Genomic DNA, 115,343 nt, shown 5'->3' on the forward strand with positions numbered 1-115,343 from the left:
TTCGGGAATGTAATCAGCAGGTTTTTTTCTTAGAAAATGTTTTGCTGTACGCATAATGGGATTGTAGCCGAACAATAGGCCCATTATACCTGCAAGCAGGGGGATGGCGAGAATCCATGCTTCTCCGGTAAGCCACGAAGCTAAAACACTTAATACGATCGACCATTGATTGGTTCTTACGAGCGGACGGGGAATAGAACCCGGTGTATTTGCCATTTATTTTCCGACCTTTCTCATTGGTTTTATGGGTATTATTAGTTTACTTAAATTGCAGGTTTTTGTGAAGAGAAAAAGCCTGGAAAAATAAAAAGCACGCCCACTAGGACGTGCTTCCAATATTATTTCAACGGCCCATTGTTTTCATCCATCCGGTTATTGCGCGGATTTAACGGGTCGTTTGCCGGATTCATAGATGGATCTGAACTTGTTGGATTAATCGGTTTATCAGCACTGCTAGGGGCATTGCCTGGTTTCATCTCCGGCATAGCCTTTTTCATCACTGCTTTCGTATCGGCATCTTTATTAATGGTTGTTTCTTCAAATTTACGATCAAGCTTTTGAAGATACTTGGCAGCAAAGGCTTTCCCTCCCAGACCAAATGATAAGCCGAATGCCAGTGAAAGTGCACCAAGCGTTAGAATGAACGCAGCATTGACAATAGAAGCGGCAAGACCAAGCTGATCAAGAGCCATAAAGATTGAAATTGCGATAATGGCTGCCTGAGCGACATTGGCAAGGAATTTATAATGCGGTCCTTGAAGAATCGTGCTCAGCAATTTCTTAACCAGACTGCCCAGCCACAAACCTACGCCAAGAATGACAAGAGCTGCAATTACATGAGGCAGGTAGGCAATTACACCTGTCGCCAATGTTACCAGGAAGTCAAGGCCAAGGATATTAAGAGCCTGCACCACAAACAACAGGACAATAATCACTTCTGCAATATAGCCAATTACCTGGGAGAAGCTTAAACCATTGCCTGCTGCAGCAGACTTGTTTAATCCCATACCGGAGAAGTAAGAATTCAATCCGATGCGTTCAAGTAAACTGGAGACGAATTTGCGGACCCATTTTCCGAGCCAAACACCAATCAGCACGAAGAATATAGCTACAGCAATATTCGGCAGCATCGTCAGGACATCATTCAGCATGGCAATGGCAGGTCCGGAAATGCCTTCAATATCCAATCTCTCGAGAGCGGCAATGACTGTTGGGATTAGAATAAGAACAAACACAAATGTGCCAATTACAGATGCCAGGCTTGTCCCTTCAAACAATCGGTTTAAGCCAAGTCTTGCGGTCAGTTTTTCACTTCCAATTGTCTGCAGGAAATTCGTTACAATATCGCGCACGATTTTCGCAACAAACCAGCCGACAAATAAAATCAGGGCTGCTGCGAGAAGCTTAGGCAAAAAGGCCAGAATGCTTTCAAGCATGCCGGTGAACGGTCCGGCGATTCCATTCAGGTTTAGAGCTCCCAATACAGCCGGCAGGAATACCAGCAATGTCAGGTAGAAAACAATTTTAGCTACGTTATCAATAACATTGACAGGCTGCTCTTTATTGTCTGTTAAATTCCATTTGCTCAGCTTTTCATGTACTTTGAGCGTTCTGCCGCTCTTTCTGATCAGCAGGCTGAGTCCAGTGGCGATAAGCCATGCGAATAATAGAATTAGAGCTGCTTTCAAAATGCTCGGCACTGCTGCCATTATGGAGGAGAACATGCCCACAAGCGGTGCAGCGATAATATCGAGGTCCAATATATTGAAGAACAAGATAAACACGAACACTAACAGGAGATAGTAAATAATCTTGCTGATTATCTTCTCAGATGAATATTTTCTATTTGCTTTATCAGGGAACACTCTGTCATCAAGGCTGGTTTTACGCAGACCTTTTAAAAGGGCTTTTTCGATTGCTTTTGCAATAATCCAGCCAACTAATAATACTAATAGTGCTAATAATAAATCAGGCAGTTTGGCCAAAAGGTAATCAAATCCGCCCCAGTACCGATTATTGTCCAATATTGTCACTCCTTAAAAAAATTTGTAGAATTGCATACTTTCATATACCCACTGCTTTTAGGAGTAAACAGTCCTCTTTAAATAGTCCGTTATGAAGGAGAATATCGTAAAGAACCCTGCGCTAATTCGGACAGTAGGAGATGAATTCTGGTCAAGTGAGTCCGAACATGGTAAAACTTCGGACAGTAGGAGGTGAATTCTAGTCAAGAGAGTCCGAACCCGGTGCAACTTCGGACAGGAGAAGAAGAAATCCGCAGGAGAGAGTCCGAACATGGTAAAACTTCGGACAGTAGGAGGTGAATTCTGGTCAAGAGAGTCCGAACCCGGTGCAACTTCGGACAGGAGAAGAAGAAATCCGCAGGAGAGAGTCCGAACATGGTAAAACTTCGGACAGTAGGAGATGAATTCTGGTCAAGAGAGTCCGAACCCGGTGCAACTTCGGACAGGAGAAGAAGAAATCCGCAGGAGAGAGTCCGAACATGGTAAAACTTCGGACAGTAGGAGGTAAATTCTGGTCAAATGAGTCCGAACCCGGTGCAACTTCGGACAGGAGAAGAAGAAATCCGCAGGAGAGAGTCCGAACATGGTAAAACTTCGGACAGTAGGAGGTGAATTCTGGTCAAATGAGTCCGAACCCATGCAACAGCCTTTAAAGAAAAAAGACTTTGGAGTGGATCTCCAAAGTCTCCTGAAGATAATTTTTGCCGTAAAAACTCATTACGTGCTAAAACGATTCTTTGCTGCTTTTTTAAATGAGAATTGCGGAATGCTGATTCCAATCAGGATCAGCACAATTCCGAAAGTCTGTGCTACTGAAATTCTTTCGCCAAGAATCAGCATGGCAGCAGCGACAGCAGCCGGGAGTTCGGCAGAACCTACAATTGTGGCAAGCCCTGAATCTAAATGGGGTGAACCGATTGCAAAGAATACAATTGGGAAAATGGCGCCGAACAATGCCATCAGCAGCCCGAATTTCCATAGTCCTTCAAGCTGAATGCCGCCGCTTATTAAGACGGGGCCTGAAACAGCTGCAACCAAAAGAAGTCCGCCAAATGTGATGAAGATGCTCCTCTGGATGGTTGGAATTCCTTTACCTGCCTTGCCGCTCGCAAAAATGAATACGGCAAATGTAACCGCTGATAATAAGCCATAGATCAGTCCATCAGCTTGAATAGGGTGTGACCCGGAATTCATCAGGTTGCTAGCAAATACAGTTCCTATAATAAGCAAGATCGAAGAAATGATTTTTGTTTTGCTGGGCATCTTTCTTTCATATAGGGCTTCTAAAAGAATCCCTATCCAGGTGAACTGAAATAAGAGAACAACAGCGATGGAGGCCGGATTCCGGCCGAGGCTCATTCCATAAAGAATGCCTGTTAAACTTAGGGAGGCACCGGTCAATAACAAAGCTGCTGTTTGTTTAAGGGTGATTTTCGTTCTTTTGATAAATGGGAAAGAAAGCAACAACAAAAGGAGCCCAAATAAATATTGGCTTCCGGTCAATTCAGGAACAGAGTGGCCGGCCAGGAGTCCGAGCTTTACAATGGATGCCAGAATGCCATAACTGCATGCACCAAGAAAAATAAATAAAGAATATTTTAAGTTTGCCATTATGGATACTCCTTTCTGAAGGTGAAATGAGGCAATCAGGTCAATCATAACATCTCAGTGAGCCTATAGGGGAAAGATTTTTTTCTGCACAAAAATAAGAGCCAGTGATTTTTCTCACTGACTCTTTCATTATTATCGATTATTCTCCTAAGTAGGCATTTAACATCCAAATATGAGTATCCAATTTTTCCATAAGACCGATGGCGAAGTCGCCTGTCACTTGATCTTCCTGCTCCTCAGCAAGCTGGGCTAAAGAAATTAATTGTTCTTTAATATGTCTATAATCGGAAGCAAGAGCGGCAACCATGTCTTCTGCTTTCTTTTCCCCATTAGACTCTTCAAGAGTAGTAATACTTAGGAATTCCTTAAATGTTGCTGCCGGTGAACCGCCGATTGCAAGCAGGCGTTCCGCTCCCTCATCTACAACTTCCGCTGCTTCATTATATAATTCTTCGAACTTTTCATGAAGGGTAAAGAAGAGCGGGCCTTTTACAAACCAGTGGTAGCGGTGCAATTTAGTATAAAGAACACTCCAGTTTGCAATTTGTACATTTAATGCTGCATGTAATTTTTCCATTTTTATATTCCCCCTAAGTTATTTATATATTTATTATAACAAATATTAAATTATAATCAATACTTATTTATAATAATTATAAATATATAAATTCGAAATCCGCAGTATAACCCTGGCTGATTATGGTAAAGTGATATAGTACCGCTTAATGGCAAGACATAAAGGTTAGTGAGGATTTTTAATGGATTATCTTTTATTTATTATGCTCGGAGCGCTTATTAGTGTGCTTTCTGGTTTTTTTGGGGTAGGCGGGGGATTCATTCTTACTCCGACGCTCATGCTATTTGGCTTTTCTCCGGTGGAAGCAATCACCACGAGTTTGCTTTTTTCAATTGGAACCTCTCTTTCAGGCATCTTCGCTCATGTCAGGATGAAGAATATACGGCTTAAGCAAGGGCTGATTCTTGGACTGAGCGGCATGGCAGCTACCCAGGCCGCCCATCCCTTTGTGCTGTTTCTTGAGGAAAAGGGCTGGGATACATGGGCAGTTCCTTTGTTTTATATCATTCTGCTGTCTTATTTTGCTTTGGGCATGTTAAAAAGAGGGAAAAAATCAGCCAGTGCCGCTCCGTCATCTGAACATTCTCCATCCATTGTGAAAATGGTGCTGATTGGATTTTTTGCAGGATTTGTCTCTACGACATTAGGTGTGGGCGGCGGCTTTATTATGGTGCCTCTATCGGTTGCCTATTTAGGGATGATGCCGAAGAAAGCAGTAGGTACAAGCTTGTTTGCTGTCATGTTAATCGTATCCGCAGGCTACCTATCCTACGCTTCCACTGTCAGCATTGATTATTGGATTGGCCTTTCACTCGTAGGAGGAGGCCTGATAGGGTCTCAATTTGGAGCGAAGCTTACCTCCTATTTTGAAAACGAAGAGATCACCTATATGCTCGGAGCCTTATATATGGCTACTGTGGCAAGTGTGATTTTGAAGTTAATACACTTGAATTATACCGGCTTACTGGTGATGGCCATCTTTGTCGGCGGGTTTTTAGTAAGAAGCCTTGTGAAAATGCAGAAAGCAAATACCCGCACAAAGGCAAAAAAGGAGAGACCATAATGGCCTCTCCTTTTACATTTGCCGGGGCACCTTCATGCCGAGTGTTTGCATGCCGTCGGAAAGAACAATTGTGACTGCTTTTACAAGGGCAAGTCTTGATTTAATGCCGTTATCTTTCTCCAATATTCTTACCTGTCCGTAATATTTATTGAAGGCTTGAGCCACATCAATCAAATATTTAGCCAGGACAGAAGGGGAAAGCTGCATATAAGATTGTTTGATTTTTTCAGGATACTGATAGAGCAGCTTGATAATTTCCCAGCTGTAAGAATCAGAAAGCCCGTTTTCTGCAGAAGGGAGCTCGTCAGCCTTGCGGAGCAGGGAATAGGCCCGGGCATTGGTGTATTGCAGATAGGGACCTGTTTCTCCTTCAAATGTCAGCATATCTTCAAGTGAAAATTCAATATTATTCATGCGGTCATTTTTCAGATCATGGAACAGAATAGCCCCGATCCCGACTGCTTCAGCGACTTCACCTTTGTTTTCCAAGCCGGGATTTTTAGCTTTGATATTGTTCTTTGCGAGAAGGATTGCTTCATTCAGGACCTCCTCAAGAAGGATGACTCTGCCTTTTCGGGTAGACATCTTTTTCCCACCTTTTAAATAGAGGCCAAACGGGACATGTGTCATATTATCCGCCCACTCATAGCCCATCTTTTTGATAACACTTTTAACCTGCCTGAAATGGATGCTCTGTTCCTGACCGACAATGTATAGGGAGTGATCAAACTGATAGGTTTCTTTTCTGTAAAAAGCTGCAGCCAGATCCCGTGTTGCATACAGAGTCGCTCCATCGGATTTTTTTATCAGGCATGGAGGAAGGTCTTCATCAGGCAGCTGGACGACCTCTGCACCATCAGACTCAGCCAGCAGGTCTTTTGCCATCAGCTCCTCTATGATGGGTTCCATTTTATCATTATAAAAAGCTTCGCCATTGTATGAGTCGAAATGAATGCCAAGCATATCATAAACCCGCTGGAATTCTTTCAATGATTCATCTCTAAACCAGCTCCAGAGTGCCTGTGCTTGCTCATTTCCGTTTTCAAGCTCTTTGAACCAGGAACGTGCTTCATCTTCAAGGGCTGGGTTATCTTCTGCTTCTTCATGGAAGCGTATATAAAGGCTTAGGAGTTCCTTTATCGGATTTTCCTTCACTTTATCCGGGCTGCCCCACATTTTATAAGCGGTGATCAGCTTGCCGAATTGTGTGCCCCAGTCGCCTAAGTGGTTGATTCTGACAGCTGTATAACCGCATTTTTCGGCCAGGCTGCCGAGGGCATTTCCAATGACCGTAGACCGTAAATGGCCCATGGAGAAAGGCTTTGCGATGTTTGGCGAAGAGAAATCAAGCACGGCTGTTTTGCCTGCGCCATCATTCAGCTGCCCATATTCTTTTCCTTCGTTCAATATTTTTTCCATTATGACTGCACCGGCTGACTCTTTGGAAAAGAAGATGTTAATGTAAGGACCAGCAGCCTCTGCTTTTTCGATATGCGGTCCCTGAATCAGGCACGCTGTCTCTTCAGCAATTGAGGCAGGTGATTTCCTGAATGCTTTTGCAAGTGTAAAACAGGGAAAAGCGAGATCGCCATGTGCTGGATTCTTTGGTGTTTCGATTAAGTCTGCAATTGCTTCGTCAGAAAGCTGCCCATTCAGCACTGAAGCCAGCTGATAAGTGAAAATAGCTTTGAAATTGATCATATTAACACCTCCTGGAAAATAAAAAAGCCCGCCTCTATATAAAATAGAGACGAGCTGAAATCTACCCGCGGTACCACTCTGATTGTCCAAAGGACCTCTTCTGAAAGGACGCTTCAAAATGTGCTTGAACGCATTTCCTAAAGGGGTTTGGTAACGGGACTCCTTACCCGGCATAGCCTACTTTTCTTTCAGCTATGCATCTCCGAAGTGCGCTTCGCAAAAAGGATTTTCCGACAGGCTTGCACCGTCCCTGTCTCGCTTTTAGGAAAGAGCCCTTTGCTACTCTCTTCATCATAGACACTAAATATATTAATGTTATTATACGCTGTCGGAATTATTTTGCAACATAATTTGAATCAGTTGAAAACATATAGGTTCTGTGATGGTAGCGAATGCTGAAAATCAGGCCCATCGCCATCATGTTTCCCATAAGCGAGCTTCCGCCGTAGCTGATAAAAGGCAGCGGAATGCCAGTGATTGGCAGTACCTGAATAGTCATTCCGATATTTTGAAATACATGGAAGGTGATCATACTGATGACCCCGACGCAAATATAGGTATTAAATGGGTCGGACGTCTCCAAGCCGGTTTTAGTTAAGTGATAGATGAGCAGAAAGAAAAGGCTGATTACTACACTGGCACCAAAAAAGCCGTACTCCTCGCCAATGACGCTAAAAATAAAATCAGTATGGGCATCAGGCACATACACCTGTCTGTCAGTAAACCCTTTTCCGGATATTAATCCTGAGCCGATTGCGAGCATGGAGTTATACAGCTGCATTCCGGCTCCCTGCTTGTGATTAACCGGGTCAAGCCAGGAATAAATTCTACTGAACTGATAGGGGTCTATCCCAAGGTACTTCTCCAAAATCTCCGGTGCTATGATCACCAGATAAAGAACGGTTCCTGCGAAGGCGCCCAGGATACCATAAATCGGAACAAGGATTTTCCAGGTGATTCCGGAAACCAGGATGATTCCTGTTAATATGGCGATGAGGACAAGGGCGGTACCCAGGTCTTCAATAATAATCAATCCTAATGGAGGCAATGTGGCTGCCCCTAATTTGATTAGAAGGAAAAAGTCCGTGCCTGCGGTCTTAGCCTGATATTTCAGATGGTGGTCAGCGATTATTTTGCTGAGGGCAATGATAAGGAATACCTTAACAAACTCTGAAGGCTGCACAGAACCAAGTCCAGGAATGATATACCACAATGTAGCCCCTTTGCGCTCTGGTGCAATGCTTTCCGGTGCAATGAATAACCCGACAAGCAATAGGATGCCTAAACCATAAAGCAGCCAAGTGAGCCTCCGGATTTGCTCGCTGTCAAAATACATGACTATCGCTACAATCACGGCTCCAACAATATAATTTTTAATTTGTGAAATGACAAAATTCCCTTCATATTGATTGGAGGATTGTCCGCTGTAAATAGCGATGCAGCTGATGAGGAAAAATAGCAGCAGAAGAAAGCATAACGTCCAATCGAATCGGTCTGAGAATCTATTATTCTGGTTCATCTGTATACACCTGGTTTCTTTACCTTTTTACATTTTTATCCTAACAAAGAAAAATAACCCTTACAATGGAGAAACAGATTTCATTTTTTCTCTGCATGTAGTTAGACGAATGAATCAGCATGATAGTTTCCTGTATTTTCAAAAAAACCGGGCATTCTGCTATTTAAAATTTTTTCTCATCAGCAAAGATATTTTCATTCATTTTTGCTACAATAGGAGAATAAAATACTGGATGTTTTGACAGGCAGTTTCAAAAAGAAGCTGTCTTTTTAATAATTTGTGGAGGCGCTTGCGCTATTCTTAACTGTCTAGCCCAGCGCTTTTCTTTGAAAACACCAATTTGGGTAACGGTTCGGAGGTTTCGTCATTGAAAAGAAGGAATCATGCTATTCGTGATCTCATCTACATCCATCTTAATGAACAGGATCAGTATGTGATGACTTATGGAATTGAGTTTGCAGAGTTTGCCCAAACTCTTTCAGATTCTATTAATAATCTGCTGTTGTTAAAGCATCGTTTTGAACATGGGGACTTTAATACTCACACGATGTTCGATTATGTCTCAAGGGACAAGCTGGGCAGGCTGGTTGAGGATGATGTATACGGCTATGGCGATTTTTGCTGGATCGACTTCGAGGAAGAGGAAGCGGTAAATGAGCTTCCCGGCCAGACAATTGCTGAACTTCTTTATCTCGGCCATGTCAAAGAACATCTTAAACCGCCTTTTTACAATTATCTGAGCAATCGATATGTGTACCTTGCCCATGATGATGGCTGGTTTAACCGCACATATTATCGCGATCTGAACGATTTTTACCGTATGCTTGGGGAAGTAATCCCCGGTAAAATGGGACAGATGAAAGTCGAAAAAACGCTCCTTGGCATTAAAAAGAAAAAGACGTATCCTCCAATTACCAGAGATGTCCTGCTTTCCTTAAAGTCTCTTATGAAAGAAGGAGCGGTCCTTTCCATCAAGGATATCGAACAGAATCGGGTCCGGATAGAAATTCCTATTTGGATTATTGGTGATTTTGCGAATATGGATGATATGTATGATGAGTATGAAGCCATTGTGAAAGAGCCATGTGAGGCGAAGGTTGTGTTCGATAAGAAAACAAGAGAATGGAAAATATACTCGCGTTAGAATTCTGAACTTTTTTACAACATTCAGCAAATTTCTCTTACTTTTTCTGCGGGATGGTGTATAATCGGAGGTAGAAAATTTTATATCCGCATAGAACAGGTGTCTTCCCAAAAGGGTTTTAAAAGCAGGCTCTTTTGAAGACTTAATAGGGAAGCTGGTGAAATTCCAGCGCGGTCCCGCCACTGTAAATGGAAGCTGTCTGCAAATCCACTGTACATGAATGTATGGGAAGGAGCAGAACGCATTGACCATGAGCCAGGAGACCTGCCTGATTCTTAAGCACCCATAAACCTACGAGGATAGGGAGGTGTTTGGTCCGGCCATCCTTTCTGCACTAATTGATAAATGACCATACCAACATCTCCTTGCCGTTCGAGGAGATGTTTTTTTATTTTAAAGGTGGTGACAGGCACCACCCGAATTTTGTCGAAAGTTCTAGGAGGATTGCTGAGTATGAGAAAGTTTTATGCATTTTTATTAACGATGCTTCTGGCTGCAGGAGTGCTTGCAGGCTGCGGAGAGAGTGCTGAACAGCCTAAAGAAGAGAAAAAAGTTGAGGAAGGGCAGAATGCCGGCGGAGAAGCGACTGCATTTCCTGTAACGATAAAGGATGCTCTTGATAATGAAATCGTCATTGAGTCCAAGCCTGAAAGAATCGTGTCTATGATTCCAAGCAATACCGAAATTGCCTTTGAATTGGGGCTTGGAGAAGAAGTTGTCGGAGTCTCCGATTTTGATAACTACCCGCCCGAAGCTACAGAAAAAGAAAAGATTGGCGGCATGGAATTTAATGTCGAGAAAATCATCTCTTTAAACCCGGATCTTGTCCTTGCGCACGCTTCAAGCGCACATAATTCAGAAGCAGGCCTTCAGCAATTAAGGGATGCAGGTGTGACCGTCCTTGTTGTCAATGATGCGAAGAGCTTTGATCAGGTTTTTGAATCCATTGAAATGGTTGGAACCGCAGCGGGGGAGAAAGATAAAGCAGAGCAGCTCGTTTCAGACATGAAGAGCAAGCTCGAGGAAATTAAAACAAAAGCTCAGGGCATAAAAGAAGAAGACCGCAAATCGGTATTCGTGGAAGTTTCACCTGCTCCTGAAATCTATACGGCTGGTACAAAAACATTTATGGACGAAATGTTAAGTGCCATTAATGCAGAAAATATCATTACAGAAGAAGGATGGCCTAAGATGGATCCGGAAGCGATTATCGAACGGAATCCGGATGTAATCATCACAACTCATGGCTATTACACTGAAGATGCTGTTGGCAATGTAATGAGCAGGGATGGCTGGCAGGATATAACCGCAGTGAAAAATAAGCAGGTTGCCGATGTTGATTCCGATATGGTAACCCGCTCTGGCCCTCGTATTATTGAAGGAGTCGAGGAACTTGCAAAAGCAGTATATCCGGACGTATTTAAATAATAAATTTTTAGCTTATATAACAGCAGCAGCTTTCCTGCTTTGTGCCATGCTGATGGGGATTTCAATTGGAACAGTGTCTGTTCACCCCATGACGATTTTCAGAGTATTAAGCGCTGAGATTTTTCCTTTTATTTCATTGGGAAACACGGATGCTATGCATTCAAATATCATTATGAATATTCGCCTGCCGCGCGTATTGCTGGCTGGCTTAGTAGGGGCGTCTCTTGCAATTGCGGGAGCCGCCTTTCAAGGTTTATTAAGAAACCCGCTGGCAGATCCATATACAATTGGAGTTTCTTCCGGGGCTTCACTCGGTGCTGTTTTAACATTGTTCTTAGGATTATCCATTCCGTTTGCAGGAATGTTTACACTGCCTTTATTCAGCATCTTATTTTCCTTTTTAACCATTTTTGCCGTTTTACTATTTGCCAGAAATATTGAAAGATCCATGAAAGTGGAAACGATTATTTTAACAGGCATCATCTTCAGTTCTTTTCTTGGCGCCCTAATTTCTCTGATGATTGCCCTGACTGGAGAGGAGCTTAGACAGATTATTGGCTGGCTTCTTGGCAGTGTATCTATGAGAGGCTGGGCGTATATTAATATTATCCTTCCGTTTTTTGTGATAGGTGCCCTCCTTCTTTTAGTGAACAGCAAGGAGCTTAATGCCATGAGTTTCGGAGAAGAAAAGGCCCAGCATATAGGGGTGGACGTTCAGAAGAGAAAAATGATGGTCCTGATAGCGGGTTCCATCTTAACGGGTGCAGCTGTTGCTGTGTCTGGAACGATAGGATTTGTCGGGCTTGTGATCCCTCATCTGACCAGGCTGTTATGGGGACCGGATCATAGGCACCTATTGCCGCTATCCATTCTGATGGGTGCAGGTTTTCTTATTATTGCCGATCTGGTTTCACGGACGATCATTGCACCTACCGAGCTTCCAATCGGTGTGATTACAGCGATAATCGGCGCGCCTACGTTTGCCATTATTTTAATTAAAAGAAAGAATAAACTTTGAACTTCGATAACTGTCCAGCGCAAGCGTACACCCATTCAAGGGGGAGCACCAAGGGGAAAGCTTCCTTGGATTATCTTCGCAGGAACAAGCGGTTTTTACTTGTTCCGAAGGCATATCTCAGTTCAGAAAGAAGTGGTTAATCATGCTAAGCGTTCAGCAAGTTACTGGCGGATATGCCGGTGCACCGGTTGTGAATAATATCAGTTTTGAAGTGGAAAAAGGGGAGCTTTTCGGAATATTGGGGCCGAATGGAAGCGGCAAGACCACGATTCTGAAAATGCTGAGCGGCATTCTGCCTCATAAGTCAGGAGATATACTGATCAAAGGAAAGAACCTTTCACAGTATACACCGAAAGAGCTTGCAAAAATTATTGCTGTTCTGCCGCAGCACTCCTCTCAGGCCTTTTCTTATACCGTAAAGGAAACGGTTTCCCTCGGCCGGTATGCCCATCAAAAGGGGTGGTTCCAGAGCTGGTCCAGCAAAGATGAAGAAGCGGTCAATCGGGTCATGGAGCAGACAGGCATTTCCCGTTTTCAGGATTATGATATTCAGCAATTATCCGGCGGTGAAAGACAGAGGGTGTTTTTAGCTCAGGCCCTTGCCCAGGAGCCGGAAATATTATTGCTGGATGAGCCGACTAACCATCTTGATTTATCTTATCAAAAAGAATTGCTTGATCTCCTTTCTGTATGGTCAAAGGACTGCGGGCTGACGGTCATTTCCATTTTTCATGATTTGAATTTGGCCGGCCTGTATTGTGACCGCCTATTGCTGCTGGAGAATGGCGAAGTCAATATTAACCACGTTCCCAATGAGGTTTTAAAAGAAGGCAGGATACGTGAGGTCTATAGGACGAAGATTGAGAAGCTTCCGCATCCAAGAGTCCCGGCCCCTCAGATGGTGTTGGTGCCCGAACGCTCTCAGGCGGAAAGCCAATCAGTGAATCGAATTGATCGATCCAGTCTTGAGGTAAAGGAAAACTTACTTGTCCTTCGCTCCCCATTTCCGCTGAAAACCATGTCATCAGGTGTAACCGGATCGGGCACCGGCTGGAATCGCATATTTCTTAACCGGCATGTGAGCAAGAATTATGATTGCAGTGATCATAGAGCAGAGATGGCGGATTTTGTCCGGGAGATCGGCTTTGAACCCGGGGAAACCGTGGGGATGATGACCGCTGTATATGTTGAGGATCATAGCAGCAAATTTTACGAAGAAGGAACCTTCTCTGTATATGTGGTCGTGACAGCAGGTGTCGGCAATGCTGTTGATGCCTCGAAAAGTGAAGCACATTCTTATCATCTGACTCCGGGTACAATCAATACATGGGTTTTCGTTAATGGCAATCTGACAGAGGAAGCCTTTATTCAATGCATTATGACTGCAACCGAGGCAAAGACAAGAGCCTTATATGATCAGAAAGTAAAGGATGCAGTCACAGGGACGATAGCGACCGGAACATCGACAGACAGCATTATGATTGCGGCCACACAGCAGGGAGAAAACCTGGAGTATGCGGGTACCATTACACCGCTTGGCAAAGTGATCGGAAAAGGTGTCTACGAATGTACTGTTGAGGCGATAAAAAAATCGCAAAGAAGGATAAAGAGATGATTTTATATCACCTGATCGCTTTAACCTTTGCCTGCATCATAGATAAGCTGATAGGAGACCCGCCAAACTGGCCGCATCCGGTCAGATGGATGGGAGCCCTGATACATAAACTTGAACAAGTTCTTAATAAAGGCCGCTTTAGAAAATTAAAAGGGATCATCATGCTATTTATAGTCCTGCTGGCAGCAGGAGGTATAACTTATTTAATCATATGGCTCTTCTATGAAATTCACCCGGTTGCCGGTATTCTGGCAGATGGGATTCTTATCTTCACAGCCATTGCACAAAAGAGTTTAAAAGACGCAGCACTGGAGGTCTATGAGCCTCTGGCAAAAGGAGATGTGGAAGAAGCAAGATTAAAGCTTTCATACATTGTCGGCAGGGATACAGATCGATTGGATGAGCCAGGCATTGTCAGGGCTGCCGTGGAGACAGTGGCTGAAAACACCAGTGATGGCATTACAGCTCCATTATTTTGGGCCATGATTGGCGGTGCTCCGCTGGCCCTTATCTACCGGGCCATTAATACATGCGATTCGATGGTTGGCCATAGAAATGATAGATATATGGATTTTGGATGGGCATCCGCCAAAGTGGATGATATCGCGAACTGGATCCCGAGCCGGCTGACATCGGTTTGCATCATGCTCACACAAAAGCCGGAACATTCTCCATATGAGGAAGCATGGGGAATCCTTTTAAGAGATGCACCAAAGCACCCGAGCCCAAATAGCGGCTGGGGCGAAGCAGCTGTTGCAGCCCTTCTGGGGGTTCAGCTGGGAGGAATCAATTTTTATAAGGGTGTAATCTCAAACCGTGCAACGATGGGAAAGCCAATGGTGCTGCTTGAAAAAGAACATATTATAAAAAGCATTTCGATCATGAACAAGACGGTTTTCTTATTCTTGCTTTTATTATGGACAGGAGGGGTGTTCCTTGATTTGGCCTTCACATGGATCTAATCCGCAATATTTATATGAAGCGATTGATAAGCAAATGCCTGAGGAGCGGATTGATTTCAGTGCCAATATCAATCCCCTTGGCCCTCCCCGCGAATTAAAAGAAAGGTGGGGAAGTCTATTCCAATATATTAGCGATTATCCGGATCCCCATTCTTCTCTATTAAAAAGCAAATTGGCGGATGCAGAGGGAATAAAAGAAACACAGATTCTGATAGGAAATGGAGGCGCAGAGCTAATCACCCTGATTGGCCGGATGATAGCCGGAAAAAGGGTGCTGATTATTCAGCCGGCTTTTTCGGAATATGAAGAGGCCTGCCGCGTTAATCATAGTACGGTGTCCTATCATCAGCTGGAGCCTGGAGACTGGGATCTGAATATGGAAGCGCTATCTGAAAAGCTAAAAGTCGCGGAGGTTGTTTTCTTCTGCAACCCGAATAACCCGACAGGTATTTTTTACCCATCTTCAATTGTGGGGAAATTGATTAAGAAGTGTCATATCCACAGCTGCCTGCTTATTATGGATGAAGCTTTTTATGACTTTGCCTGCGACTATCAATCTATTGTTCCTTTCATAGGAAAGGATTCGAATGTTGTGGTGCTGCGCTCCATGACAAAGATGTTTTCGATACCGGGCCTGCGCCTTGGATACATGATGGCAAGTGAGAGGTTAATTGAAAGAGCGGCTGCTCTGAAACCGCACTGGAGCGTGAATGCTCTTGCTTTAAAAGCAGGAGAATGGTGTCTGGACAGCAAAGAGCATGTCAGGCTGACAAAGAATTTGATCCGGCAGGAGAGAGAGAGGCTGGTTCAATTTTATCAGCAATTGGATTTTGAGGTTTCTCCTTCTTCCGTTAATTTCTATTTGTTAAGAGATCCGAAACTTGATGTGCAGCTGCCTCTCTTTCAATTTTTGCTTGAGAAAGGAATTATCCCAAGGCACACAATGAATTTCCCTGGCCTGGAAGGAAGATGGCTGCGCTTTGCGATTAAAGGGCCGAAAGACAATGATGTGCTGATGGAGGCGATGCAGGAATGGCGGAAGGATCGCTGATTTTTATCTCCGGTGGAGTACGGAGCGGAAAGAGCTCCTTTGCAGAAAGGACTGCTGCCGGGCTGGCAATAAAGACGGAAGGAAAGCTTCATTATATTGCTGCCGGAAAAGCATATGATTCCGAGATGGAGGCACGAATTCAGAGGCACCAAGATGACCGGGAAAAGAGCGGCTTGCACTGGACAACATGGGAACAGCCTTCCGCACTTGAAGAGATCTCAGGGAACTTTAACAATCAGGATATTATTCTTTTCGATTGCTTGACCACTCTCTTAAATAATGAGCTTTTTAGAGCGGAAGACGTTTGGCGGAACAGAGAATTCCAGGACAAGCTGTCATCTGATCTTCTCAGGGCCATTTCTGAAATTCGCCAAAGATGCAGGTTCTTGATCGTTGTCAGCAACGAAGTCTTAAATGTGCCAATTGGCGAAAATGAACTGGTGATTACCTATTCAAAAATACTTGGGACGCTTCACAGGAATATAGTAGAGATGGCAGACGAAGCCGTTCTTGTCGAAGCTGGCATTCCCATTCTAATGAAAGGAGAACCGGCATGAAAGGAATTATGATTCAGGGCACGTCATCTGACGCCGGGAAAAGCCTGATTGCTACGGCTCTTTGCCGGGCATTCTCCAATGAAGGTTTCCGCACGGCTCCTTTTAAATCCCAGAATATGTCCAATAATTCATACGTGACAAAGGATGGAAATGAAATCGGCAGGGCACAGGGCATTCAGGCTGAAGCGGCAAGAACTGAAGCTGCTGTCTGGATGAATCCCATTCTCCTTAAGCCTCAATCCGCTCAGAATGCGGAGGTCATTCTCCTTGGAAAAGCAGTCAATTCCCTATCTGGAAGAAGCTATCGGGAATCCTTTTATGAGAAAGGATTGGAAACAATCAGGGAGGCGCTGCAGCTGCTTGATGCTCAATACGAGCTGCTTGTGATAGAGGGAGCTGGCAGCCCTGTTGAAATTAATTTAAAAGATAAAGAGCTTGTTAATATGAAAGTCGCCGAAATGGCGGATGTGCCAGTCATCCTGGTTGCCGATATTGACAGGGGCGGTGTTTTTGCCAGCATTGTTGGAACCCTGGAGCTTTTCACCAAACTGGAAAGACAGCGGGTTGCGGGCATTATCATTAATAAATTCCGCGGAGATATCACGCTGTTTGAGGATGGCATCCGCTGGATCGAGGAAAGGACTGGCATCCCTGTCCTTGGGGTTCTTCCATACTTGGATGACCATATGATCGATGCAGAGGATTCCCTATCCATTCAGGCTGCTGTTCCAAGGGCTGGAGGAGGTATTCTGGATATTGCAGTGCTTCGGCCGCCATTTATTTCAAACTTCAGTGACATCGATCCGTTTTACTATGAAGATGACGTAAGCATTAGATGGGTAAGGCATCTATCGGAGGCTGGCTCGCCTGATGCGGTGATCATTCCCGGCACAAAGAGCACTATTCGCGATTTGCGCTATTTCAAGGAAAAAGGTCTGGCGGAATGGATTGTGCGCTATGCTGCCGATGGAGGTTCTATTGCCGGCATTTGCGGAGGATACCAGATGCTGGGCAGGAGATTAATCGATATGGCAGGTTCTGATACCGGGAATCCATATGAAAAGGAAAAAGGCTTGAATTTGATACCGGCAGATACCATTTTTCATGAACGCAAGAAGACCGTGCAGGTGAAGGGCAGTCTGCATTCAAGCACGAACCTTCCCGTAAAAGAAATTTTGGATGGATATGAAATCCATTTAGGTGAAACAGTTCTTGAAAATGATTTTGGTGGCAATCGCCTTCTGCTGCTTCAAAATGGCGAAGAAGATGGATTTTATGGGAATGAAGGCCGTCTGGTAGGGACGTATATGCACCACATCTTCCATAATGATGAATGGAGGGGTGCGTGGCTTAATTCCCTGCGCAAACAAAAAGGCATTCCAAGTAAGGAGCCTGTCCGAATAAAAGCCCTGAAGGATAGGAAATACAACGAACTGGCGGAAAATATGATACAGCATCTTGATTGGGAAAAATTAAAGGAAATTGTCTTTAGCTGGAGAAAACAGAATGAAATGGCTTAAAGGATTATTGATCAACCTTCAATTTTTTACAAGCATTCCCATTCCAATATCCCTGCCCATGGATAAGCCTCATTTGGAGAAGGCAATCAGAACCTTCCCTATAGCCGGCCTCATTCAGGGGAGCATATACGCATTTATTCTCTATGCTTTTCTTGAATGGACTCCTTTTTCACTCTTGGCTGCGGCCTTTGCCGTCTGGCTGGCCGGCATTTTGCTAACCGGCGGGATCCATCTTGATGGGTGGATGGATGCGAGCGATGCGTTCTTCTCCTATCGCGATCAGGAAAGGCGGCTGGAAATCATGAGTGATCCCCGGGTGGGGGCGTTCGGGGTGCTGTCCATCATTGTATTGCTGGGTACCCGTTTTCTATTTATCTATGAAATTGTCCTTTTATCAAATGCATATTCCTATTTTTTAATCGCATTGATTCCTTTTTTAAGCAAGATGATAATGGGGGTATTGCTGATAAAAGTTAAGGCAGCCAAAAAAGAGGGGCTGGGCTCATTATTTCAGCAGGCTGCTTCGAAAAGCACCTTATTTATTTACCCAATCTTCCTTCTGGCCGCCGCTGCAGCTGCCGGGCTGGCTGGTTACCCGGCTATTGTTGGATTTCTTTTCATGGTTCTTTTTTCAATATTGTTATTCGCATTCTTATCAAGGAAAGTCATTGCCTGGTTTGGCGGAATGACTGGGGATGTACTTGGGGCCAGTGTGGAAGGGACGGAGGTGCTATTATGGATGATACTGTGGCTGTTGCATTATTTCGTCATGGGCTGACAGAAGCCAATAAGTCCCATGCTTATCTGGGATGGACAGATTCCCCTTTGTGTCCCGAACATAGGGATAAGCTTGCCGCGGAGCCTCAAGACTATAGAAGAATTTTTGCAAGTGATTTAGGCAGATGCATGAAGACGGCAGCTATTCTTTTCCCTAATCATTCTATTGAATCATGTCCCGAATGGAGAGAAATGCATTTTGGTGAGTGGGAAGGCAGGACTTATCAAGAACTGAAAGATAAACCAGCTTATCAAAAATGGCTGGAAGATCCTTTCTCAGGAGTGCTGCCTGGAGGGGAATCCTTTTCAGCATTTACAGCAAGAGTGGATAAAGGGTGGCAGAATTTAACCGATCAATTGCTTCGGAAGGATATTCGTGATGCTGCCGTTATTACACACGGCGGGGTCATAAGGTATCTTCTGGGAAAGTATGCTCCGGAGAAAAAAGAATTCTGGGAATGGCAAGTTCCGTTTGGAAGAGGCTATGAGCTTAGATGGACACGGGAAGAGTTTAGGAGGGGCGAGAGATGCACTTCATTACAGGAGGCGCCTTTAACGGGAAATCCCGATGGGTGAAGGAATTTTATCAATTGGATGATACTCCTCATAAATGGATTTCAGCTTATCAAGGTGAGTTGGCCGGCGATTTGGATCAAAATCTAATCGTCTATGAGGGAATCGAGCTGATGATTCGGGAATGGTCACAAGCGCTGGAGTTTGAAGAGATTCGGGACAAGTGGCAGGAGATGCTGGCAAAATGGCAAAAGTGGGAAAAAACAGCTGTCAATCGAAAGCTCGTTTTAATCGGATCTGATATTTCAAAAGGCATTGTTCCAATGGAAGCAGCTGACCGAAAGTGGCGGGATGCGTCAGGCTGGGCCTTTCAGGATGCCGCTGCTGCTGCAGATAGAGTTGATTTGATTTGGTATGGCATTAGTCAAAAAATAAAATGAAATGGGGAATTGCTGATGAAACTTTATACACGAACTGGTGATGAGGGAAAAACAAGCATTATCGGAGGCAGGGTGGAAAAGGATGATGTAAGGGTTGAAGCATACGGAACAGTGGATGAAGTCAACTGTTTTGTCGGGCAGGCTATGACACAGCTGGATCCGTCCATTTTTCAGGATGTCCTGGAGGATCTGGAGAAGATCCAGCATGAGCTTTTTGACTGTGGCGGCGACCTTGCAAATGTTTCGAAAAAGCGGGAGCTGAAATTGTCGAAGGAATCTGTAGACTATTTGGAGACTACGATTGATAAATTGATTGAAGAAGCGCCAAAGCTTGAAAGGTTTATTCTGCCTGGGGGAGCACCTGCATCTGCATCCATTCATATTGCCAGGACAGTAACCCGGAGAGCGGAGCGGCTCGTGGTCTCACTAAAAAAAGCGGATCCGGAAACCTCTGCAGTGGCACTGAAATTCCTGAATCGTTTATCTGATTATTTCTTTGCCCTGGCAAGAGTGGTTAATTTCCGTCTTAACCAGAAAGATGTGGAGTATGTGCGCAGTGCCAATGTATTCCGTGAAGGAAAGCGCAAGGAGGATAAAGAATGAAAAGCAAGCGATTGGGCATGGCAGCCATGCTTGTTGCACTGACAGCAATCGGTGCAGCGATTAAAGTTCCGGCCATAATCGGAAGCGTGGCACTGGATGCATTTCCTGCTTTGCTTGCAGCCGTACTGCTTGGAGGCTATGGCGGTGCGGCCGTTGCGGCCATCGGGCATCTGCTGTCGGCGTTATTGGGCGGCATGCCTTTAGGGCCTCTTCATCTCCTGATTGCTGTTGAAATGGCACTGTTAGCCTTTATTTTCAGTTCATTGTATCAGAGAGGCCGGCACTGGCTGGCGGGAATTCTTTTTGTGTTAGGCAATGCCTTTGCAGCCCCGCTTCCATTTATCTTTTTAATGGGCCAGGCCTTTTACCTGGCAATTGTGCCTTCTCTTTTTATAGGCTCTGTGATAAATGCTGCTATTGCTTATATAGCTATTCCGAGACTCGCCAAGCTTGTGGGCCCGGCTATGACCAAAGCGGGTGCTGAGCAGTGAGGGATGTCTTAAGCTTTCCTTTTAATTCTGAAGAAATGATTGTGGTAGCCAGTGATAACAGCGGAGCAATCGGCGAGAAAGAACAGGATGCTGTCCAGGTTCCTTACGAGACCGTTTCGTATTATTCCTTCCGTGTCGCTGTCATGGAATGTTTGTCAGCAGGTGCTCAGCCATTTGCAGCTGCCCTTCAGAATTTCTGCGGTGATGATGCCTGGGATCAGCTTATACGGGGCATTAAGAAGGGGGCCGATGAATTAGGCCTTGCGGAACTGCAAATCACCGGCAGTACCGAAAGTAATTTTAACCTGCTTCAATCTGCTGTAGGGTTATCTGTACTTGGCAAAAGGCAGGGAAAGCTTCCTGCTGAGACCCTAACGTATACAGATGATACAAGGATAGGGGTTATCGGTTCCCCTTTGGTTGGCCAGGAGCTGATTGAGAGGGAGGCGGAGGCAGCACCCCTGAAGCTTTTTAAAATAATTAACTCCATTAAAGATATCGAGACGCTTCCTGTAGGTTCAAAAGGCATTCTGAACGAGCTGAACGGGCTGTTCTCCAATAGGAAGTTTGAGGTTAAGGACCTTGAATCAGAAGTGGACTTGGGGAAATCAGCAGGCCCATCCACTTGTTTTATAGCCATTTTTTCCGAAGCGAAATCGGAAGAAATCAGAAAATTGGCAGGAAGTTATTTTCATATACTGAAAAGAAAGGCATGAAAAAAGGGATGCTGACTTTATATATCATCCGGCACGGTGAAACGGAATGGAACAAAGAGAAAAGAATGCAGGGGCGCCTGGACTCTGATTTAACGGAGAAAGGCAGACGTGATGCGAAGCTGCTGGGGGAGAGAGTAAAGGATATAGAATTTAAGCGTATTATCTCTTCACCGAGCAAACGGACTTTACATACAGCACAGCTTGTAAGTGGAGCAAGGGAGATTCCGGTCGAGACAGATGAAAGGCTTATGGAAATAGATCTTGGTGATTGGCAGGGAAGAGTGGAAAGTGAAATAAGGGAGCTTTATCCGGCTGTGTTCGATGCTTATTGGAACCGGCCGGAGTCCTATGAAAGTGCAGGAGGAGAAAGCTTTTACGATGTGGCAAACCGCGTTGATTCCTTTCTGGAAGACCTGCAAAGTACCTCATCAGAAGGCAGTGTGCTGATTGTTACCCATGGAGTTGCTGTCAAAGCTCTTTATATGCTTTGCCGCAATGCTGCTGTCGAACGCATTTGGGACCCACCCTTCATTCATGGAACCAGCCTGACCATCCTGCAGATTGATCAGGATAATAAGGAATTCCTCTTAGAAGGATGCATGGCTCACTGCGAATAAGGCTCGCTAAAAACGAGCCTTATTATTTTTTATAAGGTTCCTTCATTATATCTTAGCAAAAACCCTCGTCTTGCTCGCTCCTTCTGTATTTTGCTCTTCATCCCAAACTGAATGGATCTCAAAAGTCCCTTCTTCGAAAAAAAGCGGCAGCTTTCTCTTGAACCAATCCTGCATGGGGAGGTCCATTGCATCTTGTCTTGAAACCCATTGCAATTCTCCTTCAGGAGGATCTGCAAGAAGGCTTCCTTCAAAGGAGTCTGCCAGATAATTAAATACCATGTAGCGGACATTCATCTGGGGGTTTACGTACTCATCCCAACCTTTAAAAATAATATTCCTGACATGCAACCCTGTCTCCTCAAGCACTTCGCGTTTTGCTGCGTCCGTAATGCTCTCGGGAAACTCTACTTTTCCGCCTGGTGCGAGATAGCCAGGGAAGCCTTTATAATCTGGCCGTTTTATGAGAAGGATCTGATCTCCGTCTGCAACCATGCACATCGTGTACATCTGATGTTCGATTTCTTTCCAGTTCATTGCTGCACCTCTATTAATAATGATTCCAAAGTTTATACATTCTTTTAAAAGGAGAAAATACCTCCTTTATTGAAATCATATCATGAATAGAAAACTCGAAGAGGTGAAAAAGAGTGGAATTGAAGATGGGGTATGTCATTTTATATGCGGAAAGCCTGGAAAGAACGAAGCATTTTTATGGTGAATTGCTGGGACTGAAGCTTATGAATGAATTTGGAACTTACATCGAGTATGATACAGGCAGCACCATTCTTTCCTTTAATACGAGAGAAGGCGGGCGGGAAGTCACCGGGCTTCCGATACCGGATGGATTGAGAAAGGAGCAGACATTTGAGCTTGGCTTTGTCACAGAAGAGGTAGAAGCTGCTGTTGATAAGCTAAAGTCTGCAGGAGTGCCTGTCCTGCTCGAGCCTGTTGAAAAGCCTTGGGGCCAGAAAGTGGCATATGTGGAAGATCCGGATGGACATTATATTGAGATTTGTTCGCCTATCGGTTAAAAAATGACTCTGCTCCAGGGTCATTTTTTTGTTGGGAATTATTTTTTTATATGCATAGTAATCTGTTGATTTCAAAAGAAAAACATAGATTTTAAGTGTTTTTAGCGCTTACATAAGAGTTTGTAAATATAAGTAAATGTGTTATGATTCTATATGTTTTTGTCGGCCCGACTTTGATGAGAGTTCAAAGTCATTACTATAAATCTACTAATAAAGAGGTGTTTATTTGAAAGTTTTATCAAAAAAAGAACAATGGTTTGGCAATGTTAAGGGTGACATCCTTGCTGGAATCGTAGTGGCATTGGCACTAATTCCAGAGGCGATTGCATTCTCGATTATTGCTGGTGTTGATCCAATGGTTGGATTGTATGCTTCTTTCTGTATTGCTGTAACCATTGCAATAGTTGGCGGAAGGCCTGGAATGATTTCTGCTGCAACCGGTGCGATGGCGTTACTAATGGTTACATTAGTAGCTGATCACGGACTGCAGTATTTATTTGCTGCGACCATTTTGACGGGAGTTCTGCAGATCTTATTTGGTGTGCTTAAGTTGGCCCGCTTTATGAAATTCATTCCGCGTGCGGTTATGATTGGGTTTGTTAACGCGCTGGCGATCTTGATTTTCATGGCGCAGCTTGAACAGTTTGTAGATGCTACATGGGTAATGTATGCAATGGTTGCCGGTGCATTGGCGATTATTTATATTTTCCCGAGATTCACTAAAGCAGTGCCATCTCCTCTGGTGGCTATTATTGTTATTACTATCATTGCCATCATGACAAAGAGTGATGTGCGTACAGTTGGCGATATGGGGGCCATCACATCAGCCCTCCCGGCATTCTTTATACCGGATGTTCCATTTAACCTTGAGACTCTGAAGATTATTTTCCCGTACTCTATTGCCCTTGCGATCGTGGGCTTGCTTGAATCTTTGCTGACTGCATCCATTGTTGATGACATGACCGATACGGCCAGTGATAAGAATATGGAAAGCCGCGGACAGGGAATTGCGAATATCATAGCAGGTTTATTCGGCGGAATGGCAGGCTGTGCCATGATTGGACAGTCCGTCATTAATGTGAAATCTGGCGGAAGAGGCAGACTGTCTGCTTTGACAGCCGGCACATTCCTTATGTTTCTGATTTTAGTATTAGGAAATATTGTCGTTCAAATACCGATGGCTGCATTAGTCGGTGTAATGATCATGGTATCGATCGGTACATTTGACTGGTCATCCATTAAGGGCCTTGCTAAGACTCCTGTCACAGATTCGATTGTTATGGTTGTAACGACTGTTACAACTGTTTTCACCCATGACCTATCCAAAGGAGTTTTCGCGGGGATCATTCTAAGTGCCATCTTCTTTGTGGCTAAAATTTCGAAAGTGCATGTTGCAGCACGAGTTGAAGGAGATAAGAAAATATACGCTGTAAGAGGCCAGGTTTTCTTTGCTTCTGTAGATGAACTTATAGCAGCATTCGACTTTAACGAAGAATTGAAAGAAGTTGAAATTGACTTTACACAGGCGCATGTCTGGGATGACTCAGGAGTCGCTGCCATCGATAAAATTGTATTAAAGCTTCGTGACAACGGTGTGCTGGTCCGCCTATCAGGATTAAACGCGCCAAGCTCGAACTTGATTGAGCGTTTGGCCGTCCACCGCAAACCTGGTGCGAAATTATCCGGCCATTAAAAAATACTGTAATTAATACCACAGTCAGCTTTGACTGTGGTATTTTTTTTATAAGAATAAGTTAGGGGTGAGGCTGTGTTTAAAAAGATACTGATTGCTGCAGATGGATCCGACCATTCCATTCGTGCAGCCGCTAAAGCCATTCAACTGGCTGAACAGAATCCTGATTCTGAAATAACCGTAGTGTATGCCGTTGATGGCCAGACCTCAAAAGAAGATATCCTTCACCATTTTGATAAGAGTATAGTGGACCAGGTGAGGAAAAAACGTTTAGAGCCAATAGAAAACTTATTAAAAGAAAAGGGCGTTTCATATGAAATAAAAATCCTGCAGGGAGAGCCTGGACCAGCCATTGTTGAGTTCGCCAACAAGATGGATTTTGATGTTGCTGTAGTAGGAAGCCGGGGTCTGAATACACTTCAGGAAATGGTGCTCGGAAGTGTTAGCCATAAAATAGCCAAACGTGTTAAAGCGCCTGTTTTGATTGTTAAGTAAAGTCCAGATATATACTTTTTCCTTTCCTGGTAATGTAAAGCTGATGCCGCGCCAAGTGACCGATAAATAAAAAAAGTGACCGATATCTAGTCCGTTCTGACCGATATATTTAGAATGTGACCGATAAAATATAAAACTGGCCGATAAACTAAAGTAAGTGACCGATATGACGGCTTAGTACAGCAAAATTCATAAAAACAGCACTTAAACCAAAAAAAGATGCCCCAACAGGGACATCTTTTTTTCAATTAGCCAGCTTTCACTGCAGATTGAGGCTGAAGCTTCTTATCTTTGCCGCTTGCCTTATCAGACAGCAACGTCAGAGCACCGTCACCTGTTACATTGCAAGCAGTTCCAAAGCTGTCCTGGGCAAGGTATAGGGCAATCATAAGCGCAAGCATAGTTTCGTTGAATCCGAGCATGCTTTCAAGCAGACCCAATGCGGCCATGACAGCTCCTCCAGGAACACCGGGAGCTGCAATCATCGTGATGCCAAGCATTAAAATGAAAGGCAGGATTTCTGCAAATGATGCCGTTTGACCCTGCAGCATCATCACGGCAATAGCACAGCTCACAATGGTGATCGTGCTACCGGAAAGATGAATCGTTGCCAGTAATGGAACAGAGAAATCCGCGACTTTTTCACGTGCACCAAGCTTTTTAACCTGCTTAAGCGTAACAGGAATGGTGGATGCGGATGATTGGGTTCCAAGTGCCGTAAAGTAGGCAGGCATCATATTTTTCATGAGTCTAAGCGGATTGGCTTTCATAAGGCTGCCGGCCGCTGAATATTGAAGCAGTAAAAATAAAAGATGAAGAGCAATAATCATGACAAATACTTTGGCAAATACAGAAATAATAGCGCCAACCTGTCCGCCTTGCGTCATATTGGCGAAAATCCCAAAGATATGGACAGGAAGCAATGGAATGATGACTTTTTCAATCAGTTTTTCAATAATATCACGGAAATCATTCATAGCATTTTGCAGAGTGTTTCCTTTGATCGCAGCCAAGCCAAGGCCTAGAGTGAATGAAATCAGCAGTGCCGTCATGACCCCCATTACAGGAGGCATGTCCACCTGGAAAAAGGGTGCAAGCAAAGCATCCTCAGGATTCTCAAACTCTTTGAAGCTTTGGTTTTTTAATAGAATAGGATATAACACCGTCGCAGAAAAATAGGCGACTAAACCAGCAGTGATCGTAGAAGCATAGGCAAAACCGGTTGTAATCCCAAGCAGTTTCCCTGCGCCTTTTCCCATACTCCCGATACCTGGAGCGATGAATCCAATAATAATTAATGGAATCGCAAAACCAAGAAAGTTTCCGAACAATCCATTAAAAGTAGCAAATAGCTGAATAAGCCATTCAGGAGAAAAAGAACCTAATAAAATACCTAATGCTATGGCTGCAATAATTCTGGGAAGCAAACCGAACTTCATTTTTATGTCCCCCTAAAAAATACAGTTGTTTTTGTTAGGAGGATTATATCCTGTTTTACGTTAAAAGTTAATAGATAAAGCTTTTGTTATAATAATAAAATAAGTCTGATTATTTATCGGGGATTAAGGGTTTTTCTCGTTTATTGCTCTATCGTAGGCGGTTAAACGTTTTCTCAAGATAATAATAAAAGAAAAAGAGTTTAAATTAATGCCAGAAAAGGAAATTATTTTACTGGTTTCAGATAAGAAAAGTTTCCTTTTTCAGGGCCCTTTCATACATATAGGAATATGGGCGTATGCGGAGAAAAAAATTCCTGTGGAATTGAACATGTAATCACTCCCTTTCTTAAATATGAAAGTGTTACAATAAAGAGTAGCTTGAAAGAGCATAAAAATCAGTTAAGGTTAAATAACGGAATAAAGCGGCATGAGAAGCCGGTTAGTCCATGATTGAATATTGGAGGTTCTTTTATGAAAACGAAGGTTGGCCTTTTGTACGGCGGAAAATCTGCAGAGCATAAAGTATCCATGCAGACTGCAATGGCTGTGATTAAAGCATTGGATTTAGAGAAATTTGAAATTCATCCTATTTATATATCTGAAGAAGGGCAATGGGTAAAGGGCCCTCAATTGCATGGTCCTGTTTCCAGTGTAAAGGAGCTGGAATTTTCCCAGGGGGAAGCACTTCCTCCAACAGCATTGGCACCAACCCTATTCCAGGGTGCTCAGGATAAAGGTCCATTTGATGTAATCTTCCCGCTGCTTCATGGTCCAAACGGGGAAGACGGCACAGTTCAAGGTTTACTTGAGCTCCTAAACCTGCCATATGTGGGGAATGGAGTATTGGCTTCATCAGCGGGAATGGATAAGGTCATCATGAAGAATATCTTTGCACAGGCAGGCCTGCCGCAGGTGAAGTATGTCTGGTTTATCCGCAGCGAATGGGAGAATGAGACGAAGGCAGCCTATGATCAAGTGGAAAAGGAGCTCGGATACCCGTGTTTTGTAAAACCGGCCAACCTGGGTTCAAGTGTAGGAATCAGCAAGTGCATGAACCGTTCAGAGCTTGAGGGAGCATTCAAAGAAGCTTTCCAATTTGACCGTAAAATTATCATTGAAGAAGGCGTTACAGCCAGAGAAATTGAAGCTGGCGTATTGGGCAATGATTATCCTGAATGCTCTGTTGCAGGTGAAATCGTGCCGAAAGTTGAATTCTATGACTATAAAGCGAAGTATGAAGATGGGGACACAGCCTTAATCATTCCTGCTGAAATCTCAGAAATTGAGTACAATGAACTGAGGGACATGGCCATTAAGGCATTTAAAGCGCTTGACTGCTCAGGTCTTGTCAGAGCTGATTTCTTTTTAACGAGAGAGGGTAAGTTATACATTAATGAAGTCAATACAATGCCAGGATTTACACCTTTCAGCATGTTCCCGCTTCTATGGAAGCATACGGGAGTGGAATATCCTCAGCTGATTGAAAAGCTTGTCAATCTCGCCATCGAACGCCATGCTGAGAAACAAAGCATCAAACACACAATGTAATAAGACATAATTGTTGAAGGAAACACGGCATCTTTGTCGTGTTCCTTTTGTTCATACATAACTGGCATTATGAGCTCATAATGCCGAAATAGGAGGCGCCATATGATAAAGAAAACACTTCAGGAAATTGAACAAATGATACAGATTGAGAATGATGTTTCATCTTTTCACAATACATCCATACAGGGCGTTAGCATTGACTCCAGAAAAATCAATCACGGCAATTTGTTCGTTCCATTCAAAGGTGAAAATTCGGACGGCCATCGATTTGTAGAAGATGCCATCGAAAAAGGGGCAGCCGCGGCTTTTTGGCAGAAAGATGTTCCCAATCCCCCTCTTCATCTTCCAATCCTGATCGTCGAAGATACACTGACGGCTCTTCAGGAATTGGCGAGAAGCTATCGTGATGAATTAAAGGTAAAAGTCGCAGGCATTACAGGAAGCAACGGCAAAACAACAACCAAGGATATGACCGCAAACCTTCTTTCCCTGCAATATAAAGTTCAAAAAACGGAAGGTAACTATAACAACCATATCGGTTTGCCCTTAACCATTCTGGCTCTTGAGGAAGATACGGAAATCGCGGTGCTGGAAATGGGGATGAGCGGCAGGGGAGAAATCGATTTTCTTACGAAGCTTGCCCGTCCGGACGCTGTGATTATTACGAATATAGGTGAATCCCACCTGCAGGATTTAGGTTCCAGAGAAGGGATTGCAGAAGCTAAGCTTGAGATCGTAAATGGGCTTAAGGAAAAGGGCCTGGTTATTTATTACGGCGACGAGCCACTCCTGGATAAAAAGCTGAAATCCTACATTGGTTCGGCAGCTTTAAGAACCTTTGGAAGAACCGGGAAAAATGATGTGTACCCGATGGATATCAAGCAGAATGACAGCGGCAGCACGTTTGGAATCAATGTGTCCAGCGAGAAGTTTTATCTGCCTGTGTTAGGTACCCATAATGTTCTCAATGCCCTGGCAGCCATGATTGCAGCATCCCATTTCGGTGTTCCGTACGAAAAGATGAACGAAGGCTTCGCAAGCTTAAAGCTGACGAACATGAGGATGGAACTTCTCGAGGGTCAAAGTGGAGAAAAAATCATCAATGATGCTTATAATGCGAGTCCAACATCTATGAATGCGGCGATTGAACTGATCGCAAACCTGCCAGGATATAAAAAGAAAATTCTTGTTCTCGGCGATATGCTGGAGCTTGGTCCGCAGGAGGAAGATTTCCATTACTCCATAGGAAAATCTGTGGATCCTGAAAAGGTTGATTATGTCTTTACATTCGGCAAGCTTGGCGAGTTTATCGCCAAGGGAGCGAAGGAGGTCCTGCCTCATGAACGGGTAGCCGCCTTTACTGACAAACAGCCGCTGATCGAAGAGCTGAAGAAACATGTGAATCAGGAAACGATTGTACTGGTTAAGGCATCCCGGGGAATGAAGCTGGAAGAGGTTGTCTCAGCTCTTCAATAATTGCTAGGAAAAGAATAACAATGTGTTTTAACAGAAATACTATTGCGGCTGAAACAGCATGAAGATACCCTGAGCTCTTCTTCACTCATTAACTCATATAGAGAATGAATTTCACCCAGGAATTAAGTGTATATATCTGTTATTATAGGAAATAAACCCCTGTTCCACGTGAAACAGGGGTTTAAATTATTTTTATATAGTTCCTTCGTTATGATTTTTATCTTCCAACAGGTTTGATTAGTATGGCAAAAAGGAAAAAGTGTAAAATAGAATTGACTAAATTATAAAAAATGGCGGTGACTCGAGTATGATTGGCTGCATGTGCATACATGGTTTTACAGGAGCTCCATTTGAAGTAGAACCTTTGGCAGAGTATTTGAAAGAACATACAGACTGGGAGATTTCCGTGCCGACATTGCCGGGTCATGGCGATGAACTGAAGCTGAAAGGAATTGCCTATAACAAATGGATTGAGCATGCAGAGGAAGAGCTGAAAAGGCTGATAAGCCGCTGTGAGAAAGTGTATGTAGTCGGCTTTTCGATGGGCGGCCTGATCGCCAGCTACTTAACAGTGCATTACCCGGTGGATAAGCTGGTTCTGCTTAGTGCTGCTGCTTATTATGTAAATCCAAAACAGCTTTTCTTCGATATTAAAGAGATGGCAAGGGATGCCTTCAAGGGAAACCTGGCCGACAATGAGATGTTCGTCAGATATAAGCGGAAAATAAGTGCGACACCGATTACGGCAACTCTTCAATTCCGCAGGCTTGTGGCCTCTATTAAACCTATCTTAAATCAGATCACTGTTCCGACATTGATTGCGCAAGGTGAAAGTGATGGAGTTGTGCCTCCGAGAAGTGCCAGATATTTATACAATAATATAAGTTCATCGGCCAAAAAATTAATTTTTATAAAGGACTCTAAACATCTTATCTGTCATTGCGGGGAAGGGGAACGCCTCTTTCAGGAGATCCTTGGTTTTCTTCAAAAAAAGCCGGAATGATAAGGTTTTCAGCCAGCCTTCAAGTTTGCAATGCTTACTTGAAAATGGTAATATAAACACCAAAGTGCCAACAGGAACTTCTTTTGAGAACCCGGACATACTCCAGCAGGAGAATGTCTTTTTTCATTAAATACAGAGGTATTGCCGAGAACGTCATACTTCAGTATGGCCGTAAATAAATGAGTGCTTCTCTACGGAAGAACTCATTTTTAGAGACCTGATTGTCCGTGAACAATTTGGATAGAATTTACCTCATCCTTTCCTCAAGCGGGTTTCATAGTGAGTGGGACTCTTCTTAACGAAACATAACCGCACTTTTTATAAAAATAAGAAGTTACAGCATCTAGAGACCGGGTACTGCCGGTTAAAAGGCTCCTTACGGGGTGCCCTAACTTTTCTTATAATCGTCCGGAAGAGTGACTCATAGGCCAATTTTCAGGAGAATTCCTGCCTGCAGGTTTGCAGGGACAAAATTTTTCTATGATTAGAAGGAGAATGAATACATTGACAAAGTTTCAAGACTTGGGCATCAGCCCGGCGACAATGAAATCACTAAAGCGAATGGGATTTGAAGAAGCGACGCCTATTCAGACCCAGACCATTCCGTTGAGTTTAGAGAATAAAGACCTGATCGGGCAGGCGCAGACAGGAACAGGAAAAACTGCTGCATTCGGAATCCCGATGATTGATAAAATCGACAACACAAAGGATTTCATTCAGGGAATTGTGATTGCTCCAACTCGCGAGCTGGCAATTCAAGTATCGGAAGAACTGTATAAAATCGGCTACGGCAAAAGAACGAAAGTCCTATCCATTTATGGCGGCCAGGATATTAATCGCCAAATCCGCGCTTTGAAGAACAAGCCGCATATCATCGTTGGAACGCCAGGACGTATTTTGGACCACATAAACCGCAAAACATTGCGTCTTGACCATGTCCATACTGCTATCCTTGACGAAGCGGATGAAATGCTTAACATGGGATTCATTGACGATATTGAAGCGATCCTTGCACAAATTCCTGAAGAACGCCAGACGCTGCTTTTCTCTGCTACAATGCCTGCGCCAATCCGCAGAATGGCAGAACGCTTCATGAAGGACCCTCAAATTGTCCGTGTAAAAGCAAAGGAAATGACTGTTTCATCTATTGAACAATACTATATTGAAGTGCATGAAAAGAATAAATTTGATGTGCTGACAAGACTTCTGGATATTCAATCACCTGAATTGGCGATTGTATTCGGACGTACAAAGCGCCGTGTCGATGAACTGGCTGAAGCCTTGAATCTTCGTGGATACATGGCTGAAGGAATCCACGGTGACTTAAGCCAGGCTAAGAGGATTTCTGTTCTTCGAAAGTTCAAAGAGGGAAGCATTGATGTCCTCGTTGCAACAGATGTTGCTGCGCGCGGATTGGATATTTCAGGCGTCACACATGTATACAATTTTGATATTCCGCAGGATCCTGAAAGCTATGTTCACCGCATCGGCCGTACCGGACGTGCTGGAAAAACGGGCGTTGCGATGACATTCATCAATCCGCGCGAAAAATCGTATCTGCATGTCGTAGAACGTACAACCAAGAGAAAAATGGAACGCATGGATGCTCCAACACTGGATGAGGCGCTTGAAGGCCAGCAAAAAGCAGTCATGGAAAAAATCATGCAAACCATTGAGGAAAACAATCTTGAGAGCTATAAAGAAGCGGCAGATGAGCTTCTGGCACAAAAGGATGCTTCAACAGTGGTTCAGGCCGTGCTGAAGATGCTGACAAAAGAACCGGATACAACTCCTGTTAAATTAACAGAGGAAAAGCCGCTTCCATCTAAGCGTGACAGAAAGCCGAATGACCGCAGCCGCGGAGGCTATAACGGAAAAGGCAGACAAGGAGGCCAGAAAGGATCATATAAATCCCGTCAAGGCCACACAGGAAAACGTCAAAGCCACAATAACCGTTCGAATAGCAGCAGCTATCGTTAATAAATTTGGAGAGCAGAGATTCTGCTCTCTTTTTATTTTGGCCTCAATATTAAGAGCCATCCATGTGCAATTTCTCACCGGCAGCCGTACATACTAAGGGAAATGCTGTACGGGAGGAATCGACATGACGATTGTACGCCTTGGGTATGTCGCGATGAGTATGAATCTGAAAAACGCGTCACCATCGCAAACGATGACGTTCAAGCAATTCTCGGCCATTAAAGACCGCGAGGCGGCTATAGCAAGACTGGAGCGGATTGCCGTATCAAATCTTGAAAACTGCCTGAGGCTGCTAAAGCACAATGCAGCCCATGATATCCATTTTTTCCGCTTTAGTTCCCGGCTGATTCCTCTTGCCAATCATGAGGAACTCTCTGATTGGAAGTATATGCGCCATCTTAAAGAAGCTCTATCCAAAATCGGGGACTTTCTGGATGAACATCCCATGCGGGTGGATTTTCATCCGGACCATTTTGTGCTCCTTAATACGCCGAAAGTTGATACATTGAATATGTCCATTAAAACACTGGCAATGCATGAAGCCCTGCTGAAAGGCATGAGGCTGAATCCGGCTCACCGCTGTGTTCTGCATGTGGGCGGAGGATATGATGATAAAGAAAAGGCTCTCGAACAATTTATCCATAATTGGGGCTTTACACCTTCAGGAATCCAGCAAATGATTATCCTCGAGAATGACGATACCACCTTTACCCTTGATGATACGCTCTATCTTTGTGAAAAGCTTGGGATTCCGCTTGTATTTGATTACCACCATCACCTTGCCAATTTTGAGAATGATAACTGGACGGGGCAATGGGAAAGGGTCGCAGCGACATGGGACCATTCAGAACTGCCTGTGAAAATGCATATCTCCAGTCCGAAATCAGACAAAGATTTTAGAGCTCATGCCGATTATATTAATTCTGAAATGTTCATGGAATTTCTGCAGAACATTAAGGGATCAGTGCCTGAGATTCATTGCATGATCGAAGCGAAAATGAAGGACAGCGCATTATTTAAGCTGGCTGAAGATTTAAGAATGAACCCTGATCTGACCTTTATTGATTCATCCAGCTTTGAAATATAAGTAGTACCCCACTTTTTTCATAAAAGGGAGACACTTCTTTTTTCTGTCATGTATACTTATAGAAGTGAAAGAGCTGATTCAAAACGACATGTACGGATGAGGTTTTGAGCGATGAACTGACTCTGGGTGTTTTTGAATGACTATTAATTTTATGGAATTGCGGGGGGTACTGCATGATTACAGAGCCGCATAAAAGGATACCGGCAAGGGGGCTGCTTGCATGGAGAATTTCCGGCACAATCCACTCTGTTTTTCCTTTTGTGTTATCAGGGGGCGCAATTGCTGCTGCTTTCCTGTTTAATTGGCCTATTTGGGTTATTGGAGCTTCCTTAATGTTTTATTCCGCTTATGCTTACCTAGTCATTATGACTTTCCCCTCTTTAAGGTGGAAAAGATGGAGGTATGAGGTCCGGGAAAATGAAATAGAGCTTAAACATGGGATAATTGTGATTAAAAGGACCCTTGTTCCCATGATTCGGGTGCAGCATGTGGATACCAAGCAAGGGCCGATATTGCGTAAATATCGTCTTGCTACTGTCACCATCTCGACAGCTGCAACTGTTCATGAGATACCGGCATTGGATGTGGACGAAGCGGAGGAATTGCGCTTTTTCATTTCCTTGCTGGCAAGGGCTGCAGATGATGATGTCTAATCCGAAACGGCTGCACCCAATCTCAGCGGTAGCCAATTTCCTGAAACACCTAAAGGAGATGCTGGTGCCCTTTCTTGTTTTTGTCGTCTTTGGAAGCAGAGGAGGAAATGGGGAGATTGTTCAGCTTGTCCTGTCTTTAGGGGTCATAATCGCGGTTTTTATGATAGGGATCCTTACCTGGTGGAGATATACCTATAGACTGGAGGAAGGCGAGCTTCGAATCGAGTATGGTGTTCTGATAAGGAAGAAGAGATATATTCCACTTGAAAGAATTCAAAGTCTCGACTTATCGGAAGGTTTGCTGCAAAGGCCATTTGGCCTTGTGAAGATGAAAGTGGAGACAGCCGGTTCAAGCGGTGCTGGTGAGGCAGAAGCGGTATTGACGGCTATTTCTAAAAAAGATGCAGCGTTCATTCAGCAGGCATTTTCAGCAGCTAAAAAGAATCCTTCCGAAATGGAAACAGTATTGCAGAACCGGGAAGTGATTTATAAAATTTCTCCTGGCGAGCTGCTCCTTCTGGCATCAACTTCAGGCGGGGCAGGTGTCGTTATTTCGGCTGTCTTTGCTTTTGTTTTTCAATTTGAAGAAATCATTCCGTATGAAAAGGTGTTTACCGGGCTCGAAGGATTTATTGCCAACGGAATTATATTTGTGAGTATCCTGGTCTTCATCGTCTTTTTTATTGCATGGCTGATTGCTCTTATTGGCAGTATGCTGAAATATGCCGATTTTACTTTAATAAAGACTGATAAGGAATTGATTGTCACAAGAGGTCTGCTGGAAAAGAGGCAGATGACGATTCCGCTGAATCGCATTCAGGCAATTCAGTTCAGGGAAAATCTGCTTAGGCAGCCACTTGGCCTGGCAACTGTCTATATTGAAAGTGCAGGAGGTTCCATTGAGGACAATGAAAGCGCCCGCCTTATGATCCTGCCGATTGTGAAAAAAACACGGATTGCCGGTCTGTTAAAGCCCCACTTGTTCCACTATGAACTGCAGCCCGGATTTTTTAAAGCTCCAAAAAGGGCGCTTAACCGCTATTTATGGAGAGGGCTTCTATGGGTACTGCCTTTTGTGGCTGTGCCGCTCCTCTTTTTCAGGCCATGGGGATACTTTTCTTTAGTGCTGCTGATCCTTTCGTTGGGATGGTCGTATCTCAAATACAGGGATGCAGGCTGGGATATCAGCTCTCAGCAGCTTGCTCTCAGATATCGCGGGATTGTAAGGATTACTGTCTTTATGAAAAGAAATCGAATACAGTCCCTCACCATGAGCGAAAGTTATTTTCAGAAAAGGCGCAGTCTGGCTACCATAGAAGCTGTGGCCATGTCAGGGATTGGGGGGACAGGCGGAACGGTTCCTGATCTTGACCGGAAAGAAGTGTATGCTATTTATAAGTGGTACTCTTATACTGGATTAAACAGAAGTTATTTGAAAAAGGAAAAGCGCCCATGAGCGCTTTTTTTTTGAATTATCTAGCTAAAAACCCCAGGACAGCCAAAATGATAATAAATCCCCAGAGAACAAGCCTTGATGCGGGCACCCCTTTTAATGAAGGCCTGATGCCGGAAAGACCTCCGGGCCGTATTATGCCAGATGAAGAGGATGTACGGCCTTTGGCCAGTGATGCCGCACCGATCAGGAAACCTGCAAGCAGGCCGAATAAATGGGCTGTAACATTAATGTTTGGCTGCAGAAAGGTCATGATTACGCCGATTATCGTAATGGTCAGTATGATTTGTGAGTTTTCCCTGGATAAAAGTTCTTTTCGGAATACGATGATTGCCGCAAAGTATCCGAAAAGGCCAAAGATCGCACCACTGGCGCCCACATGAATATATGTCAATGGTTCAAGAAGCAGTGTTGCAATATTTGCTGCTGCACCAGCTGTGATGTAAAGCAGGATGAATCTGGTTTTTCCGAGCATTCGTTCCAGGACAGGGCCGAAGAGAACGAGAGAAAAGCTGTTGAATAAAACATGGGGGAAACCGCTGTGCAGTATGATGGGGCTCAGCAGCCGCCAGTATTCACCTTGAACAATATATAAATTGACGCCTGCAAGCTTTTCGAAAATAAGTGTATTTGGGAATAGGGGAATGACTGTTAATAGATAGATGATAATATGGATACAAATGATAGCAGAAACAACAGGGTAGTAGCGGATAAATTCCTTAAAGCTTTCCGTTCTTGTAAACATGGCTCTCCTCCGTGCTTGAATTGTTGGACCGTGTATCTACATCATAGCCTGAAAAGCGGTTTTTCAGCATGCCATAACACTTATTCATTGGATAATGTGTACATAATACTGCTTCTACTGTATTCTTTATGCAGCGAATAATATAAATAGAAGGAAGATGAGAGATGATTTCCGGTATTGGGATTGATATTGCAGATCTGGAGCGCATACGAAAAATTATTGCCAGGCAGGAGCGTTTTCCTGAACGGATTTTGACACCAAAAGAGCAGGCTGGCTATCGCCGCTTGCCAGAAAAGAGACGGGCTGAATATCTTGCCGGGAGGTTCGCGGCAAAAGAAGCTTTTTCAAAGGCATGGGGCACTGGGATTGGGGAAGAACTTTCCTTTCAGGATATTGAAATTGAAAAGGATGAAAAGGGAAAGCCTTATATTTCGAAGCCATTTAAAGATGGGATACACTTGTCGATTTCCCATAGCAGAGAATATGCGGTGGCTCAGGTGGTTATAGAAAAAACTTGATATTTGGCATGCTGAAGAATTTCAAAAGCTTGTCATTCCTCCTAGCATATTCCCTAAGGTTGTCTCATATATTCATAATGCGATAGGAGAGACAGGCCGGAAGTTGGGCCGATCTCACTGAAATGAGACAAAGGGGCTGAAGGAATGAAGAAAAAGTGGTTCATGCTGCTTGCCGGGCTTTTGGTAGTTCTTGCACTGTCTGCCTGTGGGACTAAATCACAGGAAGACGTCGTAAAGGATCTTAACAATAAGCTTGAAGACATTAAAGGATACAAGGCAGAGGCCAAGATGACTCTGCAGATGGGGACTGACCCGCAAACTTACGAAATTGAAGTATGGCATAAGGAGCCTGACTTTTACCGGGTGAACCTGAAAAACGCCCAAAAGGAACAAAGCCAAATGATTCTGCGCAACGATGACGGTGTATTTGTCCTCACTCCTGCGCTGAACAAGAGCTTCCGTTTCCAGAGCGATTGGCCGCAGAACAGCAGCCAGGCTTATTTATATGAATCATTAGTCAAGGACATTATGGAGGATAAAGAAGCTAAGTTCTCCGCTACAAAAGATCATTATGTGTTTGAAACAAAAACACGCTATCAAAATAATCAGATGCTTCCTGTCCAGGAAATCAAGCTCAAGAAGTCCGATTTATCCCCAGTCAGTGTGAAGGTTATGGATCCTGATAAAAATGCACTTGTAACAGTAGAATTTTCAAATGTAAAGTTTAATGCCAGCTTCGATAAGAAAGATTTTGACATGCAGAAGAACATGACAGGAGCCCAGCTCGAAGTGCCGGTGATGGCTGAGGTGGAGGATCAGGAATTCGCGGTTAAATATCCGCAGATGGACATGGCTGATGTAAAGCTGGTTGATGAGCAGGAAGTGCAAACAGAAGATGGCAAGCGTGTTGTATTGACGTACGATGGAGAAAAATCCTTCACTCTTGTGCAGGAAAAGGCCGCTGTCATGCCGACATCATCCGTCGTTACTTCAGTGAAAGGCGAGCCTGTTGACCTTGGCTTTACCATTGGTGCACTTTCTGACAACACCATTTCCTGGACCTACCAGGGTGTGGATTATATGATTGCATCCAATGATTTATCACCTGAAGAAATGTCCGAAATTGCCCGCACTGTACAGGGGGAAATGGTGAAATAAATCACCGGCAAAAAGCAGGTCTCATATGGGCCTGTTTTTTTTATGCTGGAGATGATTGGCCTGCATCGGAAATCAGCTTTCAAAGCTTTTTGATAAAAAATAACCATTTGACAAACCCTCTGCCCGAGTTTGATAATCGACATGTAGAGAAGCAATGGCTAAAGGACGTGAACACATCGATGTATGAAAAAACAAAAATGTACCGGGACACTTGGGCAGAGATAAATCTGGATCATATTTCATATAATGTAGAGTCAATGAAAAAACATGCAGAAGAAGGGACAAACGTCATTGCGGTTGTGAAGGCAAATGGGTACGGACATGGAGATGCTGCAGTGGCGGAAGCGGCCCTGGAAGCGGGCGCATCCTCTCTGGCTGTTGCCACACTGGATGAGGCGATGGCATTGAGAAATAAAAAGATTGCGGCTCCGATTTTAGTAATGGGAGCGAGCCGCCCGGAGCATGCAGGCGAAGCAGCGGCAAAGAATATTGCCCTGACCGTTTTTCAAAAGGAGTGGCTCTCACAAGCAAAAGAATATGTGGAAGATGGAGAAGTCCTGAATATTCATATAAAGTTTGATACAGGCATGGGCCGCCTGGGTATTCGAAGCCGTGATGAGCTTGAGGGAATTGAGAGCGTTATTAAAAAGGACAAGCGTTTTCAGCTTGAAGGGGTGTTTACGCATTTCGCCACAGCGGATTCATTGGACAATGCTTATTTTGAAAAGCAGCTGAGCAGATTTAAGGAAATGACCGGCTGGCTGGAGATTTTGCCGAAGTACGTCCATACCAGCAACAGCGCGGCTGCCCTTAGATTTCCCAAAGCGCACTTAAATGCTGTCAGAATGGGGATCAGTATGTACGGATTGGCTCCTTCCATGGAAATAAAGTCTGAACTTCCTTTCCAGCTGAAAGAAGCTTTTTCTCTCCATACCTCTATTATTCATGTGAAAAAGCTTCATAAAGGCGAGAAAGTCAGCTATGGTGCGACTTATGGGGCTCAGGAAGATGAATGGATTGCAACATTGCCGATTGGCTATGCGGATGGCTGGATCCGAAAGCTTCAGGGGCAGGAGGTTCTTGCTGAAGGATTGAGAGTTCCAATTGTTGGAAGGGTTTGTATGGATCAATGCATGATAAAGCTTCCGCATGAAATGCCTGTCGGTACAAAAGTAACCCTGATCGGTGAGCAGGGGAAAGAAAAGATTCCGGTTGACGAAATCGCCGGAAAACTTGAAACCATCAACTATGAAGTAACCTGCATGGTATCTTCCCGGGTTCCGCGCATATATAAAAGAGATGGTAAAATTATCGGGGGAATTAATTATCTGCTGTAATCGGAAAAACTTTATTTGCTGTCCAGCTGCGCTTTCGCCCGGAGAAAGGAATGGAATAAGCTGTGCAGCTTTCTGAAATCATGCATAAAATACTATTTTTTTGGACGATAATACAGAAGAATTAAAGAATCCCCTTTGCATTGGGCCTTATTAATGGTAATATTGAAAATGGTAGATATAAAAATGGTGTGTAGTGATGGTGGAGGTGTATGTTTGTGTCTGAGTCCAGCACAACAACAGAGATAATGGTGAAATTACCGCAGCATCTTTTAACCGAGTTAGACGGATTTGCAAAACAGGAAAACGTTAACCGGAGCGAATTCATTTATCAGGCAACCAAAATGTATTTGCGCGAACGCAAAAAGAGACAAATTCGCGAGTCCATGAGACGAGGCTACATGGAGATGGCGAAAATAAATTTGACGATTGCATCTGAAGCATTTCAAGCGGAATATGAGGCAGAACACACAGTTGAACGTCTAGTAAGCGGAGGATAATCCTTTGATTGTCAAACGTGGTGACGTTTATTTTGCAGACCTATCCCCAGTTGTTGGTTCAGAACAAGGCGGCGTCCGTCCAGTGCTTGTCATCCAAAACGACATCGGGAATCGGTTTAGTCCCACAGTAATTGTTGCAGCAATCACAGCTCAGATTCAAAAAGCGAAGCTGCCTACTCACGTTGAAATTGATGCGAAGCGTTATGGTTTTGAAAGGGATTCGGTCATCTTATTAGAACAGATTCGTACAATTGATAAACAACGCTTAACCGATAAAATAACCCATCTCGATGACGAAATGATGGAAAAAGTGGATGAAGCCGTGCAAATCAGCTTAGGCCTCATCGAATTTTAACAAACGCTCTTTTGAAGGGCGTTTTTTTATTTTATACAGGAAAAAGGTTTAGTTCCTTGTAAAGAGGGTAAAAAAGAGAGTCATTTATTATATAAAATTGTCTGGTTTTGTAAATATACCCGTTTCATATGAGAATACACTTCAATATTCGATGGAAATCTGCTGAGATGTGAAGTGAAAAAAGGGATTTAATTAAAAATTGTCGAATTAACCAATGATGGGAGTTTATTTATTACGCATCATATAGGTATCATTTGACTGGCATTCACTGTTATCATTTAATTGATATATATGGGACAGGAAGATTTTTTTATCTTCTTTACAATAAAGGAGAATTGGAAGGCTAATAATAGATATATGCTAAGATAGGGAGGAACAAATGAATTCCACAATATTGAATTATATACAAAACAACAAAGATTCCATATTCAATGAGTGGCTTGAGGCCACGAAGGAAAATGCGGATGAAAGGGTTACGAAGGTAGTATCTGATCAGGTATTTATCGGGACAAGCCGGGAATTCATTGACCTGATTATTTCTAATATAAAAAGTTCAAATGAGGAATTCACTTCAAAATTGAGTGATTTCTCTGAGAAAATTGTACGTTTGGGCTGGCCTCTCAGTTTTGTGACAAAAGGGCTCCAAACATTTGGAAAGATTGTGTTTGAGGACATGCAGGAAGCTGGGATTGTCACCCAGGAAAACCAAATGAAAGTCATTTACGAGTTTGACAGCTGGATGACTCCCATGGTCAATGAAGTGGTAAATATGTATTCAACCACTTGGGAAAGAACTGTGTCTCTCCAAAAAATTGCCCTTCAGGAACTATCTGCGCCGCTAATCCCTGTATTCGAAGGAATTACCGTCATGCCTCTTGTCGGAACAATTGATACGGAGCGGGCGAAGCAGATTATGGAGAACCTCTTAAATGGAGTGGTTAAACACCGTTCAGAAGTGGTGCTTATTGATATAACAGGCGTGCCGGTTGTTGATACGATGGTAGCCCATCATATCATACAGGCAGCTGATGCTGTAAGGCTTGTCGGAGCGAAATGCATGCTTGTAGGCATCCGTCCGGAAATTGCCCAGACCATTGTAAACTTGGGAATTGATTTAAATCAGTTCACTACAAAGAATACCTTGAAAAAGGGTGTAGAAGCGGCGCTTGAGTTAACCAGCCGCAAAATTGTGAATGTGGAGGGAGCGGAATGAGAGTGAGAATCCCGATTTTAAAGCTGAACGATTGCCTATTAGTCTCCATTCAGTGGGAATTGGATGACCAGACAGCTCTGCAGTTTCAGGAGGATCTGCTCCATAAAATCCATGAGACCAGCGCAAATGGAGTCGTGATTGATTTAACATCCATTGACTTTATTGATTCATTCATCGCTAAAGTTCTCGGCGACGTAATAAATATGTCCAAACTGATGGGTGCAAAAGTAGTCATAACCGGGATACAGCCTGCCGTAGCAATTACGCTTATTGAGTTAGGTATTGGGTTAGATGATGTCCTTACTGCATTAGATCTAGAAAAAGGTTTGGAGAAATTACAACAGGAATTGGGGGAGTAACTGTATGGAAAACCAATCCTGCGTTAAAATCATAAACGAATGGGACATCGTTGCAGCCCGCCAGCTTGGGCGGAATGTTGCTAAAGAGCTTGGTTTTGGTACAGTTGACCAGGCTAGAATCACTACAGCCATTAGTGAACTTGCCCGGAATATATATTTATACGCCGGACAAGGGCAAATCTGTATTGAAAAAATATACGACGGCGGAAAAGCGGGATTGCGTATAGTTGCGGTAGACAGCGGCCCTGGAATCAATGATTTACGCCAAGTAATGGAAGACGGATTCTCGACATCAGGGGGATTAGGAGCCGGCCTGCCGGGTGTGAAGCGGTTAATGGATGAGTTCTTAATTGACTCCAATCCTGGAACCGGAACAGATATAAAAGCAACTAAGTGGCTTCGTTAGGGGGAAGCGGTATGGATTTCCGAGAAATGATGGAATCAAAGTATCGGGATATTCTTGAGAATTATATTAAAGAACAATCTGAACAGGCTTTGTATCAGGGCCAGAAGTTCAGCAGGAAGTCGATCGAGCACAAAATCTCTCCTGAAGAGATTATCAGCGTTCATAAAAGTCTGATGGGTGAACTTTATCCGGACTTGCCTGAGTATGTTCACCATTCTTTTGATATCCTTCTGGAAGTCATGATAGGCTATGGTTTTGCCTATCGGGAACACCAGAACTTAAAGCATATTCAGCAGGAACTCAGGACAGAAATGGAAATAGCTGCGAACGTCCAGCAAACCCTGCTGGGGACGCAGGTTCCTTCTGTTGAAGGTTTGGATATTGGCGCCATAAGTGTTCCTGCCAAACATATGAACGGTGATTATTTCCATTTTGTTCAGGATGAAAACAGCACAATCAGCATAGCAATTGCTGATGTAATCGGTAAAGGGCTGCCGGCGGCCTTGTGTATGTCCATGATTAAATATGCCATGGACAGTTTGCCTGAAAACCGCAATGACCCTAAAACGGTTCTGGAAAATCTTAATCGGGTCGTAGAACAGAACGTAGATTTAACAATGTTCATTACTATGTTTTATGGAATATATGATACGAACAGCCATATGTTCTCTTATGGTTCTGCCGGACACGAACCAGGACTTTTCTTTGCTGCTGAGACGGGTGAATTTACCGAACTGGCAGCGAAAGGCCTGCTTCTCGGCATTGATAAAAAAACTAAATACCGCCAGTACGAAAAAGGAGTAAATCCCGGAGATATGATTATATTAATGTCAGATGGGGTTACTGAATGCCGTACAGAAGAAGGGTTTATAGAAAAGGAATCATTGCTGGAATTAATCAAGAAATACATTCATTTAAGTGCACAGGAAATTGTTAATAGCGTATATAAAGAACTTGAAAAACTTCAGCATTTTCAATTGCGGGACGATTTTACCTTAATTATTTTAAAAAGAAATGTTTAACGGGTTTTAAAAGCGGGTAACTAGTAAAAAGCAGTTGACATGTAAAGAGGTGGGTCAGTTATGAATATTACAATAGATGTAAAAGAAAATGATATGCTGATTGAAGCAATGGTAAGCGGAGAAATTGATGCGTATACAGCTCCTAAACTCCGTGAAGAGCTGTTTCCTTTAACAGAAAAAGAGGGCGTAGAAATGGTGGTCAACCTATCTGAAGTCTCTTATATGGATAGTACCGGCTTAGGTGTATTTGTTGGTGTATTTAAAAATGTCCGCGCTAATAACGGTAAATTCCAGATTGTTGGCTTGTCGGACCGTTTAAAGAGACTTTTCGAAATTACAGGCCTAGCCGATATTATCGATATTAACAGCGGGATTGAAGGTGGAGTACAATGAACGAGCCATTTGATTATATAGAGGTGAAAATTCCGGCCAAGCCGGAATTTGTTGGGGTAATCCGCCTGACGCTATCAGGGATTGCCAGCAGAATGGGATTTGCATATGAAGAAATTGAAGATCTTAAAATCGCTACAAGTGAAGCTTGCACCAATGCAGTCCAACACGCATACAAACAGAATGAGCAAGGAGAAGTAGTCATCGGGTTCGGTTTATACACTGACCGTCTTGAGGTAATGGTCGCAGACAGCGGAAAAAGTTTTGACTTCCAATCTGCAAGACAAGGCATTGGGCCATACGACCAGACTGATTCTGTGGAATTCCTGCGTGAAGGAGGCTTGGGTCTATACCTGATTGAAACATTGATGGATGAAGTAAGAATTCATCACAAAGAGGGTGTTACGGTCTTCATGACCAAATACCTAGAGGGAGAGCAGGTGGAGAGGGATGCAAAAACAATCTCAACCTAACCAAAAATCCAAAGAAGAAACAAATGCTTTAATCAAAGCCTACCAGCTTCACCAGGATGAAGAAGCTCAAAATGCCCTGGTCCTTCAATATCAGAATTTAGTTGAAGCCATTGCCCGCAAGTACTCAAAAGGAAGATCTTATCATGAGGATATTGTCCAGGTAGGCATTATAGGCTTATTAGGGGCTATCCGCCGCTATGATGAGTCTTTCGGCAAAACGTTTGAGGCCTTTGCTGTTCCTACGATTATCGGCGAAATTAAGCGCTTCTTAAGGGATAAAACTTGGAGCGTTCATGTTCCGCGCCGCATAAAGGAATTGGGCCCAAAAATTAAAGCGACCGTTGAAGAGCTCACAACAGAACTTCATAGGTCTCCAAGAGTGGACGAAATAGCCGATGTGCTGGGTGTATCAGAAGAAGAAGTTCTCGAAGCAATGGAAATGGGAAAAAGCTATCAGGCGCTTTCTGTTGACCATTCAATCGAGGCTGATTCTGATGGAGGAACAGTCACTTTGCTGGATATCGTCGGAAATGAAGACGAGGGCTTTGAAAAAGTAAATCAAATGCTTGTTCTTGAAAAAGTCCTGCATGTCCTGTCTGAGAGAGAGAAATTAATTATACAATACACATATCTTGAGAATATGAGCCAAAAAGAAGCTGGAGATAAACTTGGGATTTCCCAGATGCATGTCTCCAGACTTCAGCGCCGTGCAATCAAAAAGCTTCAGGAGGCGATCCACTCTGAAACAAATAACTCGGAGTGCCTTTCATGACCAAATTGGTTAGAGATAACATCGAAGTGATTGCTTACCAGACAGCTAAAGATGGCAAAGCTTTTTGCGGTGATGGATATTACTTCACCGCAACTGATGAATACTTTGTATGTGTGCTGGCAGATGGCCTTGGAAGCGGAGAATTCGCGTATGAAGCTTCTTCTGCTGTTGTTTCTGTCGTAGAGCAGCATCATGAGAAAGATGTAGATACGCTCATGAAGCTTTGCAACGATGTTCTTTTACAAAAAAGAGGAGCAGCAGTAGCGCTGTTTAAAGTTCATTTTGCCTCCAGGGAATTTGTATACAGCTGTGTAGGGAATATTCGGTTTTTCCTTTATTCATCTACTGGAAAACTCACTTATCCCCTGCCTGTAACTGGATATCTGTCAGGAAGGCCGCAGGTGTTTCATACCCAGCGGTTTACGTATGAAGCGGAATCAAAGTTTTTGATATACTCAGATGGCTTAAATATTCAAGGGGTTAAATCTTTGCTGAAAGCATTTCTCCCTATTGATCTTATCTCGGAAGATATAAAAAAGCAGTATCCATCTACCTCAGATGATGCTACTTTCATACTTGGAAGCTTACTCTAGAACAGGGTAAGCTTTTTGTTTTTCTTTTTGATAAAATGAAAAGTGAGACTCTATGATGGAGGAATGATCTTGGAAAAAACTTTGGATAGACAAAATCAAGTACTAAACCTAATCGCTGGAGAATTATCAATAGCCATTAAACAAGTAAAAAACACAATCAGCTTATTGGAAGAAGGGAACACAGTCCCGTTTATTGCCCGATACAGAAAGGAACAAACAGGCGCACTGGATGAAGTTCAAATCCGGGATATCATGGAGCGCTGGCAATACATACAAAATCTCAATCAGCGTAAAGAAGAGGTAGTCCGCTTAATTGAAGAACAGGGCAAGTTGACAGAAGAGCTAAAATCCAAAATTGAAAAAGCGGTAAAGCTGCAGGAGGTAGAAGACTTATACCGGCCATATAAGCAAAAGCGCCGCACAAAAGCAACTGCAGCAAAGGAAAAAGGGCTTGAACCGTTTGCTGAATGGCTTCTCACCTTTCCCCTTAATGAAACCCCTGCTGCAAAGGCCAAAGAATTCTTATCTGATGAAAAGGAAGTAACCACAACGGAAGAGGCAATCGCTGGAGCAAAAGATATTATCGCTGAATGGGTATCAGATGAAGCAGAAAGCAGAAAATGGATCCGTATGGAAACAGCCAAAAAGGGAACCATTGAGTCTTCTGTGAAGAATAAAGAGAATGACGAAAAAGGCGTTTATGAAATGTACTACGAGTATGAGGAACCAGTGAGTAAGATTGTTCCACACCGCACACTTGCATTAAACCGTGGTGAAAAAGAAGAAGTTTTAAGGATTAACATTAAGCCAAATACCGAATTTATCTTAAAGTACTTGTATAAAAAGTGGGTGAAGGATGAACGCTCCCCTGCAGGGGCAATTGTAAAGGAAGCTATTGAGGATGGATACAAGCGTCTGATTATGCCTTCGATTGAACGTGAAATCCGCAATGAACTAACTGAAAAAGCAGAAGAACAGGCGATCATGATTTTTTCTGAAAATCTCAGAAAACTGCTGCTTCAGCCCCCATTAAAAGGCAAGGTAGTACTTGGTGTAGACCCTGCCTACAGAACTGGCTGCAAGCTGGCTGTTGTAGATGAAACTGGAAAAGTACTTGATATCGGTGTCATATATCCGCATCCTCCTGTTTCCAAAACGAAACAAGCACGAGAGAAAGTAGTTCATATTCTAAACACCTGCAAAGTAGAAATGGTTGCCATCGGCAATGGAACCGCCTCAAGGGAAACCGAGCAGTTCATCGCTGACATTTTAAAGGACATGAAAGAGGAGATATTCTACCTAATTGTCAATGAAGCAGGGGCGAGCGTATATTCTGCCTCAGACCTTGCCAGAGAAGAGTTTCCTGATTTTCAGGTAGAAGAAAGAAGTGCTGTATCCATTGCCCGCCGCCTCCAGGATCCTCTTGCAGAATTGGTTAAGATTGATCCCAAGTCCGTGGGGGTTGGTCAATATCAGCATGACGTATCCCAGAAAAAGCTGTCAGAATCACTCTCTTTTGTTGTAGAGACAGCGGTAAACCAAGTGGGTGTCAATGTAAATACAGCCTCATCTTCGTTGCTGCAGCATGTAGCTGGCCTTTCAAAAACAGTTGCTGTGAATATAATCAAGAAACGGGAAGAAGAAGGGAAATTTACAGACCGCAAGCAGTTGAAAAAGATTCCGCGCCTTGGGGCCAAAACCTATGAACAGGCAATAGGCTTCTTGCGGATTATCGATGGGAAAGAATCTCTGGACCGGACTGGTATACACCCTGAAACGTATGCAGTAGTAAATAAATTGCTTGCTAATCTCGGATTTAAATCCAGTGACCTTGGAACACAATCATTAAGGGAAGCGCTAAAAGGCATAAATATCAGCCAGACTGCCCGGGAGCTTGAAATTGGTGAACTTACATTGAGAGATATTATTGATGCCTTAATGAGACCTGAAAGGGATCCGCGTGATGAGCTGCCAAAGCCGCTCCTAAAGAAAGAAGTCCTGAAACTTGAAGATCTGCAGGAAGGGATGGAGCTTCAAGGGACAGTGAGAAATGTTGTCGACTTTGGTGCATTCGTTGATATCGGAGTCAAACAGGATGGCCTTGTTCATATATCTAAACTTAGCCGCCAATTTGTCAAACATCCGCTGGATGTCGTGTCCGTTGGGGATGTAGTAACAGTCTGGGTTGACTCTGTTGATAAGCACAAGGGAAGAGTCGCCTTAACTATGCTTGACCAAACTAATTAACATTCCTTTGTTTTGCTGGCTTAAATAGCTTGTTCTTCGAGTCATAAGCCAAATCACGCCGGAAATCAATATTTCTAGCGTGATTTGGCCTATGCTTGTGAGGTTTTCAAAGGGCTGTAGCTGATTTTAGCTGGTTTATCTCAGGCTCGCCATATTTTATGAGCAGTGTTTCTTTCTATAGAAAAACCAGCACTGATTCAGCAGTTTGATCTGATAGCGGTCCTTTTCATAAAAAGCACGCTGGATTTGATTTTGAAACCATACAGGCATATGATTTACCTCCCGTGTATTGGAATCTGATGATCGCTCCCTCGGGCAGCAAAGCGAGTTCAGAGCTATAATAGGTATATATAATGTATGCTATAATAGGTTGTCATGTTTACGATAAGAGAGGAAAAACATTGTTATGAATGACCAGGAGCTTCAGACACTTGTTGAAAAGATATCCTTAGAAAGCTTCGGCAAGCCCTTTCGCCATCAGGTTTATTTTAATTCACGCCTCAGGTCGACTGGCGGAAGATATATGCTGAATTCACATCATGTTGAAATAAACAAAAAGTATTATGAGCAGCTTGGGGCCGGAGAATTAGAGGGAATTATTAAGCACGAGCTATGTCATTACCATTTGCATTTAGAAGGAAAAGGATATAAGCATCGTGATCAGGATTTCAGAATGCTAATGAAAAAAGTGGGAGCACCTCGATTTTGTTCGGCATTGCCTGATCGTCCAAAAACAAATAGATCTGCTAAGATTCTTGTTTATATGTGTAAGGAATGCGGTCAAACTTATCAAAGAAAAAGAATGGTTGATACGAAGAAATATGTTTGCGGTAAATGCAAGGGGAAATTAGTATTAAAAAAGAATTGACATTAGATTAAGTACACTTTATATTTAATAATTGTCGCAGGACAAAACAGGATAAACGGCTAATAAATTCTTCTAAAAACAAGCTTGACTTTTATAGCCTTCGTCCTTATAATATGAAGAGTCGATAAGATGTTAACTGTTTTATCGATAAAGTTCATTATTATTCCGCAGTAGCTCAGTGGTAGAGCATTCGGCTGTTAACCGAACGGTCGCAGGTTCGAATCCTGCCTGCGGAGCCATATTTGGGGAAGTACTCAAGTGGCTGAAGAGGCGCCCCTGCTAAGGGTGTAGGTCGCGTAAGCGGCGCGAGGGTTCAAATCCCTCCTTCTCCGCCAGAAAATTCTCACAATGGCCCGTTGGTCAAGCGGTTAAGACACCGCCCTTTCACGGCGGTAACACGGGTTCGAATCCCGTACGGGTCACTTTTTTGTTTCCGACGGTTTTTATGTGGATGGTCCCGTGGTGTAGCGGTTAACATGCCTGCCTGTCACGCAGGAGATCGCGGGTTCGATTCCCGTCGGGACCGCCATTTGTTATTGGGCTATAGCCAAGCGGTAAGGCACCGGACTTTGACTCCGTCACTCGCAGGTTCGAATCCTGCTAGCCCAGCCATTTTTGATGAGCCAATAGCTCAGTCGGTAGAGCAGATTGCAGTATCAGTGAATTTCTTCATCTGAATAGCAATCTGTGACAAAGCGTTTAGCTTTGGAACATCTGACTGCACATAGCAGGCTTTAGGAAGTCTCATAAAATTATGAGCCATTAGCTCAGTCGGTAGAGCATCTGACTTTTAATCAGAGGGTCGAAGGTTCGAGTCCTTCATGGCTCACCATTTTAATTTCATATTGCGGGTGTGGCGGAATTGGCAGACGCACCAGACTTAGGATCTGGCGCCGCAAGGCGTGGGGGTTCGACTCCCTTCACCCGCACCATTAATTACCATTGAGATAAGTGCTACGTTTTGGTATGATGTTACTTGTCGCTTCATTAAGCGGTCGTGGCGGAATGGCAGACGCGCTAGGTTGAGGGCCTAGTGGGGGCAACCCCGTGGAGGTTCAAGTCCTCTCGGCCGCACCAAAAAAGTTGTTGACATTTGAATTTTAGGTTGATATAATATAAGAGTTGCTTTAAAAGATGCGCCCGTAGCTCAATTGGATAGAGCGTTTGACTACGGATCAAAAGGTTAGGGGTTCGACTCCTCTCGGGCGCGCCATATTACGGGGAGTAGCTCAGCTTGGTAGAGCACTTGGTTTGGGACCAAGGGGTCGCAGGTTCGAATCCTGTCTTCCCGACCATTCGGGAAACAATAATTTTATATGCGGGTGTAGTTTAGTGGTAAAACCTCAGCCTTCCAAGCTGATGATGAGGGTTCGATTCCCTTCACCCGCTCCAAACTTACTGATTGATCTTTGAAAACTGAACGAACAGAAACGTCAACGTTAATTCTTTAGTCTTTCTTGAAAAGACAATTTATGAGCTTAATCAACTCTTATATGGAGAGTTTGATCCTGGCTCAGGACGAACGCTGGCGGCGTGCCTAATACATGCAAGTCGAGCGGACAGATGGGAGCTTGCTCCCTGAAGTCAGCATGGACGGGTGAGTAACACGTGGGCAACCTGCCTGTAAGACTGGGATAACTCCGGGAAACCGGGGCTAATACCGGATAATTCTTTCCTCACATGAGGGAAAGCTGAAAGATGGTTTCGGCTATCACTTACAGATGGGCCCGCGCATTAGCTAGTTGGTGAGGTAACGGCTCACCAAGGCGACGATGCGTAGCCGACCTGAGAGGGTGATCGGCCACACTGGGACTGAGACACGGCCCAGACTCCTACGGGAGGCAGGAGTAGGGAATCTTCCGCAATGGACGAAAGTCTGACGGAGCAACGCCGCGTGAGTGATGAAGGTTTTCGGATCGTAAAACTCTGTTGTTAGGGAAGAACAAGTACCGGAGTAACTGCCGGTACCTTGACGGTACCTAACCAGAAAGCCACGGCTAACTACGTGCCAGCAGCCGCGGTAATACGTAGGTGGCAAGCGTTGTCCGGAATTATTGGGCGTAAAGCGCGCGCAGGCGGTTCCTTAAGTCTGATGTGAAAGCCCCCGGCTCAACCGGGGAGGGTCATTGGAAACTGGGGAACTTGAGTGCAGAAGAGAAGAGTGGAATTCCACGTGTAGCGGTGAAATGCGTAGAGATGTGGAGGAACACCAGTGGCGAAGGCGACTCTTTGGTCTGTAACTGACGCTGAGGCGCGAAAGCGTGGGGAGCAAACAGGATTAGATACCCTGGTAGTCCACGCCGTAAACGATGAGTGCTAAGTGTTAGAGGGTTTCCGCCCTTTAGTGCGCAAACGCATTAAGCACTCCGCCTGGGAGTACGGCAAGGCTGAAACTCAAAGGAATTGACGGGGCCCGCACAAGCGGTGGAGCATGTGGTTTAATTCGAAGCAACGCGAAGAACCTTACCAGGTCTTGACATCTCCTGACAACCCTAGAGATAGGGCGTTCCTTCGGGGACAGGATGACAGGTGGTGCATGGTTGTCGTCAGCTCGTGTCGTGAGATGTTGGGTTAAGTCCCGCAACGAGCGCAACCCTTGATCTTAGTTGCCAGCATTCAGTTGGGCACTCTAAGGTGACTGCCGGTGACAAACCGGAGGAAGGTGGGGATGACGTCAAATCATCATGCCCCTTATGACCTGGGCTACACACGTGCTACAATGGATGGTACAAAGCGAGACCGCGAGGTTAAGCGAATCCCATAAAACCATTCTCAGTTCGGATTGCAGGCTGCAACTCGCCTGCATGAAGCCGGAATCGCTAGTAATCGCGGATCAGCATGCCGCGGTGAATACGTTCCCGGGCCTTGTACACACCGCCCGTCACACCACGAGAGTTTGTAACACCCGAAGTCGGTGGGGTAACCATTTGGAGCCAGCCGCCTAAGGTGGGACAGATGATTGGGGTGAAGTCGTAACAAGGTAGCCGTATCGGAAGGTGCGGCTGGATCACCTCCTTTCTAAGGATATTTACATGAAACGTGACGCGTTTTGTTCGTTCAGTTTTGAGAGTTCAATCTCTCAATGAAAGATTCGTTCTTTGAAAACTAGATAATGTTAATGAAGAAGCAATAACCGAGTAATCGCCATTTTAGTGAATTCTCTCTATGTTAAATAGAGTTAAAAAACCTTGATGCTGTTCATCTTCGATGAACCCGTCAAATACGGTTAAGTTAGAAAGGGCGCACGGTGAATGCCTTGGCACTAGGAGCCGATGAAGGACGGTACTAACACCGATATGCTTCGGGGAGCTGTAAGTAAGCTTTGATCCGGAGATTTCCGAATGGGGAAACCCCCTATCCGTAATGGGATAGGATCTTTACCTGAATACATAGGGTATTGAAGGCAGACCCGGGGAACTGAAACATCTAAGTACCCGGAGGAAGAGAAAGCAAACGCGATTCCCTGAGTAGCGGCGAGCGAAACGGGATTAGCCCAAACCAGGAGGCTTGCCTCCTGGGGTTGTAGACACTCTACACGGAGTTACAAAGGAACGAGGTAAATGAACAGGTCTGGAAAGGCCGGCCAGAGAAGGTAAAAGCCCTGTAGTTGAAACTTCGTTCCTCCAGAGTGGATCCTGAGTACGGCGGGACACGAGAAATCCCGTCGGAAGCAGGAGGACCATCTCCCAAGGCTAAATACTCCCTAGTGACCGATAGTGAACCAGTACCGTGAGGGAAAGGTGAAAAGCACCCCGGAAGGGGAGTGAAAGAGATCCTGAAACCGTGTGCCTACAAGTAGTTAGAGCCCGTTAATGGGTGATAGCGTGCCTTTTGTAGAATGAACCGGCGAGTTACGATTACATGCGAGGTTAAGTTGAAGAGACGGAGCCGCAGCGAAAGCGAGTCTGAATAGGGCGAATGAGTATGTGGTCGTAGACCCGAAACCAGGTGATCTACCCATGTCCAGGGTGAAGTCCAGGTAACACTGGATGGAGGCCCGAACCCACGCACGTTGAAAAGTGCGGGGATGAGGTGTGGGTAGCGGAGAAATTCCAATCGAACTTGGAGATAGCTGGTTCTCTCCGAAATAGCTTTAGGGCTAGCCTCATGTAGTAAGAGTCTTGGAGGTAGAGCACTGTTTGGACTAGGGGCCCCCATCGGGTTACCGAATTCAGACAAACTCCGAATGCCAAAGACTTATCCATGGGAGTCAGACTGCGAGTGATAAGATCCGTAGTCAAGAGGGAAACAGCCCAGACCACCAGCTAAGGTCCCAAAGTATACGTTAAGTGGAAAAGGATGTGGAGTTGCTTAGACAACCAGGATGTTGGCTTAGAAGCAGCCACCATTTAAAGAGTGCGTAATAGCTCACTGGTCGAGTGACTCCGCGCCGAAAATGTACCGGGGCTAAACGTATCACCGAAGCTGTGGATTGACATCTTACGATGTCAGTGGTAGGAGAGCGTTCTAAGGGCGTTGAAGCCAGACCGCAAGGACTGGTGGAGCGCTTAGAAGTGAGAATGCCGGTATGAGTAGCGAAAGATGGGTGAGAATCCCATCCACCGAATGCCTAAGGTTTCCTGAGGAAGGCTCGTCCGCTCAGGGTTAGTCGGGACCTAAGCCGAGGCTGAAAAGCGTAGGCGATGGACAACAGGTTGATATTCCTGTACCACCTCTTTACCGTTTGAGCAATGGGGGGACGCAGGAGGATAGGGTAAGCGCGCTGGATTAGCGCGTCCAAGCAGTTAGGCCGGTAACGAGGCAAATCCCGTTACCACACAGGCTGAGCTGTGACGGCGAGGGAAATTTAGTACCGAAGTTCCTGATTCCACACTGCCAAGAAAAGCCTCTAGCGAGGGAAAAGGTGCCCGTACCGCAAACCGACACAGGTAGGCGAGGAGAGAATCCTAAGGTGAGCGAGAGAACTCTCGTTAAGGAACTCGGCAAAATGACCCCGTAACTTCGGGAGAAGGGGTGCTCATTAGGGTGCCCTGATGAGCCGCAGTGAATAGGCCCAGGCGACTGTTTAGCAAAAACACAGGTCTCTGCGAAGCCGCAAGGCGAAGTATAGGGGCTGACGCCTGCCCGGTGCTGGAAGGTTAAGAGGAGAGGTTAGCGCAAGCGAAGCTTTGAATCGAAGCCCCAGTAAACGGCGGCCGTAACTATAACGGTCCTAAGGTAGCGAAATTCCTTGTCGGGTAAGTTCCGACCCGCACGAAAGGCGTAACGATCTGGGCACTGTCTCAACGAGAGACTCGGTGAAATTATAGTACCTGTGAAGATGCAGGTTACCCGCGACAGGACGGAAAGACCCGTGGAGCTTTACTGTAGCCTGATATTGAATTTTGGTACAGCTTGTACAGGATAGGTAGGAGCCTGAGAAGCCGGAGCGCCAGCTTCGGTGGAGGCGTCGGTGGGATACTACCCTGGCTGTATTGAAATTCTAACCCGCGCCCTTATCGGGGCGGGAGACAGTGTCAGGTGGGCAGTTTGACTGGGGCGGTCGCCTCCTAAAAGTAACGGAGGCGCCCAAAGGTTCCCTCAGAATGGTTGGAAATCATTCGCAGAGTGTAAAGGCACAAGGGAGCTTGACTGCGAGACCTACAAGTCGAGCAGGGACGAAAGTCGGGCTTAGTGATCCGGTGGTTCCGCATGGAAGGGCCATCGCTCAACGGATAAAAGCTACCCCGGGGATAACAGGCTTATCTCCCCCAAGAGTCCACATCGACGGGGAGGTTTGGCACCTCGATGTCGGCTCATCGCATCCTGGGGCTGTAGTCGGTCCCAAGGGTTGGGCTGTTCGCCCATTAAAGCGGTACGCGAGCTGGGTTCAGAACGTCGTGAGACAGTTCGGTCCCTATCCGTCGTGGGCGCAGGAAATTTGAGAGGAGCTGTCCTTAGTACGAGAGGACCGGGATGGACGCACCGCTGGTGTACCAGTTGTCTTGCCAAAGGCATCGCTGGGTAGCTATGTGCGGAAGGGATAAGTGCTGAAAGCATCTAAGCATGAAGCCCCCCTCGAGATGAGATTTCCCATAGCGTCAAGCTAGTAAGATCCCTGAAAGATGATCAGGTTGATAGGTCAGAGGTGGAAGCATGGCGACATGTGGAGCTGACTGATACTAATCGATCGAGGACTTAACCAAGTTATATGGTTATTACTCGGCAAACACTTCTTCATGCATTATCTAGTTTTGAGGGAACGAAGTTTCTTCAAACCAAATAGTCCGGTGGCGATAGCGAGAAGGTCACACCCGTTCCCATACCGAACACGGAAGTTAAGCTTCTCAGCGCCGATGGTAGTTGGGGGCTGTCCCCCTGTGAGAGTAGGACGCTGCCGGGCGAAGACAGAGAGTCTCGCTCTTTGTCTTTTTTAATCCTTATATACTGGAATAATTTTCATTACTATCCCAGTATGATTTTAGTATTAGAAAGATATACAGCAAATAATTTCTTCAATAAACTCAAAAAAAGTGTTGACGAATTATTTCTAAGATGTTATTCTAATATAGTTGCTTGATTGATCTTTGAAAACTGAACGAACAAAAACGTCAACGTTAATCTTTAGTCTTTTTTGAAAAGACAACTTATGAGCTTAATCAACTCTTATATGGAGAGTTTGATCCTGGCTCAGGACGAACGCTGGCGTGCCTAATACATGCAAGTCGAGCGGACTTCAGGAGCTTGCCCTGAAGTCAGCATGGACGGGTGAGTAACACGTGGGCAACCTGCCTGTAAGACTGGGATAACTCCGGGAAACCGGGCTAATACCGATAATTCTTTCCCTCACATGAGGGAAAGCTGAAAGATGGTTCCGGCTATCACTTACAGATGGCTTAGCTTTGGTGAGGTAACGGCTCACCAAGGCGACGATGCGTAGCCGACCTGAGAGGGTGATCGGCCACACTGGGACTGAGACACGGCCCAGACTCCTACGGGAGGCAGCAGTAGGGAATCTTCCGCAATGGACGAAAGTCTGACGGAGCAACGCCGCGTGAGTGATGAAGGTTTTCGGATCGTAAAACTCTGTTGTTAGGGAAGAACAAGTACCGGAGTAACTGCCGGTACCTTGACGGTACCTAACCAGAAAGCCACGGCTAACTACGTGCCAGCAGCCGCGGTAATACGTAGGTGGCAAGCGTTGTCCGGAATTATTGGGCGTAAAGCGCGCGCAGGCGTTCCTTAAGTCTGATGTGCCCCGGCTCAACCGGGGAGGGTCATTGGAAACTGGGGAACTTGAGTGCAGAAGAGAAGAGTGGAATTCCACGTGTAGCGGTGAAATGCGTAGAGATGTGGAGGAACACCAGTGGCGAAGGCGACTCTTTGGTCTGTAACTGACGCTGAGGCGCGAAAGCGTGGGGAGCAAACAGGATTAGATACCCTGGTAGTCCACGCCGTAAACGATGAGTGCTAAGTGTTAGAGGGTTTCCGCCCTTTAGTGCTGCAGCAAACGCATTAAGCACTCCGCCTGGGGAGTACGGCCGCAAGGCTGAAACTCAAAGGAATTGACGGGGGCCCGCACAAGCGGTGGAGCATGTGGTTTAATTCGAAGCAACGCGAAGAACCTTACCAGGTCTTGACATCTCCTGACAACCCTAGAGATAGGGCGTTCGGGGACAGGATGACAGGTGGTGCATGGTTGTCGTCAGCTCGTGTCGTGAGATGTTGGGTTAAGTCCCGCAACGAGCGCAACCCTTGATCTTAGTTGCCAGCATTCAGTTGGGCACTCTAAGGTGACTGCCGGTGACAAACCGGAGGAAGGTGGGGATGACGTCAAATCATCATGCCCCTTATGACCTGGGCTACACGTGCTACAATGGATGGTACAAAGGGCTGCGAGACCGCGAGGTTAAGCGAATCCCATAAAACCATTCTCAGTTCGGATTGCAGGCTGCAACTCGCCTGCATGAAGCCGGAATCGCTAGTAATCGCGGATCAGCATGCCGCGGTGAATACGTTCCCGGGCCTTGTACACACCGCCCGTCACACCACGAGAGTTTGTAACACCCGAAGTCGGTGGGGTAACCATTTGGAGCCAGCCGCCTAAGGTGGGACAGATGATTGGGGTGAAGTCGTAACAAGGTAGCCGTATCGGAAGGTGCATGGATCACCTCCTTTCTAAGGATATTTACATGAAACGTGACGCGTTTTGTTCGTTCAGTTTTGAGAGTTCAATCTCTCAATGAAAGATTCGTTCTTTGAAAACTAGATAATGTTAATGAAGAAGCAATAACCGAGTAATCGCCATTTTAGTGAATTCTCTCTATGTTAAATAGAGTTAAAAAACCTTGATGCTGTTCATCTTCGATGAACCCGTCAAATACGGTTAAGTTAGAAAGGGCGCACGGTGAATGCCTTGGCACTAGGAGCCGATGAAGGACGGTACTAACACCGATATGCTTCGGGGAGCTGTAAGTAAGCTTTGATCCGGAGATTTCCGAATGGGGAAACCCCCTATCCGTAATGGGATAGGATCTTTACCTGAATACATAGGGTATTGAAGGCAGACCCGGGGAACTGAAACATCTAAGTACCCGGAGGAAGAGAAAGCAAACGCGATTCCCTGAGTAGCATGAGCGAAACGGGATTAGCCCAAACCAGGAGGCTTGCCTCCTGGGGTTGTAGGACACTCTACACGGAGTTACAAAGGAACGAGGTAAATGAACAGGTCTGGAAAGGCCGGCCAGAGAAGGTAAAAGCCCTGTAGTTGAAACTTCGTTCCTCCAGAGTGGATCCTGAGTACGGCGGGACACGAGAAATCCTGTCGGAAGCAGGGAGGACCATCTCCCAAGGCTAAATACTCCCTAGTGACCGATAGTGAACCAGTACCGTGAGGGAAAGGTGAAAAGCACCCGGAAGGGAGTGAAAGAGATCCTGAAACCGTGTGCCTACAAGTAGTTAGAGCCCGTTAATGGGTGATAGCGTGCCTTTGTAGAATGAACCGGCGAGTTACGATTACATGCGAGGTTAAGTTGAAGAGACGGAGCCGCAGCGAAAGCGAGTCTGAATAGGGCGAATGAGTATGTGGTCGTAGACCCGAAACCAGGTGATCTACCCATGTCCAGGGTGAAGTCCAGGTAACACTGGATGGAGGCCCGAACCCACGCACGTTGAAAAGTGCGGGGATGAGGTGTGGGTAGCGGAGAAATTCCAATCGAACTTGGAGATAGCTGGTTCTCTCCGAAATAGCTTTAGGCTAGCCTCATGTAGTAAGAGTCTTGGAGGTAGAGCACTGTTTGGACTAGGGGCCCCATCGGGTTACCGAATTCAGACAAACCTGAATGCCAAAGACTTATCCATGGGAGTCAGACTGCGAGTGATAAGATCCGTAGTCAAGAGGGAAACAGCCCAGACCACCAGCTAAGGTCCCAAAGTATACGTTAAGTGGAAAAGGATGTGGAGTTGCTTAGACAACCAGGATGTTGGCTTAGAAGCCACCATTTAAAGAGTGCGTAATAGCTCACTGGTCGAGTGACTCCGCGCCGAAAATGTACCGGGGCTAAACGTATCACCGAAGTTGTGGATTGACATCTTACGATGTCAGTGGTAGGAGAGCGTTCTAAGGGCGTTGAAGCCAGACCGCAAGGACTGGTGGAGCGCTTAGAAGTGAGAATGCCGGTATGAGTAGCGAAAGATGGGTGAGAATCCCATCCACCGAATGCCTAAGGTTTCTGAGGAAGGCCGTCCGCTCAGGGTTAGTCGGGACCTGCCGAGGCTGAAAAGCGTAGGCGATGGACAACAGGTTGATATTCCTGTACCACCTCTTTACCGTTTGAGCAATGGGGACGCAGGAGGATAAGCGCGCGCTGGATTAGCGCGTCCAAGCAGTTAGGCCGGTAACGAGGCAAATCCCGTTACCACACAGGCTGAGCTGTGACGGCGAGGGAAATTTAGTACCGAAGTTCCTGATTCCACACTGCCAAGAAAAGCCTCTAGCGAGGGAAAAGGTGCCCGTACCGCAAACCGACACAGGTAGGCGAGGAGAGAACCTAAGGTGAGCGAGAGAACTCGTTAAGGAACTCGGCAAATGACCCCGTAACTTCGGGAGAAGGGGTGCTCATTAGGTGCATAGCCCTGATGAGCCGCAGTGAATAGGCCCAGGCGACTGTTTAGCAAAAACACAGGTCTCTGCGAAGCCGCAAGGCGAAGTATAGGGGCTGACGCCTGCCCGGTGCTGGAAGGTTAAGAGGAGAGGTTAGCGCAAGCGAAGCTTTGAATCGAAGCCCCAGTAAACGGCGCCGTAACTATAACGGTCCTAAGGTAGCGAAATTCCTTGTCGGGTAAGTTCCGACCCGCACGAAAGGCGTAACGATCTGGGCACTGTCTCAACGAGAGACTCGGTGAAATTATAGTACCTGTGAAGATGCAGGTTACCCGCGACAGGACGGAAAGACCCCGTGGAGCTTTACTGTAGCCTGATATTGAATTTTGGTACAGCTTGTACAGGATAGGTAGGAGCCTGAGAAGCCGGAGCGCCAGCTTCGGTGGAGGCGTCGGTGGATACTACCCTGGCTGTATTGAAATAACCCGCGCCCCTTATCGGGGCGGGAGACAGTGTCAGGTGGGCAGTTTGACTGGGGCGGTCGCCTCCTAAAAAGTAACGGAGGCGCCCAAAGGTTCCTCAGAATGGTTGGAAATCATTCGCAGAGTGTAAAGGCACAAGGGAGCTTGACTGCGAGACCTACAAGTCGAGCAGGGACGAAAGTCGGGCTTAGTGATCCGGTGGTTCCGCATGGAAGGGCCATCGCTCAACGGATAAAAGCTACCCGGGGATAACAGGCTTATCTCCCCAAGAGTCCACATCGACGGGGAGGTTTGGCACCTCGATGTCGGCTCATCGCATCCTGGGGCTGTAGTCGGTCCCAAGGGTTGGGCTGTTCGCCCATTAAAGCGGTACGCGAGCTGGGTTCAGAACGTCGTGAGACAGTTCGGTCCCTATCCGTCGGGCGCAGGAAATTTGAGAGGAGCTGTCCTTAGTACGAGAGGACCGGGATGGACGCACCGCTGGTGTACCAGTTGTCTTGCCAAAGGCATCGCTGGGTAGCTATGTGCGGAAGGGATAAGTGCTGAAAGCATCTAAGCATGAAGCCCCCTCGAGATGAGATTTCCATAGCGTCAAGCTAGTAAGATCCCTGAAAGATGATCAGGTTGATAGGTCAGAGGTGGAAGCGTGGCGACATGTGGAGCTGACTGATACTAATCGATCGAGGACTTAACCAAGTTATATGGTTATTACTCGGCAAACACTTCTTCATGCATTATCTAGTTTTGAGGGAACGAAGTTTCTTCAAACCAAATAGTCCGGTGGCGATAGCGAGAAGGTCACACCCGTTCCCATACCGAACACGGAAGTTAAGCTTCTCAGCGCCGATGGTAGTTGGGGGCTGTCCCCCTGTGAGAGTAGGACGCTGCCGGGCGGAAAAACAAATTGTGATGAAAAATCACATAAATAATATTATCGCGGGGTGGAGCAGTTCGGTAGCTCGTCGGGCTCATAACCCGAAGGTCGCAGGTTCAAATCCTGCCCCCGCAATCTGGTCCGGTAGTTCAGTTGGTTAGAATGCCTGCCTGTCACGCAGGAGGTCGCGGGTTCGAGTCCCGTCCGGACCGCCATTTTCTAATATTAAAAACGTCAAACGAAACCTGGTTTCGTCTTTTTTTTATTCTTTTTTATCCTAAGCTTATATTTCATTAATAATGAAAATAGCTTCTTTGCCCATTGCTGCAAAATAAGGTAAACTACATATAGATTATTCTCCTTAGGATTTATCCTAAGGTTTTTTTTCTTTATAGATTAGACCATAAAAGGTGATGAAACATATGAGTCAGTTTGAGTTTATCTCAAAGAAGCCAGAGGATACGATGGCGTTTTCGGAAAGGCTGGGCAGCCTGCTCCAGCCGGGGGATGTCCTTGCTCTAGAAGGAGATTTGGGCGCAGGAAAAACGACATTCACCAAGGGGCTGGCAAAAGGACTTAATATTACCCGTAATGTAAATAGCCCCACTTTTACGATTATTAAAGAATACCAAGGAAGATTGCCCCTGTATCATATGGATGTATATAGAGTTGAAGATTCTTTTGAGGATTTGGGGTTTGATGAATATTTTGAAGGCAATGGGGTCACAGTTGTAGAATGGGCTCATCTAGTTAAAGAACAGCTTCCCGAAGAGTTATTGACGATTTATTTATATCTTGATGATAATGATTCAAGAAAGCTTGTCCTGGAACCCCAGGGAAAAAGATATGAGGAATTGTGTAAGGAGATTATGGTATGAAGGTTTTAGCCATTGATACATCCAATTACCCTCTGGGAGTAGCTCTTCTGGATGGTGATCAGGTTATAGGCGAGTATATTACCAATGTAAAAAAGAATCACTCTGTCCGTGTTATGCCGGCTATTGATATATTAATGAAAGATTGTGGTGTTACGCCAGCTGAGTTAGATAAAATTGTTGTTGCGAAAGGACCTGGCTCCTATACAGGTGTCCGTATTGGGGTAACCATTGCAAAAACTCTGGCATGGACTTTAAATAAGCCCCTGGTTGGGGTATCCAGCCTGGAAGTTTATGCGGCTTCGGCTGGCAGATACTTTAATGGCGTCATATCTCCTCTGTTTGATGCGCGGAGAGGGCAAATATATACTGGCCTGTATCAATATAAGGAAGGGCAGCTAGCATCTCTTATGAAAGACCAGCTCCTTCTTGCAAAAGATTGGGCAGCAATGCTTTCTGAACAGCAAGAGAAGGTCCTTTTTATTGGGAATGATTTGCCTTTACATAAAGAGGTATTTGCAGAATCCCTTAGAGACCGGGCTGTGTACGCTTCGCCTGCAGAACATAATCCTAGGCCAGCCGAACTTGCCTTGTTAGGCAGAGACCGAGAGCCTGAGGAAGTTCACTCTTTTGTTCCTAATTATATTAGGATTGCGGAAGCTGAAGCTAATTGGATAAAAGCAAACCAAGAAAAAAAGCTATAGTGATGAGGAAGCGAACGTATGAATAAATCCTTAACTTTCCGTTTTATGAATGAAGAGGATATTGATGATGTTTTGGAAATAGAACATAAGTCCTTTGCAACACCCTGGAGCAGGGAGGCTTTTTTTAACGAATTAACACAAAATCAGTTTGCTTTGTATGTTGTTTTAGAAGAAGAAAATAAAGTAATTGGCTACTGTGGAGCATGGATAGTCGTGGACGAAGCTCATATCACAAATGTTGCGCTGCTCCCTGAATATCGCGGGAGAAAACTTGGAGAAGCTCTTATGCGAAAGTTAATGGAGATTGCGTCTGAAATGGGAGCCATTACGATGACTCTGGAAGTAAGGGTATCTAACTTCACAGCTCAGTCCTTGTACCGAAAGCTTGGTTTTCAAAATGGAGCCATAAGGAAGAACTACTATACTGATAATCAAGAAGATGCTTTAGTAATGTGGGTGAATTTATAATGAAAAAAGATCAATGGATCATGGGGATTGAAACAAGCTGTGATGAAACGGCTGTTGCCATCATTAAGAATGGCCGTGAAATCTCAGCCAATATAGTTGCATCCCAAATAGAAAGCCATAAACGTTTTGGGGGAGTAGTTCCCGAAATAGCTTCCCGCCATCATGTTGAACAGATAACTATAGTGTTGGAAGAAGCATTATATAAGGCGGGCATCACATATTCAGATCTTTCAGCAATTGCTGTGACTGAAGGACCTGGCCTTGTAGGCGCGCTGCTGATCGGGGTTAATGCCGCTAAAGCTGTTGCTTTTGCTCATGGTATCCCCCTTGTAGGCGTGCATCATATTGCTGGACATATTTATGCCAATCGATTGGTTGAAGAAATGGAATTTCCATTACTGTCCCTAGTAGTCTCTGGCGGTCATACAGAGCTGGTCTATATGAAAGAGCATGGCCATTTCGAAGTGATTGGAGAGACAAGGGATGATGCTGCAGGAGAGGCATATGATAAAGTTGCCCGGACATTAAATCTGCCATATCCAGGCGGTCCTCACATTGACAGACTCGCTCATGAAGGGAACCCAACGATTCAGCTTCCGAGAGCATGGCTGGAAGAAGGTTCATACGATTTTAGCTTCAGCGGCTTAAAGTCTGCCGTTATCAACACTGTTCACAATGCTGAGCAGCGTGGTGAGACCATTGTGCGGGAAGACCTTGCCGCAAGCTTCCAGGAAAGTGTCATTGATGTCTTAGTAACGAAAACAGAAAGAGCCGTTGAAGAATATCAGGTGAAGCAGCTGCTGCTCGCAGGCGGAGTTGCGGCGAATAAAGGACTTCGAGCTTCTTTGGAAAAGAGGTTTGGGGTCAAAGCGGATATAAAGCTTATTATTCCGCCATTAACTTTATGTACAGATAATGCAGCGATGATTGCTGCAGCAGGAAGTGTGCTGTTTGAAAAAGGACAATTCGCCGGTCTTGATTTAAATGCCAATCCCGGTTTGGACATAACTATCCACAATGATAAATAAATTAGGAAAAAGTCCCCGACTGCATAGGGGGCTTTTTCTGTGGATAAAATCATTTATTTCAGAATTTTATGTTGATAATGTGGATAAAAACAGTCTAAGTTGTGGATAATGTGGAAAAGTCTGTGGAGAGTATATATAACTGCGTTTTTCTTGTGATTATCTCTGTGGATAATAAAAAAGACTGGCAGTGACTATTCTACCAGTCTAAAAGTTATGAATTTTCCTTTATTAATCATCAGCTAAAAGTGTCCATTCTTCCATCAATTCTTCCAGCTTTGACTTTGCTTGATCAGTTTCATTTGTGATGCCCATCACTTTTTCATGGTCTTGATAAACATTCGGATCACAGAGAAGCTGATCATTCATATCGATTACTTTCTCCAATGCTTCTATTTGCTCTTCAATTTCTTCCATTCTTCTTTTTCGCTGGCGTTCAAGCTTTTTGGCTTCTTTATCCTGCTGATAATTATTTTTGTCCTGCTTAACAGGCTGTGATGCGGTGGATTCATCTTGCTCATTAAGTGCAAGCAGTTCCTCTTGTTCCTGCTTTTTTTCCACATAATAATCATAATCGCCAAGATACTCTGTTGCCCCAATACTGGAAAGTTCAACTACTTTGGTTGTTATTCTGTTGATAAAATATCGGTCATGAGATACAAAGAGAATCGTTCCAGGATAATCGATCAATGCATTTTCAAGAATTTCTTTGCTATCCAGGTCCAAATGGTTTGTAGGCTCGTCGAGGATTAAGAAATTGGCTTTCTGCATCATAAGCTTCGCAAGCGCAAGACGTGCCTTTTCACCGCCGCTCAGTGTTGAAACAGTTTTAAGAACATCATCACCAGAGAAAAGAAAGTTCCCAAGTATTGTCCGGATTTCCTTTTCCGGTTTTAGCGGGTATTCATCCCATAATTCGTTCAGGACTCTTTTATTGCTGGTGAGTTCCGCCTGTTCCTGGTCATAGTAGCCAATTGTCACATTGGAACCATACTGAATCTCCCCAGAAAAAGAAGAGATTTTTTTGATGATGGTTTTGAGCAAAGTGGATTTGCCAATTCCATTTGGCCCTACAAGTGCTATGCTGTCGCCTCTTGCCAGTCGCAGTGAAATATTCTCGCTTACTATCTCTTCATAGCCTATAGCAAGAGAATGAATATTTAAAACCTCATTGCCCGATTGCCGGTCAATGTCAAAGCCAAAAGAAGCTGATTTCTCGTCTCCCAGCGGCCTGTCCATCACGTCCATTCTGGCCAGCTGCTTTCTGCGGCTTTGTGCCCTTTTGGTTGTGGAAGCACGGGCAAGGTTTCTCTGGATAAAATCCTGCAGCTTAGCGATCTCTTCCTGCTGTTTCTCGAACTGCTTCATTTCTCTTTCAAAGTTAGCATCTTTTTGATCCAGATATGAACTGTAGTTTCCTGGGTACTTTCTTATTTGGTTGCGGGAAATCTCGTAAACCTGGGAAACGACCTTATCAAGGAAATATCGGTCATGGGATACGATTAGAATGGCGCCATTGTATCCCTGCAGGTATTGTTCGAGCCATGATAATGTTTCAATATCCAGGTGGTTGGTAGGCTCGTCCAGTATTAAGATATCAGGCTTTGTCAGCAAAAGTTTACCAAGGGCCATTCTAGTACGCTGTCCGCCGCTCAATGATGAAATTTTAGTGTCATATCCCAATGAGCTGAAGTTGAGTCCATGGAGAATGGAACGGATATCTGCCTCATATTGATAGCCGCCATTTTCTTTGAAATCAACCTGAAGCTTGTCGTATTCTTTTAAGATGCGTTCATAGGCATCAGAATTATTTAGGACATCAGGGTCCGCCATTTGTCCTTCAAGGCTGCGAAGCTGTTTTTCCTGCTTCTGCAGATGACTAAAAACAGTCAGCATTTCATCCCAAATGGATAACTCTGATTCCAGGCCGGTATTTTGTGCAAGATAGCCAATTGTTACTTCCTTTGGCTTTATAATCTCACCGGAGTCATATGTCATTTGTCTGGCAATAATTTTTAAAAGGGTGGATTTTCCTGCACCATTGCGTCCTACTAGCGCAATCCTGTCCCTGGTTTGTACTTCAAGCTTTATATTGGTTAAAATGGGATCAGCGCCAAAATTTTTTGCCAGCTGATTGACTTGTAATAGTATCATGTTCTTTCACCTCGGGTATAGAGTAAGTGTAACTCATTCATATATGTTCGGCAATAAAGGAGACAGGACTATAAGCCCTTCTGCAGGGCATTAAATCGAGACAAAAGGCAAATAAATATGTGAAGAACAATACAAAGCACATACAAAGTAACAGAAAAATAGTGTATGATTTTGAAGAGAGGTGTTTTGAATGGCGGATTTTACTCATTTTAATCAAGAGGGCAGGGCAAAAATGGTGGATGTCAGTGATAAACCTGAGACGGCACGGACGGCCATCGCTCAATCAAGTATTGCTGTTAATCAGGAGATATACGAGAAGATAACATCCAACACTATGAAAAAAGGGGATGTACTCGCTGTTGCACAAACTGCAGGCATTATGGCGAGCAAGAAAACATGGGACATTATTCCGATGTGCCATCCGCTGCCGCTTAAGGGCGTGGACATTTCATTTTCATGGAAGGCGGAAGAGGAAGAGTTTGTCCTGATCATTACTGCTTCTGTAAAAACGAAGGGAAATACGGGTGTGGAAATGGAAGCGTTAACAGCCGCTTCTGTCTGTGCGCTGACCGTATATGACATGTGCAAGGCTGTAGATAAAGGAATGGTGATTGGGCCAACCTTTTTAATAGAGAAAACAGGCGGGAAAAACGGAGATTTTAAAAGAAATTAATTCATCATAAGAAATGGGGATGGACGAATGGCCAATGAACCAATTAAGATACCGCAAGCAACAGCTAAACGGCTGCCTTTATATTACCGCTTTCTAAAAAACCTTCACTCATCAGGCAAACAAAGAGTCTCTTCAGCAGAATTGAGTGAGGCGGTAAAAGTGGATTCTGCAACAATCCGCCGCGACTTTTCGTACTTTGGTGCGTTAGGGAAAAAAGGATATGGATATAATGTGAATTACCTGCTGAGCTTCTTTCGAAAGACTCTTGACCAGGATGAGCTGACTAAAGTAGCTTTGGTCGGGGTAGGTAATTTAGGAACAGCTTTTCTTAACTATAATTTCCTTAAAAATAATAATACCAAAATAGAAGTGGCTTTTGATGTTGATGAGAGTAAGGTTGGTACGAAAATCGGAGATGTGCCGGTCCATCATATGGATGACCTTGAAGAAGTTATTGTAAAAAATAATATTCAGGTGGCGATTTTAACGGTGCCGGCACCGCCTGCCCAGGCTATTACCGATCGGATGGTGAATGCGAAAATAAAAGGAATCCTTAATTTTACACCTGCGAGGCTCACTGTGCCAGCCTCGATTCGGATTCACCATATCGATCTGGCAGTGGAATTGCAGTCACTTGTTTATTTTCTGAAAAATTATCCTGAAGAAGTGTAAAAAAAATGAGCCTTTTGCGGGCTCATTTTTTCATTTTATTTTTCATTTTAAAATGCAGGCCAACCATCCGCAGACCGGTGCCAAAATCGAATGTGGCAATTATGATCAGAAAATAAGTAAAGAATCCCCAGGTTTCTTCACGCTGGATATTCTGTATCGCTATAAAAGTGAAAAGGCATCCGAGAAGGATGTAAATAAAGCCTGAAAACAAAGGTGTGCTTCTCATCAAAATCCCCCAGTAAGTTTAAAACTCCACAGCTATGCTAGAAAAAGCTGATAAAGCTCTGCATTTTTTCCATTTCTTCTAACCATTTTTGCATATTCTCCTGATTCAGCTGGACAACCGCAACAAAGGTGTTCATCGCCACATGGGCGAAAATCGGCACAATAATCCGCTTCGTTTTGACATATAAGAAGGCAAAGGTGAACCCCATTGCCGAGTACAGCAGTACATGTTCAGGCTCAAAATGGGCAAGTGCAAAAATGACTGAGCTGATCAGGGCCGATAGGAAGAAGTTGAAGCGCTTATGAAGAGAACCGAAAATAATTTTTCTAAAGACGATTTCCTCAAGGATTGGCCCAATGACTGAACTGATTAAAATAACGATTGGCGATGCTTCAATAATCCGGATAATCTGCTGCGTATTTTCAGACCCCATTTCAATGCCAATCATATTTTCAATGCTTGCAGCAGTAGCTTGAGCGATCAAGGCCAAAAATATGCCCCCTATTGCCCAGCCCACTGAGCTTGCTGCGGAAGAAGCATCCCTATCCAGGCCTCTTTTCATCTCTTTTCTTAATAATAGAAGCGTAATGATCAGTGTAACCGTAAAACTGATGACAAGCCAGTAGGCTACAGCCAGGATTTGCATGTTTTCGGGATTCTGTCCAAGGGCATCTGCAATAAATAACACAAGCGGAACGCCAAACAAACTGGACAGCTGCATGGCAATATAAGCTATTAATATAATCCAATATTCCTTCTTCAAAATGTTATACTCCTTAATCTGAGTGTTGGAAAACAAGTCCTAAAGCCATTGTACTCTTAATAAGGAGCGGGTTTCAAATATCAGCATCAAAGCAGGAAAATACCATGGTTAAAGTGTAGAGTTCCGAAGCATACTTAAGAGGTTGTCTGTGTCGAAAAATAGCGTGTATGGGCGGATGAAATTTTTTCTAAAAAATTTAAGCTTCACCCTTGCAAATAGAAATGAGATTCATTAATATAATAATTGTGTTAGCACTCATACAGAGAGAGTGCTAATAAATAAAAATATTTACATATTATTTGAGGAGGTTGTTTCACTTGTTAAAGCCACTAGGTGATCGAATCATTATCGAGCTTGTTGAAACTGAAGAAAAAACTGCAAGCGGCATCGTACTGCCGGACACTGCTAAAGAGAAGCCTCAAGAAGGTAAAGTTGTAGCTGTGGGAACTGGCCGCGTTCTTGAAAATGGCGAGCGTGTTGACCTTGAAGTTGCTGACGGCGACCGTATCATCTTCTCAAAATATGCTGGTACTGAAGTGAAGTACGAAGGCAAAGAATATTTAATTTTACGCGAAAATGACATTCTTGCTGTAATTGGCTAATTGCCGATCAGACGAAGATTATTAAAAGATAAAGCTAAAATTTTTGAGGAGGTTTTTATCAATGGCTAAAGAGATTAAATTTAGTGAAGAAGCTCGCCGCGCGATGCTTCGCGGTGTGGATTCCCTTGCAAATGCGGTAAAAGTAACTCTTGGACCTAAAGGACGCAATGTGGTTCTTGAGAAGAAATTCGGTTCTCCGCTTATTACCAATGATGGTGTGACAATTGCGAAAGAAATCGAACTTGAAGATGCTTTCGAAAATATGGGAGCGAAGCTTGTTGCTGAAGTAGCAAGCAAAACAAACGATGTTGCCGGTGACGGTACAACAACTGCAACTGTTCTTGCTCAGGCAATGATCCGTGAAGGCCTTAAGAACGTAACTGCAGGCGCTAACCCAATGGGCATCCGCAAAGGAATCGAAAAAGCGGTTGTTACAGCTGTTGAAGAATTAAAAGCTATTTCTAAGCCAATCGAAAATAAGGAATCTATTGCTCAGGTTGCTGCAATCTCTGCTGCTGACAATGAAGTTGGCCAGCTGATCGCTGAAGCAATGGAGCGCGTTGGCAACGATGGTGTTATTACAATCGAAGAATCTAAAGGATTCACAACTGAGCTTGATGTAGTAGAAGGTATGCAATTCGACCGCGGATACGCTTCTCCATACATGGTTACAGATTCTGATAAGATGGAAGCGGTTCTTGAAAACCCTTATATCTTAATCACTGATAAGAAGATCACAAGCATCCAGGAAATCCTTCCTGTACTTGAGCAAGTTGTACAGCAAGGCAAGCCTTTATTGCTTGTAGCTGAGGATGTTGAAGGTGAAGCACTTGCTACACTAGTAGTGAATAAGCTTCGCGGAACTTTCAACGCGGTAGCAGTAAAAGCTCCTGGCTTCGGTGACCGCCGCAAAGCTATGCTTGAAGATATCGCGATCCTGACTGGCGGTGAAGTAATCACTGAAGAGTTAGGCCGTGACCTTAAATCTGCTACAATCGACTCTTTAGGACGCGCTTCTAAAGTGGTTGTTACAAAAGAAAACACTACGATCGTTGAAGGTGCTGGAGACAGCGCGCAAATCGGCGGCCGTGTGAATCAGATCCGCACTCAAATGGAAGAAACGACTTCTGAATTTGACCGCGAGAAATTACAAGAGCGTCTGGCTAAGCTAGCTGGCGGTGTGGCAGTGGTTAAAGTTGGTGCTGCTACTGAAACTGAATTGAAAGAGCGCAAGCTTCGCATCGAAGACGCCCTTAACTCTACACGTGCTGCTGTAGAAGAAGGCATCGTTTCCGGTGGTGGTGTTGCCCTTCTAAACGTATACAACAAAGTGGCTGCTATCCAGGCTGAAGGCGATGAAGCTACAGGAATTAACATCGTATTGCGTGCGATGGAAGAGCCTGTACGCACAATTGCACACAATGCAGGCCTAGAAGGTTCTGTTATTGTAGACCGCTTAAAGCGCGAAGCAGTTGGAACAGGCTTCAACGCTGCTACTGGCGAGTGGGTAAACATGATCGAAGCTGGTATCGTTGACCCAACTAAAGTAACTCGTTCAGCTCTTCAAAACGCTGGATCTGTTGCCGCTATGTTCTTAACAACTGAAGCAGTTGTTGCTGACAAGCCGGAAGAAAATGCTGGCCCTGCAATGCCTGATATGGGCGGTATGGGTGGAATGGGCGGCATGATGTAATAGCTGCTCAAACCCATGATATAAAAGGATTTTTGAGTGAAAATGCTAACATAATATAAAATGTAAAGAGGCTTTTCATTAGTTCACTGAACTATGGAAAGCCTCTTTATTTATGACTAAAATAATAAACATTAAAATTTTGATTACTTTATGGGAAATTTGAAATTATGTTGACAATAAAATTTGCAGACTCTATCATTGATAATAGTTATCATTTACAACTGAAAAGGGGAGCAAGTTTTTATGTCAAACCGTAAAAAAAATAAACGATTTTTACTTATGTCTGTAATGATTCTCATTTTTTCTATAACTTTACTTGGTTGTTCTAGTGAATCAGTAGAAAATTCAGATTCTACTAGTGAAAGTAGCAATATGATTACTTTTGCTTGGCCTAGAGATATAGGTGAGATGAATCCACATATCTACAATCCATCTCAATTATTTGCTCAATCTATGATATATGAACCTTTAGTTAGTTACCAAGATGGAGGCGAGCTCAAGCCACATTTAGCAGAGTCTTGGAAGGTTTCTGAAGATGGGAAAGAATATGTATTTAACATACGCCAGGATGTTAAATTTTCTGATGGCACAAATTTTAATGCTGACATTGTGAAAAAGAACTTTGATGCAATACTAAAGAATGCAGACATGCATGGTTGGTTAGGATTTATTCCAAAGATTGATCAAACAGATGTCATAGATGAATATACATTCAAATTAACATTAAAAGAGCCATATTATCCTACTATTCAGGAATTAGCAGTTGTACGTCCAGTCCGTTTTCTAGGAGAAGCTGGTTTCCCTGGAGATGGTGACACTTCAAAGGGTGTAGAACAACCTGTTGGTACGGGTCCATGGGTGTTAGATGAATATAAAGTAGATGAGTTTGCTATTTTTAAACGTAACGAAAATTATTGGGGAGAACTTCCAAGTGTAGAGAAAATTAAAGTCAAAGTCATTCCTGATGCTGAAACACGCGTACTTGCTTTTGAAAAAGGTGATTTAGACCTTGTATATGGTGAGGGTGTTATTAGCATAGATTCTTTTAAGCAATTAGAGTCTACAGGTTCCTACGGAACTAGCATTTCTGAGCCAGTCGCTACTAGACAGCTGGTTATGAATACGAATAAAGAACAGCTTTCAGATGTACGAGTTCGTCAAGCATTACATTATGGATTTAACAAACAAGCAATGGTTGAAGGTGTGACATCTGGCTTGGAAGAGAAGGCTGACTATATCTTACCAACAAACTTACCTTACACTTCACATGTTGATACGACCACAGTTGAATATAATGTTGAAAAAGCGAAACATTTATTAGATGAAGCAGGCTGGATATTGCCAGAAGGTAAAAGCGTACGTGAAAAAGATGGGAAACCACTTGAAATTGAGTTAATGTATAACTCTGCTGAATCCATTCAAAAAACAATGGCTGAAACATTACAAGCTGAGTGGGCAGGACTGGGAGTAAAATTAAATATTGTTGGAGTTGAGCTTACCACTCAAGTTGAAAGATTCAAAGCGAATGAGTTTGATATGAACTTCTTTAGTAACTATGGTGCTCCATATGATCCACATACTTTCGTAAACATAGTTGCTACAGAAGGATTTGGATTTAGGGAAGCTATTTCATCTTATCCTAATAAAGAAGAGATCCTAAACCAAATAGCTGAAGTTCAACAAACTATTGATGAAAATGAACGTCAACAACTATATACGGCAATTTTAAGCTCACTACAAGAGCAGGGTGCCATTGTACCTATTTCGTATATTAAGAAAATAGCAGTTTATCAAAAGGATATTTCTGATTTTACATTCCCTGCTAACCGAGATGAACATCCATTTACAGGGATTAGTGTAAACGAGTAAGCGATAGGAGAGGTATTCATGGGTACTTATGTCTTGAAACGTATAATCACCATCATTCCAATCTTTCTTATTGCCACTCTGCTAACATTTGGAATGATTAACCTTTCACCAGTGGATCCAGCTGAGGCATACTTCTCTGCTGCACATATTCAAGCAACAGATGAGATGCTGGAACAAAAAAGACATGAGTTCGGCTTAGAGCAACCTCTCATAATTCAATATGTGAACGCTCTTATTAAGATATGCCAACTTGATTTTGGCATATCTTATGTTACGAATAAACCTGTATGGGAAGAGATTTCTTCGCGAATGCAAGCAACTATTCAGTTAACATTAGGCAGTCTGTTGATTGCAATTCTAGTGAGTGTCCCTTTGGGGTTTTTAGCAGGTATAAAGAAGAATAGTGGAATAGATCATTTTAGTCGATTCCTCTCTTTTATAGGGGCATCGATCCCATCATTTTGGCTTGGATATTTATTCATTTTTTTCTTTTCTGTAAAACTAGACCTTTTCCCAGTAGAGGGTACGGGAACTTGGAAACATTTAATTTTACCTTCAGTCACATTGGCTTTCCCTTTAATAGCTTTATATACTCGTCTGTTACGTACAAGTGTTCTTGAAAATTCACAAGAGTCTTATGTGCTTTTTGCCCGGACGAGGGGCATTCGTGAAAAAATCATAATAGGAAAGCATGTATTAAGAATTGCCATTTCTCCTATGATTACTGGTCTTGGAATGAATTTAGGAAACTTAATGACTGGAGCTATTATTGTAGAGGCTGTCTTTTCGTGGCCAGGGTTTGGGCGGTATTTTATTGAGGCTATTTTTAATCGTGATGTTCCTGTTATCCAAGGCTATGTGCTATTAGCAGCGGGAATATTCCTTATAAGCAACTTAATTGTTGACCTTATCCAAATGTGTATAGACCCTCGTATTTTCAGAAAAGGAAGGCAGCATCAATGATAGCAATGTTTCGTGGTATATTAAAAAGTCAAAAAGTGATTGTCACATGTTTCCTAATACTGTGCATATTATTTTTGATCACAATATTTGCTCCGTGGCTGGCACCTAACGACCCTATCGCTATCAATTTAACTCATAAACTACAGCAACCTTCTTTGGATTACCCATTAGGAACAGATCATTTAGGTCGATGTACGTTTTCACGTATCCTATATGGGGCAAGAATTTCGTTAGGATTTGCATTGCTAATTTTTATTTCAGCTTTAAGTATAGGTTTGATTATGGGGATCATTGCTGGGTATAAAGGTGGTTGGGTTGATCAATTGTTAATGAGAATCGGTGATGGGCTTATGGCGATCCCAAGCCTTTTGTTTGTTCTTGGTTTTGTTGGTATTTGGGGAGCTGGACTTAAACAAGTTGTTTTAGGATTAATTCTCGTACAATGGGTTTATTACGCAAGGGTCATTCGAGGAATGGTTCTAAGTCTGAAAGAACAGAACTATATTACTGCAGCTAAAATTAGTGGTTCTTCTACATGGATCATCATAAAGAAACATATTATTCCTAATGTTCTTCCATCACTAGCGGTAATGGGAACATTAGAAATGGGTTGGGCGATTATGAATTTATCATCGATGTCCTTTTTAGGCTTAGGTGTGCAACCCCCTACACCAGAGTGGGGGGCCATGATTCATGAAGGGAAGTCATATATCAGAACGAATCCAGCATTAATGATTTATCCGGGTTTAATGATCATGCTAGTCGTTGTGACGTTTAATTTATTAGGTGAATCACTATCAGAACGTTTTGGGGTTAAACGCCGCTAATGAAAAAGGACTGTTGAATAATGGATGTAAATGAGCGAGACATTTTAAATGTAAAAGACTTACATGTGCAAGTAAAAACCGAAGAAGGTTTTTCCACACTTGTTCAGGACATAAATTTTGGAATTAAAAAAGGAAAGATTCTTGGGCTAGTTGGGGAAAGTGGTAGTGGTAAAACTGTTACAAGTATGTCTATCCTACAGCTGCATGATAAAAAGAAAACGGATATTAGAGGGAGTATTACACTACAAGGCAGGGAATTGAATGGTTTAGAAAATAATGAAATGCGGAAAATTCGAGGGAAGGATATTGCTTTTATTATGCAAAATCCAATGAATGCTTTTACACCAGTTTTTACGATTGGTCATCAATTTGTTGAAACCATTAGATCTCATACCACATTAAAGAAAAAGCAAGCAAAGGAGCTTGCGATTGATGTAATGCAAAGTGTAAATTTGCCAGATTCTGATAAATTATTAAAAAGCTATCCTTTTGAATTAAGTGGAGGTATGCTTCAACGAGTGATGATTGCAATGGCTGCATGCTTAAACCCTTCCGTAATAATTGCGGATGAGCCAACTACAGCACTAGATCTTCATAACCAATCATTAGTACTCCGTCTATTAGATAAAGTTCGTTCTGAATATGGTACATCTATTCTACTCATTTCTCATGATCTTGGCGTTATTTCAGAAATGGCCGATGATGTAATCGTTATGCAGCACGGGAGAATTGTGGAAGCAGCAAATGTGTTAGAATTATTTGATAATCCACAACATGAGTACACGAAGAAGTTGCTAAGGACAAGACCGACTTTATATTCTCATTATCAGTCCTACACCTATATGTTATGATAGACCCACTGAATCTTCCGAGGGGTGAAACCATTGAGCTTGCTACAGGTTAAACAAGTAAGTCTTAGCTTTAATTCTAAGAAGCTTTTTATAGGGAAGAATCTATCAAAAAAAGTTCTTAATGATATTTCCTTTGCTATTGAAGAAGGAACATGTTTGGGATTAATTGGAACGAGCGGAGCAGGTAAAAGTACTTTAGGAAAAGTAATTCTCGGCATTCAACGTCCACAGCAAGGTCAAGTGTTGTTTCAAGGATATGACATTTATAATGCGGATAAAGCAACCCAACAAAAAATACGTCGCGATCTACAAGTTGTATTTCAGGATTCATATTCAGCTGTTAACCCCCGGATGACAGCTGAGCGTATTATCAGCGAGCCATTAGAGAATTATGAAAAACTAACCATAGCAGAACAAAGAAAAAGGGTTATTGAGCTATTGCAAAGAGTAGGATTAAACGAAAAGGATTTAAAAAAATATCCGCATCAATTTAGCGGTGGACAATTACAAAGGATTAACATTGCTAGAGCAATTGCTCTTAAACCGAAGTTAATCGTCCTAGACGAATCAGTTAGTAGTTTAGACATGGTTACACAAAGCTTAATTTTGGAATTATTAAGCGAATTAAAGGATGACTTCGGCTTATCTTATCTTTTTATTACACATGATATTAAAGCCGCCTTTTCAATTTCTGATACTTTGGGTGTGCTTGAAAAAGGAGAATTAATTGAGCTTTACGATTCAAAAGACCAATTTTTTTCCTCGAATCACCCTATAGTTAAACGATTAAGAGACTCCATCCTTGCTGAACACCCACGTTTTCGTACACTTACAACGAAGGCAAACTGGGTTAACAAAAATAGATTATCTAAGCAATCGTGAAGTCAGATAAAATAAATCATTATTTGAGGCTAATGACTGCTCCAAAAACATCCAAAACGAAAAATTCCGTCACTATAACCTCGGGGCAGAAAGCAGATGTATTCCACGCGATGATGAAGATCTTCTTTAAGATCGAAGAAGATAGTAAGATGTATGGGGAAGGACAGGGAAACCTGTCTTTTTCTACATCATAATGAAAGATATTATCCTTTAAGCTATTAGGTTATTAATCATCTCACTACTTGTTGTGGTTAGGATTTTTAGGTGTTCTTTTAAGAGATAACCAGATACAATTATTGTTCACCTTTCGAATGATTAAAATTTGCTCAGGTTGCAGGAACATTGTGAAAAGCCCAAATTCAAATAGCTTCATTCGATTAAGTTATGCATAAAGTAGGAGGGATTTATGAAATTGGCAACAGATTCAATGGTCTTAAATAACACTACATCCTATAGCCACAGGGAGTATTTAGTGTTGGCCATTCCACTCATTATATCAGGCATTTCAACACCTATTTTAGGGGCTGTTGATACTGCAGTGGTTGGAAGGATTCCCGACCCGGCTTCAATAGGTGGAGTTGCTGTTGGGGCTGTTATCTTTAATACGATGTATTGGCTGCTTGGATTCCTGCGAGTGAGTACAAGTGGATTTACTGCTCAGGCAGAAGGAGCAAATAATCAAAATGAAATGGTACTATCTCTTCTTAGACCAATGATATTAGCTATCTTGTTTGGCTTGTTTTTTATCATTTTACAGAGTCCCATTTTAACCATTGCCTTATCATTATTTAGAGGAAGTGAAGCGGTATCATTCTTTGCTTCCACCTATTTTTCTGTCCGAATTTGGGGAGCACCGTTTATTCTACTTAGCTACGTGATTATTGGTTGGCTTATTGGAATGGGAAAGGTTCGCTTAGTATTGGCTACTCAAATATGGATGAATGTCTTAAACATTATATTAGACCTTGTTTTTGTTTTAGGTTTAGGAATGGGAGTTAAGGGCGTTGCTTATGCGACTCTTATAGCTGAGGTTAGTGCTGTTGCGTTAGGGGCATGGCTTCTTTATATGACCAATAGAGAGAAACTAGCCCATATAAAGTTATCAATGTTGCTTGAAACTGAACCAATTCTAAAAATGATAAAAATGAACCGAGATTTATTCCTGAGGACTGTATGTTTGCTCACGATGACCGTAATTTTTACTTCTTTAGGTGCAAGTATGGGCGAAGTTACGTTAGCAGCCAATGCCATCTTACTGCAAATTCACTATATAATAGCTTATTTTTTTGGTGGTTTTGCTAATGCTTCTAGTATATTGGTCGGTAGAGCTATAGGTGGGGTAAATTTGTCTCTTTATAATTGTGCGTATACTCTTTCCGCTCAGTGGGGATTAGGATCGGCCATTCTTTTGAGTTTAAGCGTACTTATTTTCGGAGAAAGTATAATCGCCTCATTTACGACAATTACAGAAGTAAAAGCTATGTCAGAAGACTTCCTAGTATGGATGCTTGTGTTTCCCATCTTTGGTTTCTGGGGTTTGCAGCTAGAAGGAATTTTTTCTGGTGCTACTGAAGCAAAATCTATCCGGGATTCCATTGGATTAGCATTGATTGTCTTTTTAATTGCACTTTGGTTGTTTGTACCTAAATATCAAAATCATGGATTATGGATCGCGTTTGTCGTATTTAGTTTATCTCGGTCTTTCTTTTTATCATTATTTATTCCCAAATTAACTCGTGAAAAATTTACTAACAAAAGCTAAACTCTAGAATTCGATTACCTTAGTAAATAATAATACTTATAAAAGTTAACATTTTGCTAAAGCAATCCAGTGAAAAATAGTAATATATCGTTAAAGAAGTTACAGATAAAATATAGCAAAACCTTAATATTCCGCACCTTCCACACACCATGTTAAAGATATTACACACTCTAACCTTAGGGGCGGCATGATCTAATTTAAAGTGTTGAACCCAACGTTTTAAAGCATCATCCACCAGGACATAGGGACAGGTATCTTGTCCCACTGATCCCTAAACTGCTTATAACGCAGACAAAAAAGGAATTCCTATTTGGGAATTCCTTTTTTTATATGAAAGGTAAACAAACCTATCGTTATTCGACTAAAATTTGCGCGGACGGTTCCTGCGCTTCTTTCGGAAGGAAGCATGAGAACCAGAACACTTTCCCTGCTTCTTTATTCTTTGTCCGGACCCCCGCCAAAAGTTTCGGGAATCATCGTGAAGCCTTCAATCACGGTATCTTCTTCCACTTCGATCATCAGGTAACGCTTGCCGTCAAAATGGACTTGTTTTACATATCTCAGATCTTGCGGGCAGATGGAAATGTTGGCTGCTTTCGTGCTGATTTTTATTGATTTTGAATTAAATTTAGGAAGGACGCTGTTTGCCTTTATTTCATATTTGTCATCGTCGATGATTTTTTGATAAGCGGATTGGACCTTTTCTGAATTAATATCTTCGAGACCGCTCACCTTTAAAACACGTTCTACGTCTTTGGAATCCAGCTTCGGCGGTTCATCCTCTTCGTTTTCCACGATCATCCGGTTAATCTCTTCATATACGTTGGAAAGTGTTGATGTGCTTAGCTGATCACCTGTTACGTCTTTAATAATTTCCTCAAAAACGATTTTATCATCCTGCGCCGTCATCGTTTCTTCCCCGTTTAAAACATCCTCTATGAACTGGTGGTCGGGCTCATGAACCTTGCCTGCTGAATACAAGACGTGATTGACATCAGCTGCATGATCGGTGAAGCAAGGAAATAGGAACCCTGAAATGGGTGCCTTGAGGTTGATAATCGGATCAACAGTAAAATGATATTTAAATTCCTTTTCTACATAGTCAAAAAGCAGTTCTTTCTTCGGTTCCTGCGTGTTATTTATGCTGCAAAGAATAAAAGGATGAGAATAAACAGCATCCCTTTCACTTTCCTCAGCTTCTGCATTGCGGCGTTTCATTGGCTTAAGATACTCCCCGCGAATGAATGTAACGACAATATCCTTTTCATATTGCCGGATTCCCAGCATTTTGCCGACAATCTGAAGCATTTGTTCTGTCCAGCCTTCAGCATCACTGCTTAGCAATCCTTGATGCAGGATGAGCTGACTGCTGTTTTCGGCATCCCTCTGAAACTTTAATTCAAAGAGCTTTTCATCCAATTGGCCGCCAAGCAGCTTTTTGAAGTTATCCATAAACAGCTCCTGCTGATCCTGGTCCACCATTTCAAAAGGCTGGCTCTCATAATGATAAATCTCGCTTGATTCTTTCATAATATAGACATTAAAAATATCTGAAATCCTTAGTAAATCATTATTTAACTTAAATTGTTTCCGAATCTGTGCGATGTCTTTTTTGTTCACAGTTAAAATCCACTCCTAAGCTGCCCAATATGCATATTTACTAGAATAACAAAATACATCAGCTCTATAAATTATTAATCTCTTTTATTTTCGCTTTTTTGAAAAGGATTTGTTAATTAAAATGGCTGGTGATTTGTGTAGCATGGAGTTGATTTTTACCGGCTGGGGTTAGCGCTGGCGAGGTGAATGTGGAATGCTTATATTTTGCCAGCAATGAGGATAGAAAAAAGAGGCTTCTCATAAGTTGACCAAAACTTGTGTAAAGCCTCTTTTATTTTATGAAAAAGGTTTGTTTAACTATCACAGCAGCTGTGCTAAGGCATTCTTTTTTCTGCACTGCCATGTATCCCCCTGGAAAGCAGCCGATCCGATTCATCTAAGAATTGCACGGATTGTCTGGTTGTTTCTTCGTTTTGCAGCAATACAGATTTATACGCCTCTATCACCTGTTGAAGCTGGATATTTAAAGCATTCAATTTATTGATGAAATTAAGGACATTATTCTCTCCAATAGTGGATGGAAGGGATGGCTGGAGCCCGTTAGCGGAGGTTTGAAGTGTTGAGAGTGCCTGTTCTATATCACTTTTCCTTAGCTTAATCTCGGTATCCATTCTCAGTACCTCCTCATTATTTCTTCGACCTTTCCGCTGCAAGCTGCGCTTCCAGGGAAGCAATCGTTTGTTTGATAGAATCGATTTCCTGCTGGATCTGCTGCTGTTTCCGGCTTATAGCTGAAAACACTTCATGAAACTGATTTGATTCAATGTCAGTGTAACTCGTAAGCATTTGTTCAAACCGGATATCCTCAAATTCATCTGCCAGCTTTCCCTGCCAGGTGAAAGGGGAAAGATCCGGCTTTGTGACGGTATGCCGATAGTGGTTAAACTCCTGCTGTTTTCCTTGAAGGTCTCCCTCACAGGCCAGCAGTCTCTGCAGCTCATTTTGTTTCTTTGCCAATAAACTGTAGTAATATCCTAAAGACATGAATAATCACCTCTATATACTGCAATTTTCATATTATTCATCCATAAAAGAGAATCCATTTTACTATATCACAGGGAAATAATGTAATAATGATACGATTTTCTCATTTTGATTATCGTGTCGATGGGTAATTATTGCTGTTTTATACAAAAGTGTAAAAATAATCCTATTCGTAATAAAATTACTCTTATTTTTGGTGTAAAGTATAAATTATGGAAAATGCTAGTGAGGGCTCTCTGAAGTACCTCTATTGCAGTTGTCGAATGGCAGGAGGCGATTTATACTGAAGGTATTAGATGCAAGGGAGTTGCATAGCGGATTGAAGGAGCTTCATTCCAGTCTGCACTCCTTAGAAGAGCAGATAAGAAACATTGCACGTGATGTAGAAGGAATCACTTCGCTTGAGGACTCCTTTCGGGGAGAGGGAGCAGCCGCTATTCAGGCTTTTTTTCGTGAATGTCATTCTCCTTTTCTCTTATTTTTTGAAGGTTTTCTTGCAGACTATCAAAATACTTTAAAAAGAATAGCTTCTTCACTTCAAATGCTCGAACCGGCAAGCAATGGATTCATCCGTCAGAGCTTTTTGGATGGAGAAGCGGCACAGGGCCTGGTAAAAACAGTATCTATCACCATAAGCCTAACAGAAGAGACAAATGCGGTGATGCAGAAAGTTTCTGATATTGTTAGTCTCCCTCATCTGCAGGATGGGGAGTTTTCAGCACATGTAAGGAGAGCGGAACTTCACCGGCGAAATACGGTTGATGATCTTATTACCTTTGACGGCGAGAAAACGCTGGCTCTTGATCCAATTGAGCAGGATCTTCATCTGATGCAGACATTCATCGATGAAATTTCCAGCCTCTTTCAGAGTGGGAATCTTAGTATTTCCGACTATTCCGTTAAGCAGCTTCACTCCAGCCCAATCTATGGGGAGCTTTTAGAAGGTATCAGACATAAAGCAGGAAATTCCATGCGCACACCGGAATTCCATAAAGAACTAGGCATAACTGCCCTGGGACAGATTCTGCCGCCTGGTGCATATTCCATTTGGGCTATCTGGCAGAGCACATATGAAAGAAAGACAATCCAATATCAGTTAAGAGCCTTGAAAGCTTTGGCAAAGCTAAACGATAAAGAAATCAGCCCAGAGGAATTCACCTCTTTGAGCGGCCGAGAGATCCTGACTGTTGAAGTCATAGATGAGCATGGAATCGGCAGCCAGAACCAGGGCGGCAAGTTCCACCTGTATGATGACGGCCGGATCGTCAGGGAATACTATGCTGAAAAAGGAAAAGCTTACGAGTTCGTCGACTCCATTCCAGAAGACCGCGTGGGAGGAGTGCGTGAACTGGACTCCATGGCCGATGGAACCCCGCTTGAAATTCTCGAATACCTGTCGCTGGCGGCTGTTGTCCGAAAACAAGGAACCAAGGTCATACGGAAGAGCATCAATAAGGCTGACTTTGATGCGCTTGTCAGGATATTGAAAGAGGAAAAGGGCCATGTGGTTTTGCCGGGGAAGAAGGATGGTAAGGGTACGGGTGATGTTCAAACTGGTGGCAGGGAACTTTCAATTGATGAATATCTAAAGCAACTTGATAAAGCAGAAGAGATGTACGAATCTTTTAGAAAATCCAAAACTGATGTACAGTCTATAGCTAAAAATACAGGAATGACTGAACAGAGGGTACAAAGAATCAAGGAGCATTTATTTATCAAAGAGCACATAAAAGAACATGGGATTGGACGCTTTGATCCGGATTATCAAATTGCACAAGCTTGGGATAGGCTTCAAAAAGATACTTATAACAAGAATGATATTGATTTATTGAATCATGAACTTTTTGAGTCAAAATTCGAGGGAATATTCAAAACGGATTACAGGACCGCACATGATAAAACAGTTGAATCAGGGCGTCCGTGGCATCCACTAGAGGAGGAGTAAAATTGGCTTCGTATGTTTTATTATTAAAGGATTATGAAGATGATGAAACTGTGGTTTACAAATTCGGACCTAATGAAGAGATTATGGGTAAAATTGAGTTGAATAAAATAACCAGGAAGTTTTCAGAGTTAGAAAGTTTACCAGATCAAAATATCCCCTCTAAGTTTTATTTTGATCGAGCTGCTCAAAGATTGGCAGTTTGCCTTGTAAGAGAAGGTGGCATATTTCCAGAAAAAACAGCTTTTGAGTCATAGTAGCTATAAATAAGACCTTGATGGGTAGAAGCCTTTCAAGGTTTTTTGTTTAATAATAGGGGAGGAGTTTTCATTCAGCCCAACATTCCCCCGCCATATGTAGTGAATTTGCCCAAGCCAATCCCATCCCCACGCATATAAAATAGTGTAAGCATATATAGAGGAAATGGAGGTATGAACGGATGTACCATTATAGAGGCCCTTATCAGCCGCAGGATCAGCGATTTTTTGGACTCTTTGGTCTGCCCTTTTTAGGCGGGTTAGCAGGAGGTTTATTGGGCACTGCCTTATTCTACCCGCGTCCATATTATTGGTATCCTCCACCGCCGCCTTATTATTACCCGCGACCTTGCTGTGGACCAGGATTTGGATACCCTTATTAATTAATATCAGGGGAAGCTCTTAAAAGGGGCATCCCCTTTTTGAATTCGGCAATAATTTTCCTGCTGAATTCAGGAGCAATAAGAGGTTTATAATGAAAATGAGGATGGCCGGCGGTCTGCCTTTGGCTGAGATGCTTGAAAAGGCAGAAGACGAATCAGATTAATAACGCAAGTTTGTGTAACGGCATTAATGAAGTGAGATTTTTTTATAAGAATAAATGTGAGTGTCTCTTCATACATGATGAAAGTCTTAACTAATAAGGAAAATGTAGGATATTTATTATTCAGAATATTAATTCTTTTAGCAGATTTACATCCTCCTATTAAAAAGGCATGATAGAAATAATTCGGATATCGAATTAATAGATCAGAGGAGGCTCAAAAATGAAGAAGAAATCATTATGGAAAGTACTTAGTTCAGCAGCACTGGCAGCAGCGATTCTCGTACCCCAAGTCGGCTTTGCTGAGGGCGCAAAGCCTGTGACAGAAGAAAATGTATCAATTAATGGTTTTGTTGATTATGAAGAATTAAAGAGAAAGTTAAGCCAAATTGAAAAATCATCGAACGGCCTGGTTCAGGTTGAATCTGCGGGAAAAACAAATCAGGGGAGAGATATCTTTACAGCACGAGTGGGCCATGGAGATAAAGTGGTACTAGTGCAGAGCGAAATTCATGGCAATGAAAAGACCGGCACTGTCGCGTTGCTGAATATTCTTCAATATTTGGGGTCAAGTCAATCAGCAGATGCGAAAAGGATTAGAGAAGAATTAACGATTGTTGCAATCCCGATGATGAATGCCGATGGTTCCGAATTGGACAGGCGCGGCAACGTAATGACGTGGGAAGAAGTGCAGGAGAAGTTTCCTCAATTACATAATGCACAGCCTACCTGGAATTATTACACGCGAACCCTGCAGGGGGATGACTATGCAGCAGCTCCAGGATTCGATGTAAACCGTGACTTTAACCCTGACTTAAACTATGTTCCGAAGGCGGAGGACTTCCCTGGCAATTCAAGCACTCCAGGCTGGTATATTACGCCTGAATCGCAAACAGTCCGGGATGTTTATAAGAGTCTTCAAAAGGAATTTGGTATTGTTGAAGTCTTTTTAGATCTTCATCACCAGAATTTCTATAAGATTGAAGGAACAGATGAAGATGTAACAATGTCCATTTCAGCAGACTTTGTTCCGGATCCAAGTTCTTCGGAGGGTGCAAAATATAGCCAATATGCGGAGAATTATCGCTTTGATTTCTCTCGCCAGTTAAACGTTGCTCTATATGATGCACTTCAGGAAAAAGGAAATTCAGTGTTTACTAATATCTCATTATATGACCAGGACTTAGACTTGCCTGGAACTGCCTTGGGCTCCTTTGCCCTGAACGGCAGCGGGGTTGTCCTATTTGAGGTAAAAGGGCAGACACATAACTATGGACAAAAGATGAAAGGTCAGCTGGTTAAGACAGTAGAAACAGGTGTCATGGGGATTATCAATGGTGTGGCAGATGGCAGTGTGTATGATTTGAATCCGGAAGAATATAATGAAATCCCTAACAGGGTGCCAATTCGTTAATTGAAATCAGAAGCTGGTTCCATTCCGGAATCAGCTTCATTTTTGTATTAATGTCAATTTATCTAACAAAAAGTGGATTAGCTATTGTTACATACTTATTAAACATGTTAATATCGAAATATTATAAAAATTTAAAAACTACACACAAAGATTGTCGGGGGGAATTTGTGATGAAGAAGATGTTAGCCATCCTAGCAAGCAGCGCTTTATTAATGCTTGCTGCCTGCGGCTCAGGAAATGAGGAAACCAGTGGGGAAGCGCCAGAAAAGAAAACCGTAAAAATCGGGATCACGCAAATTGTGGAGCATCCATCATTGGATTCTGCGAGAGAGGGATTTATAGCCGCCTTGAAAGATGCTGGTTATGAAGAAGGAAAAAATCTTAAAATCGACTTCCAGAACGCCCAGGGGGATATGAACAATAATATGTCCATTGCCCAGAACCTGGTCGCGGACAAGAATGATTTGATTCTTGCTATCGCGACTGCCAGTGCACAATCAGTTGTGCAATCCACAAAGGATATTCCAATCCTTTTTACAGCCATCACTGATCCTGTTGGTGCTGAGCTTGTGGAAAGCATGGAAAAACCAGGCGGGAATGCAACGGGTACATCTGATACACATCCGGACGCCATCAAAAAAACGATTGACTCCATTAAAACATTTGTACCGGAAGCCAAGAAGGTCGGCATCATCTACAATGACGGGGAGCCAAACTCAGTAGTTAATGTTAAGCATGCGAAAGAAGCCATCGAGGCAGCAGGACTTGAAGCGGTTGAAACGACTATTTCAACAAGCTCCGAGGTAAAGCAGGCAGCAGAGTCCTTAGTAGGCCGTGCTGACGTGTTCTACATCCCTAAGGATAATACAGTTGTATCTGCCCTTGAATCTGTGCTGAACGTAGCCAATGAGAAAGACATTCCAGCTTTTGTTGGAGAAAGCGATTCGGTTAAACGGGGCGGATTTGCTTCCTATGGTTTTGAGTATCATGATCTTGGATACTCTACTGGCCAAATGGCCGTTGATATCCTTGAAGGCAAAAAGCCTGGTGAGATTCCTGTTGGCTACCCTGAAAGTCTTGAGCTGGTGATTAACCAAAAAGCAGCTGAGGAGCAGGGAGTCGCTTTGACGGATGAAATGTTGAAGGATGCTAATGTGGTTGGGGAATAAATAGGTTGTTAAGAGATACAGCGATTCAGCTGTATCTTTTTTTGCGAACCCGGAAATTTTTTCTTGAAAATGATTCAAAAGAACCATAAAAGCGAGAAGGATGATTTTAGGAAAAAAAAGGGCTCAATAAATTTTGATTTACATATAAACGATAGGGTGATTTTACCTATAAAATACAATTAGGGGTTTATAGATTAATAGGAATAAAACCACAGACATAATTCGACAAGGCTACATAAGCGATTTGACGAGTTTTGACTGCCATGATAGTAATAAAAAGGTAGAAAATTTGAATTTTAAAATGAGTGAATAACAAAAAATAGAAAAAACCTATGAAAAAAATACCAATTTGGGTTTGAACATCTCGAAATTGGGTATAAGTGGGTATAAATAACTGTTTTGTTATTTTTTGCAAGTAAGTAATTGACCTTTTAATTGTGTATTTTTACAATAATAGTAACCTATTGAAAAGGAGAGATTTGAATGTCAGGAGTTATTCGCGTTACACCAGCAGAATTAGTAGGCATGTCTAACCGTTATAATGGAGAAAGCAGCCAGGTTGGGGATCAGATTGTCCGTTTGGATAATATGATTCGTGAACTGGAAGGTGCATGGGAAGGGGAAGCAAGCAGAGCGTTTGCTGAACAATACCAATCTTTAAGGCCTTCATTTGTTCAAATGCAGCAATTATTAGAGGATATCTCTGTTCAGCTTAATAATACTGCAAGAGCTCTTGAAGATGCTGATAACCAGATTGCTGGCCAAATCCGCGGTTAATTTCATCTGAATCAATAAGTGGAGAAGGAGCGCTACATTCATCAGATGAAAAGCGCTCTTTTTTTATGGGGTGTTTAATATGTACATAGAATTAACAATCGATCTGAAAAATTATGAAGTTGAACCTTTTGATCTCCGTCTATCTAACTATCACTCTGTTAAAAAAGTAGTTGATATTGTTTGGCAAGCTAAGTCTATTCCTCAGCCGCCCAGGGAAGGCTATTGGGTCAGAATTCCCAACAAGCAAATGGTTCTGTCAGGGAACGATAAGCTGGCAGAAAAGGGGATTACCACTGGGGACCGTTTCGAAATTTTATAAAGGAGCATTAAAAAATGTCAGAAAAGAGTCAAACCTACCTTGAAGAGCAGCTTGAAGCGGTTGTCGAAACAGATCATCAATCCCTTACCATTCTTTTTCAAAGAGAGAAAATAAAAGCTGATGCTGCTGCGGAATTGGAATTGCTTAAGGCAATGGATTCAGCTATAAAAAGGGATGTCCATTTAACAGAGGATGAACTGCGCCTCGTCCTGCAAATTCCCTCAAATTATTTAACCTTTTCCAAATTAAAAAAGAAAGACCAAAGAAGCAGATGGATCTTCTCTTCACAGCTCCTCAAGCTTGTAAAAAGTCATCCATATTCCAGACTGCATCTCATTATTTGTCCGGAAAATATAGTGGCTGATGAAAGCCTGTCGCCGCATTTGCTTCATTATGGTGTGAAAGAAAGCCTTCCGCCTTATGAGGCCAATCGGGAAAAACTTTGGATGGAATTGAAAGCGGCCATTGCAGCTGCTGTAGATGGAAAGCATTCCTTCCGGGATTACCTTAGACTTCATGAAACCATTGAACTGTCGCCTGCAGCGGCAATTGTGATCAAAGCCAAGGATGAAAATGAATTGTCAGAAGTCATCCGGACGAATATTGAAATGCTTGAAAAGAAAGATAAGGAATATGTTAAGGTTCCGCAGAAAAAATGGAAAGCAACAAGGTATTCTGCTTGGGGTCTGCTGATTGCTTTATTGCCTTTCCTTGCTTTCAGTCTATATTCCCTTATCTTTACCCAGCCTAAACAGGCAGCATTTATTAATAGCCAGGAACACTTCTTGAAAAGCCAATATAGTGAAGTCGTTTCTAAGTTATCCAATTATGATATTGATCAGATGCCGCGAGTCGTGCAATACGAACTTGCACAGTCTTACATAATAAATGAAGCATTGACAGAAGACCAAAAAGAGAATGTCCAAAATACCATCACCCTGCAGACGGATCCTCTTTACTATCATTACTGGATTCATATTGGGAGGGGAGATGCCAAGGAAGCTCTCGATATCTCCCGGGATCTTGAAGATAGAGACTTAATCCTATTTGCATTGCTAAAATACCGTGAAGTTGTCAAAGCAGATGATAGCCTTGAATCCGATGAAAAACAGCAGAAAATTGACGAAATCCAAGCTGAGATCGATGAGTATATAGAGGAACAGAAAGCTCAGGAGGAGGAGGAGCAGCGTCTTCAGGAAGAGCAAAGTAACAGCGGGGATAATGAACAGGCTGTAAAACAAGAGCCTGAACAGAAGGCTGCAGAAGAGCAAAAGCCTGCAGATTCAAAGGCAGCTGAAACATCTGCTGAAAAGCCAGCCGAAAAGAAGGAAGAGGCAGCAAAGACAAAACCAAATTAAGATAGGCGGGAGGTGGAGAGATGGAACAGTTATGGTTGTTTTACAGCGATTACTGCCAGCAGCTGTCTATGCCATTTGAGAAAAGCGGCAGCATCACCATAGGCCCAGAGCTTGAACAGCTGGTGACAATAAGGGAATTCCCTTTTTCAAAAGGGGCTGTGTCAATAGAAAGGCACGACAGCTTCTATGAAGTTAGACAAGATGATTCAGTTCTCGGAAAGCTGAACTATGGGGAACCCTTTCAGCTATATGATGATGGGAAGACCCTGACGATAATCGTAACCTCTGAAAATATGAATAGCCAGACCTACTACTCTGGCTATCAAAAGGAGATAGAGTTTTCCTCTGAGAATGCAGATGCAGCAATTTATAAAAAGGACGGCATATTAATGGATGCCGGTCATTCCTTTGAACTGATTAAAACAGAGAAGGGCTGGATCGCGGAGCCAAAGTCAGGACAGCTTTATATAAACGGAAAAAGAGCCAAAGAGAGAGTTTTCCTTGAAATCGGCGATGTGCTGCTCTTCCCATTTATGTCTATTCGAATAATAGAAGAGGATCTTTTCCAGATCGACAGCATTGAAAGCTATGAATCTAAGCTTCCGATTACCATCAGGCCGCAATCAGAGATGGCAAAGAAATATCCGCTCTATCGCAGAACGCCAAGAATGATTTATGAAATGCCGGATGAAAAAGTTTCTCTATCCTTTCCGTCACAGGAGCCGGATGATTCAGGCAGGGGGTTATGGCTGATCATCATGCCGCCGCTGATTATGCTGATCGTGATGGGCATCGTGGCTTTGATTCAGCCAAGAGGAATATTTATTATCATTTCAATGGTCATGTTCATGACCACGTTAGTCACATCTACTGTCCAGTACTTTAAGGATAAGAGCAACCAAAAAAAGCGGAAAGCGCGCAGACATCGAGTGTATACTGCCTATCTGGAAGAGAAGCGAAAAGAGCTGCAGGCATTGTCTGACCAGCAGAAGCATGTTCTGGAATTCCATTTTCCTTCTTTTGAGAAAATGAAATATTTTACGGGCCATATATCCGACCGGATTTGGGAGCGGCCACTGGAAAGTTTTGATTTTCTTCAGTTTAGGCTTGGAACCGGTAATGTGCCTGCGAGCTATGAAGTTAAGGTCAGCTCAGGGGATATGGCTAACCGGGAAATTGATGACCTGCTTGAACAGTCACAGCAGATGGAAAAAGTCTATAAAGAAGTTAGAAATGTGCCTGTGGTGGCTGACCTTGCTAAGGGGCCAATCGGGCTGATCGGTAAAGAGTCGGTTGTTAAAAATGAAATACACCAGATCATTGGACAGCTGGCGTTTTTTCACAGCTACCATGATGTGCGGTTTGTATTTATTTTTAATGAAAAGGAATATAAGAAATGGGAATGGCTGAAATGGCTTCCACATTTCCAGATGCCGCATGCGCACGCAAAAGGGTTGATATATAACGAACAAACGAGGGATCAGCTGTTATCTTCCATTTATGAAATCCTGCGTGAAAGGGATTTGGATGAAAATAAGGAGAAGCTGGTGTACTCTCCGCATCTGGTATTTATCATTGCTAATCATCAGCTGATTGCGGATCATGTCATTTTAGAATATTTGGAGGGAGACCACTCCAATATGGGGATCTCCGTTATTTTTGCAGCTGATTCAAAAGAAAGCCTGCATGATAATATTCAAACACTTGTCAGATATGTCAATCAGGAAGAAGGAGACATTCTGATTCAGGACAAAAAGGCCGTGAGCATCCCATTTAGGCTTGATGCTCATCAGAAGAAGGGGAATGAGGAATTTTCCCGTCTGTTAAGAACGCTTGATCATCAGGTTGGAATGACCAATTCCATTCCAAATAGCGTTTCGTTCCTGGAAATGATGAAAGTAAAAGAAGTGAGAAAACTTCCAATCAAAGAGAATTGGCTTACAAAAGAGTCTTCGAAATCTCTGGCGGTGCCAATTGGATTAAAAGGAAAGGAAGACCTGTCGCTTTTGAATCTTCATGAAAAAGCGCATGGCCCGCACGGACTGCTGGCTGGGACAACGGGATCGGGTAAGAGTGAATTCCTGCAGACCTATATTCTTTCACTTGCTGTTCACTTCCATCCCCATGAGGTCGCATTCCTGCTGATTGACTACAAAGGCGGGGGAATGGCCCAGCCGTTTAAGAACATGCCGCATCTGCTTGGAACGATTACGAATATCGAAGGAAGCAAAAACTTCAGTTCAAGAGCGCTTGCCTCAATCAAAAGTGAATTAAAGAGGCGGCAGAGGCTTTTTGATCAATACCAGGTTAATCACATTAATGATTACACAGACCTTTATAAAAACATGATGGCAAAGGAACCGCTGCCGCATCTGTTCTTAATTTCTGATGAGTTTGCGGAGCTGAAAAGCGAAGAGCCGGAATTTATCAGGGAGCTTGTCAGTGCCGCACGAATCGGACGAAGTCTTGGGGTGCACTTAATTCTGGCAACCCAAAAGCCGGGCGGTGTCATTGATGAACAGATCTGGAGTAATGCCCGCTTCCGGGTGGCTTTAAAGGTTCAGGACACAGATGACAGCCGGGAAATCATCAAAAACGGAGATGCAGCAGCTATTACCGTAACCGGACGCGGCTACCTGCAAGTCGGCAATAATGAAGTCTATGAACTCTTCCAATCTGCATGGAGCGGAGCGCCTTATTTGGATGACACGTCTGAGACAGAGGATGAAATTGCAATTGTAACCGACCTCGGGCTTGTGCCATTATCAGATGTTAATTCACGCCAAGGGAAGAAAAAAGGCGGAAAAACAGAAATTGAAGCAGTGGTGGAAGAAATTGAAGCAACACAGTCCTCGATGGGAATTAAGAAGCTTAGAAGTCCGTGGCTTCCTCCTCTTGAAGGGCGCTTAAGCAGAAAACTTTATCGCGCTGCAGAAAATAATGAGATTCATTTAGGGATGGTGGATGAGCCTGAGAAGCAGAGCCAGTATCCATTAAGCTATCAAATCATAGAGGATGGAAATATCGGGGTGTTCGGCTCCTCCGGTTACGGAAAATCCCATACGATTATGACGATGCTTCTTAGCATGGCCGAAAAGCTATCTCCTGAAGAAGCTCATTATTATATTTTCGATTTTGGAAATGGCTCACTCCTTCCGCTAAGACAGCTGCCGCATACGGCCGACTTTTTCCTGATGGATGAAGAACGCAAGATTGAAAAATTCATGAATCTGATCAAGGATGAAATTGCCCGCAGGAAGCTGCTGTTCCAGCAGCAGGAAGTCAGCGGAATTAAGATGTACAATTCGATGAGCAGCGAAAAGTTGCCGCTCGTATATATCACATTTGATAACTTTGATTTAGTAAAAGAAGAAATGCAGGAGCTTGAAACGCAAATTAATCAGATTGCCAGGGACGGGCAGTCACTCGGCATTTATATGATTTTCGCTGCGACGCGGATCAATTCAATCAGACAGTCTCTCATGAACAACCTCAAAACCAAGGTCGTCCATTATTTGATGGACAGCAGCGAGGCATACTCCGTACTGGGAAGAGTTCCGTTCGCACCTGAGCCTATACCGGGAAGAGCCATTATAAAAATGGAAGAGGCGTTTTTCTCACAGGTATTCTTGCCGGCAGATGGCAAGGATGATTTTGAGATTATGGAAGCCATCCGGGCTGACATCCAGGAACTGAAAGAGAAATACCAGGACTGCAGGCAGCCTGAAGAGGTGCCGATGCTTCCAGCAGAGCTTAATACAATTAACTTTACCCGCTACACTACTGGAGCTGTTCAGCCAGGACTTGTGCCTGTTGGCCTTGATGAGGAATCTGTAAAACCTGTTTATGCGAACTTCAATAAAACGAAACATTGCATCATCCTGGGGCAGGCCCAAAAAGGAAAGACAAATGTTCTTAAGCTCATGATCAATCACATGCTTGTTCAGGGTGCAGAGTCCGTCGGTATTTTCGATTCCTTTGACAGAGGGTTATCTTCCTATGCCAGCGAAGAAAAGTCGGTTTATATCGAAACAAAGGAACAAATCAGCGATTGGGCTGCACAGGTGGAAGAACAGTTATCCCTCAGGGAAAAAGAGTATCTTAATGCTATCCAGCATGGCAAGATAGATTTAGAGTTCCCGCCAATCGTACTGGCTGTGGATGGATACTCCCGTTTTGCGCAGACATTGGATAACAGCCTGCAGGAAAGAATGGCCAGGCTGATGAAAAACGGCAGCCATCTAGGCTTTAGTGTCATCGTGACAGGCAGCAATAATGAACTGACAAAAGGATACGATTCCTTAACAGCAGAAATCAAACAGATCCGCCAGGCGATCGTTCTGATGAAAAAATCGGAGCAGACGCTGTTTACCCTTCCATACGACCGGAAAGAGGCAGAGATTCAGCCGGGATATGGTTATTACGTTATAAACGGAAAGGAATTAAAAATTCAAATTCCTTTATGTGCCACTGAAAGGAAGGTCTTAGCATGACAGCCAAAACAAAATACATCGTGAAAATGGTTTTGGTGATGCTTCTGATTATCGCCACGCCAGCCATCTTTTTTGGCTCCATTGGTGATAATCCTCTGTTAGTCAGGGAGAATGCCACAAGAACCATAGCTGTTGTTAATGAAGATACAGGCGCTGACAAGGAAGATAAGTCACTTGATTTTGGAGAGGAAATTACATCGATCCTCGAAGACGGTTCACAGTATGAGTGGACCGTCATCGGCAGGAGTGCTGCAGAGAATGGTTTGAGAAATACCAAATATGACGCAGTTGTATACATTCCTTCCAACTTTTCAAAGAACATCATGTCCTATGAAAGCCAGCAGCCTGAAAAAGCAAATTTTGAATATACAGTACAGAACCAGCTGAACTCACTGAACCGGGAAAAGGTTCTGCGTGAGATCCAGACGGCCACCAACCGTGTTAATGGAAAGATTTCAACCTTGTACTGGACCTATGTATCCCAGGACCTTGAAAATGTTAAATCCCAATTCGATACCATTTTACAAAAAGAAATAGACTTCCAGAATGCAATGCTCGCTTTCTATAAGCCTAGTTCAAAGAACCTGGCAGCGGAAATCGAACAGCAGCGCAATATGCTGGAGAGCATTCAGTCGACAGTGAAGACTGCTGCGGAAAGTACTACCGAGGGTGAAAATAACCTCAGCCAATTTGAAGAGAACCTTGGCTCGTTTGTACAGTTTGTAGATCAGTACAAAGAATACCAGGATAATCAGCAAAATATCCTTCAAAAAATGCAGGATGAAAATGTAGTCAATATTCAAGCTGTTGCGGGAAAACAGCAGCCAACTTATTCTGAGGCACTTAGTGTATTGAATAAGGGGAATCAGGAATTGGCTGACGGGATTGATAGTGTGGAAAAGCAGCTTGAAGAGAATAGTGAAGTGTTGGGTGATTTATCGGCTATCCGGAACGATCAGGTAGATCGACAAATGTATGCCTTAAACACTTATTTTCAAGAACAAGAAGCAGCTTCCTTCAATAAAGCAGCTGAAAATATCGGTTTATTGAAAGGGGAGCTATCAAATGGACAACAACCGGGGAATCCAGGTGCAGGGACAGGAGCAGCATCTAACAAAAATCCCGGTGGAGCCAAACCTAATTCCATAACAGCTGCTAGTTTAGACGCTCCATCTTTACCTGGTATGGAAGAGGAAAGAAATGAGATTTTAAGTGTTGAAAAAGAGATTGCGAATTTGAAAACATCTTTAGAGACGATAGAAGGTACCAAGCCCGAACAAGTTGTTTCCGCCTTGACTGTCTTACCTGCTTTATCCCAGCGCTTAATAGCTGTTGAGCAAAAACTGGCAGCGAAGGATTCTGGAGAAAACCCGCTGCAAAAAATAGTTGAGGAACTTCAAGCAGCAAATGCAAAATTAATTGAAGATCTTACCAACCTAGATGCAGCTTACAAAAGTTTAGAGGAAGAAAAGAATAGCCTCTTAGATCAACTGGGGGCTTCAATGAGTTTCTCTTCTATGATTAACCTTATAGAGGAGAAAGAACAGCAAATCATAGAACTCGGGTTTAACTTAGCTGCTTTTAAAGATGAAATTACGAATACTAAACCTGTAAAAATGATGGAGTATTATGCCTCACTCATTCAATATGAAGATTTAATAAGAAATTCATACAGTCAAAATCCTGAAAAAGTGGAAGAGCTTGTACAGAAATTAAACTCTATTGTAGCTGTGAACGAGGAAGAACAAAAAGTATGGGATAACCTAAACACAGCAATGCCAACAACTCAGCAAAAGCTGACAGACCTGGAAGGCCAGTTTACGGCATTCTTCACAGAATACAATAAAAAAATTGAAGAACAGCAAGAAGCCATAGAGACAGATTTATCTGCTCTGCAGGAAAATGCCAATTCGGTTAGGGAGCAAATTCAAACATCCTCAACGACTACACCAGTTCCTGTAGACAGCATCGATGGAACTTCTGTGATGGTCAAACAGGAAGGAATCAGCCAAAGAATGCAGATGATTAATGATCTTGTTGGGTCCATCGGGGAGAACCAAAGCAATATCGTGTCCTATACAAGCGAGCTTGAGCAAAAGGTGCAAAGTGTCCAGCAGGATGCAGATACACTGAATTCCAAGTGGGGCTCGAACGTAGAGACGACTCAGATGTTCCGGGATGATATTTACAATCTCCTTGGTAATACCTATGTGAATGGCCAAAAGAATGGCCCGGTATACGAGCAATTATCCAATCCGCTTCAAATCAGCGGAGAAACAGCTGCGAAGAAAGAGGAAAGCAAGCTGCCGCCGGTTGTTGTATTGGCCATTGTCCTGCTCAGCAGCTTAATGATTGGATACTTCAGCCATTATTTCAAAAATGCGCCGATGCTTGTCCATGCTTCCATGTTTGTACTGCTGAATCTTATTGTTGGTCTGATTATCAGCATATTTGGCCTTAATATTTACTCAATGGAACAGGATCGGGCTATTGAGTGGACGATTTTCACCATATTGCTGCTGACTGCAGCCTCAGCGATTGTACTGGCAGGATTCAAGATCGGCAATCTGGCAGGATGGATTTTGAGCGTTGGTCTCATTGCCTTCTTCATTAGTCCTTTCCTGGCTCTTACAGCACCGAATATTAACTATGAAGATCCAATGTCCAAGGTATATATGTCCATCCAGTATGATTCAGAATCATTGTTTATTCCAGCCATCATCATTTTGCTTGGCGTTATCATCTTGCTAGCCATCATTCCATTTGCAGTCCGGTCGATAAAAGACCTGCGTACAAAGAGGGATGAGGATCAGGCTTATGAAGCTTAAAATATTTATTAAAATCATTCTGTTGATCCCGGCGTTTTGGCTGATAGCTGGCCAATCCGCTGGGGCGACCCCTGATTTTGATAACTTAACTCCGAATACCTATGAAAAAAAGGAATTCAAAGAGAATACCGATTACTTGCATGAAAAATCACTTTATGAAAATAAGAAAGAGATCCCCGAAGAACAAAAGGATCTTACTTTTACAAAAAAGAACCTGGATCCTTTAAAGGAAGTGAAGGAGCAGCTTTTTGATGGCGGTGAAACCACTAATAATACCATCACTGCAAAAGCAGACCAGCTTCAGCTTTTTTCCGATTCTAAACAGGAAAGCTTTTTGAAGGCGGAGGATCGAACTCCCGCTGAACAAGATAACAAATTAATCTTTCTTTATATTATTCTGCTTGTCATTGCCATTGGTGTGATTATGGGATTCCTCATACCGAGGATGGCGAAGCAGGCTGAAAATTAAATAATTCCCGTACATGTCTCCGGTTTGGAGGCGTGTACATAAATACTGCAACCAAATTCTTCAACTAACTCCCCTCAAATAACTGGCTTCTAAAAATAGAATAAAGAATTAGGGATGAAAAAATGAAAATCTCTGGCCAAATAGCCAGATGACGAGACTTTAAAATTATTGGATAGAATAACTTTAAAAATGAGGTGTCAAAATGAACTCATCACATGTAAGAGCCCTGGCAAGGGTATTTCAGACAGCTTCAGATGATATCAAAACAGAAGAATTCAAACTAAAGCAAAGTGTCCAAAACCATGCAGATGAATGGAAAGGCAAAGCCCGGGACAAATTTGATTCCGCATTGGAAGAAGCAGGCGTCCTCTTCCAAAGGCACTCTGATAACCTTTATAACATCAGCCGAGAACTGGAAAGCGCTGCGAATGAAGTTGACAGAGTCAGAGAAGAAATTGAAAGACAAAGAGAATTAGAGAGATTGGCAAGGCTTAAGGAAAAATAATTAATTTGAATTGAAGAATATAAAGATTGGATGGGTTTTTATGTCTAATAATGAAGAGAAGAAAAAAGGTACTTATGATAAGAATAAAAGATATGATGGAGATTATGCACCGGGATGCGGAGATCTTTTTATATTGCCCATACAAGTTTTAATAGTAGGCTATCAGATTATAAATTTAATTTAATTCAAATTGACTATAAAAATTTAAAAGAAGAGAGGTACTAAAGTGGGAAATGAAATCTCTGTAAATCCAGATAGCCTGGAAGACCTGGCAAATGACATGGTTACTCGTTTGTCCAGAATTGAAGACGAATACAGAAATCTCCATATGGAGCTTGCAGATTTGATTAACGGCGCTCCGGCGGAATACAGGCATTGCTTCTATCATGTAGGAGACCCTTGGGGTACTGGTAATCAGCTTACAGGGCAGCTTAGTGAAATGGAAATTGACCTGCGGATGGTTGCAAATAAATTTGCTGATGCTGATAATCTTGTAGGTAAGTTGTATAAGTTGTATGAGAAATATGGTGCCGTAACAGCTCTTGGAGCACTTATGACAAAACAGCTTGCTTTTTATGGGTTGGGGTTTACTCAGTTTACAAAGAATGCTGAGGGTGTTTTCTCGTATAAACATATGGCGGCACTTCAGAAGGTAACAGATAAAATTGACGAAAGTAAAAAGTTAGGAACGATGGCAAGGGCATTCTTGAATCCATTTTATTTAAGAAGTAAGTATAGAAATGCGCCACTTGCGGATTTGGTTCATAAAAGAATTTCGAAATACCTTCCGGATGATGTTGTGAATTTTACAAATAGCTCTAAGGCATTATATGGTGCTCTAGAGGTTGGCTCAGCAGATTCAGCAAAGTTTAAATCCTTTGTTAAAACAGGAGCAAAATTTGCAAAAGCGAATGTTGTTAGCACAGTAGCATTAACAGGAATAATGGAAGCAGGCGGAATGGGGCTGAAAATCTCCGAGAATTACACTAAGTATGGAGATAACCCAGATGTATTAAAGCGAGAAAATGCAAAGGCGGTTGGAAATGCGGTTAACAATACCGTAGCAATTTCTGGCGGGGCAATTGCAGGTGCGGTAGTTGGCGGTGCTTTAGGAAGTGTTGTTGGCCCAGTCGGTACAGTTGTAGGAGCTGCTGCAGGTTCTTTCGTAGGTGGCCTTGTTGGAGAGCAGGCTGCTAAATTAACTGCTGGAATTGCTGAAAAAGGTGCTATCCTATTAAAAGAGCCTATCCACCATGGCGTTGAGCTATTTAAGGATGGTTTTGAGAAAGCTGGTAAGGCATTAGATGTAGCTAACAAAGGAATTGACATGGTCAATAAACAGATTAAAGAAACGATCGCTGATCCAATTGGAAAGGTAAAGGAAATTGGAAAAGGGCTTTCAAAGGCAAAGGAGACAGCTGACTCTTTAATAGAGGGTGCAAAAGGTTTCCTCGGCAAAAAACTATCATTTTTTTAAGGAGGCTTTATGAAAACTATTCAACTAAGCATAGAAGAATTGATATTTTCCTTTTATAGTGAAGGTTTGTATGAGCAAGGAATTTCTTTGAAAGAAACGTATTTTCCGGCATTGGAGGATTCTGAATTAAAATTGATGCTTGAGTTTGCATCTCGTTCTTTGCTGGCTAAAAATATGGCAAAGGAAGTTAATAGGCAATATAAGTTAAAAGAAGAATTTACTCCTTTTATTCAAATATTAAGTTCTGCAGAAAAGACAGTAAAAGGCTCCAAATTTAATTTAGATCTTGAGGGAGAAGATAGTATCTCGTTTCATTTTATAGGTGATGAAATATATTTTCATAGATTACTGCATGATCACCAGGTACATTCCATTACAAAGCTTAATGAAGAAGAGATTCTTCCAATTATAAGTGAATTTTTCGATTTCAATACGCTGTTAAAGCAGAGCGAAGTATTATTTAAATTGAAAAATGATGATTTTGAGGAATTTTTAAATGATGTAAGTCAGTCTGATTCTACCCAAGAATCTCTTATATCTAAATGGAGTAATAGACTGCAGAGTCATAATACTAATGAGTTTATTGAGGATATCTCTAAGAGAAGCGGAAAAATGGATAGTCTGCTGAGTTTGAAATATGACTCCAATAATAATCCTGACCTCATAGACCTTCATTTTGTTATTCCTGGAAAAGATGGATTTTGGTATATAACAAGAGACCAAAACCTTGATCTTAATATCCAAAAGGCAAATGAATCAGCGATTAAAAACCTATTTTCAAAAGATCGAATTCTCTCGATGTAAAGGAGGGGGCAGTACTTGTCACTTGTTCAGAAGAAAAATGATGAAATTATCGTGAAGGGTTCAAACATCATGTATATTTTGGTGTCACTTGCAACTGTAGGTTTTTTAATAGCCTGTATCTTTCTAATTGTACACGGATTGAAGTTTGACTCTAAATACTCTTTATTCTATCTTGGCGGAGGAATAATTTTCACTCCTTTTTATCTCTACATCACACTTTGGAACTTACCAGGCTTAATCCCGGGTAAAATCTTGCTGTCCATTATACCCGGAGAGAATGGTTTGATTAAATCAAAAAAAGGCACTGTTCCAATTAAGAATATACGAAACATTGATCTTGTGAGGAATCCATTAAATTTAATTAATGATATTGTTATTGAAACATTCAATGATAAAAAAATAAAAATTCGCACGTATAACCTTATTGGTGATTTTCGCTATCAGATAATAGTTGACCAATATATATACCCTTATATGACTGAGAATGCAAAAAAAGTTTGGGATCGAAAAATAAACTTGGATAATCTTCGGCAGCAAGCTAATTATGAGAGGCAAGAACCAAAGGCTGAATAATGGTTTTATGAGTGGAATCTCTCTTCTTTAGTATCTTTGCTTGGTTCAAAGGGGTGAATATTGTTTGTCAATGATTCAGAAAAAAGGCGACAAGGTAATCATAAAAGGCTCTAAGTTCATGTATGTATGGATGTTTTTGGCTACAGTTGGATTTTTGCTTGCATGTATCTTCTTAATCATTCATGGATTGAAATTCAATTCTAAGTATTCTTTCCTCTATCTTGGTGGAGGAATTGTTTTAACTCCCTTCTATCTTCATTTGACTCTTTGGAGTCTGCCTGGATTAATCCCAGGAAAGGTTTTGTTTAAAATAATTTCAAGAGAAAAGGGAACAATTATTTCAAAAAAAGGTACCGTTTCAATAAGTGATATTCGTAATATAAACTTAGTCAGAAATCCTATAAATTTAATCAATGACATTGTTATTGAAACATTCCATGATAAAAATAAAAATTAGAACATATAATCTTCTTGGGGACTTAGATTATGAAATGATTGTAGATCAATACATTTATCCATATATGACTCAAAATGCAAAAAAGGTTTGGGATCGAAAGGTAGATCTTGAACGTCTTCGTAAAGATGCAAGATACGAGAGAAGAGAACCTAAAATTGATTAAGCTAAATTGAATCGTTCTCACAAGTTCTCTCGTATGTGAGGTCTTTCTCAAGGGGGAGTAAAAAGTGACTCCTTTTATTTTTCGGCAACAGGCTCATTATGAAAGCTTAGAACCAAATGCTTAATAAGGCATTTAGGTAAGGTATATGTGTGAATCGGTCTCTTCTTCTTTAGGTTCTCTCTGTCTGATTCAAAGGAGGAGTATTAATTGTCAATGGTTCAGAAAAAAGGGGATGCAGTTATTATAAAAGGCTCGAAATTTTATTATGTATTAATGTTTCTAGCCACGGTAGGATTTTTAATTGCATGCATTTTTCTAATTATACATGGATTAAAATTTAACTCTAAATACTCCTTATTCTATCTTGGCGGAGGAATAATATTTACTCCTTTTTATTTGTATATCACTCTCTGGAGTCTGCCTGGTTTTATTCCAGGAAAGGTATTGCTAAAAATTGTTCCCAGAGAGAACGGTACAGTTCTTGCCCCAAAAGGCCCTGTTTTAATAACAAACATCCGAAATATTGATTTGATAAGAAATCCATTAAACCTAATAAACGATATTGTTATTGAAACCTTCGATGATAAAAAAATAAAGATTCGTACCTATAATCTCTTGGATGATGGTGATTTTCAGGTAATTGTTGATCAATACATTTTTCCTTATATGACTGACAATGCCAGGAAGGTATGGGATCGGAAAATCGACCTGGATAAGTTAAGAGCAGAAGATAACTATGTTAGGCAGGAACATAGGATTGAGTAAAACTAATAGAAATACTTTTATATCTATTGATATTGAATTTTTTTAAAACAGTACTACAGAGAAGCTCTTTAAAGGTCTAACCCTATAAAGAGCTTTTGTTTTGAGTTCCGTAATTTCTGAAACCGAAAGGCATTACGCACGTAATAAAGTTAAGAAAGATTAAAAAGGAGGACACTATGCCAAAGAAAAGCCCCATCATCCTATTGATGATAGTATTAACCAGTTTCCTCTTCCTCTCAGCCTGCAGCTCAGAAAGCAGTTCAGAGGCCAAAGCAGAGAAAAAGGAAGAAGACAAATATGAAAAACTGGTTAAAGAGAAAAACAAGGAACTAGAGCTCGAACCTCTGGAGCTGACTTCTTACAGCGAGGAAGTCGGAGCAACTTTGAAGAATCCGGAATATAAGGAGTTTGCTGCAAATGGCAAGGTGGCTGTGCAGGGAGAGGTTGAGAAGTACTCTGACCTAAAATCAGACTATGCCTGGATCAAGGTTCGTTCCACAGAGGATGGACCGGCAGGGAACGATCTTGAATACTACACACCCATCAAAGAAGGGAAGTTCAAGCAGAGCATCCGCTTATTTAATGGAGAAGGCGAATATAAGGTAACCATACAGCTTCCAAGCACGGATAGTGAGAATTACTATTATGATCTTGCCTCATTCACTGTCCACAATGTAAATCCAACTGCAGAACGGGATGTGACGTTTACTCCGTTTGGCCAGGAGGCAGAACTGTATTTGGATATTGAATCAAGCTATCTAAAAGGCAATGAAGTATTCAATTTAAAAGGGGAAGCAGGAAGCCTATCAGACAGCGATACGATCATGCTTAAGCTGAATAAGGAATCGGATATGTGGAAGCATGTCATTCCGCTTAAGGACGGAAAGTTTTCCTATGATGTGCCATTATTCTATGGAAAAGGGCTTCACGAGCTTGAGGTGCTTGTTCCTGACAAAAAAAGGGAAAATCACTATCAGACGGCAACAACTATCTTAATAGACAACGAGTCTGATAGGACGATGAGCCCTATCGAGTATTCTAAAACGTATGAGGAGCGGGGAGTGGCACTTGAATACCCGCAATATGGCGGTGAGGAATCTGACGGTGTCTTTTCTGTCAAAGGAAACATTGATCCGCAGGCAGAATTCGGTCCTGAAACCGATCATATTTACATTACCACTAAAAAGGGTGAGGACGAAGCATTGGATGTTATCCCTGTAAAGTACTTCTCTTTCGATGATTCGTTTTATTTAAGATTCGGCCCAGGAACATATGAAGTTACGCTAAGTGTGCCGGAAATTAAAGAAGAAAACAGTGATTATTTCCGTTATTATGGGTTTGCCAAATTTGAGGTGGAATCAACAGGCGAGGATAAGCGGGACCTGCTTCCTTCCAGAGGAGTCCAGTCAGATGCACCGCAAATTACTGAACTGGCCAAGGAATTGACAGAAGGCATAAGCGGTGAAAGGGAAAAAGCGAAGGCTGTCTATGATTATGTCGCGAAAACCGTTTCATATGATGTGAATAAGCTGGAAACAGATGACTTCAGCTGGGATGATAGTGCACTGAAGACATTGAATTCCAAAACGGGCGTATGCCAGGATTATTCGTATCTTGCCATTGCATTGCTGCGGGCCAGCAATATAGAAGCCCGTTTTGTGGAAGGGACTGCTTTCGGCGGATTTTGGCCGCAGAAACATGCATGGGTGGAAGTGAAAGTGGATGGAAGCTGGCTCACGATGGATCCTACATGGGGAGCGGGTTACATTAAGGATGATAAATTCGTGGCAGCTTTCAATGAAAAATACTTTGATCCAAATAAAGCAGAGTTTGAAAAAACACATAACCGAACGGGTGTATCCTATTAACTGCCAATAAAGTCACGGGGCTTGTTCCTGTGGCTTTTTTTAATATCCTGGCCGCTTTTTTTCCAAATGAGTGGAAATTATATCGAAAGGCCCTTCAATAAATATTCTGAAAATTATAGAATCAAATTGACTGGGCTTCCGTCCGGATCTCCTTTAAGGAGGTAATAGTTTGATAAAAAGAATGGCAGGAGTGATCTTTTGTATGATGCTGATTTTCCCTGGTATGGTGAAGGCTGGCGGTTTTGGCGGTGATGACAGTGGAACTCCGGGTTATTGGTATTTTGGAGAAACACCTTCAAGCATTGATCCTTCTAAATCACCTCTTGTGTTTGTGCATGGCTATAATAATTCATCAGCTGTCTGGCATGAAGGGAATGATATGTACGAAGTGGCTTTGGCAAATGGGTATGAAACAGCATTCATTGACCTTCATCATGACCGTGATATGTGGACGAATGGTGCGATTCTGGCTGAAAAGCTTCAAGAAATGTACCATCATTTCGGCGGAAAGAAACTTGTAGTCATTGGCTATAGCAAAGGCGGTGTGGATATTCAGACAGCGCTAGTTCATTTTAATGCCCACCCTTTCGTATCAAATGTTATCTCCCTATCCTCTCCTCACCATGGAACACAGCTTGCAGATCTAGCTCACAGCAGCGCGGCCTGGTGGCTTGCTGCCCTCCTTGGCAACAATAATGAAGCAACCGAATCCCTGCAGACAGGTAATATGCAATACTTTCGAAGCCTTACAGATTCCCATCAGAATGCTGCGAAAAATCGATATTATACACTTGGCGGCACTAAATGGGGTTCATTTGGCAGTGCATCCTATTGGGGAGGATTATACCTGAGTCAGTATGGAAAGAACGATGGCGTTGTTACAGCAGTTAATTCCCGCTTGCCTGGAGCATCCGTTGTTCAGGAAGGCAGCTGGAATCATACAACCATCCGGGAAGGATCCCATACATTTCCGGTGTTCAGGCCCTACACCACTATCACTCAGCCTGCTGCGGTTTTCTCACCAGCAAGCTCTGAATCCGCTGCCAGACAGCCTGGCACATTTTCCATTGTAAAAGGCGGGAAAGCTGTCAGTGCAATAAGCGAACAGTTTTCCGTGGAGGAAAATGTAGAATCCATGACCGTTTCTTTTTTAAGTGAAAAGAATTTGTCCGCTTTAAAATTGACCAGTCCGGACGGCAAGGAATATAAAACGAAAAAAGCGTATCAGGAAGAATCCGAGTTTTTCAAAGGAGCATGGGTTCATCAGTTTGAAATAGATTATCCTAAAGAGGGAAACTGGGTGTTAAAGGCTCCGGCAAATGCTTCGTATCTATACACTGTTGCGCTGGACAGCCCGTTAAATGATAAAATTCTGGGCAAGTCTGCGAAAAGCCATAAAACCTTTAAAACCAAATGGATCCTCTTCGGGTTTGATCCTTCAGGGAAAAAACTGCAGCAAAAAGCCAAAGGAGAAAAGTATGGCCTCATGACCGAAAGCGATTTTACACATGAAGGTGTATACAATGTGACAACAGAAGTAAAAGGCCAGACTGAAAAAGGAAAGCCGTTTGAAAGAACCATCATTGAATCTTTCTATGTAGATCAAAGTGGAAAACGACATAAGTAATGTATGTTTGGCTGCTGAGAAGCAGTCTTTTTTTATTAAAAACCCAGGGATAAGAGAGAATCATCCTAAGATAACACAGGATTTTCTAACGCGACAGCGAATATATAATAGGTTAGAATTAAATTCAGGATAATGTAAATTAATGGAATACGGGATATAGATAAAGGGGAGAGATTTCACATGGATAGAAATCATATGCACCCTGCAATTGAGAGGGTATTAGGAAATATTGAAAAAGTCATGATCGGCAAACGGGATGTCGCAGAATTAAGCTTAGTGGCACTTTTAGCGGAAGGCCATGTTTTGCTCGAGGATGTGCCGGGTGTCGGGAAAACGATGATGGTGCGTGCACTGGCTAAATCAGTCGGAGCCGCTTTTAAACGCATCCAGTTCACGCCTGATTTGCTGCCTTCAGATGTGACAGGTGTATCCATCTATAATCCGAAGGAAATGGAATTTCAGTTCAGGCCTGGCCCCATTATGGGCCATATTATTTTAGCAGACGAAATCAACAGAACCTCTCCCAAGACACAATCCGCTCTTCTTGAAGGGATGGAAGAAAGCAGCGTAACCATAGACGGAGTGACACATCGCCTTGAGAAACCCTTCTTCGTTATGGCAACGCAAAATCCGATTGAGTATGAAGGAACTTATCCGCTTCCGGAAGCCCAGCTGGACCGATTCCTGTTAAAAATGAAAATGGGTTATCCCGATATCGCTGATGAGATGGAGGTCCTGAACCGGGCACAGCGGATTCCGCCGATAGAAGATCTCGAATCTGTAATGGATTTGGCTGAATTGCGCTCACTCCAGAAAGAAATTAAAGAAGTGCATGTCGATCAAACGATTAAACGCTATATTGTGGAAATTGCCAATCAGACCAGAAATCACAGCAGTGTGTATTTAGGGGCGAGCCCCCGCGGTTCGATTGCTTTAATGAAAGCAGCCCAGGTTTACGCATTCATGTATGGCCGGGATTATGTTCTTCCGGATGATATTCAGTATTTGGCGCCGGCTGTTTTTGTCCACCGGATTATTTTAAGGTCTGAAGCAAAATTCGAGGGCATTACCGCTGAAGAAGTGGTAGAACGGGTCATTGCCAGAGTTTCTGTTCCTGTACAAAGGTTAGTGAAGTAAATGAAACAGCTGTTAAATACACTGAAAGGTGTCTGGAAGCTGATTGTGTTATTTTTGCTCATTCTGTTCGCATTTTCATATGCGATGTTTCAGGGCGGCTTCGTAAGCTGGTTTTTGTTTTACAGCTTTCTTCCTTTTGCTCTTTACGCACTTGGCTTATCGTTTTATTCTTTAAACGACTTTAAGGTGGAGAGGATCCTGCCGAAAACAGAATTCAATGCAGGTGAACAGGCCGTTATTACCTTGAAGATAACCAGAAGAACAGCTTTTCCCTTATTGTATCTGGTCATTGAGGATGAGATGAGTGACCAGCTTCAGCATGCCAGGAAATCAAACGAGGCAAAGCGGTTTTTATTTCCGGGGTTCCAGAAGGAAATGTCCATCCAATACACAATTAATAGCCTGCCGAGGGGAGAGCACTTTTTTGCCTCCATCCGTATGAAAACAGGTGATCCGCTCGGTTTAATAGAAAAAGAAAGGCAAGCTCCCGCTGAGAGCCGGATGATCGTCTACCCGGCATATGAGGAAATCATTTATAAGCCTATGGCGCATCATTATGATCAGGGAATGACTGCTTCAAAAGAGCGGGTGCAAAGGGATACTTCCATGGCTATCGGCATCAGGGAGTATCAGCCGGGAGACAGATTCTCCTGGATTAACTGGAAAGCTACCGCTAAGCGGAATGTTATTATGACCAAAGAATTTGAACAAAGGCAATCGCATGACGTCTATATCCTCATGGACTGTGCTCCGGATAGCCGGTTTGAGGCCATCGTTTCGTTTACAGCCTCCATGGTGAGGGCGATTCTCCGCAAAGGAGCACAGACTGGGTTTTTGACCTCTGCAGCAACTAGGACAGCTTTTCCAATCAGAGGCGGTGAAGCCCACCAGCTCCAGCTGTTTTATCACTTGGCAAAAGTAAAGGATGATTCTGCAGCAGCAGTGGACCGGGTTCTTGAAGCAGAGCATTTTCTTCTGCAGCAGAACAGTCAGCTGATGGTTATTACTGGGCAATTAACAAAAGCGCTTATAGAGAAAGCCGGGTTTTTCACGTCCAAAAAAGGGATTGTCACTATATTTTTAATAAAAAATGAGGATGAATCTCCTTCCGGGGATGAACTGCTGCTCAAAACCTCCGCCAATGCGAGGGGAATCCGGGTAGTCTTGGTTCATAACGGACAGTTTGCAGATGTGTTTTCGGGGGTGAGCAAGTGATGAGTCCGCCAAGGGTACAGAAAGATCTTACCTCCTTTTTTCTTTATGTTCTGGGCTTTTTCTTATTATGGGAATGGCTTCGTCCGGTTGAAGAGCTGACCGACACATCCAATGTTATTGTTTTCCTCGTGTTCCTTATACTATCGCTTCTGCTGGCTTTTTTTGGTGTCAGCCCTGTATTAAGCGGTTTTATAAAGGTGCTTTATATTCTCTATGAACTGCATTATTTGTACTTTGAGGGATCGTTTTTCCAATTTTCATGGATATCCGTATTTGCATCGGACATGGTGCACAACTTTGGTTTAATAGCTGATAGAGACTGGCCGGGCATGACAAATCTATTCAGAAGCCTTCTCTTTTTCATTCTGCTGTGGCTGATGACCTATTTGATTCAGTACTGGCTGATCAATCGCAGGCGGATTTTCATTTTCTTTTTCATGACACTCATTTATATAACTGTATTGGATACCTTTACGCCTTACACGGCAGACGCGGCGATTGTCAGGACAGTTATTGCGGGCTTTGCGGTTATGGGCATCTTAACGTTCAACCGTCTCCTGGATCAGGAGGGGCTGAAAAAAGAAGCTTCCCTGTCGCGCAAATGGATGATTCCTCTGACCGCTCTGATCGCCCTAAGTACTGGCTTAGGGTTTGCAGCTCCTAAGGCAGAACCGATTTGGCCCGATCCTGTTCCGTTTATTAAGTCCTATGGACAAAATAGCGGCAATGATGGCCCGGGTATTCAGAAAATCGGCTATGGTGAAGATGATTCCCGTCTTGGGGGCCCTTTTATTGGAGATAACGCTGTGGTCTTCAGGGCGGAAGTGGAGTCCCGCCATTACTGGAAGGTTGAAACAAAAGATACTTATACAGGCAAAGGATGGATTACATCCCAGGCTGAAGGAGAATATCTTCCGTTTGGAATGGGAGAAGAAATCCCGGTTACATCGTTCATCGATAATGATGCAATTGAAACCACTGAAGAAGTAAGCTCCGTTTACACTTTTATGAATTACCATCATGTGGTGTATCCATTAGGGTTAAATAGTATTGAAGCTTCGCCGTTCATTACCTATGAGCTGGAAACGGCCACTGAAAAGATCCGGACATTGGATGGCGGACGGCCATTTGCATTGGAAGATTATAAATTAGGCTTCGAGGTACCTGAATACAGTGTGACTGCAATGAAGGCAGCCGGGGCAAATGCGGAATCACTGCCTGAGGAATTTATGGCGCGATATACACAGCTGCCTGAAGAATTGCCTGAAAGAGTCAGGGAACTTGCTCTGGAAATTACTCAAGAGAAACTGGACTGGTTTGAAAAAGCAAGGGAGCTTGAGAGGTATTTCCGAAGAGCAGAATATACCTACAGCCAGACAGATGTAGCCATTCCAGATGAAAATGAAGATTATGTGGACCAATTTTTATTCGATACAAAGCAGGGGTATTGCGACAACTTTTCCTCCTCCATGGTGGTGATGGCCAGATCCATTGGATTGCCGGCAAGATGGGTGAAGGGCTATACAGAAGGAGAATTCAAGCAGTCATTAGGGTCTGGTCTTCGCTTGTTTGAGGTAACAAATAACAATGCCCATTCATGGGTGGAAATCTATTTCCCTGAAATGGGCTGGGTTCCATTTGAACCAACCCAGGGGTTCAATAATAACGTACAATTTAACTTTGACAACGCAGGCCAAAATACGAGCCAGCCGGAAGCAGAAAAGCCAAACGAGACGGAGACTCCTGTTAAGCCGGACATGCCTGAAGAAGCAGCGGCGGAAAAATCGCCGTTCTCGATAAAAGAGCTTTGGGACAATCTGGCAACTTTCTTAAAAGGTAATTGGAAAGTAATTGGAGCAGCGTTATTGGCAGCTGGTGTGCTTGTTTTCGTGCTTTTCCAGAAGAGGGGCAAATGGATGCCGCATTATTTTATCTGGAGATTTAAAAAGACAAAGGATGATGAGCATTTCCCTAAGGCTTATCTGATTCTTTTAAAAGAATTGGACCGCTACGGGCTAAAGCGGAAAAGCGGCCAAACCTTAAGGGAGTATGCCAAATATATAGACAGCTTTTTCTCAACAAGGGAAATGAGCAGGCTGACAGCCCGCTACGAAGAACTTGTTTACAAGGGGGTTCTAAAAGAAGGAAGCTGGAATGAAACGAAGGAATTGTGGGAAAATTTAATTAAAAAGACAATAGCTTGACCGGGATTTGGGGCTGTTGTTACAATAGGCAAATAAGACAGCGGCATATTGTTCGGATTTTGCCGCGTATTACAATTAAATCATGCAACCTTCATATATCCTCGATAATATGGTTCGAAAGTCTCTACCGGATCGCCGTAAATGATCTGACTATGAAGGCAGAAGAAGCTTTTTGCTATACGTGAAAACCGGAATTCTGCCTTCACTTTTTTTTGTGGAGAAAGAGTTCCGGTTTTTTTATTGGCCAGCTTCTGGCTGGCAGTTATATATGAGATTGCAAAGAAATTATATTTTTACTAGATATTTTACCTGCAGGAGAGAAGACTAAAAGAAATATTACAAATTTAATGAGGTGAACAGTGTGACGGGGAAAACAGAACTTCAAAATCAAGAAATGATCGTAGTGCTGGACTTTGGAAGCCAGTACAATCAGTTAATCACGCGCAGAATCCGTGAGTTTGGCGTATACAGTGAGCTGCATCCGCATACGATTACAGCTGCGGAAATCAAAGAAATGAATCCAAAAGGGATTATTTTCTCGGGCGGGCCTAACAGTGTTTATGGCGAAAATGCTTTCCGCTGTGATGAAGAAATTTTTGAACTGGGCTTGCCGATTTTCGGAATCTGCTATGGCATGCAGCTGATGACGATGCATTTTGATGGTAAAGTAGAACCTGCCAAGCACCGTGAATACGGAAAGGCGATCATGAAGATTGAAAACGAGTCCAAATTGTTTACAGATCTGCCTAGAGAACAGACAGTCTGGATGAGCCATGGCGATCTTGTCGTAGAGGCTCCAGCTGGTTTCACAGTGGATGGTACAAATCCATCATGCCCGATTGCGGCTATGAGCAATGAAGAGCGCGGTTTATACGCTGTTCAATTCCACCCTGAGGTACGCCATTCAGTTCATGGAAATGATATGCTGAAAAACTTTGTGTTCGGCGTTTGCGGCTGTACGGGTGATTGGTCAATGGAAAACTTCATTGAAATCGAAATGGAAAAGATACGCCAGGAAGTTGGAGATAAAAAAGTTCTTTGCGCATTGAGCGGCGGTGTTGATTCATCTGTTGTTGCCGTCCTTATTCATAAAGCAATCGGAGACCAGCTAACTTGTATTTTCGTGGATCACGGACTGCTTAGAAAAGATGAAGCAGAAGGCGTCATGAAGACATTTGCTGATGGCTTTAATATGAATGTAATTAAAGTGGATGCCCAGGAACGCTTTATGAATAAGCTTAAAGGGGTTAGCGATCCTGAACAAAAGCGAAAAATTATCGGCAACGAATTCATCTATGTATTTGATGATGAAGCTGCTAAGCTTAAAGGCATTGATTTCCTTGCGCAGGGAACGCTTTACACAGATATTATTGAAAGCGGAACAGCTACTGCACAAACCATTAAATCACACCATAATGTAGGCGGACTTCCTGAAGATATGCAATTCAAGCTGATCGAGCCGCTTAACACTCTGTTTAAAGATGAGGTGCGTGCGCTGGGAACAGAGCTTGGCATTCCGGATGAAATCGTTTGGAGACAGCCATTCCCTGGTCCGGGATTAGGTATCCGCGTCCTTGGGGAAATCTCAGAAGATAAGCTTGAAATTGTGCGCGAGTCTGATGCCATACTGCGCGAGGAAATCCAAAAGGCAGGGCTTGACCGCGACATTTGGCAGTACTTCACGGTTCTGCCTGATATCCGCAGTGTCGGTGTAATGGGAGATGCCCGGACTTATGATTATACTATTGGAATCCGTGCGGTTACATCAATAGACGGTATGACTTCTGACTGGGCACGTATCCCATGGGATGTCCTGGAGATTATTTCAACGAGAATCGTTAATGAAGTATCGCATGTCAACAGAGTGGTTTACGATATTACGAGCAAGCCGCCTGCAACAATCGAGTGGGAATAAAATACGAACGTTAAGAAAAGGCGGACATGAAAATGTTCGCTTTTTCTATTGACTGGGACTTTTTGAGGTGCTATGATAAAGAAGAATTAAATATGTCGTTTTACGTCGTATAATATTGGGGATATGGCCCAAAAGTTTCTACCGAGCTACCGTAAATAGCTTGACTACGAGGTAAGTGCAGATAGGGATGTTTTTGCCATTATTTCTTTGTTTTCCCCTATTGCAAGCACGAGCCCAGTTGTCAATGCTCCGGTACTCAGAACCGGAGTTTTTTTATTGAAAAATAAAGAAGGCCAATAGGGGGAAAAGAAATGAAGAAGTACTTCCAGTTTGAAGAACTTGGTACTAACTATCGCCGTGAATTTATCGGCGGACTTACAACTTTTTTAGCAATGGCTTATATCTTAGTCGTTAATCCGATTACTTTATCGTTAATGGATATACCAGATTTGCCGGATGCCATGAGAATGGACTATGGGGCAGTATTTGTGGCAACAGCAGTGGCTGCGGCAATTGGATCCCTATTGATGGGGGTACTGGCCAGATATCCGATTGCGCTAGCTCCTGGTATGGGATTAAATGCGTTTTTTGCTTACACTGTTGTTCTAACAATGGGGATTCCTTGGCAGCATGCACTAGGCGGGGTTCTTATCTCAGGGATTATCTTTATCTTTTTATCCCTTTCAGGTTTGCGTGAAAAAATCATTAACTCGATTCCTGCAGAATTAAAGTATGCGGTTAGTGCCGGAATCGGATTGTTTATTACATTTGTCGGCGCTCAGAGCGCAGGGCTGATTGTCAATAATGATGCAGTTCTCGTTGGATTAGGCGATTTTACTGATGGGAATGTGCTTCTGGCTATTTTCGGCATTATCATCACTGTTATTCTGATGACAAAAGGTATTAATGGCGGAATTTTTATAGGAATGGTAATCACGACAATTGTTGGGATGATTGCCGGCTTGATTGATGTTCCAGGAAAGGTTGTTGATTCCGTGCCAAGTGTAGCTCCAACGTTTGGAGCGGCATTCGGGGCATACAGCGACCCTTCATTCTTCTCAACAAGCATGCTGGTCGTTGTTCTGACATTCCTATTCGTTGACTTCTTTGATACAGCGGGAACTTTAGTGGGTGTTGCCAACCAGGCGGGCTTGATGAAAGAAAATAAATTGCCTCGCGCAGGTAAAGCGCTTTTGGCAGACTCAACAGCAACTGTCGTTGGTGCGATATTCGGAACATCCACGACAACTTCCTTTATTGAATCTTCATCAGGGGTTGCGGCAGGTGCTAGAACAGGATTTGCATCGATTGTAACAGCGGGATTCTTCCTGTTATCATTATTCTTCTTCCCGCTATTAGAGGTTATAACTTCTGCGGTGACGGCTCCGGCGCTGATCATTGTCGGTGTATTGATGGTTGCTTCATTAGGCAACATTGATTGGACAAAGTTTGAAATTGCAGTTCCGGCCTTCCTTACAATTATTGCAATGCCATTAACTTACAGTATCGCAACAGGGATCGCAATCGGATTCATTTTTTATCCAATAACCATGATTGTAAAAGGGAGAATCAAAGAAATTCACCCAATCATGTATGTACTGTTCGTCATATTTGTTTTGTATTTCATTTTCCTGAAGTAATATTATGGATTGGGCCCGCTTGGATATGCGGGTCTCTTTTTATTTTATTCAAATCAATCCGTTGACTTCCCGGACAGGCTTTAATACCATGAGAGTACATTTGTTTAATGGGCGGGGAGAAGAGAATGGGTGAGTATAAGGTAAAGAAAGTGCTTAATAATAATGTCCTCATTGGCAGCCACGAGTCATTTGGAGAAGTCGTCCTTATCGGCAAGGGGATTGGCTTCAGCCGGAAGTCAGGCCAGCCAATCGACTCTGCTTTGGTTGAAAAGCTCTTTGTGCTTAAAAATGAAAAAGAGCAGGAGAATTATATTAAACTTATGCCTTTTGTGGATAATGAATTGCTTGAAACGATTATCTCCTCGATTCAATTGATTAAACAAAGGGCGAACTCCATGCTCAATGAACATATTCATGTTGCGTTAACCGATCACTTGATGTTTGCGATAACTCGTCTAAAAAAAGGGATGGAAATGAAAAATCCTTTTCTTATCGAAACTAAGACACTCTACCCATTTGAATACGAAATTGCCCACGAAGTTGTGAACCTTATAGGACAGCGAACCGGCATTTATTTGCCTGAAGGGGAGATCGGGTTCATTGCCCTCCATGTTCACAGTGCTGTGATGAACCGCGATTTATCCGAAATCAATCAGCATTCTCAGCTGGTAACCCATCTCGTTAACATGATTGAAGAACAGCTGGACATTAAGATTGATAAAGACAGCATCGATTATATGAGGCTTGTCCGTCATATCCGATTCACCATTGAACGGGTTAACAAAGGCGAGGTGGTTGAAGAGCCGGAAAAAATAACTTCCCTCTTGAAAGAAGAATATCCGGTGTGCTACAATCTCTCTTGGAAGCTCATTAAAGTAATGCAGCAAACATTAAAAAAACCAGTCTTTAATGCAGAAGCTGTTTATCTGACAATGCATCTGCAGAGGCTTCAAAAGAAAATAAATTAATTACGATACTATCTTGTCCAGAAACAGGCAAGTCTTTACGTGTTACTGATTCGATCAGGCATGAGTGAAGAAAGGTAATTGAATTTAGGTAAATAGGGTATGATACCCTTGTATACACCTGAATTCTATCCTTTTTTCCTCATGCCTTTTTTATTTTTTTAATGCTTGCCGCTATTAAATGAAAACGCTTAATGAGTAAAAAACTTTAGGGGGTTAACATATGTTTAAAAAAGTATTTGGCGTCCTGCAAAAAGTCGGAAAAGCCTTAATGCTTCCAGTAGCATTACTGCCGGCAGCGGGTATACTGCTCGCTATCGGTGCGGCTCTGCAAAATCCGGCTCTGCTTGAGCTGGCTCCATTCCTGGATAACAGCGGAGTTGAAATCGTCGCTCAGGTTATGCAAAAAGCAGGAGATATCGTCTTTGCCAACCTGCCTGTTCTATTTGCAGTTGGTGTAGCAGTTGGTTTGGCCGGCGGTGAAGGTGTAGCTGCGCTTGCTGCCATTATCGGCTATCTAATTATGAATGTGACAATGGGTACGGCTGCAGGAATTACTGCAGAGGATGTAAATGGTCTTAATTATGCGAACATCTTAGGAATCCCAACTCTGCAGACAGGTGTATTCGGCGGTATCATTGTTGGTATTATCGCCGCTGCATTATATAACAAGTTTTTTGAAATCGAACTTCCATCCTATTTAGGATTCTTTGCCGGAAAGCGGTTTGTTCCAATTATTACGGCTGCAACGTCTGTGGTTCTTGGTTTGCTGATGCTGGTTATTTGGCCGCCAATCCAGGAAGGGCTAAATGCTTTCTCTCAAAACATGGTTCATGCGAACTTGACTCTATCAGCGTTTATTTTTGGATTAATTGAACGCTCATTAATTCCTTTTGGTCTTCATCATATTTTTTACTCTCCATTCTGGTATGAATTTGGACAGTATGTAACGAATGCAGGTGAAACGGTTCGCGGTGACCAGCGTATTTTCATGGCGCAAATCAGTGACAATGTACAAAACCTTACTGCAGGTACATTCATGACTGGTAAATTCCCTTTCATGATGTTCGGTCTTCCTGCAGCTGCATTGGCAATTTATCATGAGGCACGCCCGGAAAAGAAAGTGGTAGTCGGAGGCCTTATGGCATCTGCGGCGTTAACTTCTTTCTTAACAGGTATTACAGAGCCGCTGGAGTTCTCATTCTTATTCGTAGCTCCTATCCTGTTTGCGGTTCACGCAGTGTTTGCGGGTCTGTCATTCATGACCATGCATCTCTTGGATGTAAAAATCGGCATGACTTTCTCAGGCGGTTTGATTGACTATATTCTATTCGGTTTAATCAACCCTCAGACAAATGCCTGGATTGTAATACCGGTTGGATTAGTATTTGCTGTGATCTATTACTTTGGCTTCCGATTTGCCATCCGCAAATTTAATTTAATGACTCCGGGCCGTGAAGAAGTAGAAGATGAAGAAACAGCTTCTTCAGGAAAAGGCGGAGATCTTCCATATGAAGTTCTTGATGCTATGGGCGGACAAGAAAACATCGCTCATCTTGATGCGTGTATTACACGTCTTCGTGTATCAGTAAACGATATTAAAAATGTAGATAAAGAACGCTTGAAGAAACTTGGTGCGTCTGGAGTACTGGAAGTAGGAAACAACATTCAGGCTATCTTTGGCCCGAGATCTGAAACAATCAAAGGTCAAATGAAAGATATCATGAGCGGCAAAAGACCGCGCGCAGTTGAAAAAGCTCCAGAAGGCGGAGTTGAACAGCAAATTGAAGAAGTAAACCCTGAAGCTCTTCAGTCTGAGCATAAGGAAGATCTTTTCATTTCACCGATCAAAGGAGAAATCAAACCAATCACAGAAGTACCTGACGCTGTATTCTCAGGTAAAATGATGGGTGATGGTTTTGCGATTGTGCCAGCAGAAGGAACTGTTGTATCACCGGTAGACGGGAAAATCGTTAACATGTTCCCGACAAAGCATGCAATCGGCATCCTTTCAGATTCAGGCCGCGAAATCCTTATCCATGTAGGTATTGATACAGTAAACCTGAAGGGTCAGGGATTTGAAGCGCTAGTTGCTGAGAATGACCGTGTAGAAGCAGGGCAGCCGTTGTTGAAAGTGGATCTTGATTATATCGAGAAAAATGCAACTTCAACCATCACGCCAATCGTATTCACAAACCTTCAGCAGGGTGAAGGGATCAAGATTAATAAGCCAGGCGCTGTTGATCTTAAGGAAAAAGATATCATTGTCATCTCCAAATAGTAATATATAATATAGAAGAAACCAGCTGCGTTTTAAACAGCTGGTTTCTTTTGATTTAAATGCATAATAAAATCTTTTAGTTTTTATGAATAACTTGTTGACCTTCTGGACAACAGGTGTTATTATAGAAAAACAGTCGCTTGAGACGTTAACAAGATTTGAAAGTTTTAAAAAAAGTTGTTGACGGAGCGATTGAGAAATGATATATTAATAAAGTCGCTTATGAGCGGCCGATTGATCTTTGAAAACTGAACGAACAAAAACGTCAACGTTAATTTTTAAGTCTTTTTTGAAAAGACAACTTATGAGCTTAATCAACTCTTATATGGAGAGTTTGATCCTGGCTCAGGACGAACGCTGGCGGCGTGCCTAATACATGCAAGTCGAGCGGACTGATGGGAGCTTGCT

Annotated in this window: 96 protein-coding genes, 13 tRNA genes, 7 rRNA genes, 1 pseudogene, 3 riboswitches and 1 other annotated feature (2 of these 121 only partly in view); of the genes and pseudogenes, 101 read left to right on the forward strand and 16 right to left on the reverse strand. The window is 43.1% G+C overall.

Annotated elements, in window-relative coordinates; genetic code table 11:
• From IRB79_RS02415 to IRB79_RS02430, 4 genes are all read right to left on the reverse strand, one after another.
• On the reverse strand, window positions 1–216 hold the beginning of the coding sequence (locus IRB79_RS02415) for a DUF4395 domain-containing protein (RefSeq protein WP_243506545.1). Its footprint begins 216 nt before the window's first position; 216 of the gene's 432 nt are visible here — the first part of the coding sequence; it begins with the start codon at window positions 214–216; its stop codon lies off the left edge, out of view.
• Between the two features lie 122 nt (window positions 217–338).
• Window positions 339–2,024, reverse strand: coding sequence for a mechanosensitive ion channel (locus tag IRB79_RS02420; protein WP_243506546.1), 1,686 nt, complete (start codon window positions 2,022–2,024; stop codon window positions 339–341).
• 717 nt (window positions 2,025–2,741) lie between these two features.
• Entirely contained in the window at window positions 2,742–3,635 is an 894-nt protein-coding gene (locus IRB79_RS02425; protein ID WP_243506548.1) for an EamA family transporter, read from the reverse strand.
• A 139-nt stretch (window positions 3,636–3,774) separates the two neighbouring features.
• Window positions 3,775–4,212, reverse strand: coding sequence for a Dps family protein (locus tag IRB79_RS02430; protein WP_243506549.1), 438 nt, complete (start codon window positions 4,210–4,212; stop codon window positions 3,775–3,777).
• A gap of 181 nt (window positions 4,213–4,393) precedes the next feature.
• Here IRB79_RS02430 and IRB79_RS02435 point away from each other — a divergent pair, with 181 nt between their 5' ends.
• Window positions 4,394–5,275: a sulfite exporter TauE/SafE family protein gene (locus IRB79_RS02435; protein ID WP_243506552.1), complete on the forward strand. Its 882-nt coding sequence runs from the start codon at window positions 4,394–4,396 to the stop codon at window positions 5,273–5,275.
• Window positions 5,276–5,287: 12 nt separating this feature from the next.
• Here IRB79_RS02435 and argS read toward each other — a convergent pair whose 3' ends face one another.
• Together argS and IRB79_RS02445 are read right to left on the reverse strand one after the other, a co-directional pair.
• Complete coding sequence (gene argS / locus IRB79_RS02440) at window positions 5,288–6,973, reverse strand: arginine--tRNA ligase (protein ID WP_243509160.1); 1,686 nt, start codon at window positions 6,971–6,973, stop codon at window positions 5,288–5,290.
• A gap of 45 nt (window positions 6,974–7,018) precedes the next feature.
• Window positions 7,019–7,280 (reverse strand) — a binding site (T-box leader).
• Between the two features lie 30 nt (window positions 7,281–7,310).
• On the reverse strand, window positions 7,311–8,495 hold the full coding sequence (locus IRB79_RS02445) for an FtsW/RodA/SpoVE family cell cycle protein (RefSeq protein ID WP_243506553.1): 1,185 nt from the start codon (window positions 8,493–8,495) through the stop codon (window positions 7,311–7,313).
• A 367-nt stretch (window positions 8,496–8,862) separates the two neighbouring features.
• Here IRB79_RS02445 and IRB79_RS02450 point away from each other — a divergent pair, with 367 nt between their 5' ends.
• From IRB79_RS02450 to IRB79_RS02520, 15 genes are all read left to right on the forward strand, one after another.
• Window positions 8,863–9,639 (forward strand): hypothetical protein, encoded by a 777-nt coding sequence (locus tag IRB79_RS02450; RefSeq protein WP_221881304.1) that lies wholly within the window; start codon window positions 8,863–8,865, stop codon window positions 9,637–9,639.
• Between the two features lie 80 nt (window positions 9,640–9,719).
• Window positions 9,720–9,925, forward strand: a riboswitch (cobalamin riboswitch).
• A 167-nt stretch (window positions 9,926–10,092) separates the two neighbouring features.
• Window positions 10,093–11,067 carry an ABC transporter substrate-binding protein gene (locus IRB79_RS02455; protein WP_243506555.1) on the forward strand — a complete coding sequence of 325 codons (975 nt, stop codon included), beginning with the start codon at window positions 10,093–10,095 and terminating at the stop codon, window positions 11,065–11,067.
• Window positions 11,033–12,085 carry a FecCD family ABC transporter permease gene (locus IRB79_RS02460; RefSeq protein ID WP_243506557.1) on the forward strand — a complete coding sequence of 351 codons (1,053 nt, stop codon included), beginning with the start codon at window positions 11,033–11,035 and terminating at the stop codon, window positions 12,083–12,085. The genes IRB79_RS02455 and IRB79_RS02460 overlap by 35 nt, the downstream gene beginning before the upstream one ends.
• Window positions 12,086–12,227: 142 nt before the next feature.
• Window positions 12,228–13,700: an adenosylcobinamide amidohydrolase gene (locus IRB79_RS02465; protein ID WP_243506559.1), complete on the forward strand. Its 1,473-nt coding sequence runs from the start codon at window positions 12,228–12,230 to the stop codon at window positions 13,698–13,700.
• Complete coding sequence (gene cbiB / locus IRB79_RS02470; RefSeq protein ID WP_243506561.1) at window positions 13,697–14,662, forward strand: adenosylcobinamide-phosphate synthase CbiB; 966 nt, start codon at window positions 13,697–13,699, stop codon at window positions 14,660–14,662. The genes IRB79_RS02465 and cbiB overlap by 4 nt, the downstream gene beginning before the upstream one ends.
• A complete protein-coding gene (cobD, locus tag IRB79_RS02475) occupies window positions 14,637–15,713 on the forward strand; it encodes a threonine-phosphate decarboxylase CobD (protein WP_243506562.1) in 1,077 nt (358 codons plus the stop codon). Before cbiB ends, cobD begins: the two co-directional genes overlap by 26 nt.
• Window positions 15,695–16,270, forward strand: coding sequence for a bifunctional adenosylcobinamide kinase/adenosylcobinamide-phosphate guanylyltransferase (locus IRB79_RS02480; RefSeq protein ID WP_243506563.1), 576 nt, complete (start codon window positions 15,695–15,697; stop codon window positions 16,268–16,270). The genes cobD and IRB79_RS02480 overlap by 19 nt, the downstream gene beginning before the upstream one ends.
• On the forward strand, window positions 16,267–17,790 hold the full coding sequence (locus IRB79_RS02485; protein WP_243506564.1) for a cobyric acid synthase: 1,524 nt from the start codon (window positions 16,267–16,269) through the stop codon (window positions 17,788–17,790). The genes IRB79_RS02480 and IRB79_RS02485 overlap by 4 nt, the downstream gene beginning before the upstream one ends.
• Complete coding sequence (gene cobS / locus IRB79_RS02490; protein ID WP_243506565.1) at window positions 17,777–18,568, forward strand: adenosylcobinamide-GDP ribazoletransferase; 792 nt, start codon at window positions 17,777–17,779, stop codon at window positions 18,566–18,568. The genes IRB79_RS02485 and cobS overlap by 14 nt, the downstream gene beginning before the upstream one ends.
• Window positions 18,526–19,143: a histidine phosphatase family protein gene (locus tag IRB79_RS02495; protein WP_243506566.1), complete on the forward strand. Its 618-nt coding sequence runs from the start codon at window positions 18,526–18,528 to the stop codon at window positions 19,141–19,143. Before cobS ends, IRB79_RS02495 begins: the two co-directional genes overlap by 43 nt.
• Window positions 19,095–19,520, forward strand: a complete 426-nt coding sequence (locus IRB79_RS02500) for a bifunctional adenosylcobinamide kinase/adenosylcobinamide-phosphate guanylyltransferase (protein ID WP_243506567.1) — start codon at window positions 19,095–19,097, stop codon at window positions 19,518–19,520. Before IRB79_RS02495 ends, IRB79_RS02500 begins: the two co-directional genes overlap by 49 nt.
• A 15-nt stretch (window positions 19,521–19,535) precedes the next feature.
• Window positions 19,536–20,123, forward strand: coding sequence for a cob(I)yrinic acid a,c-diamide adenosyltransferase (locus IRB79_RS02505; RefSeq protein ID WP_243506568.1), 588 nt, complete (start codon window positions 19,536–19,538; stop codon window positions 20,121–20,123).
• Complete coding sequence (locus IRB79_RS02510; RefSeq protein WP_243506570.1) at window positions 20,120–20,614, forward strand: ECF transporter S component; 495 nt, start codon at window positions 20,120–20,122, stop codon at window positions 20,612–20,614. The genes IRB79_RS02505 and IRB79_RS02510 overlap by 4 nt, the downstream gene beginning before the upstream one ends.
• Window positions 20,611–21,330 (forward strand): ATP-binding protein, encoded by a 720-nt coding sequence (locus tag IRB79_RS02515; RefSeq protein WP_243506571.1) that lies wholly within the window; start codon window positions 20,611–20,613, stop codon window positions 21,328–21,330. The genes IRB79_RS02510 and IRB79_RS02515 overlap by 4 nt, the downstream gene beginning before the upstream one ends.
• An 8-nt stretch (window positions 21,331–21,338) precedes the next feature.
• Window positions 21,339–21,947, forward strand: a complete 609-nt coding sequence (locus IRB79_RS02520; RefSeq protein WP_243506572.1) for a histidine phosphatase family protein — start codon at window positions 21,339–21,341, stop codon at window positions 21,945–21,947.
• 45 nt (window positions 21,948–21,992) lie between these two features.
• Here the strand turns inward: IRB79_RS02520 and IRB79_RS02525 are convergent, their stop codons facing one another.
• Window positions 21,993–22,481, reverse strand: a complete 489-nt coding sequence (locus IRB79_RS02525; RefSeq protein WP_243506573.1) for an 8-oxo-dGTP diphosphatase — start codon at window positions 22,479–22,481, stop codon at window positions 21,993–21,995.
• 113 nt (window positions 22,482–22,594) lie between these two features.
• On the opposite strand from IRB79_RS02525, the gene IRB79_RS02530 reads away from it, so the two are divergent.
• The 3 genes from IRB79_RS02530 (at window position 22,595) to IRB79_RS02540 (ending at window position 25,166) form a co-directional block, all read left to right on the forward strand.
• A complete protein-coding gene (locus IRB79_RS02530) occupies window positions 22,595–22,978 on the forward strand; it encodes a VOC family protein (protein ID WP_243506574.1) in 384 nt (127 codons plus the stop codon).
• 226 nt (window positions 22,979–23,204) lie between these two features.
• Window positions 23,205–24,671, forward strand: coding sequence for a SulP family inorganic anion transporter (locus IRB79_RS02535; protein WP_243506575.1), 1,467 nt, complete (start codon window positions 23,205–23,207; stop codon window positions 24,669–24,671).
• A 75-nt stretch (window positions 24,672–24,746) separates the two neighbouring features.
• Entirely contained in the window at window positions 24,747–25,166 is a 420-nt protein-coding gene (locus IRB79_RS02540) for a universal stress protein (protein WP_243506576.1), read from the forward strand.
• A 248-nt stretch (window positions 25,167–25,414) separates the two neighbouring features.
• On the opposite strand, the gene IRB79_RS02545 is transcribed toward IRB79_RS02540, so the two are convergent.
• Complete coding sequence (locus IRB79_RS02545) at window positions 25,415–26,605, reverse strand: dicarboxylate/amino acid:cation symporter (protein ID WP_243506577.1); 1,191 nt, start codon at window positions 26,603–26,605, stop codon at window positions 25,415–25,417.
• Window positions 26,606–27,076: 471 nt separating this feature from the next.
• On the opposite strand from IRB79_RS02545, the gene IRB79_RS02550 reads away from it, so the two are divergent.
• The 7 genes from IRB79_RS02550 (at window position 27,077) to IRB79_RS02580 (ending at window position 35,808) form a co-directional block, all read left to right on the forward strand.
• Entirely contained in the window at window positions 27,077–28,153 is a 1,077-nt protein-coding gene (locus IRB79_RS02550) for a D-alanine--D-alanine ligase (RefSeq protein ID WP_243506579.1), read from the forward strand.
• Window positions 28,154–28,255: 102 nt separating this feature from the next.
• Window positions 28,256–29,629: a UDP-N-acetylmuramoyl-tripeptide--D-alanyl-D-alanine ligase gene (locus IRB79_RS02555; RefSeq protein ID WP_243506581.1), complete on the forward strand. Its 1,374-nt coding sequence runs from the start codon at window positions 28,256–28,258 to the stop codon at window positions 29,627–29,629.
• A gap of 307 nt (window positions 29,630–29,936) precedes the next feature.
• Window positions 29,937–30,632 (forward strand): alpha/beta hydrolase, encoded by a 696-nt coding sequence (locus tag IRB79_RS02560; protein ID WP_243506583.1) that lies wholly within the window; start codon window positions 29,937–29,939, stop codon window positions 30,630–30,632.
• A gap of 504 nt (window positions 30,633–31,136) precedes the next feature.
• Window positions 31,137–32,612 carry a degradosome RNA helicase CshA gene (locus tag IRB79_RS02565; protein WP_275720826.1) on the forward strand — a complete coding sequence of 492 codons (1,476 nt, stop codon included), beginning with the start codon at window positions 31,137–31,139 and terminating at the stop codon, window positions 32,610–32,612.
• Between the two features lie 124 nt (window positions 32,613–32,736).
• Window positions 32,737–33,699 carry a UV DNA damage repair endonuclease UvsE gene (uvsE, locus tag IRB79_RS02570; protein WP_243506587.1) on the forward strand — a complete coding sequence of 321 codons (963 nt, stop codon included), beginning with the start codon at window positions 32,737–32,739 and terminating at the stop codon, window positions 33,697–33,699.
• Window positions 33,700–33,872: 173 nt separating this feature from the next.
• Window positions 33,873–34,352: a PH domain-containing protein gene (locus IRB79_RS02575; protein ID WP_243506589.1), complete on the forward strand. Its 480-nt coding sequence runs from the start codon at window positions 33,873–33,875 to the stop codon at window positions 34,350–34,352.
• A complete protein-coding gene (locus IRB79_RS02580) occupies window positions 34,339–35,808 on the forward strand; it encodes a PH domain-containing protein (protein WP_347815345.1) in 1,470 nt (489 codons plus the stop codon). The genes IRB79_RS02575 and IRB79_RS02580 overlap by 14 nt, the downstream gene beginning before the upstream one ends.
• A gap of 16 nt (window positions 35,809–35,824) precedes the next feature.
• Here the strand turns inward: IRB79_RS02580 and IRB79_RS02585 are convergent, their stop codons facing one another.
• Entirely contained in the window at window positions 35,825–36,550 is a 726-nt protein-coding gene (locus IRB79_RS02585) for a rhomboid family intramembrane serine protease (RefSeq protein WP_243506591.1), read from the reverse strand.
• A gap of 164 nt (window positions 36,551–36,714) precedes the next feature.
• Between IRB79_RS02585 and acpS the strand changes: the two genes are divergently transcribed.
• The 14 genes from acpS (at window position 36,715) to IRB79_RS02655 (ending at window position 47,890) form a co-directional block, all read left to right on the forward strand.
• Window positions 36,715–37,068: a holo-ACP synthase gene (gene acpS / locus IRB79_RS02590; RefSeq protein ID WP_243506592.1), complete on the forward strand. Its 354-nt coding sequence runs from the start codon at window positions 36,715–36,717 to the stop codon at window positions 37,066–37,068.
• 144 nt (window positions 37,069–37,212) lie between these two features.
• On the forward strand, window positions 37,213–38,226 hold the full coding sequence (locus tag IRB79_RS02595) for a LolA family protein (protein ID WP_221881344.1): 1,014 nt from the start codon (window positions 37,213–37,215) through the stop codon (window positions 38,224–38,226).
• Window positions 38,227–38,405: 179 nt separating this feature from the next.
• Window positions 38,406–39,563, forward strand: coding sequence for an alanine racemase (alr, locus tag IRB79_RS02600; RefSeq protein WP_243506595.1), 1,158 nt, complete (start codon window positions 38,406–38,408; stop codon window positions 39,561–39,563).
• A 215-nt stretch (window positions 39,564–39,778) separates the two neighbouring features.
• Window positions 39,779–40,060: a CopG family ribbon-helix-helix protein gene (locus tag IRB79_RS02605; RefSeq protein ID WP_035331931.1), complete on the forward strand. Its 282-nt coding sequence runs from the start codon at window positions 39,779–39,781 to the stop codon at window positions 40,058–40,060.
• A 4-nt stretch (window positions 40,061–40,064) separates the two neighbouring features.
• Entirely contained in the window at window positions 40,065–40,415 is a 351-nt protein-coding gene (ndoA, locus tag IRB79_RS02610) for a type II toxin-antitoxin system endoribonuclease NdoA (RefSeq protein ID WP_009336311.1), read from the forward strand.
• 379 nt (window positions 40,416–40,794) lie between these two features.
• Window positions 40,795–41,628: an RsbT co-antagonist protein RsbRA gene (locus IRB79_RS02615; protein ID WP_243506596.1), complete on the forward strand. Its 834-nt coding sequence runs from the start codon at window positions 40,795–40,797 to the stop codon at window positions 41,626–41,628.
• Window positions 41,625–41,987: an STAS domain-containing protein gene (locus IRB79_RS02620; protein ID WP_009336309.1), complete on the forward strand. Its 363-nt coding sequence runs from the start codon at window positions 41,625–41,627 to the stop codon at window positions 41,985–41,987. The genes IRB79_RS02615 and IRB79_RS02620 overlap by 4 nt, the downstream gene beginning before the upstream one ends.
• A gap of 4 nt (window positions 41,988–41,991) precedes the next feature.
• On the forward strand, window positions 41,992–42,393 hold the full coding sequence (locus IRB79_RS02625; protein ID WP_026580738.1) for an anti-sigma regulatory factor: 402 nt from the start codon (window positions 41,992–41,994) through the stop codon (window positions 42,391–42,393).
• An 11-nt stretch (window positions 42,394–42,404) separates the two neighbouring features.
• On the forward strand, window positions 42,405–43,415 hold the full coding sequence (locus IRB79_RS02630; protein WP_243506597.1) for a PP2C family protein-serine/threonine phosphatase: 1,011 nt from the start codon (window positions 42,405–42,407) through the stop codon (window positions 43,413–43,415).
• 60 nt (window positions 43,416–43,475) lie between these two features.
• Window positions 43,476–43,808 carry an anti-sigma factor antagonist gene (locus IRB79_RS02635; protein WP_009336305.1) on the forward strand — a complete coding sequence of 111 codons (333 nt, stop codon included), beginning with the start codon at window positions 43,476–43,478 and terminating at the stop codon, window positions 43,806–43,808.
• On the forward strand, window positions 43,805–44,278 hold the full coding sequence (rsbW, locus tag IRB79_RS02640) for an anti-sigma B factor RsbW (RefSeq protein WP_009336304.1): 474 nt from the start codon (window positions 43,805–43,807) through the stop codon (window positions 44,276–44,278). The genes IRB79_RS02635 and rsbW overlap by 4 nt, the downstream gene beginning before the upstream one ends.
• Entirely contained in the window at window positions 44,256–45,050 is a 795-nt protein-coding gene (gene sigB, locus IRB79_RS02645) for an RNA polymerase sigma factor SigB (protein ID WP_243506598.1), read from the forward strand. The genes rsbW and sigB overlap by 23 nt, the downstream gene beginning before the upstream one ends.
• Window positions 45,047–45,643, forward strand: a complete 597-nt coding sequence (locus tag IRB79_RS02650; RefSeq protein WP_243506599.1) for a PP2C family serine/threonine-protein phosphatase — start codon at window positions 45,047–45,049, stop codon at window positions 45,641–45,643. Before sigB ends, IRB79_RS02650 begins: the two co-directional genes overlap by 4 nt.
• A gap of 63 nt (window positions 45,644–45,706) precedes the next feature.
• Entirely contained in the window at window positions 45,707–47,890 is a 2,184-nt protein-coding gene (locus IRB79_RS02655) for a Tex family protein (protein ID WP_243506600.1), read from the forward strand.
• 156 nt (window positions 47,891–48,046) lie between these two features.
• On the opposite strand, the gene cmpA is transcribed toward IRB79_RS02655, so the two are convergent.
• The gene (cmpA, locus tag IRB79_RS02660; protein WP_009336300.1) at window positions 48,047–48,160 is read right to left on the reverse strand and encodes a cortex morphogenetic protein CmpA; all 114 of its coding nucleotides are present in this window, start codon (window positions 48,158–48,160) and stop codon (window positions 48,047–48,049) included.
• A gap of 136 nt (window positions 48,161–48,296) precedes the next feature.
• Between cmpA and IRB79_RS02665 the strand changes: the two genes are divergently transcribed.
• From IRB79_RS02665 to tsaD, 24 genes are all read left to right on the forward strand, one after another.
• Window positions 48,297–48,758, forward strand: coding sequence for a SprT family protein (locus tag IRB79_RS02665; protein ID WP_243506601.1), 462 nt, complete (start codon window positions 48,297–48,299; stop codon window positions 48,756–48,758).
• A gap of 164 nt (window positions 48,759–48,922) precedes the next feature.
• Window positions 48,923–48,997: transfer RNA gene (locus IRB79_RS02670), tRNA-Asn, on the forward strand.
• Window positions 48,998–49,002: 5 nt separating this feature from the next.
• Window positions 49,003–49,093, forward strand: a tRNA-Ser gene (locus tag IRB79_RS02675).
• A gap of 15 nt (window positions 49,094–49,108) precedes the next feature.
• A tRNA-Glu gene (locus IRB79_RS02680) sits at window positions 49,109–49,180 on the forward strand.
• A 31-nt stretch (window positions 49,181–49,211) separates the two neighbouring features.
• A tRNA-Asp gene (locus IRB79_RS02685) sits at window positions 49,212–49,287 on the forward strand.
• Between the two features lie 8 nt (window positions 49,288–49,295).
• Window positions 49,296–49,370 (forward strand) — tRNA-Gln (locus IRB79_RS02690).
• Window positions 49,371–49,514: 144 nt separating this feature from the next.
• A tRNA-Lys gene (locus IRB79_RS02695) sits at window positions 49,515–49,590 on the forward strand.
• 15 nt (window positions 49,591–49,605) lie between these two features.
• Window positions 49,606–49,690 (forward strand) — tRNA-Leu (locus IRB79_RS02700).
• Between the two features lie 59 nt (window positions 49,691–49,749).
• Window positions 49,750–49,835, forward strand: a tRNA-Leu gene (locus IRB79_RS02705).
• A 59-nt stretch (window positions 49,836–49,894) separates the two neighbouring features.
• Window positions 49,895–49,971, forward strand: a tRNA-Arg gene (locus tag IRB79_RS02710).
• A gap of 5 nt (window positions 49,972–49,976) precedes the next feature.
• A tRNA-Pro gene (locus IRB79_RS02715) sits at window positions 49,977–50,053 on the forward strand.
• 23 nt (window positions 50,054–50,076) lie between these two features.
• Window positions 50,077–50,150 (forward strand) — tRNA-Gly (locus IRB79_RS02720).
• Window positions 50,151–50,248: 98 nt separating this feature from the next.
• A 16S ribosomal RNA gene (locus tag IRB79_RS02725) occupies window positions 50,249–51,776 on the forward strand.
• 206 nt (window positions 51,777–51,982) lie between these two features.
• Window positions 51,983–54,904: ribosomal RNA gene (locus tag IRB79_RS02730) — 23S ribosomal RNA — on the forward strand.
• Between the two features lie 80 nt (window positions 54,905–54,984).
• Window positions 54,985–55,101, forward strand: a 5S ribosomal RNA gene (rrf, locus tag IRB79_RS02735).
• A gap of 264 nt (window positions 55,102–55,365) precedes the next feature.
• Window positions 55,366–56,876: ribosomal RNA gene (locus IRB79_RS02740) — 16S ribosomal RNA — on the forward strand.
• A 206-nt stretch (window positions 56,877–57,082) separates the two neighbouring features.
• Window positions 57,083–59,978 (forward strand): 23S ribosomal RNA (locus IRB79_RS02745).
• Between the two features lie 80 nt (window positions 59,979–60,058).
• Window positions 60,059–60,175, forward strand: a 5S ribosomal RNA gene (gene rrf / locus IRB79_RS02750).
• The 16S, 23S and 5S rRNA genes sit together here with 13 tRNA genes alongside, the layout of an rRNA operon.
• A gap of 42 nt (window positions 60,176–60,217) precedes the next feature.
• A tRNA-Met gene (locus IRB79_RS02755) sits at window positions 60,218–60,291 on the forward strand.
• Between the two features lie 3 nt (window positions 60,292–60,294).
• Window positions 60,295–60,371: transfer RNA gene (locus IRB79_RS02760), tRNA-Asp, on the forward strand.
• A 207-nt stretch (window positions 60,372–60,578) separates the two neighbouring features.
• Window positions 60,579–61,034 carry a tRNA (adenosine(37)-N6)-threonylcarbamoyltransferase complex ATPase subunit type 1 TsaE gene (gene tsaE, locus IRB79_RS02765; protein ID WP_243506602.1) on the forward strand — a complete coding sequence of 152 codons (456 nt, stop codon included), beginning with the start codon at window positions 60,579–60,581 and terminating at the stop codon, window positions 61,032–61,034.
• Window positions 61,031–61,735 (forward strand): tRNA (adenosine(37)-N6)-threonylcarbamoyltransferase complex dimerization subunit type 1 TsaB, encoded by a 705-nt coding sequence (tsaB, locus tag IRB79_RS02770; RefSeq protein WP_243506604.1) that lies wholly within the window; start codon window positions 61,031–61,033, stop codon window positions 61,733–61,735. The genes tsaE and tsaB overlap by 4 nt, the downstream gene beginning before the upstream one ends.
• An 18-nt stretch (window positions 61,736–61,753) precedes the next feature.
• Window positions 61,754–62,203: a ribosomal protein S18-alanine N-acetyltransferase gene (gene rimI / locus IRB79_RS02775; RefSeq protein WP_243506606.1), complete on the forward strand. Its 450-nt coding sequence runs from the start codon at window positions 61,754–61,756 to the stop codon at window positions 62,201–62,203.
• Window positions 62,203–63,231, forward strand: a complete 1,029-nt coding sequence (gene tsaD / locus IRB79_RS02780) for a tRNA (adenosine(37)-N6)-threonylcarbamoyltransferase complex transferase subunit TsaD (protein ID WP_243506608.1) — start codon at window positions 62,203–62,205, stop codon at window positions 63,229–63,231. The genes rimI and tsaD overlap by 1 nt, the downstream gene beginning before the upstream one ends.
• A 228-nt stretch (window positions 63,232–63,459) precedes the next feature.
• Here tsaD and abc-f read toward each other — a convergent pair whose 3' ends face one another.
• On the reverse strand, window positions 63,460–65,382 hold the full coding sequence (abc-f, locus tag IRB79_RS02785; RefSeq protein ID WP_243506610.1) for a ribosomal protection-like ABC-F family protein: 1,923 nt from the start codon (window positions 65,380–65,382) through the stop codon (window positions 63,460–63,462).
• 190 nt (window positions 65,383–65,572) lie between these two features.
• Here abc-f and moaC point away from each other — a divergent pair, with 190 nt between their 5' ends.
• Together moaC and IRB79_RS02795 are read left to right on the forward strand one after the other, a co-directional pair.
• The gene (gene moaC, locus IRB79_RS02790; RefSeq protein WP_243506611.1) at window positions 65,573–66,055 is read left to right on the forward strand and encodes a cyclic pyranopterin monophosphate synthase MoaC; all 483 of its coding nucleotides are present in this window, start codon (window positions 65,573–65,575) and stop codon (window positions 66,053–66,055) included.
• Between the two features lie 27 nt (window positions 66,056–66,082).
• The gene (locus tag IRB79_RS02795) at window positions 66,083–66,727 is read left to right on the forward strand and encodes a redox-sensing transcriptional repressor Rex (protein ID WP_243506613.1); all 645 of its coding nucleotides are present in this window, start codon (window positions 66,083–66,085) and stop codon (window positions 66,725–66,727) included.
• Between the two features lie 22 nt (window positions 66,728–66,749).
• Here IRB79_RS02795 and IRB79_RS02800 read toward each other — a convergent pair whose 3' ends face one another.
• Entirely contained in the window at window positions 66,750–66,953 is a 204-nt protein-coding gene (locus tag IRB79_RS02800; protein ID WP_217036337.1) for a YdiK family protein, read from the reverse strand.
• A 37-nt stretch (window positions 66,954–66,990) separates the two neighbouring features.
• Window positions 66,991–67,716, reverse strand: coding sequence for a CPBP family intramembrane glutamic endopeptidase (locus tag IRB79_RS02805; RefSeq protein WP_243506615.1), 726 nt, complete (start codon window positions 67,714–67,716; stop codon window positions 66,991–66,993).
• Window positions 67,717–68,033: 317 nt separating this feature from the next.
• Between IRB79_RS02805 and groES the strand changes: the two genes are divergently transcribed.
• The 8 genes from groES (at window position 68,034) to IRB79_RS02845 (ending at window position 77,165) form a co-directional block, all read left to right on the forward strand.
• On the forward strand, window positions 68,034–68,318 hold the full coding sequence (gene groES, locus IRB79_RS02810) for a co-chaperone GroES (protein WP_206845932.1): 285 nt from the start codon (window positions 68,034–68,036) through the stop codon (window positions 68,316–68,318).
• A 61-nt stretch (window positions 68,319–68,379) separates the two neighbouring features.
• Window positions 68,380–70,011 (forward strand): chaperonin GroEL, encoded by a 1,632-nt coding sequence (gene groL / locus IRB79_RS02815; RefSeq protein WP_221882151.1) that lies wholly within the window; start codon window positions 68,380–68,382, stop codon window positions 70,009–70,011.
• 243 nt (window positions 70,012–70,254) lie between these two features.
• Window positions 70,255–71,880 carry a nickel ABC transporter substrate-binding protein gene (nikA, locus tag IRB79_RS02820; protein ID WP_243506616.1) on the forward strand — a complete coding sequence of 542 codons (1,626 nt, stop codon included), beginning with the start codon at window positions 70,255–70,257 and terminating at the stop codon, window positions 71,878–71,880.
• Window positions 71,881–71,898: 18 nt separating this feature from the next.
• Window positions 71,899–72,843 carry a nickel ABC transporter permease subunit NikB gene (nikB, locus tag IRB79_RS02825; protein WP_243506617.1) on the forward strand — a complete coding sequence of 315 codons (945 nt, stop codon included), beginning with the start codon at window positions 71,899–71,901 and terminating at the stop codon, window positions 72,841–72,843.
• Window positions 72,840–73,670, forward strand: a complete 831-nt coding sequence (nikC, locus tag IRB79_RS02830; RefSeq protein WP_243506618.1) for a nickel ABC transporter permease subunit NikC — start codon at window positions 72,840–72,842, stop codon at window positions 73,668–73,670. Before nikB ends, nikC begins: the two co-directional genes overlap by 4 nt.
• Before the next feature lie 20 nt (window positions 73,671–73,690).
• Complete coding sequence (nikD, locus tag IRB79_RS02835) at window positions 73,691–74,521, forward strand: nickel import ATP-binding protein NikD (RefSeq protein WP_243506619.1); 831 nt, start codon at window positions 73,691–73,693, stop codon at window positions 74,519–74,521.
• A gap of 33 nt (window positions 74,522–74,554) precedes the next feature.
• Complete coding sequence (gene nikE / locus IRB79_RS02840; RefSeq protein WP_243506620.1) at window positions 74,555–75,403, forward strand: nickel import ATP-binding protein NikE; 849 nt, start codon at window positions 74,555–74,557, stop codon at window positions 75,401–75,403.
• A gap of 406 nt (window positions 75,404–75,809) precedes the next feature.
• Window positions 75,810–77,165 (forward strand): MATE family efflux transporter, encoded by a 1,356-nt coding sequence (locus IRB79_RS02845; protein ID WP_243506621.1) that lies wholly within the window; start codon window positions 75,810–75,812, stop codon window positions 77,163–77,165.
• A gap of 435 nt (window positions 77,166–77,600) precedes the next feature.
• Here IRB79_RS02845 and IRB79_RS02850 read toward each other — a convergent pair whose 3' ends face one another.
• From IRB79_RS02850 to IRB79_RS02860, 3 genes are all read right to left on the reverse strand, one after another.
• The gene (locus IRB79_RS02850; protein WP_243506622.1) at window positions 77,601–78,785 is read right to left on the reverse strand and encodes a DUF4317 domain-containing protein; all 1,185 of its coding nucleotides are present in this window, start codon (window positions 78,783–78,785) and stop codon (window positions 77,601–77,603) included.
• Between the two features lie 314 nt (window positions 78,786–79,099).
• Window positions 79,100–79,396, reverse strand: coding sequence for a YwqI/YxiC family protein (locus IRB79_RS02855; RefSeq protein ID WP_243506624.1), 297 nt, complete (start codon window positions 79,394–79,396; stop codon window positions 79,100–79,102).
• A 16-nt stretch (window positions 79,397–79,412) separates the two neighbouring features.
• The gene (locus IRB79_RS02860) at window positions 79,413–79,769 is read right to left on the reverse strand and encodes a YwqH-like family protein (RefSeq protein ID WP_243506626.1); all 357 of its coding nucleotides are present in this window, start codon (window positions 79,767–79,769) and stop codon (window positions 79,413–79,415) included.
• A 319-nt stretch (window positions 79,770–80,088) separates the two neighbouring features.
• On the opposite strand from IRB79_RS02860, the gene IRB79_RS02865 reads away from it, so the two are divergent.
• The 27 genes and pseudogenes from IRB79_RS02865 to IRB79_RS03000 form a co-directional block, all read left to right on the forward strand.
• Window positions 80,089–81,714, forward strand: coding sequence for an LXG domain-containing protein (locus tag IRB79_RS02865; RefSeq protein ID WP_243506627.1), 1,626 nt, complete (start codon window positions 80,089–80,091; stop codon window positions 81,712–81,714).
• Window positions 81,715–81,716: 2 nt separating this feature from the next.
• Window positions 81,717–81,968 (forward strand): hypothetical protein, encoded by a 252-nt coding sequence (locus IRB79_RS02870; protein WP_243506628.1) that lies wholly within the window; start codon window positions 81,717–81,719, stop codon window positions 81,966–81,968.
• A 767-nt stretch (window positions 81,969–82,735) separates the two neighbouring features.
• Entirely contained in the window at window positions 82,736–83,926 is a 1,191-nt protein-coding gene (locus IRB79_RS02880; RefSeq protein ID WP_243506630.1) for a M14 family zinc carboxypeptidase, read from the forward strand.
• A gap of 170 nt (window positions 83,927–84,096) precedes the next feature.
• A complete protein-coding gene (locus IRB79_RS02885; protein ID WP_243506631.1) occupies window positions 84,097–85,095 on the forward strand; it encodes an ABC transporter substrate-binding protein in 999 nt (332 codons plus the stop codon).
• 483 nt (window positions 85,096–85,578) lie between these two features.
• Entirely contained in the window at window positions 85,579–85,872 is a 294-nt protein-coding gene (locus IRB79_RS02890) for a WXG100 family type VII secretion target (RefSeq protein WP_009336200.1), read from the forward strand.
• A gap of 79 nt (window positions 85,873–85,951) precedes the next feature.
• Complete coding sequence (locus tag IRB79_RS02895) at window positions 85,952–86,191, forward strand: ESX secretion system protein YukD (protein ID WP_009336199.1); 240 nt, start codon at window positions 85,952–85,954, stop codon at window positions 86,189–86,191.
• 14 nt (window positions 86,192–86,205) lie between these two features.
• Entirely contained in the window at window positions 86,206–87,549 is a 1,344-nt protein-coding gene (gene essB / locus IRB79_RS02900) for a type VII secretion protein EssB (protein WP_243506632.1), read from the forward strand.
• Window positions 87,550–87,569: 20 nt separating this feature from the next.
• On the forward strand, window positions 87,570–92,042 hold the full coding sequence (gene essC / locus IRB79_RS02905) for a type VII secretion protein EssC (RefSeq protein ID WP_243506633.1): 4,473 nt from the start codon (window positions 87,570–87,572) through the stop codon (window positions 92,040–92,042).
• Window positions 92,039–94,870: a type VII secretion protein EsaA gene (gene esaA, locus IRB79_RS02910; RefSeq protein ID WP_243506634.1), complete on the forward strand. Its 2,832-nt coding sequence runs from the start codon at window positions 92,039–92,041 to the stop codon at window positions 94,868–94,870. Before essC ends, esaA begins: the two co-directional genes overlap by 4 nt.
• Window positions 94,860–95,339, forward strand: a complete 480-nt coding sequence (essA, locus tag IRB79_RS02915) for a type VII secretion protein EssA (RefSeq protein ID WP_243506636.1) — start codon at window positions 94,860–94,862, stop codon at window positions 95,337–95,339. The genes esaA and essA overlap by 11 nt, the downstream gene beginning before the upstream one ends.
• Before the next feature lie 202 nt (window positions 95,340–95,541).
• Window positions 95,542–95,844, forward strand: a complete 303-nt coding sequence (locus tag IRB79_RS02920; protein WP_009336194.1) for a WXG100 family type VII secretion target — start codon at window positions 95,542–95,544, stop codon at window positions 95,842–95,844.
• 40 nt (window positions 95,845–95,884) lie between these two features.
• Window positions 95,885–96,028: a hypothetical protein gene (locus IRB79_RS02925; RefSeq protein WP_243506638.1), complete on the forward strand. Its 144-nt coding sequence runs from the start codon at window positions 95,885–95,887 to the stop codon at window positions 96,026–96,028.
• Between the two features lie 42 nt (window positions 96,029–96,070).
• Window positions 96,071–97,321 carry a glycine zipper domain-containing protein gene (locus IRB79_RS02930; RefSeq protein ID WP_243506639.1) on the forward strand — a complete coding sequence of 417 codons (1,251 nt, stop codon included), beginning with the start codon at window positions 96,071–96,073 and terminating at the stop codon, window positions 97,319–97,321.
• 9 nt (window positions 97,322–97,330) lie between these two features.
• Entirely contained in the window at window positions 97,331–98,125 is a 795-nt protein-coding gene (locus tag IRB79_RS02935; protein ID WP_243506641.1) for a hypothetical protein, read from the forward strand.
• 15 nt (window positions 98,126–98,140) lie between these two features.
• Complete coding sequence (locus IRB79_RS02940; protein ID WP_243506643.1) at window positions 98,141–98,698, forward strand: DUF5381 family protein; 558 nt, start codon at window positions 98,141–98,143, stop codon at window positions 98,696–98,698.
• A gap of 130 nt (window positions 98,699–98,828) precedes the next feature.
• Window positions 98,829–99,318: pseudogene (locus IRB79_RS02945) on the forward strand (DUF5381 family protein).
• Between the two features lie 213 nt (window positions 99,319–99,531).
• Window positions 99,532–100,083: a DUF5381 family protein gene (locus tag IRB79_RS02950; protein ID WP_243509166.1), complete on the forward strand. Its 552-nt coding sequence runs from the start codon at window positions 99,532–99,534 to the stop codon at window positions 100,081–100,083.
• A gap of 176 nt (window positions 100,084–100,259) precedes the next feature.
• The gene (locus tag IRB79_RS02955; RefSeq protein WP_243506644.1) at window positions 100,260–101,951 is read left to right on the forward strand and encodes a transglutaminase domain-containing protein; all 1,692 of its coding nucleotides are present in this window, start codon (window positions 100,260–100,262) and stop codon (window positions 101,949–101,951) included.
• Window positions 101,952–102,120: 169 nt separating this feature from the next.
• The gene (locus tag IRB79_RS02960) at window positions 102,121–103,578 is read left to right on the forward strand and encodes an esterase/lipase family protein (RefSeq protein WP_243506645.1); all 1,458 of its coding nucleotides are present in this window, start codon (window positions 102,121–102,123) and stop codon (window positions 103,576–103,578) included.
• A 180-nt stretch (window positions 103,579–103,758) separates the two neighbouring features.
• Window positions 103,759–104,715, forward strand: a complete 957-nt coding sequence (locus IRB79_RS02965) for an AAA family ATPase (protein ID WP_243506646.1) — start codon at window positions 103,759–103,761, stop codon at window positions 104,713–104,715.
• Window positions 104,716–105,930 carry a DUF58 domain-containing protein gene (locus tag IRB79_RS02970; RefSeq protein ID WP_243506647.1) on the forward strand — a complete coding sequence of 405 codons (1,215 nt, stop codon included), beginning with the start codon at window positions 104,716–104,718 and terminating at the stop codon, window positions 105,928–105,930.
• Window positions 105,930–108,134 (forward strand): transglutaminase TgpA family protein, encoded by a 2,205-nt coding sequence (locus tag IRB79_RS02975; RefSeq protein WP_243509172.1) that lies wholly within the window; start codon window positions 105,930–105,932, stop codon window positions 108,132–108,134. The genes IRB79_RS02970 and IRB79_RS02975 overlap by 1 nt, the downstream gene beginning before the upstream one ends.
• Window positions 108,135–108,205: 71 nt before the next feature.
• Window positions 108,206–108,307: riboswitch (purine riboswitch) on the forward strand.
• Window positions 108,308–108,528: 221 nt separating this feature from the next.
• The gene (gene guaA, locus IRB79_RS02980; protein WP_243509175.1) at window positions 108,529–110,049 is read left to right on the forward strand and encodes a glutamine-hydrolyzing GMP synthase; all 1,521 of its coding nucleotides are present in this window, start codon (window positions 108,529–108,531) and stop codon (window positions 110,047–110,049) included.
• Between the two features lie 85 nt (window positions 110,050–110,134).
• A riboswitch (purine riboswitch) is annotated at window positions 110,135–110,236 on the forward strand.
• A 124-nt stretch (window positions 110,237–110,360) separates the two neighbouring features.
• Window positions 110,361–111,689, forward strand: coding sequence for an NCS2 family permease (locus IRB79_RS02985; RefSeq protein WP_243506648.1), 1,329 nt, complete (start codon window positions 110,361–110,363; stop codon window positions 111,687–111,689).
• Window positions 111,690–111,814: 125 nt separating this feature from the next.
• Window positions 111,815–112,657, forward strand: a complete 843-nt coding sequence (gene glcT / locus IRB79_RS02990; RefSeq protein ID WP_243506649.1) for a glucose PTS transporter transcription antiterminator GlcT — start codon at window positions 111,815–111,817, stop codon at window positions 112,655–112,657.
• Between the two features lie 220 nt (window positions 112,658–112,877).
• Complete coding sequence (gene ptsG, locus IRB79_RS02995; protein ID WP_243506650.1) at window positions 112,878–114,935, forward strand: glucose-specific PTS transporter subunit IIBC; 2,058 nt, start codon at window positions 112,878–112,880, stop codon at window positions 114,933–114,935.
• Window positions 114,936–115,257: 322 nt separating this feature from the next.
• Window positions 115,258–115,343: ribosomal RNA gene (locus IRB79_RS03000) — 16S ribosomal RNA — on the forward strand (it continues 1,430 nt past the right edge of the window).

Origin of the sequence: Cytobacillus oceanisediminis, assembly GCF_022811925.1 — a bacterium.
Lineage (GTDB): Bacteria > Bacillota > Bacilli > Bacillales > Cytobacillaceae > Cytobacillus > Cytobacillus oceanisediminis_D.

Excerpts from the sequence above, each read along its gene's own strand:
- IRB79_RS02655 (WP_243506600.1), top strand. The coding sequence starts at position 45,707 with ATGATCTTGGAAAAAACTTTGGATAGACAAAATCAAGTACTAAACCTA.
- rimI (WP_243506606.1), top strand. The coding sequence starts at position 61,754 with ATGAATAAATCCTTAACTTTCCGTTTTATGAATGAAGAGGATATTGAT.
- abc-f (WP_243506610.1), bottom strand. The coding sequence starts at position 65,382 with ATGATACTATTACAAGTCAATCAGCTGGCAAAAAATTTTGGCGCTGAT.
- glcT (WP_243506649.1), top strand. The coding sequence starts at position 111,815 with ATGGGTGAGTATAAGGTAAAGAAAGTGCTTAATAATAATGTCCTCATT.
- tsaE (WP_243506602.1), top strand. The coding sequence starts at position 60,579 with ATGAGTCAGTTTGAGTTTATCTCAAAGAAGCCAGAGGATACGATGGCG.
- nikD (WP_243506619.1), top strand. The coding sequence starts at position 73,691 with ATGGATGTAAATGAGCGAGACATTTTAAATGTAAAAGACTTACATGTG.
- sigB (WP_243506598.1), top strand. The coding sequence starts at position 44,256 with ATGCAAAAACAATCTCAACCTAACCAAAAATCCAAAGAAGAAACAAAT.
- acpS (WP_243506592.1), top strand. The coding sequence starts at position 36,715 with ATGATTTCCGGTATTGGGATTGATATTGCAGATCTGGAGCGCATACGA.
- ptsG (WP_243506650.1), top strand. The coding sequence starts at position 112,878 with ATGTTTAAAAAAGTATTTGGCGTCCTGCAAAAAGTCGGAAAAGCCTTA.
- IRB79_RS02425 (WP_243506548.1), bottom strand. The coding sequence starts at position 3,635 with ATGGCAAACTTAAAATATTCTTTATTTATTTTTCTTGGTGCATGCAGT.
- IRB79_RS02855 (WP_243506624.1), bottom strand. The coding sequence starts at position 79,396 with ATGGATACCGAGATTAAGCTAAGGAAAAGTGATATAGAACAGGCACTC.
- IRB79_RS02920 (WP_009336194.1), top strand. The coding sequence starts at position 95,542 with ATGAACTCATCACATGTAAGAGCCCTGGCAAGGGTATTTCAGACAGCT.
- IRB79_RS02550 (WP_243506579.1), top strand. The coding sequence starts at position 27,077 with ATGAAAACGAAGGTTGGCCTTTTGTACGGCGGAAAATCTGCAGAGCAT.
- nikA (WP_243506616.1), top strand. The coding sequence starts at position 70,255 with ATGTCAAACCGTAAAAAAAATAAACGATTTTTACTTATGTCTGTAATG.
- IRB79_RS02505 (WP_243506568.1), top strand. The coding sequence starts at position 19,536 with ATGAAACTTTATACACGAACTGGTGATGAGGGAAAAACAAGCATTATC.
- IRB79_RS02510 (WP_243506570.1), top strand. The coding sequence starts at position 20,120 with ATGAAAAGCAAGCGATTGGGCATGGCAGCCATGCTTGTTGCACTGACA.
- IRB79_RS02520 (WP_243506572.1), top strand. The coding sequence starts at position 21,339 with ATGCTGACTTTATATATCATCCGGCACGGTGAAACGGAATGGAACAAA.
- IRB79_RS02985 (WP_243506648.1), top strand. The coding sequence starts at position 110,361 with ATGAAGAAGTACTTCCAGTTTGAAGAACTTGGTACTAACTATCGCCGT.
- IRB79_RS02800 (WP_217036337.1), bottom strand. The coding sequence starts at position 66,953 with ATGAGAAGCACACCTTTGTTTTCAGGCTTTATTTACATCCTTCTCGGA.
- IRB79_RS02575 (WP_243506589.1), top strand. The coding sequence starts at position 33,873 with ATGATTACAGAGCCGCATAAAAGGATACCGGCAAGGGGGCTGCTTGCA.
- IRB79_RS02580 (WP_347815345.1), top strand. The coding sequence starts at position 34,339 with ATGATGATGTCTAATCCGAAACGGCTGCACCCAATCTCAGCGGTAGCC.
- IRB79_RS02955 (WP_243506644.1), top strand. The coding sequence starts at position 100,260 with ATGCCAAAGAAAAGCCCCATCATCCTATTGATGATAGTATTAACCAGT.
- IRB79_RS02595 (WP_221881344.1), top strand. The coding sequence starts at position 37,213 with ATGAAGAAAAAGTGGTTCATGCTGCTTGCCGGGCTTTTGGTAGTTCTT.
- essB (WP_243506632.1), top strand. The coding sequence starts at position 86,206 with ATGTCAGAAAAGAGTCAAACCTACCTTGAAGAGCAGCTTGAAGCGGTT.
- IRB79_RS02445 (WP_243506553.1), bottom strand. The coding sequence starts at position 8,495 with ATGAACCAGAATAATAGATTCTCAGACCGATTCGATTGGACGTTATGC.
- tsaD (WP_243506608.1), top strand. The coding sequence starts at position 62,203 with ATGAAAAAAGATCAATGGATCATGGGGATTGAAACAAGCTGTGATGAA.
- groL (WP_221882151.1), top strand. The coding sequence starts at position 68,380 with ATGGCTAAAGAGATTAAATTTAGTGAAGAAGCTCGCCGCGCGATGCTT.
- IRB79_RS02500 (WP_243506567.1), top strand. The coding sequence starts at position 19,095 with ATGCACTTCATTACAGGAGGCGCCTTTAACGGGAAATCCCGATGGGTG.
- IRB79_RS02620 (WP_009336309.1), top strand. The coding sequence starts at position 41,625 with ATGAGAGTGAGAATCCCGATTTTAAAGCTGAACGATTGCCTATTAGTC.
- esaA (WP_243506634.1), top strand. The coding sequence starts at position 92,039 with ATGACAGCCAAAACAAAATACATCGTGAAAATGGTTTTGGTGATGCTT.
- IRB79_RS02885 (WP_243506631.1), top strand. The coding sequence starts at position 84,097 with ATGAAGAAGATGTTAGCCATCCTAGCAAGCAGCGCTTTATTAATGCTT.
- IRB79_RS02615 (WP_243506596.1), top strand. The coding sequence starts at position 40,795 with ATGAATTCCACAATATTGAATTATATACAAAACAACAAAGATTCCATA.
- IRB79_RS02970 (WP_243506647.1), top strand. The coding sequence starts at position 104,716 with ATGAAACAGCTGTTAAATACACTGAAAGGTGTCTGGAAGCTGATTGTG.
- tsaB (WP_243506604.1), top strand. The coding sequence starts at position 61,031 with ATGAAGGTTTTAGCCATTGATACATCCAATTACCCTCTGGGAGTAGCT.
- IRB79_RS02935 (WP_243506641.1), top strand. The coding sequence starts at position 97,331 with ATGAAAACTATTCAACTAAGCATAGAAGAATTGATATTTTCCTTTTAT.
- nikB (WP_243506617.1), top strand. The coding sequence starts at position 71,899 with ATGGGTACTTATGTCTTGAAACGTATAATCACCATCATTCCAATCTTT.
- IRB79_RS02455 (WP_243506555.1), top strand. The coding sequence starts at position 10,093 with ATGAGAAAGTTTTATGCATTTTTATTAACGATGCTTCTGGCTGCAGGA.
- IRB79_RS02795 (WP_243506613.1), top strand. The coding sequence starts at position 66,083 with ATGGCCAATGAACCAATTAAGATACCGCAAGCAACAGCTAAACGGCTG.
- IRB79_RS02890 (WP_009336200.1), top strand. The coding sequence starts at position 85,579 with ATGTCAGGAGTTATTCGCGTTACACCAGCAGAATTAGTAGGCATGTCT.
- IRB79_RS02950 (WP_243509166.1), top strand. The coding sequence starts at position 99,532 with ATGGTTCAGAAAAAAGGGGATGCAGTTATTATAAAAGGCTCGAAATTT.
- IRB79_RS02965 (WP_243506646.1), top strand. The coding sequence starts at position 103,759 with ATGGATAGAAATCATATGCACCCTGCAATTGAGAGGGTATTAGGAAAT.
- cobS (WP_243506565.1), top strand. The coding sequence starts at position 17,777 with ATGAAATGGCTTAAAGGATTATTGATCAACCTTCAATTTTTTACAAGC.
- IRB79_RS02625 (WP_026580738.1), top strand. The coding sequence starts at position 41,992 with ATGGAAAACCAATCCTGCGTTAAAATCATAAACGAATGGGACATCGTT.
- IRB79_RS02630 (WP_243506597.1), top strand. The coding sequence starts at position 42,405 with ATGGATTTCCGAGAAATGATGGAATCAAAGTATCGGGATATTCTTGAG.
- IRB79_RS02545 (WP_243506577.1), bottom strand. The coding sequence starts at position 26,605 with ATGAAGTTCGGTTTGCTTCCCAGAATTATTGCAGCCATAGCATTAGGT.
- IRB79_RS02925 (WP_243506638.1), top strand. The coding sequence starts at position 95,885 with ATGTCTAATAATGAAGAGAAGAAAAAAGGTACTTATGATAAGAATAAA.
- IRB79_RS02525 (WP_243506573.1), bottom strand. The coding sequence starts at position 22,481 with ATGAACTGGAAAGAAATCGAACATCAGATGTACACGATGTGCATGGTT.
- IRB79_RS02560 (WP_243506583.1), top strand. The coding sequence starts at position 29,937 with ATGATTGGCTGCATGTGCATACATGGTTTTACAGGAGCTCCATTTGAA.
- alr (WP_243506595.1), top strand. The coding sequence starts at position 38,406 with ATGTATGAAAAAACAAAAATGTACCGGGACACTTGGGCAGAGATAAAT.
- IRB79_RS02665 (WP_243506601.1), top strand. The coding sequence starts at position 48,297 with ATGAATGACCAGGAGCTTCAGACACTTGTTGAAAAGATATCCTTAGAA.
- IRB79_RS02435 (WP_243506552.1), top strand. The coding sequence starts at position 4,394 with ATGGATTATCTTTTATTTATTATGCTCGGAGCGCTTATTAGTGTGCTT.
- IRB79_RS02495 (WP_243506566.1), top strand. The coding sequence starts at position 18,526 with ATGGATGATACTGTGGCTGTTGCATTATTTCGTCATGGGCTGACAGAA.
- IRB79_RS02485 (WP_243506564.1), top strand. The coding sequence starts at position 16,267 with ATGAAAGGAATTATGATTCAGGGCACGTCATCTGACGCCGGGAAAAGC.
- IRB79_RS02585 (WP_243506591.1), bottom strand. The coding sequence starts at position 36,550 with ATGTTTACAAGAACGGAAAGCTTTAAGGAATTTATCCGCTACTACCCT.
- essA (WP_243506636.1), top strand. The coding sequence starts at position 94,860 with ATGAAGCTTAAAATATTTATTAAAATCATTCTGTTGATCCCGGCGTTT.
- IRB79_RS02860 (WP_243506626.1), bottom strand. The coding sequence starts at position 79,769 with ATGTCTTTAGGATATTACTACAGTTTATTGGCAAAGAAACAAAATGAG.
- IRB79_RS02845 (WP_243506621.1), top strand. The coding sequence starts at position 75,810 with ATGAAATTGGCAACAGATTCAATGGTCTTAAATAACACTACATCCTAT.
- essC (WP_243506633.1), top strand. The coding sequence starts at position 87,570 with ATGGAACAGTTATGGTTGTTTTACAGCGATTACTGCCAGCAGCTGTCT.
- rsbW (WP_009336304.1), top strand. The coding sequence starts at position 43,805 with ATGAACGAGCCATTTGATTATATAGAGGTGAAAATTCCGGCCAAGCCG.
- cbiB (WP_243506561.1), top strand. The coding sequence starts at position 13,697 with ATGATTTTATATCACCTGATCGCTTTAACCTTTGCCTGCATCATAGAT.
- guaA (WP_243509175.1), top strand. The coding sequence starts at position 108,529 with ATGATCGTAGTGCTGGACTTTGGAAGCCAGTACAATCAGTTAATCACG.
- IRB79_RS02430 (WP_243506549.1), bottom strand. The coding sequence starts at position 4,212 with ATGGAAAAATTACATGCAGCATTAAATGTACAAATTGCAAACTGGAGT.
- uvsE (WP_243506587.1), top strand. The coding sequence starts at position 32,737 with ATGACGATTGTACGCCTTGGGTATGTCGCGATGAGTATGAATCTGAAA.
- nikC (WP_243506618.1), top strand. The coding sequence starts at position 72,840 with ATGATAGCAATGTTTCGTGGTATATTAAAAAGTCAAAAAGTGATTGTC.
- IRB79_RS02880 (WP_243506630.1), top strand. The coding sequence starts at position 82,736 with ATGAAGAAGAAATCATTATGGAAAGTACTTAGTTCAGCAGCACTGGCA.
- IRB79_RS02650 (WP_243506599.1), top strand. The coding sequence starts at position 45,047 with ATGACCAAATTGGTTAGAGATAACATCGAAGTGATTGCTTACCAGACA.
- IRB79_RS02975 (WP_243509172.1), top strand. The coding sequence starts at position 105,930 with ATGAGTCCGCCAAGGGTACAGAAAGATCTTACCTCCTTTTTTCTTTAT.
- moaC (WP_243506611.1), top strand. The coding sequence starts at position 65,573 with ATGGCGGATTTTACTCATTTTAATCAAGAGGGCAGGGCAAAAATGGTG.
- IRB79_RS02480 (WP_243506563.1), top strand. The coding sequence starts at position 15,695 with ATGGCGGAAGGATCGCTGATTTTTATCTCCGGTGGAGTACGGAGCGGA.
- IRB79_RS02465 (WP_243506559.1), top strand. The coding sequence starts at position 12,228 with ATGCTAAGCGTTCAGCAAGTTACTGGCGGATATGCCGGTGCACCGGTT.
- IRB79_RS02555 (WP_243506581.1), top strand. The coding sequence starts at position 28,256 with ATGATAAAGAAAACACTTCAGGAAATTGAACAAATGATACAGATTGAG.
- IRB79_RS02895 (WP_009336199.1), top strand. The coding sequence starts at position 85,952 with ATGTACATAGAATTAACAATCGATCTGAAAAATTATGAAGTTGAACCT.
- cmpA (WP_009336300.1), bottom strand. The coding sequence starts at position 48,160 with ATGCCTGTATGGTTTCAAAATCAAATCCAGCGTGCTTTTTATGAAAAG.
- IRB79_RS02635 (WP_009336305.1), top strand. The coding sequence starts at position 43,476 with ATGAATATTACAATAGATGTAAAAGAAAATGATATGCTGATTGAAGCA.